Here is a 111,580-nt window from a genome sequence, read left to right as displayed (position 1 = left end):
GGTTGATGTGACTTGCGGAACACCGATGCCTAAAACACCGCGCGTGGTACATGCCGCTCCGGGGCCAACGCCGACTAAAAGCGCCGAAGCGCCGATTTCCATCAACTCTAAAGCGACTTCGTAGGTAACGCAATTTCCGATGATAATAGGAATTTTTGCTTTCTTACAAAACTTTTCTAAGTCTAAAACTTTATATTCTGTGGCAATATGATGCGTCGTCGCGACCGTCGATTGAACGACAAAAATATCACAGCCGGCATCTTGGGCAATATCACAGAAATTTTTAGCATTTTGAGGGATACAGCTGACAACGGCGGGAACTTTATGTGACTTGATCTCGCGAATACGCTTGGCGATCAATTTTTCTTTAACGGGAGTAAGATAAACACTTTGAACAAGTTTGGTGGCTTCTTGAGGGGTTGCGCTGGCAATTTTATTTAAAACTTCATCAGGATTTTCATAGCGCGTCTGAATACCGTCGAGATTCAAAACAGCAATTCCACCGAGTTTTCCCATGGCTACGGCAAATTTAACGTCCACAACTCCGTCCATCGCCGCCGCGACGATCGGAACAGAAAATTTCATTTTTCCGATGGCCCAACTGGTGTCTACTTCATTAGGATTTACCGTCACCATTCCGGGAACTAACGCGATCTCATCAAAACCATAACAGCGCCTTGCGCGCCGGCCAATACCAACCCATTCAGCCATAAATCCTTTGCCTCCTTAACGTTAAGAAAATTTATAATTGCGTATTGATGAAAGGAAAATCATTACTTAATTGGGATATACTATACGGATTTTGCCTTGAAATGTCAATAATAAAAAGTGCCCCGCACCTTTTATCATTCTTGAAAAATGAATTTTTAAAAGGTGCGGGGCTCCATTAAAATAATCCGTTTTCAGCTTTTCCTGCGCGGGGATTAATACATCCCGCCGCCGCCCATACCACCGGGCATCTGAGGCATTGCCGGTTTATCCTTTTCAGGTAAATCGGTAATTAAGGCTTCCGTTGTTAGCAACAAGGCCGCAATACTGGCCGCATTTTGTAAAGCCGTTCGGGTCACTTTGGCCGGATCAATAACACCGGATTGGAACATATCCACAAAGGCATCTTGGCTAATGTCATAACCAATATTACCCTTTTCTTCATTCTTGAGCTTTTCCACAATAACTGAACCCTCTAAGCCGGCATTACTGGCTAACTGCCGCAAAGGCTCTTCAATCGCGCGTTTAATAATATCAACGCCGGTTTGCTCATCGCCTTTTAACTTTAATTTTTCAAGGGCTGAAATTGTTCGAAGAAGCGCAACACCGCCGCCCGGAACAATACCCTCTTCAACGGCAGCACGGGTTGCATGCAAAGCATCTTCAACGCGCGCTTTCTTTTCTTTCATTTCTGATTCGGTCGCCGCACCCACATTAATAATAGCGACACCGCCGGAAAGCTTAGCTAATCTTTCCTGCAGCTTCTCTTTATCATAAGAAGAATCAGTTGCCTCAATTTGTTTTTTGATCTGTCCGATACGGCCGTTAATGTCGGCGGTTTTACCGGCACCTTCCACAATGGTCGTATTGTCTTTATCGATCTTGACTTTTTTCGCACGACCAAGATCGGTAAGATTTAAGTTTTCTAATTTAATGCCGAGGTCTTCCGTAATGGCTTTGCCGCCGGTCAACACAGCGATATCTTCCAACATGGACTTTCTTCGATCGCCATATCCGGGAGCTTTAACCGCCGCGCAGGAAAGAGTTTTGCGGAGATTGTTAACAACGAGAGTTGCTAATGCTTCACCTTCAACTTCTTCGCAGATCAAAAGGATCGGTTTTCCGCCCTTGGCAACTTTTTCCAATAACGGAAGCATATCCTTAATGTTTGAAATTTTCTTTTCATAGATCAAGATATAAGGATCTTCTAAAACACATTCCATCTTGTCGGCATCTGTCGCGAAATAAGGCGAAAGGTAGCCTTGGTCAAACTGCATCCCTTCCACTAATTTTAATTCCGTCGCCATGGTTTTAGATTCTTCCACGGTGATGACGCCGTCTTTGCCGACTTTATCAATGGCTTCGGCAATGATCTTGCCGATCGCATGATCATTGTTGGCAGCAATGCTGGCAACTTGCTCGACTTCTTTGGTATTTTTATTGTCAACTTTTTTGGAAAGCTTCTTAAGCTCGGCCACAACCGTTTCGACGGCTGTTTCAATGCCGCGCTTTAAAGCCATCGGATTAGCACCGGCGGTAACATTTTTTAAACCTTCCCGAAAGATCGCTTCAGCTAAAACCGTCGCGGTCGTTGTTCCGTCACCGGCATTGTCAGATGTTTTCTCGGCAACTTCCTTGACCATCTGGGCACCCATATTTTCAAATGGATCTTCGAGATCAATTTCTTTCGCTACGGTCACACCGTCTTTGGTAATGGTCGGAGAACCGAATTTTTTGTCTAGAACGACGTTACGTCCTTTGGGGCCAAGCGTTACCTTAACGGCGTGCGCTAACTGCTCAACGCCCTTAAGGATCTTGCGTCTGGCTTCTTCACTAAATAATAATTGCTTTGCCATGGTAAAACTCCTCCTTTGATTAACTTAAAATTGCCTAATATTACTTGATGACAGCCAAAACATCTTCTTCGCGCATGATCAACAGCTCGTCACCTTCACGCGTCGTTATTTCACTTCCGCTATATTTTCCATAAAGGATACGGTCTCCGGCTTTCACTTCCAAAGGATGAACTGTGCCATTGTCTAAAACTTTTCCTTTTCCGACAGCAACGACTTTGCCCTCTTGCGGCTTTTCCTTTGCTGTATCCGGCAGGACAATTCCGCCCTTTGTTTTTTCTTCAGCCTCTAAAGGCTTTACGACAATTCTGTCGCCTAATGGTTTGATCTCCACGACAAACACCTCCTTTAAAATGTTGAACTTGAAAAACTTTTCAAAATTTCCCGCTAAACAAAGTTAGCACTCTTAACTTCAGAGTGCTAATGTACCGAAAATCAAAAATTTTGTCAAGAATTTTTTTAGCGCTCTAAAATTCAGAGTGCTAACAAACCTTGCTACCGAGAACAGTGCTGGTCGATCAGATGAATTCCCTTAAAGACCAAATCCTCTTCAATGACACAATTCGAACGGCGGATAAAACGGCGGATGAGACGAGCATGGCCTCCAGTCAGGATAACTTTTGGTTTTGCTTTTAATTTTTGCGCGATCAAATCGATCAAGCCATCGCATAAAGCCCCGTACCCATAAAAGATCCCGCTTAAAATACTACTTTCGGTATCACGCCCAATGATCTCCTTGGGAGTTTTTATCTTTATTTTCGGCAAAAGCGCTGTGCGCTTGAATAAAGATTCCGTTGAAAGACGAAGCCCGGGAATGATCATCCCCCCTAAATATTCCCCTTTTTTCGAAATAATATCAAACGTGATGGCCGTACCGGAGTCAATAACGATCACCGGAACTCCGTAAAGGATCTTTGCCGCATATGCGCCCACCAACCGGTCCTGCCCAACCTGACGCGGATTACGGTAACAATTTCTCATCGGAACCTTGATGTCAGCTCCGACAAAATAAAGATCTTTCCTGAAAACTTGTTTAATGATGGACGCGACAACTTGGGACACGCGTGGAACAACACTGCAGGATATTATTTTACTGATCGCAGGATAATTGTTCTTGATCCTTTTAAAAACTACCGTTAGCTCCGCTTTTAAATCACGGCTTTCCAAAACGCTTTCTACGCGCCAAACTTTCACAACACGCTCCCCACGCAAGACCGCCAGCGCAACGGTTGTATTGCCAATGTCGATCGCTAAAATATATTTTTTATCCATAATCACATTCTCATTTTAATTCCGGTAAAAGTTTCTCGTATTATACTCCCTGTGCCAGCCTTTCGCAATTTTCTTTAAGAATTCGGATATTTTGATAAGAAGAAATAGGCAAAGCCAATGACAATAAACGGCGCGTAAATGATCCACTTCTTCATAACTCTTAGTATTTTCTGGTCGGAAAAGAAATAAAAATCATAGAGGGCGAAAATAGCCGGCAGGATGAGCGCTTTTTTGCTGAATAACAAAGAAAACCCGAACATAAAAACCGCTAAAACAATATAATTCTTTTTGTTGGTTTTATCGCTTTTCACAAAAGCTAAGAATGATTTTAAAGCGAAGAATAAGAACGCAAATTCTTTTAAAGTCACGCTAGCCTCTAACCGAGCGACGATCAGAATACCGGCCAGAAACACGATCCCCCAAGTGAACGCCGTTTTCTTGTTGTGCAATACGCTGGTCAAAAGAAGAAAGATCAAAAACGAATTCGCCGCCGCCAAAGAAATATTCATCACATAGATCACTGCTGAGCGCGCGTGAACTAAAAAAGGAACCACCAAGGCCAACACAGCAACACAGGCAAAAAATAAAAACACATTTGTATTGCTGAGCTTAAAGAAGTTTTTCACTTTAGCTTTCTGAAAACCTTTAGCGGTTTTTCACTTTGATATTCTTTAGTTCTTTGATCTTATCCCGCAAGATCGCGGCCCGCTCGAATTGAAGATTGCGCGCGGCTAGCTCCATTTCCTGCTCTAATGCACTGACAAATTCCGAAAGCTCATACTCTTCGCTTTTTTGCCCTACGGCATCCAGGACGATTTCCTGCGCTTCTTCTGATCCTTCAATTCCCTCCCGGATCGCTTTCTTGATCGAGGTAGGTGTAATGTGATGTTTTTTATTGAACGCTAGCTGTATTTCTCGCCGCCGCTCGCATTCTTCGATGGTTTTACGCATAGCTGTCGTGACCGTATCCGCATACATAATGACCATGCCGTTCATATTTCGGGCCGCGCGGCCGGCCGTTTGAATGAGCGATGTTTGGGAGCGCAAAAATCCTTCTTTGTCGGCATCAAAGATCGCCACCAGAGAAACTTCGGGCAAGTCCAAACCTTCTCTTAATAAATTAATCCCTACCAGGCAGTCAAATTTCTTCTGACGAAGTTCTTTTAAGATCTTTGTTCGGTCGATCGTTTCAATGTCCGAATGTAGATACTTTACCTTTATTCCTTGTTCTTCTAAATAAGCGGAAAGGTCTTCGGACATTTTCTTAGTTAACGTTGTCACCAAAGTCCGTTCTTTTTTCTTGGCGCGTTCGCAGATCTCTTTAACGAGATCGTCCACTTGCCCTCGAGAAGGACGGACAACAATGGGCGGATCAACAATACCGGTAGGACGAATGATCTGCTCAGTGATCCTTTGCCCGCTATCGTTTTTCTCAAAATCTGTCGGCGTCGCGGAGACATAAACCCTTTGCCCTATGATTTCCATAAATTCTTTGAATTTCAACGGACGATTATCCAAACATGATGGAAGGCGAAATCCATGTTGGACTAAAGTTTCTTTGCGCGAACGATCCCCCTCATACATTCCGTTGATCTGCGGAACCGTTACATGCGACTCATCAATAATGGTAATAAAATCATTTGGAAAATAGTCCAAAAGCGAGAACGGCCTGCTTCCCGGCGGCCTGCCCGAAAGCGGACAAGAATAATTTTCAATGCCGTGGCAATATCCGATTTCTTTTAGCATCTCCATATCATAGCGTGTTCGGGAATTCAGACGCTGAGCCTCAAGCAATTTTCCCTGCTTATTGAGAACATCCACGCGCTGAGCTAATTCCCGGTGGATCGTTTCAATGGCCTCTTCAACGCGAGGCGAAGAAACAACAAAATGTTTAGCCGGGTAAATAGCGATCTTCTCCAGCTCAACTTGTGTTTTTGACGTTAAGGGATCGATCTGGGTGATCTTTTCGATCGAATCACCGCAAAATTCTACCCGCAGCGCGTCCTGCCGATAAGCCGGAAAAACTTCCACCACATCTCCTCGCACCCTGATCTTCCCTCTGGAAAATTCATAATCATTGCGCTCATACTGAATATCCACCAATCTTGCGATAACCTGATCGCGGTCGATTTTTTGTTCTTTCTCTAAATGCACGAGTGATTCTTTGTAGTCCGAAGGCGCTCCCAAATTATAGATACACGAAACACTTGATACGATAATGACATCGCGCCGGGACATCAAAGACGTCGTCGCTGATAATCTCAGGCGGTCCAGGCGATCATTGATGGACGCATCTTTTTCGATATAAACATCGGTTTGGGGGATGTAAGCTTCCGGCTGGTAATAATCGTAGTAACTAACAAAATATTCAACAGCGTTTTGCGGAAAAAATTCTTTGAACTCACTATAAAGCTGAGCGGCTAGGGTTTTATTATGCGAGATAACTAGGGCGGGTCGATTAAGCTCTTTAATAACATTCGCCAGCGTAAAGGTCTTTCCGCTTCCCGTTACGCCCAAAAGGACTTGGGCCTTATGACCCTGCTTTATGCCGCTCATAAGCTGACGAGCAGCCTTTTGCTGTTCCGCAACAGGGCGAAACTTGGACTTCAGGATGAATTTTTCCATGCCAGAACCGAGACGAGAAAAGAAACGCGGCTATTTTTCTAGTAATTCTGAGATCTGATCAAAGATCTTATAGACGACAGAATCATTCTTATAATTTTGGACGCTCTTAAACAAGACCGGCATCACCGAGACATAACGAATTTCAACATCCGTGCTATTACCATCTGCTTGCTTCAGATAAACATTGAGGCTCATATACCGCGAAGACAAGATCAAAGGCGTTTGGCGGACCTCAGTAAAAATAAGGACCTGTCGCGGACCGCTTTCCTGGGTGTCAGGGCCATGCTCAAAAACCGACGGGTGGGTTGTTTCAGAAATACGCCAGCCTAAATTCTCCAGGGCCTTGGTTGTGGCGGCTAACGTATCGTCAAAATTATGAAAATATTGTTTTTTATAAGGAAATTCATCTTGAAGGTACTTTGGGATCTTAACCGTGACACATCCTGCCAGCAGAAGCGCCATCGCTATGGATAATATCTTTTTCATTAAACCTGCCCCTTTCAAATCCGTCACTAGGTTGTTGAGCTATTAAAACTGCCCCATTATATCGTTTTCCAATCAGATGGTCAATGCCCTAATCGAGAGGACAAAAACCTACGGGCCCTCAACAGCTTGATTAACTTTTTGTTCAATATAGCGCTGGACCTTGACCCCGATCTGTTCTTTTAATTTGTCCCGAAAATTGCTCTCGATAAGCTCGGTGCGAAGCGATGTTGAAAAACCGCTTACATGAACAACAAAATCTAATAATTGATCCCGTTCACGCGCAATGGAAAGCAAAGTCTTGAATATTTTTGATTGTTCTAAAGAAGCCCTAGGTAAGCTAAGCGCCACAACGCCATCCAGCCAAGGACGCTGATCAACGTCAAAGCGAGAACGCAATTGAACATGGTCACCGTCTAGGTCCAGGCGGCTAATCAGCGTTTTCTGGTCGGTCAATTCAAAATCAATAATAACATTTTTCCCCTGAACCTCTCGCAAGGAATCTATGCCGATAAATTCCGAAACCTTGTCTAGGGGCGCAAAATTTTTCAACGAAAAATTTTGCGCCGCAATTGTACCTCGAAGAACAGATACGTCCTGGTTTTTTATTTCGATCGAGCCGCTGACAATGCCTGAAATGTCACAAGTAAGAGGGTCAAATAGCTTAACATTTTTTAAATCTAAATTCTCAAAATTAAGCTGTAGAAAATAGCGGCTAAGCCCATTTCGAAAATTGATCGCCCCCTTAGCCAAAACCACTCCGCCATAGCCCGGCATCGAAAAATCATCCAGCCATGTCGTTTTGCCTTTCGTATGGAACTTTAAATCGGCAGTTTTAAATTCAAAACCCTGAACCACCTTTGACGATTTTTCTTCTCTTTTTAGCTCTTCAAAGAAAACACCATGTGTTTTGACGTCCCATGACTTGGAAGATCTTCCCGGAAAGAATAAAAGATCCTTCATGCGACATCGATATTGCTTATCCTTAGAATAATCATGGACAATGTCAACTTGCCCCAAAAAACCGTCTTTTCCCCATCGCCCTTTAAAAAAGGCCGCAAGAATGAGCTTGGCCTTCCTTGATCTTTCACGTTTATCCGGACGCTGAAAAATATCACAACGAAGGTCCAGGCGCGGAGAGAAAATGTTAATCACATTCCCGCGTAAATTAAATTGCGTTTCATCATCTACGATCCCGCTTAATTGCTCAACAACGAGCGTATTACCCGGCAATTGATATCGGAAACGCCCTGTAAGATTGTCTAGTTTTAAAAGATCTTTGTCGATATTCAATTCTACCGATGGCATGGATAATTCTGACTGAAAATCAATGCGTTCAAGATTTCCGATCAGCTCGCCGGTTAAGCTTATTTCGCCGCCCTGAGGCGAAAGCTGTTTTAAATTCGCCATTTGATCCAGGCGAACCGGATCCGAATGGAATTTAATGGAAATATTCGGCTGATAGGCAAGATCCCTGATCATCCCCGTTCCTCGAAAAACAAATTGTTTATAGGAGAAATCCGCGTGATTGATCAGAAGATCGCCCGATAAAAATTCAACATCAGCTAGGAAATTAACACCCTGGATAAAGATCTTCTGCGCAAAACTTTTTTCCGCGATCGGTCCGCGATAACGCACCTGCCCTTGGCATTTACCGTAAGAATTGCTCGCCGTGAGGCAAAAATCTAAAAGAAGTATTCCGGCATCCTTACTTCCGGGAAGATCGGGAAGCTTAACCGCAAAATTTTGAAAACAAATATTCTGGTACTCGGGGACATCAAAAACTTTTTCATCTCTCTTTTGATGAATTCCTTGCTTTGCTATTAATGATTGCTGTATATTTTGAACGATTTCTTTTTTCCAGCGGTCAATGTGGCCGTTTTTCATAACAGCTTTTCTGATCACCAAATCTCCTTTCCACAGATCAGATAAGGCGTAATAAACAAATCCACGGTCGGCCAAGAAAATACGGTTTTCAGGAAATTCTAAAAACACTTCCTGTAAAATCATTTTTCCGGGCCGAGAAAAGATCAGTCCGCTGACTTGTAACGTTTTTCCGGCAGAAACATTGACCTGGTTAAGGATTATCCTGGAGAGAAAACTCGTAAGCGGATAAACGGGGGCAACAACCAAAAAGCAAAGCCCAAACGGCAATAGAAATCTGGCGCAATCCCTAAGGGACAATCTGGACAAAAACATCTCCGTTTAAGAAAACATCGATTTTGTCGACAAAATAGAGGATTTCGTACTGGCTGCCAAGCAAAGATTTATACTTAATGCTTTTGTAGCGGTCGAACAAGAGCACGAACTGTTTATTAAAAATTTCTTTCTTAAGATCTTCCGTTATTTGTGCTTGGCCAGCGGTTTGAGCTATCTTGTAAAGATAACAATTCGCCAAAAGGATATGCAAATCCGCAAGCCGATTTTTCTTATAGTCTTCAAAAGCAAGCCTGGCATCCACAAAATCATTGATCTTAAAATAGTATTCGGCGATGGCAAATTCTATGTTTTTAATGCGGCGCTCGTTTCGCTCTTCCGACAACTTCTTTCTTAAACTGATAAATCTTTCAAAATCTCGGTCCAACCCGCTCGAAGAAACACAATTCGAACTTAAAAAGCAGCATCCTCCCGAAAGGCAAAGAATTGAAACACACACGACAATGAGAATTTTACGCATATTTTTTCCTATGGGTTATGGGTTAACACGCGTTAGCAGATCTTTCCGTGACGATACGGCCGTTTTTTATTACGTTCATACTTTTTAGCGATCTCTTCTTCAATATCAATATTTAGGCCGCCGCATAGATCAAGCAGGCGGATAAATGTATCGGCAAGCTCTTCTTTAAAGTTTTCTTGATCTTGCAGGCGATGCGCTTCCATCGCTTCGGCTAACTCCGTGACGATCAACATCAAAGCTTCACCAAGATTGCGTTCTTTGTCCCAAAATCCTTTTTCAACGGCGACCTGATGGCACATTTTCGCTAGTTCATTGAGGGCCTGGCCCTTAATCTTGATTTCTGACAAGAAATTCCTCCATATCTTTAGGCAAAGGCGCTATCACCTTCACCGTTTTGTTTAGAATAGGATGCCGCCACTGCAACTCTTGCGCATGTAACGCCACGCGGCGAAACTTAACGAGAAAATCCTTGCCGATCGCATATTTCCGGTCGCCTAAAAGCGGATATCCGATCTGGCTAAATTGGATACGGATCTGGTTCGTCCGGCCTGTTACAGGATAAACCTCCGCAATGGTAAATGCCTTTCTGATCTCCACAACATGATAACGCGTAATGGCTAACTTGGGCGGAAGATTTTGCGAATACCTTTGCTGGTCAAAATCTTTAACCGCACTGCGTATTTCCGCCTGCCTTCTCAAAAGTCTTCCGTTTAAAAAAGCGATATATTTTTTCTTAACATGACGCTTTTTAAACTCATCCATCATTAACTGCTGATGATGTTTGCCCTTGGCAAAAAGAATGATCCCGCTGGTATCGCGGTCAATGCGATGGCACGGATGCAGATAAGCACCTTTTTCTTTGGCAGAATACCAAGAATTAACGATATCAACAAGGGTATTTTTTTCTTTTTGGGGTGTGGGAATGACCAGAAGGCCTGCCGGCTTATCAAAAACCACGTAATAATTATCCTCATATAAAATAGGGATAATCCTTGAGCCGGATTCGATGAACGATCTTTGCATTTTACGATTGATCGGATGACGATTCTTCGTCTGAGCTAAATTGCTCTTGCAGCAAAGCTGTTAAGTGATTCAATTTCCTAATAATGATGATCGGAAAAACAATGATCCAAACCTGAAACAGCAAAGACAATAATAACTGAATGGGCGTTACGCTCACATTGATCGCATTTTCCATGATAAATTTCTTTTAGCCTCCCTTTTGAACAATGCCATCAATAGCGATGGATTCTTTGTTTAAATCAAACCCAACGAGATGGCAAATATAATGGTCGAGAAACATTGATCTGTGATCTAAAAAAAGGAAAAGGTTAGCTCGTCTTTGGCGCTAGAACGGATTCGATATAATCTTCAATATGCTTTCGGTCTTTTTCCGAAATATCATTAAAATAAATCGCCGCATAGCAAAAATCGCTCTGCGGCTGAGGATCTACGCGGACAACCACGCCTTGGCAGGATACACGCTTCGTTGTTGTTTTCTTATTTTTTTTGAATGGAAGAAGCAAATGGATCTTAAGCTTCGCCATCAGCTCAAGAGATTTATCAACTTTGCAATATGCCCCCGAACAGCTAAGATTTCTTGTCTCCGTGACAATATCGGCATCGGAGCCGGAGATCTTAAGGGCAATGTTATTATCCAGGCGCCGATGTTTACGTCGTTCTTGGGAATGATTGATCAAAGAAACGTTCCTTTGTTAAGGCCTACTCTTTGTCGGATTCTTTCGCAGAATCTTTCGTATTGGCGTTCTTAAAACACCTTTTATTGCAATAATATTTCCCGTTGCGGTAATATCGCTTGACCTTTTTCATCGGCTTGTTGCAGCCAGTACAATTCTTAACCGCTTCAACAACTTTTACCTCTTGCTTTGCTTCCTTTTTTTCTTCAGCCATGGTAGATATTATACTCCTTTCCTAGAGTTCATCAATAGGCCTTCGTGATTTTTAAAACTGGTTAGAACCGATGTGATCTGAGGTAACTGCGGATTCCTTCTCTTTGGACGGGGTCAACATTGGTAAATTCAACACCAACATAATACCGGTCGGAATACGGAATTTGTTGCAGCCAGGCTACTTTACCTTTCAAATCAACCACTGTGTCAATATTGGCTAGCTTCGTTTGGAGGATCATTTCGCTATGGACAGGAACAAAATCATCTATATTGATCTTCATTCCGGTTTCGCTGATGTCGCACGAAAGGCATCCACCGGACCTGCCGGCATCTCTGGCCTGGAAATGAACAGCTTCGTTAAACCGGGCTCGCCTGAATTGTCTTTTGTCGGTCTTTTCTTCCTCTGAAATAAACATGCCACGTATCCTTTTTAATGCAAACGCTTTTAACGTTTCATTTAGGATGCCGTGGCTTTCATCCACTTAGAGTATATCATGTTTTGTTTTAGCGGCAACTCTTTTTTTCTAAGCTAAAAATAAATCTGCCCTTTTCTTCAAAGGCCTCGCGTGATATAATCGGGCACATGTATAAAGCATTTTACGGACTCAAGGAAAATCCTTTTAGCATCACTTCCGACCCGAGTTTTTTCTATTCCAGCAGCTGCCATCAAGAAGCTTTTTCGCATTTAGCTTACGGCATTCAGCAAAGAAAAGGTATTTTAGTCATTACTGGTGAGATCGGAACCGGAAAAACAACGTTGTGCCGGGCCCTTTTAAATACGCTGGACAACCGCACGAAAACAGCCTTCATTCTTTATCCAAATTTCTCCGAACTTCAATTATTACAACTTATTATGAAAGACTTTGGGTTAACCCCAAAAAATAAGAACAAGGCCGCCCTTATTGAAGCTTTGAACGAATTTCTACTTCAAGAATCAAGTCATGGAAATAATGTTGTCGTTATCATCGACGAAGCTCAGAACCTTAAAGAAAGTCAATTGGAACAAGTGCGCCTCTTATCCAACCTGGAAACCGAAAAAGAAAAACTTTTGCAGCTCATTCTTGTTGGACAGCCGGAGCTTGGAGATAAGCTCAAACTTTCTTCCCTGCGCCAATTAAATCAACGCGTCGCGGTCCGTTACCATATACGCCCACTCGCTAAGGCAGAATTAAAGAACTATATTACCCATCGACTCAACGTCGCCGGCGCCTCCCGGGAATTGACATTCACGCCGGAAGCCGTTGAAGAGATATATCTTTATTCGTCCGGAACTCCCCGGCTCGTTAACATTCTTTGCGATCGCGCCTTGCTGGCCGGATTTGTTGGGGAAACATTTACCATTGATTACCATATGGTCAAAAAATGCATTGAAGAGGTCGGATAAAAATGAGCATTATTAACGAAGCTCTTAAAAAAACACAGGACCAACTCGCGCAAAAGATCCCGCAGGCCTCCCCTTCACAACAGCCTTCGGAAAAAAATCCCTGGATCTGGGGAACTGCTGTTTTGGTCGGAATTGGATTTTTGTCCTGTGGCTTAATATTTTTTATTTTAGTTTCATCAAAATCTAGGTCTGCCCAAACACCGACCAAGGAAACCCAAGCCGAAGAGCCTAAAGAAACAAATAAGCAAGGCGCGGTAACCATGTTCGCGCAACCACAGCCCCCCGCAGCCACAGAAGCCCCTTCATCCTCCTCAGAAGCCCTTGTTTTAAACGGAATTATTACCATGGAAGACGGCCATATGGCGCTGATCAATAATCAGATCTATAAGGCCGGTGAGTATATCGGAGAAAAACGCGTGGTGAATATTTCGGTCGATAAAGTGGAGATCTTAGACAAGGGCGAGATCATTACGTTGACGACGAAAAATTAAACCGACATCCTGCTTAAGATTGCCTGTCGGATAATTTCTTCGGGAATTCCCTGAACAACTTTTACAGAACCAATTTTCTGCGCCAAAACAAAACGATTCTTTCCCGATTTATTCTTTTTATCGCGGCGCATCCTTTCTAAAATACCGGAAAGAGAAACATTCTTGATCCGCTGCGGCAATCCGATCAAAGACAATAATTGATCAATACGCTTTGCATCTTTGACGTTTAACATTTTTAAACAAACCGAAATATCTGCCGCAACCCGCATGCCTAAACTAATAGCTTCCCCATGTTGATAATCTTCATAGCGGCTAGCCGATTCGATCGCATGGCCAACCGTATGGCCGAAGTTAAGAATGGTACGAATTCCTTTTGTTTCTTTTTCATCCCGAGATACAACATCCGCCTTGATCTTGCTGCAGCTGACAACAAGCCTATTTAAAGCAGACGTATCCGCCTTAAGCAATCGTTTATAACATCTAGCAATGTAGAAAAATAAGGCAGCGTCACGGATTATCCCGTATTTCACCGCCTCAGCTAACCCGTTTCGGATCTGGCGTTTGCTTAGAGTTTTAAGCAAGAAAACGTCGCTTAAGACCAATTTGGGCTGATGAAATGCTCCTACTAAATTCTTGCCTGAAGGCAGATCAACCGCCACTTTACCGCCGATGGCGGAATCGATCTGCGCTAAAAACGTTGTCGGAACCTGAACATAAGAAACACCTCGCTTATAAATAGCGGCTACATAACCGGCCAAATCACCGACAACGCCGCCACCAAAGGCAACAACAAAGATCTTTTTACCGGTATCGTATTTTGCGATCTTCGCTAAAAGCGCGGATGCCACGCTCAAAGACTTGCTTTTTTCCGTATCGGCAACCTCAAAGATCTGAACGGATAATCCGCTTTTTTCTAAACTTTGCGCTAAACGTTTTCCATAAAGTTTTTTTATGTAAGCATTGGTGATAACAACCGCGTCGGTCCCCAAGGAAAGAGAGCGAATGTATTGCCCTGCTTTCGCAAGAATACCGGAACCAACCATAATGTTATAAGAATTATTCTTAAGATTAACTTTGATCGATCGCGTCATGATACACCTAAAATATAAGTTCCCATTTTAACCAAAGGCCAAACAAGGCTTTCCAATAATCCTAAATACAATAACACAAAAACAATAAAAATCCCATAAGGTTCAAGCCGGCTGTAAAAATAGGCGTAGCGATTTGGCAAAAACCCCATCACCAGCCTCGACCCATCCAGCGGCGGAATAGGGACCATGTTGAAGATCGCTAAAACTAAGTTGATCTGGACAAATACACGGATCAACATCTCTGCTTCATTCGACACGTTAAGCCTTAACATTTGGCTGAAGAGAACAGCTAAAATAATATTGATCGCCGGTCCAGCGATCCCCACTAAAGCCATATCTTTTTTGGGATTTCGCAAGCCAAGGAAATTGACCGGAACAGGCTTAGCCCATCCAAACATCACCGGAGAATTGATCAAAAAAAGCATCAACGGAAGTAAGATGGTCCCATAAAGATCAATGTGTTTGATCGGATTTAACGTCAAGCGCCCCATCCGTTTTGCGGTCGGATCTCCCAAGCGGTTGGCCACCCATCCGTGAGCATATTCATGAAAGATGACTGCCGCAAGAAATAAAGCCGCGATCTTTATAAAATCAAACCAATTCATGGAGCTAATTCAATCTTAACAACGGAGATGATCGGATAGGTGAATTGACGGGTCGGATCCGGCGTGACATTTCCCTGCAGTTTAACTTTTCTTTTCACGAACGGATCGATAACTTCTTTAGCGCCGCGCAAGTAATAAACCGTTTTATTATCGACCGTCAGCTTGTACCGAAGATCTTTTGCCGGTAAATGCCGGCCCAGATCCTGGATCTGACCGACGGCAATAAATAATTCCGGCTCTTTGGGTTTTTCTGATTCCGGTTTTGGCCGTGGATAAATACTACGAGGAGGCTCGGCGATGACCTTAGGAGCAGGAATATCGGCAGATTTAAAAGCAACAAAATTGGCAGAAACCCAGCCATAAATGCCTTCCATTGGTTCGATCTTGCACCAGCCGGATTCCCTGGCTTGAACTTTTACTTTAGTATCGCGATCCAAGCGGCCGATCACATTAAATTTTTCTCCGGCTCCTGCCCGGACGTTAACATGATTTCCGGCAACAACACCCACGTCCGCGATGGTTGTCCTCACGAATTTATCGCTTATATACGCTAAAGACCCGTCCGGAAGTTTTATTCTATACCAATCGTAACTTTTCTCGACCACAACAACGTCCTGGCCATTTTTTAGCTGTCCCAGCTTTTCAAAGCTGATATCCTGGCCGGAGCGCACATTAACATTATCTTCGGTGATCGTGCCAAGGAAAGGAAATTGCTGCTCTGCCCATGCGTTGACGCACAGAAAACACAACACCAATAACAAGCAGACGCTTCTGAGGGTCATTCGTTATTTTTTGGTTTTTGCATCCGCGGCTGAAGCAGCGGCTGCAGTTTTTGCGGCAGCAGCTGAACCGGGAGCGGCAGCCGTTGCGCTTTCGGGGGCAGCGGCTTTGGCAGCTTTTTTAGCTTTAATGCGAGTAACTCGTGTTTTAGGTAAACCGGTCACATCGTGTTTATCCGACCAAAGCCCTTTTTTCATTAGGTCTTTAATACGTTCAATGCGCGACAAAACAGAACGTTGTTTGGCCGCCGCCGGATCAATTCTTAAAGAGGGGTGTATCGACATTACAATCTCCTTACTAAACAGTCTTTGTATGTTTGTCTTAATTTGCTCAGCAATGCTTTTGCCTGGCCTTCATTGGAAAACTTTCCGACACAAATGATAGCATAATTTCCCTTGGGAAGCACAAAAATATCATGCCCCTTGCCTGTAAGGCGTCCGGCTTCTCTGCGGGCAACCTCGATCTTTTTATACGAAGCCACTTGGATGGTATAAGCGCCCGAGGAAAGTTTAATGTCTTGACGCGCAACAGCCGGAGAATTAACAGCCGGTAACAATTTTGCAATTTGTTGATTTTTGTTCTGGGCGGCAACGATCGGCAATGCCGTTTTATTGACAACTAATTGTTTTGTCGTCACCGCTTTGGTATTCATCGTTATGACTTTATTGTCACTGGGAGAAAATACATTTTTTGAATTAACAGCCGGTGTTGGAGCGGGAATTTCTTTTATACTTTTAGGCGTTGCCACCGCAATTCTTTTGCCTCTTTCAACACCAAAAGAAAACGAAACAATAACGCTTAAAAGAACAAAAATACCTACGACCGCAACATTTTCTAAAGAAAGCGTAAGGCTGGAAAAAAAGTATCTAGGTTTTTCTTCTTTTTCCGTATGTCCCGCAGAAGCCGGAAATAGTTCGAATTGCGATTGCTTATAATTAATATTCATATGTCTATTATTAATTTATTTCCGGATCAAACTCAAGTACTTTCTAAACTTTTTTTGCTTAGAAAGTTCGTGGAAGGCTTCAACAACTCTGGGGTCGAACTGCGTTCCGCTGTTTTTCTTTAATTCGGACAAGGCGCTTTCCAACGACAGCCTTTTTTTATAAGGACGCCCGCAGATCATCGCCTCAAAAGCATCAACAACGGCGATCACGCGAGCACCCAGCGGGATCTGTTCCCTTTTTAGCCCGGAAGGATATCCGGTCCCGTCGTATTGTTCCCGATGATAAAGAATGATCGGCAAAACAGGCTTTAGAAACTCGACGGGTTTGATGAGCTCCGCGCTTTGGGCGGGATGATTACGGATAACTTTAAATTCTTCGGCCGTAAGCCGGCTGCGTTTTGAAAGAATTTCAAACGGAACATCCATGGAACCCGCATCATGCAGCATGCCGGCGTATTCCAGGCACTGGATATCCGCGTGACGCATATTAAGTTTTTGCGCTAACATTTTTACAATGGACGAATATCCCGGAATATGCTGCAAAGAGACGTGCCCTTGTTTTTCCAAAAGTTTTCCAATGGATTGAATGCTTCCCAAGATGATCTTTTGTTGGCCTTCGTAAAGCTGAAGATTCTTGATCGCCGTAACCGCCTGTTCGGCGATCACAGATAATATTTCCCTGTCAAAATCATTAAATGCCGGCTGACGATTATTGCGGCGGATAAAAATAGCGCCGATATTATCTTCACCGACTAAAGGCAAACCGATCAAACGCTTCTTGATGATCGTTTCTCCGAGAGCAACAGCACTTTCTTCCTGAGGGACTTTTTCGATCTCTCTTTTTTCTTCGATCCACATATTGATGCGGTTATTGAACGCCGCGATCAAAACGATCCTTCTTTTGATGGGATCAAGGATATAGATATACGACGCGTCGGCACGGATAAGCTGGCAAACCAACCGCGTTAAGCGCAGTAAAAGTTCTTTTGTATTAAACGTCGAATTAACCAGCCGGTAAACCATATGCACGGCCGATAAAACGAGTTTATACCTTTTCGTATGGGTCAAAGAGTTTTTTGTGCTCATCTAAAGCAAACCTATCTGTCATTGCGGCGATATAATTACAAATGATCTTATACTTCTCCATCTCTGAATAGTTTTCGCTTCTATTGTAAACCGAATAAGGAAGTTGCTGGGGATTATTCTCGTAAACACGAAATAGATCCTCAATGATCCGTCGCGCCTTATCGGTCATTCGCACAACACGATAATGCTCATACAACTTCTTGTGCAAAAGCTTTTGAAGTTTGTCGCGCTCCTCTTTCATAAGATCGCTAAATGCGATAACCGGCGTGTGCTTATTCTTGAGATGATGTTCTTTGACTTCACCGGATGAAGCAAAAGAGCATTTTTCAAGATTGCTCTGTGACTGCGTCAAGAGATCTTTCATCTGGACGTCGATGAGAGCCCGGACAATCTGATACTTGAACATCTCTTTATCAACGTTTACTGGAACTAATTTTGAAGCCTTTTGCCATAGAGTACTTTCTTTTAAGTCGTCGGCCGTAATGCACCCGGACGTTAATCCATCATCAATATCGTGCGATAAATAAGCTAAGGCATCCGCAATATCAACGACCTTCGCCTCCAAGACCGGACCAACATGCTTTAAATGCGCGATATCTTCGCTTTTATCATAGTTGGTTTCGTGCTTTAGGATCCCGACACGAACCTCTTCACTTAAATTAAGCCCAATAAAATCAGGATATTTTCTTTCGTAACGCGTCACAATTTCAAAACTGCGTAAATTATGATTGAAGCTCCCCGCCTTAGCTTTTTCCATAATATCGTTTAACGTATTTTCTCCTGCGTGGCCGAACGGCGGATGGCCCAGGTCATGCGCCAAAGCGATGGCTTCGATCAAATCTTCATTCAAGCATAAATTGCGCCCAATGGTGCGCGCGATCTGCGCCACTTCGATCGTGTGCGTCAAACGAGTGCGGTAATAATCCCCTTCAAAAATAGTAAATACTTGAGTTTTATATTCGAGCTTGCGAAATGCTTCGCAGTGAACTATTCGGTCGCGGTCTCTTTGATAAGCTGTTCGGGTAGGGTGATCTGGCTCTTTATAAACGCGCCCGGCAGAGTCTTTGCTTTTCATCGCAAAACAGGCGAGATTCTTTTCTTCTAAGGCTTCTATTTCTTGGCGTGTGCGCATTTTTTTAAAACTTGATAAAGCATATCTAGTGACTGAGAAATAACTTTTGTGTTTCCTGTAATCGGCATGAAATTCATATCGCCCATCCATCGGGGAACAATATGAATATGAATATGCCCCGGAAAACCTGCCCCAGCGGCGCGCCCAACATTAATGCCGATATTAAATCCCCGGGGAGAAAGAGCGCAGGCAATAACATTTTGTGTTTTTTCCATTAGCTGAAATAGGTCTGCTTTTTCCGCAGAAGTCATTTTTGAAAGATCATTGACATGACGGTTCGGCATGACCAGGACATGGCCGTTATTGTACGGATAAATATTTAGCACGCTAAACGAATGCTTCGTCCGCAAAAATACATAATTTTTCTTATCATCTTTGCTGCGCTGGATCCGGCAGAAAACACAACCCTTCGTTTTCTTAGCTAGGCTTGAAACATATTTGAGGCGCCAAGGCGCCCAAAGTTTATCCATGCGCAGCATCCTTTATTTTTATGATCTTCCCGGTGATCTCCTCATCAATATCCAAAATGCCGTAAGAACAACACGGAGCAAAAACATGGTCATTGGGGCTTCCCGGATTAAAATATAAAACGTCGCCGATTCTTTCATTCATCGAGCGATGCGAATGGCCAAAAATAACCACATCAACTTTCTTATTTTTGAATTCTTCTTTGACGACATCCAATAAACCTGCCGGAGCCCCTTCCCCGTGAAAAAGCCCGATAGAAAACTTTCCGCATTTGATGATCTGGCTGCGCGGAAAGATCTTTCTGATATCAGCGCCGTCCATATTTCCGTAAACGCCTTTTAATTCCTTAATGCTTTTTAATTGTTCAATGACATCAACCGAACAAAAATCTCCCGCATGGATAATAAAATCGACTTTTTTAAAGTCCTCCAATGGCTGTTTTGGGATCGGTTTAGAATGCGTATCGGAAATAATGCCTATTTTCATCGGACAATATAAGGTTTATCGTAAAAATTAAGTAACGTATTTAATTCACTTTCGCTCCAGATCCACATCTTTTCCTGAAGCGCCTTAAGCCGCGCATTATCATCAAGCTCATTAAGCGAAATGATCAAGCGCCGCTGAGGCTTTTCGCTTAAGTTTGCTGATTCCGCGAGAAAAGTATTCACGTCCATTTCCTGTAAAGTAGCCTCTTTGAGGACAATGTACCAAGCGCCCTCGCCGCTGGAAGCCTTGATCATCTGAAAATTTTTATTTTCGAGGCCTTTAAGCGGAACAGCCACGATCTTTTCAAAAAGAGGCAGTTTATATTTTCGGCCGTTGATTTGGAATGCCTCATTATCAAAACAATGCAGCAATTCCACAACGCGCGACGGCAGATCTTTTTGCGAAACATTTCGAAAATCATTAACCAAGCGCTCAAATTCTTCATGGAACAAGCGCTTCTGCCGGTCTATTGTCCCGTCGACCGCCTTAAGACGCTTTTGATAAACATATTTGATCCAATATCTAAAAAGCTTGTCTTGAAGATAATAGAAATTCCCGTTACGGATAACAATGCCCTGCTCAACTAATCGGTTAATTTTTTGCAGCGCCAAAGGCTTTTTGATTTCCAAGTCCTTGATGATGTCTTCCAACTTGTGTTTTCCTCCCGCAAGCGCGAAAAGGACGGGTGCGATCATCCGATTGTTTTTACTGCAAAGTTGTGTCACTAATAATTCAAAGTGGCGCCCTAAAACACCCCAAGGATTAAAAATGGTATTTTCAATGGCCTGGATCAGAATAGGCAAATAAATTTCTTCCTGACGATGAAGTGCGCTAAGAGCCGTTAACTCCTGGCAAATATAACTTAAATAAAACGGATGGCCTCCGGTAAAATCCACTAAAAAGTTCTTTAAATTCGCTCCGATCTTGATCGGCCCTAAATGCGACTGAATAAATTCCTGGCTGGTCTTCAGATCAAACGGTTCGACGTTCACAACTTCAAAGTTACCGAACAAAAGAGAGAGCTTTTCCGTTAAGATCTTTTTAGCGAGCGCTTCTTGCGAGCTTGCCACGATATAAAGGCAGCGCTTTTGCGTCATGATCTTTTTACCAAGCTCTTGAAAAGCGTTTGGAATGGTAAGGTCTTCCAAATTATGGAATTCATCGATCATCAAAATGCAGAATTTCCCCGCCTCGAGAGTAAAGACTTCCGGCAAAGAAATAAGGTCACGGTACGCTTCCGCTATTTTACCCTTTAAGAAATTTGCTTGGATCTTTTTGATCGATTCGATCGTCTGTGGAATAAATTTCTTGGTTGACTCGATCAAGAGGTCAAGATCGTCGTGCAACGGAAGGCCTTTACAACGGGAAAAATTATACAACAGGCTTGCCGAGAATTTCGTGAACACATAATCAGATTCGCTGTTATCAAGATCGAGATAGATCTCGATAATATCTTTATCGTCTAAATCATGGATAAATCTTCGCAGAATAGAACTTTTGCCCACATAACGGTTCCCCAAGAAAGCAACGTTTTGCCGATAGCCTTCTTTAAGGTCGATCACACGCCTTTTAAGAAGCTCTAGAACCGATTTTCGTCCAAAGAAACTATTTTCAATTTCAAATGTGTTCATATTATGGCAAATAATAAAGCGGATTTTTAGATTGACCGCCCTTTCGGACTTCAAAATGCAAAAATGATGACGGATCATTCTTCTCTAACAACGCAATGGCGCTACCCCGAGCAACACGGTCGCCAACTCTCGCCGAAAGACGTGTATTTTTTCCGTAGACAGTAAAAAAGCCGTCCCCGTGGTCTAAAATAATGGTCTGCGCATAACCTGTTAAAAAATCGGCAAAAACAACTTCTCCGCCGCGAGCCGCGCAAACAATTCCTTCGCCTTCAAACTGGATATCAATACCGCTATTGATCTCAGCGCCTTTAGCATCACCAAAATAAGAAATAACTTTACCCTTTAGCGGCCAAAGAAATTCAGTATCGCTTGCGGTATTCGGACCGCTTGCATCCGTTGTGGTCTTTTTTTCGTTTTCCGCGCCGGGAATAAAAATAAGCTGGTCTTTTTCAATATGGGCGACATTCGGAATACGGTTACTTTGAATGATATCATCAACATCAACGCCGTAGAGTTTAGCGATGCGCCAAAGCGTTTCGCCAGGTCTAACCTTATGGTAAATTCCCTGTTTTGAGATCTTTGATGCGGAAGGCTGGTCGATCTTATAATCCGCCGTGCTGACACAACCAGCAATGAGACTGATCAAGGAAAGATTCACAATGACACCGATAATATAAATCCTAAATTTCATTTAATTCACATAAGCGAGGGACGGGAATTGAACCCGCTGCGTTCAGCTTGGGAAGCTGACATTCTACCGGTGAATTACCCTCGCAAAATCCTTAAAAAGATTGTTATTAAAAATCACTTTAAAGCACGTTTAAAACTGCTAGCCGCTTCGGCAACATTTCTTGCGCAACAGATCGCGCGGCAAACAGCAACTCGGCGGACACCTAGCCGGCTTAAAACCGCAATATTATTCAAGTCAATACCGCCGATAGCAAAAACAGGAATTTGAACACCCCGGACAACACGGCGCAGCAATTTAAGATCCATCGGGCTTCGCTGTGGTTTTGTTTTTGTTTTGAATACCGAGCCAAAACCAATATAATCGGCGCCTTCTTTTTGCGCCGTAATCGCCTGGGCCAGCGTTTGGCAAGAAACACCGATTACAGCTTTTTTCCCTAAGATTTTGCGCGCAACGAAAATAGGCAAATCATCTTGGCCCAAATGAACACCGTCAGCGCAGCTTACCAAACTTAAATCCACGCGATCATTGACGATATAAAGAGCGCGCTTTCCTGTTGCCTTCTTTATTTTTGCCGAGAATTTTAATATCTCGTCCGCGCTTCCCTTTTTATCGCGCAACTGAATAATGCCAACCCCATTTTTAACTGCTGTAACCGCAATATTAAAGAGCTGTGGATAGCTATTAACTTCCCTATCCAAGATCAGATAAAAGTTAGAATTTTTGAACAACTTTTCTTTCAATGGCGTAAATGGAATATCGAATCTTCTTTAGATCTTGTGCCGAACGGCTTCGCTTTAATTTCGCAAATTCCTCCAAAACCCTTAAGGATTCTTTGGCGCGCTGCGAATTCGCGTAAAAAATGTCCTGAATATTCTTGCGCTTAAGCTCGGACGAAAAAGTTTTCTTTCCCACATCCCCTTCAATATCGCGCGCGTTGATCATAAGTTTAATACCCAGCAAAGACAACGCGCCCGACAACTGATGGCGCAATGTTTTATATGCACCGGACAACTTACCGTCATTTAAAACAAAGCGGCAAACATCTTCACAAACCCTTAAACCCTCTTTGGCCCGGTTAAAATTCGCGTCAATGAGCCGATGAACCGCATCCGTTTTGATCATGCGCACTTTTTTAACAAAGAGTTAATGATATTTGTTGTTGAAAAGTGGTCAAGGAATTTAATGAATTCAACTTTTCCACCGCATGACTTTACAATGTCAGCTCCGATAATTCCTTTATGCTTCCAGTCGGCTCCTTTGATCAGAATATCCGGCTTTAAATTCTTAATGAGATCATACGGCGTTTCTTCCGAAAAGATCGTCACGTAATCAACGCACGCCAAAGCCGCTAAGACTCCGGCCCGGGCTTTTTGCGTAACGATCGGACGGTTTTTTCCTTTGATCTTTTTCACTGACGCGTCGCTATTAAGCCCGATGACTAAAATACGGTTATGGTTTTTAGCTTTTTGTAAATACGTCACATGCCCCAAATGCAAAATATCAAAGCAACCGTTGGTAAAAGCAATTTTCTTTCCCTTCTTGCGCCAAGAAGCGACTTTTTTCTTAAGTGTTTTTACGCCAACGATTTTTTCTGCTGAATTCATTTTTTAGAGAAATGGTTTTCGACGATTTCACAAATCACATGCGCAATGCAAATATGCGATTCCTGGATCCGAGCCGTCACAGACGAAGAAGCAATAATGCTAATATCAGTAAGCGAGGCAAGCTTTCCCCCGCCACACCCGGTCAAGGAAATAGTTTTGATCCCCATCTTCTTGGCTTGTTTAACGGCCGCGATAACATTCTTTGAATTTCCGCTGGTTGAAATAGCAATGACAACATCATTCCGCTTACCTAATCCTTCGATTTGACGGGCAAAGACGAGATCAAAATGATAATCATTCGCAAGCGAAGTTAGAACGGATGTGTCTGTGGTAAGCGCAATGGCAGGGAGAGATTTGCGTTCTTTTTGAAAACGGCCGATAAATTCCGCGGCAATATGCTGACTGTCAGCCGCCGAACCGCCGTTACCAAAAAGGATCAGCTTTCCGCCGCGCTTAAACGACCTGATTATCTCATCAGCGGCTAAAGCAATGTTGTTTAAATTTTCCTGAAGCGTCTTTTGCTTAACTTCAATGGACTCGGCAAATCGACGACGAATTAAATCTTTCATAAGCAAAACCTAATAACTTTTAAGCAAAAAAGACCTTGGCAATTTCATAAAGGTCAAGGTCTACGGTCTTTCGCGTCCGCACAGCTTCTTCAATATCAACGAAACGGACTTTATTATCCCTAAGGCTCACCATCTTGCCAAATTTTCCCTCTTTAACAAGCTCAACCGCCTTAACACCAAAGCGAGTTGCTAAAATACGGTCAAATGCCGATGGGCTTCCTCCGCGCTGGATATATCCTAAAACGCTAACGCGTGTTTCATATCCGGTATTTTTTTCAATGATCTTCGCAATGGCTTCGCCAACTCCGCTGTAACGGCGCTCTCCGAATTGATCGACCGTCTCGCTGTAGCCCATTGGCATGGTTTGGTCTTCGATCTTGGCGCCTTCCGCTACAACGACGATGCTGAACATTTTTCCGCGTTTATGACGATTGCGCAGTGATTCGCAAACATCTTCAATTTTCGCCGGAACTTCCGGGATCAAAATAACATCCGCCCCGCCGGCAATTCCCGCCTCCAAGGCGATCCATCCGGTATAACGGCCCATAACTTCAACGACCATAATGCGATGGTGGCTTTCTGCCGTGGTGTGAAGACGATCAATGCATTCGGTCGCAATATTGACCGATGTATCAAAACCAAAAGCATAATCAGTTCCAAAAAGTGCATTATCAATAGATTTCGGAACCCCAACCACATGGAGACCTTCCTCGCGATAAAGATGAAGCGCTACCTTAAGTGTCTCTTCCCCACCAATGGCGATAAGCGCGTCCATGCCGCTTCGCTTATAATTTTCTTTGATCTTCTTTATTTCTTCGGGATTTTTTAAAGGATTGATGCGGCTCGTGCCAAGGATCGTACCGCCGCGGTCGAGGATGCCAGAGGTGGTGCGCAGGTCTAAAATACGCATATCATTTTCGATCAAGCCGTTCCAGCCGTTTTTAATACCCGAAACGACATAATCTTCGTTTGCGGCTTTGCGGACAATGGCGCGGATAACTGAATTTAGCCCTGGACAATCAGCCCCGCCCGTGAGAACACCGATCTTGCGCATAATTTTACCTTTTAAATATCACGATATCCGTGAAACGGAACTGCCGGTTCGATCTTATCGTCAAAATCTGATCGGCCGCGTTTGTGCTTAACTTCTTCGGAAACGATCTTTGAAATATGAACACGAACGATCACAGCCTCATCAACGCCGAGCATATCCTGCACTTTACTTTTAGCTAGCTCTTGAAGCCGTGTTGTTGCTTCAGGAATATTGACATCCGCTTTAAGCGTTAAACGCATTTCAACTTCAATGCCTTTTTTTGTTTTGACAATATTCGCCGCCCTGACTTCTCTAACTTCCGAGATCTTGTAAACCAATCTCTTGATGAAATCTTCCATAGCAACTAAAGAGATCGTCACCCGTCCCGAAGGATTATCAAAAGCAATGGTCCGTTCTTTTTGCCGGGCTTCCGACATGATCCGCTCGAACATAAGACTGATCACCATCAACATCCCCGAAGTAACGCCAACGATGGTGCCCAGACGCGGTTGGCTATAGATCAGGTCCATGTAGTACTTCACATCATCCAACATGAACGTGTGCGTCACGAACAAGATCACAACACCGCAACCGATGGAAATCGTTAACACGTAAAAATAGATCGCGATCTTCGTAAAAAGCCTCATGGGCCCTCCTGCTTAATTAGAAATATTTTTATGGATCCCGCTTAACGCCTTGAACATTGACTCGGATTTCTTTTAAATCGACATCCGCCATTCTTTCAATTGCTAATTTCACGGTGCTTTGGACTTGCTGAGCTGTATCGGCAATATTAACACCGTAACGGACTTCAATATTGATCTCGATCGCGATCTGACGGTCGCGGTCGATCGTCACAGCAATACCGGAATGCGTTTGCTTTCCCACAAATTCCAAAAAACGGCTTTTAAAATTTTTAGGAATAAGGCTTACGCTGCTAACATCTCGGATCGCCGAAACCACAATATCGGCAATAGCGCGTTGATGAATTCCGACCGAACCAAAATCAATTTTATTTTCTTCCATCTTTACTAGCCTCAGTTTCCGTTTTTGCAAGTTTTTCTAAGAAATGGGTTGAAACCTGCCCTTTAAGAAATGACGGATTATTCAATATTTCAATATGTAAAGGAATTGTTGTCTTGATAGGGCTGATATAAAATTCTTCTAAGGCGCGTAGCATAATCCTGATGGCTTCATCTCGATTTCTACCGTATGTGATGAGCTTAGCAACCATCGAATCGTAAAACGGGCTAATGACGTAGCCGGGATAAATATGCGTGTCGACTCGTACGCCCGGGCCACCGGGCAAATTCAATGATTCAATTTTTCCCGGGCACGGCATAAAATTATTTTCCGGATCTTCGGCATTGATGCGGCATTCAATAGCGGCACCTTTGAGCTTCACGTCATCTTGTTTGATCTTAAGCTTGGCCCCGGCAGCTAAACAAATTTGCTGCTTAACAATGTCGATCCCGGTTACCATTTCAGTCACGGGGTGCTCCACTTGAACGCGTGTATTCATTTCCATAAAATAAAATGAACCGTCCGAATCAAGCAAAAACTCAATGGTCCCTACTCCCCGGTAATTAACAGCCTTGGCGCCCTTAACCGCCACTTCGCCGATCTTACGGCGCAGTTTTTCATCTAAAGCCGGCGAAGGGGATTCTTCCAATAGCTTTTGATGCCGGCGCTGAATACTGCAATCCCGTTCGCCCAAATGAATAATATGGCCGTAATTATCAGCCATGATCTGAAATTCCACATGGCGCGGATCATTAATATATTTCTCAATGTAAACTGCCGGATTACCAAACGCGACTTCGGCTTCATTCTGCGCTAATGTTACCGAACTGACCAAGCTAATATCATTATGACAAACGCGCATGCCCTTACCGCCCCCGCCGGCTGCTGCTTTAATAATGACGGGATATTTTATCTTCTTGGCGATCTTAATGGCCTCTTCTTTGCTTTTAACGGTCGAATCGCCTCCGGGACAAAGCGGAACACCGATCTTTCGCATAGTTTCGCGCGCCGCAACTTTATCGCCCATCGCCCGGATCGTTTGCGGCGTGGGACCGATAAATGTAATGTGGCACGATTCGCAGATCTCGGCAAAGTGGGCATTTTCAGAAAGGAAACCATATCCGGGATGGATAGCTTCCACATCGGTAATTTCGGCAGCGGAAATAATAGCGGGAATGTTTAAATAACTTTCTTTGCTGGGGGCATCGCCGATACAAACTGCTTCGTCGGCAAAGCGCACATGAAGAGATTCACGATCGGCTTTTGAATACACTGCTACGGTGCGGATATTGAGTTCTTTGCACGCCCGAATGACGCGCAAGGCGATCTCGCCTCGATTAGCAATCAGTATTTTAGAAAACATACGTTAAACCGGCTCGACAACAAACAAGGTTTGGCCGAACTCAACCGGTTCGGCATTTTCAACAGAGACTTCCGTAACTTTTCCGCGAATTTCAGATTTGATTTCGTTCATCAGCTTCATAGCTTCAATAATGCAAACCACTTGGCCTATTTCGACCACCTGGCCTACTTGAACAAAAGGTGCCGCTTCCGGTGATGGAGCACGATAAAATGTTCCGACCATCGGGGATGAAATTTCTTTTAAGTTGCTGGTAATTTTTTGTTCTTGGGCCTGGCGGGATGCGGCAGAAGCGCTAGAAGCGGCAGATTCAACGCGATATTCGGCAGGGGCAAAAACAACCGACTCACCGCCGGCGCCCGAACCTTTCTTGATCTTGATCTTTGTTCCTTCTCGTTCGATTTCTAATTCAGTCAGGCCGTTTTCATTCATGAGATTAATCATCTCTTTAATCTCTTTTAAATTCATTTCTGTACCCTTTCCACATATTGGTCGGTTCTCGTGTCGATCTTTACCCATTCACCAGGATTAATAAAAAGAGGGACTTGAACAGTTGCTCCGGTGGCAATTTTGGCGGGTTTAGTTCCAGCGCGGGAGGAATCTCCTTTAAATCCAGGCTCAGCTTCCGTAATTTGCGCAACAATAAAGTTGGGCAAATGGATTTTCATCAATTTATTGTCACAGTAAACCGCGATCAATTCAAGGTTATCCTGCAAATAATCAATAACTTTTTCCCCTAGAACATCCCGGGAAACAGCAATTTCTTCAAATGTTGTTTGATCCATAAAGTGGAACGTATCGCCGGCGTTGTATTGATATTGAAAACGGCGCTCTTCCATAAAAACATCTTCCAGGCGCTCCGCAGTCCGATAGGTGCGTTCGATCACCAAATCGGTTTTCATTTTCTTCAATTTGACCCGAACAAACGCGCTGCCCTTGCCGGGTTTCACATGGCTATAATCAACAACGAGGTAAAGTTCCCCTTCCACGCGCAGAACAATACCGTTGGTGATCTCATTAATGGATAACATGACTTAAAACCTCACAATCAGATTTTGTGACCAGGACCATATCTTCAATGCGGATACCGAATTTATTGGGAATGTACACGGCTGGTTCGACGGTAAAGATCATATTTTCTTTTATTAAAGAAGAGCTTTTTGACGAAATCGACGGAGCTTCGTGGATCTCTAACCCCACTCCGTGGCCAAGCGAATGACCGAAAAACTCCCCTAACTTATTTCTTGATATATGGTTACGTGCCTCTTGGTCAATTTCACAAGCCTTGAGTCCACAACGAATCTTTTCAATAGCTTTTTGTTGCGCAACTTTAACAATCTCATTGACTTCGTGAATTTGACGAGCCATTCTACCCAAAAAGAACATACGTGTCAAGTCAGATTTATAGCCGTCCAAATCAATTCCCATGTCCACTAAGACCGGTTCATTGTTTCGTATCTTGCGGTCCGTTACCTTGCCATGCGGAAGGCAAGAATTAGGCCCTGAGGCGATGATCGGGTCAAAAGAAAACCCTGCTTGGCGGTCTTTGACAAATCTTTCCAGGCGGCGGAACACCTCCCGCTCGGTCAAACCCGGCTTGACAACCGTTTTAAGGAATTTATGCGCTTGATGATGAAGCGCTAAAGCTTTGCGAATCTTAACGATCTCATCTTTTGTTTTAATTTCGCGCAGATCTTCAACAAGATGGTCGGCCCCTTTTAGCTTTACCTTATTTCCAAAGCTTTGTTTTAGCTTACGAAAGGTAGATAAAGATAAATGCCTTTCATCAAAGCCAAGTGCTTTAACTTTTTGGGAGCGGCTTAGCTGTAAAGTTGTTTCAAAGATCGACTTTTCATAGCGCACGACCGCAACATCTTTTAATCCTTTTTTTGCCTCTAAAATATAACGAAAATCCGTTATATAAAAAACGTTTCTCGGACAAACGAGAAGCCACGACTCGCTAGCAGGAAAACCGGTCAGATACCGGATATTGACGTCTTTGGTCACCAAAAACGCGTCAATCCCCTGTTCTTTAAAAACAGCTGTGAGTTGTTTAAATTTAGAATTCACTTTATTTGATCAGAAGAATGGTTGCCTGAAGGCCCAATAAATAGCTTTGAACCCCAAAACCGCTGACTTGTCCGCAAACAACCGGCGCGATCAAAGACGTATGTCGAAATTCTTCGCGGGCATAAATATTGGAAAGATGGACTTCCACCGCAGGAAGGTCAACTGCGGCGATCGCATCTCGAATAGCAACGCTGGTATGAGTGTACGCCGCCGGATTGATAAGAATAGCGCTGATCTTATTTTTCTTAGCACTGCCGATCTTATCGACGATCTCTCCTTCGTGGTTCGACTGAAAGATCTCTAAAGAAACCTTTTCTTTAGCCGCTATTTTTTTAAGAAGGTTATTGATCGTTTCAAGAGTCGTTGTTCCGTAAACATCCGTTTCGCGTTTTCCTAAAAGCCCCAAATTCGGCCCGTGAATAACTAATATTTTTTTCAATTTTTTCCTCCTGGTCAAACCGCCGCTTTTATTTTTCCGCTTCTTCAATAAGCATAATGGGAATTCCGTTTTTAATAGGATACTTCCGTCCGCATTTAACACAGACGATCTTATTGCCCTGATGTTTAACATCCGATTTGCACGCCGGACAAGCTAATATCGCGAGAAGTTCGGCATCAATCATGATTGCCCTTCCTGCCCTTCTTTTTGAGCGTGTTGAACAAATTTCATCTGTAATTCATAAATAAAACCGTTGAGCGCGTCATTTTCCTGGTCATCAAGATTCCCGGCTGTTTTTTCTTTTAAAATAAGCAGCGTATCAATAATAAATTTTGCCTGGCGAAGATTTTTGTCGATCGTATTGGTCATCGGATTAGGAATTTCACCTAAAAAGATCATCGACTGAAAAGCTAAACTCGTAATGTAAGCCATGAAATTAAATTCCGGCAACTCGGTGGATTCATCATGGCTTGGAACATCTTCGTTATGGATAAGGCCTTCTTCTTTGGGCTTGCTTGAACCCGCGCCAATAATGATGCCTTCTGAATTCTTTTCGTTGGAAATCGCGTCTTTCCAGCTCTCATCAACATGTTTTTCGTCACTCATAAAAAAATCCTTTTTAAATAATTTTTATCCCGGCATAACCTACCACCGAACGGTAATCACCGGTTGCATTTCCGCTCGTTTGATATTTCACCAAACATCCCCTGTTGGCTTTTAATTCCTTCGCTATTTCCATCATGATAATTGCAGGAACAACACCGCACATCGAAATGTTAAATTCTTCGGTACGTTTTAAAAGCTCTCTGGAGTCTAAGTTAACGATCGCTTCAATAGCGCAATGGTCTTTTTTTTGCGCCGACTCTTGCGGTTCATAATGCGTCATATCCGAACTGGCAATGATAGATACGCGGTCACGAAGCCTTAGCGCATCCAATGCGGCTATGATATCTCTGGCAATAGCTTGGCAGACATCCAAAGATGCCTGCGCCAGAATGATCGGAACGATACCGACCTCTTTCTTAACAAATTGCAAGAAAGGTAAAATGACCTCGACGGAATGTTCCGACTGGTGAGCCAGCGTATCACTTTTCAAAAAACGCGAACACTCTACTATCTTTTTAGCAAGATCGGCTTGGATCTCAACATCACCCATCGGCATTTGCCAATGCCCTTCGGTAAAAACGCTAAGGGCTTCGCCTAACCCCGTATGATTCGGGCCCAAAATGATCAGAATATCTTTAAATTCGCTGCTAAAAACCGTTTCGGCAGCGACCAGCCCCGAATATTCATATCCCGCATGCGGCAATAAAAGACCGGTAACTCTATTTTTAGGGATCGCCTGCGCGCCACTTTCTTTTAAGAAAGAACGTAATTTCTTTTCTAATTCTTCTTTCTTGCCGGGGTAAAAATAGCCGGCAACGGCAGGCTTTCGGATCATATTTTCAAACGGCTTTAAATTTCAATGTACACGGTCGGTCTAGGATAACACCTCCGAATAACCTTGTCAACCGCCGGGAAATGCCACAAATAAGCTATTTTTCTTTAAGGATCTGGGCCGCAATGCGCAAGATATCAACTTGAGTAATGATCCCGCAAAGAAGGTGATTTCTGTCGACAATAGGAATACATCCATACTTTTTTTCAACCATCAAAAGTAAGGCTTCGGCAATAGAGCTTTCCGGGAAAAGAATAACAGGATCTTTGGTCATCACATGTTTTAAAATAAAACTATCCAGAGATTCTTTATCGTAATACCAGTTGCCCTCTTCATCTTTACGCGGTGATTGGACCCGGTAAAGATCGCGCTGCGTTACAATGCCCACCAGTTTTCCCGCCTTATCAACAACCGGCAAATGGCGGATATGAAATCTGCGAAGTTTTTCTTCAACCAGGCTAAAGGGGTCGTCAACAAAAAGCGTGATGAGTTTAGTCGCCATGACCTCTTTGATCTTAACTTTATTGAGCAATGTCCGAATATAGAAACTTTCGCTATGTTGAAGTTCCATTTATTTCTCCACTTTAAATTCAATGGTAAGCCCGATGGGCAATTCCGGATAATTAAGATTTTGCGGAAGCGGAGGAAAAGGTGTTGCCTCCTGGACACTACGCAAAGAGATCGTTTTCAAATAATCATTAGCATCGGTTTTTTCCTCAACGATCCTTGACTGCTTTAAAGTTCCATCCGGCAAAACGATAAACGCCACATAAATCGACCCTGTATCTAATTTTGTATAGTTTGCGTACGCTCGTTTTTCGATCATGCTTCGAATGATCCCCGTATAGCTTTGATAAGCAGGGCTATTGATCTTTTCCGATTTAACCGGTGGAATGGAAACACTGCGCTTGACCTGTTCATGCGTAATGGCAACGGGCTGCTTAACATCCGTAATGATCCGCTCGGCTAATTTAGAAATATCTTTTAAAAAAGGCGGCGGTTGGAATTTCTTCTCCAGAGTGATTTCGGCGCTTCTCTGTCCGGGATCTTTGATATCCGCTTTTTTCGCTACCTGATCGCGCGTTTCTTTGACATCAGGTTTAACATTGTAATAAGTAACTTCCAGCTTTTTAAGAGGATTACGAAAATAATTCGTGTTCATGTAAGAAAATTGCGCGAGTAACGCAAGGTGGGCCATCACGGACAAGATGCAGGCATATTTGAAAATAACATCGTCTAAACTGCTGTGGCTGTCTTTAAATAGGAAAAATTTCTGAGCCATAACTTGCCCTGTTTATTCTTTACGTACGTTTTGATCTTAGTGTACGCAAAAGATATTTCACGAACCGGATCGTGTCCATCAAGGGATTGATCTTGCTTTTCTCATTGCGATAAATGGTCTTGATGGGCACCGAGTATATTTTAAAGCTTTTTCGGTTTGACTCAATTAAAATTTCTGACTCCGCTTCAAAATCTGACGAGGCCACTTGGACTTCCCGCAAAACAGCCGTACTGATAAATCGAAATCCGCATTGTGTATCTGGCATATCTTGCTTGGCGATCCTTGAAATCACCGCCGACATGATCTTATTTGTTAAAAATCGAATGAGCGGCATTCCTCTGGGGTTGTCCATGCGGCTGCCCAAAATAATACTGCGCGGATGCTGGCTGGCCTTAGCAAGGAACAAATCAATGTCTTCCGGCGCATGCTGTCCGTCGCCGTCCATCGTTAAGACACCGTCAAAATTTTCCTTTAATGCATAAGCAAATCCATCACGCAAAGAAGCGCCTTTGCCTTTTTTATTTTCATGCCTTAGAACAAAAGCTCCTGCCCTTCGGGCGATATCTCCGGTATTATCCGTTGAACCGTCATCAATAACAACAACACTTAAATTCTTCTTTTTTATTTCTTCAACCAAAGGCCCGATCGCCGCGGCCTCATTGTAGGCGGGAATAGTAACGCAGACTTTCATTTGATCCAAAACTCCCTGAACATAAGCCATTGTGTAGGAAATTTCCGCACGACATTTTCAATGATCAAGGTGTACTTTTTCATAATGTCCAGTAACGCAGCATCTTCGTCCAAATGTTCAACCGGAGGAGGAAAAATAGGCTCTTCACAAGTTAGCGTAAAGGTTTCATCAGGATTACGGATAACAAAAGCAGGAATAATGGGAGCGCCGGTTTTAAGGCAAAAAACAGCCGGCCCTTTGGGGATCATCGTTTTTTTCCCGAGAAAATCCAAAGCCACACCGTGCAATCCGAAATCTCTATCGGCCAAAAGCGCCACCAAACGATTCGCCTTTAAATACTCAAGGCATTTACGAATGGCAATGCTGGTCGGAACAATGACAACGCCTTTAGATTCACGCTGATTATTAAACAGATCGTTGACGGGGCGCTCTTTATGCGGCAAGGCAATAGCCGCCAAAGGATAACCCAAGGTTGTGAGCACCACTCCGCCTAATTCCCAGTTGCCGATATGGGCCGTTAAGATAATCCCGCCCTTGCCTTTTTTAAGAACATCGTCGATATAATGACGATTCACCAATTTGACATTGTTCTCAATATATTTTTTGTCCATATTCTTAGCCATGCGAAAAAAGTCGGCTAAATATTTTCCAAAATTTCTAAAAACTTCCCTGGCTAAAAAGGGAATGTTCTTGGCGTCAGGCACAATGCATTTGAGATTACTCTGAACGGCATGACGATCACGAATGGACAGATAATACTGCATCGTGGAAACGAAGCTGGTTATTGAGTAGGCGACCGGAAGTGGCAAACGATTGACTAAGAATTGCCCCAATTTATAAAGATAGAATTTAAACATTATGACAATATAAGTTTGGCGATGTCCATGGATGAATGCGGCCGGCTATGTTCTTTGGCCGCCTGCCGCATCGATTCTAACCGATGAGGCGCTCTTAAAAGCGATTCGATCTCTAAGGATATTTGATCAGCTTTATCAACACGAATAGCAACACCATTTTTAATCAGAAATGTTGTATTGTGAACTTCCTGGCCCGGAATAGGATTAATGATAACCATCGGAAGATGTTTCGCTAAAGCCTCGGTCGTGGTGATCCCGCCGGGCTTAGTGACCACGAGCGATGCGACCGTCATTAATTCATCAATATTGTTAACAAATTCAAAAACCAAGAACTTCTTTTGGCTTCGTGATTGTATTTTACGCAACCATTTAATAAGCCTTTTATTTGTTCCGGCAACGACCATAAGCTGCAACGATTCCTCAGAAGCCAGCAAAGATTTTACGATTGTCCGAATAGGGCCTAAACCCTGCCCTCCTCCCATCACCAAAACAGCCGGAATATTTAAATCCAGCCCAAGCTTTTCAGCAATTTTATTCTTCTCTAAGCTTTCACTAAACTTTTGATCAACAGGAATTCCGAAGACTTTAATTTTATGCTCATCAACACCTTGCTGCACATAACGTTCTTTGGCGTCCATTGATGGAACAATATAGTAATCAACGCCTTCATTGATCCAATAGGCATGCGGCGCATAATCGGTTAAAACACCGATGATCGTAATGCTTAGATTATACGTCTTTTTATAGTCGGCAACCATCCCGCAAGGAAAAGCTTGCGTGCAAACAACCGTATCAGGCGAAAAATCACGAAACAATCGGTCCAGCTTCGCGTGATTCGCCTTATGAATAGCCTCTTTGATCTTTTGGGTTTTCTTAACAACTTTGGGATTATCATAAAGATAGTCCCAAATTTTAGGTGTGCGCTTAATAACGCTTAGGTAAGCTTTGTTGATGATTTTCTCAATAATCGGATAGGCATAGCCAAAGCCGTTAATGTTAACGATCTCGCAATCAGGGGCAAGAGTACGGACGGATTTCTCAATGGCAAGCGTCGCCTGATGATGTCCGGAGACCTCCGAAATATACATTAAGAGAATTCTGCGAGGCATGAGAGATTATTGGATCAATGCAAGCACATCGCCGATACTGGCTTCGCTTCCTTCTTTTAATAGAATTTTATGAATAACTCCGCTAGCAGGCGCATCAATAGCGAAAGATGCTTTATCCGTCACAAGTTCAACAAGGTCATCACCGCTTTTGACGTGGTCGCCGGATTTACACAGCCAGGAGGCAATCGTTACTTTTTTGATCTCCTCACCAAGATCAGGTACTTTAACTTCTGTCAATTTTGTTCCTTTTTAGGCAAATTTTAGCTCGAAATGACGCGCGAAAGACTTCAGCAACTTCGTTTTTGCGTCTTTCAAATCAACCGAAGCTCCTAATAGCGCTTGGAGAGAAATCATTTCCACATCTAAGCCACAGGGGCGAACCATTTTAAAGAAGTTTAAGTCGGTATTAACATTGATCCCAATACCGTGGTAAGAAACCCATTTTTTAACACCGATACCAATGGAGGCGATCTTTCGATTCCCCACCCAGGCACCGGTTTTTCCCTCAACGCTACTAGCCACTATATCAAAATGTTGCAGGAAATCAATGGCAACTTGCTCTAATTTCCGTATATAAGCTTTAAGATCTTTTCCAAGAACATTGAGATCAAAAATTGGATAAGCTACAATTTGGCCCGGACCGTGAAAGGTGACCTCTCCGCCGCGGTCAATACGCAAGACTTTAATTCCTTTCTTCTGAATAGATTCCTGAGATAAAAGAAAATGTTCGTCTTTGGCCAATTTTCCCAAGGTGAACACGGGGTCATGCTCGCAAAAAAATAGTTTATGCCCTCTTGTCTTAATAACATCATTCCATGCCTCTTGTTGGATTCGATAGGCTTCCTCGTAAGAAATTAGCCCTAGATCTTTATATTGACAGAGATGTTTTGCGTAAATATTATTCATGGAATTATCCAGAAGCATAAAAGCAAAACGACATATCGCTATGTCGTCTTTTATATCGTGTGTTTAAGCAAGAGCTTCTTAAGAACGCAATTCTTTGCAAATCGCGTCAGCCATTTCAGAAGTTCCAACCGATGATGAATCATTGCGATCAGGCTTTAGGTCATAGGTAACAAATTTGCCTGCTTTGATAACAGCGCGAACAGCCGCCTCCAACCGCTGGGCTGCTTCTTTCTCTTTAATATGCTCCAGCATTAAAACCCCGGAAAGAATAGTTGCCGTCGGATTAACTTTATTTTTCCCGGCATATTTCGGAGCCGAGCCATGGACCGGTTCAAACAAAGCAATGGAATCTCCGATATTAGCTCCCGGAGCAATTCCCAAACCGCCAATAAGCCCCGCGCATAGGTCGGAGACAATATCGCCATAAAGATTTGGTAAAACTAAAACATCGAAAAAGTTAGCCCGCTGAACAAGTTGCATACACATATTGTCGACAATAACATCTTCAAATTCGATTTTTCCTTTGTACTCTTCGGCAACTTCCCTGGCTATTCTTAAGAATAATCCGTCGGAAAACTTCATGATATTAGCTTTATGAACCGCTGTCACCTTCCGGCGATTGTGCGTAACCGCATAATCAAATGCATATTTTATAATACGCCGCGACGCAGAAACAGAAATAGGTTTTATGGAAATGGCCGCGTCATCATTGATTTTCCGAGAAGAAAGCGCATTGATCTCTTTAATAAGATGTAAGGCCTCTTTACTTTTTAAGTCAAATTCAATTCCGGCATAAAGGTCTTCGGTGTTCTCTCTAACAATGACCAGGTCAATATTTTTGACAATGGATTTGGCGCCTTCAAAATATTTTGCCGGACGAACACAGGCGAACAGATCCAACGCTTGGCGCAGTTGAACATTAACTGATCGAAAACCTTTACCGACAGGCGTAGCAATGGGGCCTTTAATAGCAACTTTATTTTTTCGAACCGAGGCGAGGGTTTGTTCCGGTAACGGCGTTCCAAATTCTTTAATAGCAGATTCACCCGAGGGCTGTTCGTCCCAATTTATTTTAACGCCCGTCGCGTCAATGCATTTCTTCATTGCAAAAGCCACTTCGGGGCCAATGCCATCACCGGGAATAAGCGTTACATTGTAAGACATAAACGAAGCCTTTAAAAATTATAGTTGACGAAACTCTTCGGGATTTTTTGTTTTGCTCAAAGCAACTTCATAATTGATCACGCCGGATTGATAAAGCTCTTTGAGAGATTTATCCATCGATTTCATGCCGTATTGGCCGCCAGTTTGAATAGCCGTTGGGATCTGCTCAATAGCTTGTTCACGAATGAGATTACGAATTCCCGGCGTAACGGTCATGATCTCGGTCGCCAAAACCCGTCCGTGTCCGCTGGCACGCGGTAAAAGAAGCTGTGAAACAACACCCTGAAGACAGTCGGAAAGCTGCAGCTTGACTTGCTGTTGTTGATGCGGAGGAAAAACATCAATGATACGCTGAACCGTCTGGGGAGCGTCAGGCGTGTGCAAAGTTGCTAGAACCAAATGGCCTGTTTCCGCTGCCGTTAAAGCTGTTCCGATGGTTTCCAAATCTCTCATTTCTCCGACGACAATAACATCGGGGTCTTGACGCAAACAACGTTTTAGCGCCTCGGAGAACGAATGCGTATCGCTATGTACTTCGCGTTGTTTAATAATACACTTCTTATTGTAATGAATATACTCGATAGGATCTTCGATACAGATGATCAAAGAAGAGCGCTCATTATTGATCAGATCGATCATGGATGCCAGGGTTGTCGTTTTTCCCATACCTGTCGGCCCCGTGACCAGTACAAGCCCATTGGGTTTGCGGGCAAAATCCGGAACAACCGAAGGGAGTCCCAATTCATCAATATTGGGAATAAAAAGCGGGATACGGCGAAACGCCACTTCAACGGAACTACGTTGAATATGAATATTGGCACGAAAACGATCCAAGCCGGGAAGCGCTAGAGAAAAATCTAGCTCCAGCTCTTTTTCAAATTTTTCTTTTTGATAGTCCGAAAGCATGCTGTAGACCATCTTTTTGATTTCATCGCGCGACAACGGAGCGGCCTTGTAGAGAACTAAATTACCGTCAATGCGCAAAACCGGAGGGGTATTTTCAGTAAGATGTAAATCGGACGCTTTTTTCTGGACCGTCAAAAGCAATAAATCTCTTAATTCCATATCTATTCCCTCCCGTTGCTGTTAGATCGCCGAAGTGAATTTTCAGAATAAATTATTTCCGGGGTAATGCTTTCACCCAGTTTTCGATGCGCTTGATACCTTCCGTGATCCGCTCGCTGGATGTCGCAAAGCTTAAACGGACATATTCATCAGCGCCAAATCCATCGCCGGGAATGATCGCCACGCTGACTTCATCTAAAATGCGTTTAGCGACCGTAACAGAATCCATTCCCAGTTTTTCAATATTGCAAAAAACATAAAAAGCGCCCTGAGGAACGGTAAAGCTTATTTCCGGAATATTTCTCAAACATGACACCATCAAGTCGCGGCGTTTTTTAAACTCTTGACGCATGGCAGCAATGCTTTCTTCGGAGGCCTGAAGGGCTGCTAAGGCCGCCATTTGACTGATCGACGAAGGATTGGACGTGCTGTGGTCTTGGAAGCGATTTACATAACCAATGATCTCTTTGGACGCCGCGCAATATCCAATGCGCCAGCCGGTCATAGAGTAAGCCTTCGAAACACCGTTAACAGTCGCGGTTAGATCATAGATCTCTTTTCCCAACGACGCAATCGAAATATATGGCTTATCTTCATAAGTGAGTTTTTCATAGATCTCATCGCTAATTACAAAAATATTCTTAGACACGCAAATATCGGCAATTTCCTGCAACTCAGCTTTTGAATAGATCATCCCCGTCGGATTAGACGGAGAATTAAGGATCAAAACTTTCGTTTTTGAAGAAACGGCTTCTTTAAGCTGAGAAGCGGTTATTTTAAAATCATTCTCTTGCGTTGTTTTGACAAATTTAGAGACCCCTCCGGCGAGCTTAACCATTTCCGGATAGCTGACCCAGTAAGGCGATGGAATAATAACTTCTTCCCCGTCATCAACAACGACTTGGATCAGATCATAAATGCAGTGTTTTGCTCCGCAAGAAACAACGATCTGCGAAGACGGATACTCAAGCTGATTATCTTTCTTGAATTTCTTTGAAATGGCTTCACGTAATTCGATGGTACCGATGCTAGGGGTGTATTTGGTAAAACCTTTTTGGATGGCTTCAATAGCGGATTTCTTGATGAAATCGGGCGTGTCAAAATCAGGTTCCCCTGCGGCAAAGTTAACGATATCTTTACCTTGGGCCTTAAGCTCCTTGGCTCTGGCTGTGATAGCCAAAGTTGAAGAACCAACGATCGTTTTGATCCTTTGGTTTACTTTCATACGGTAAACCGAAGTCCTTTTTATCCAAGTGAATGTTTAGCCGGACGGCTTTTTATTAAAGATCTTCTTTATGCCACCCATGATCTTTTTTCCGGCCGGGGGCTTTAATTTATTCTTGTCCGGCGTTTCATGGTCGCGATGTTCATGCGAAGCTGCTTCCTGTTTTGGATGCTGCTCGGCAGTTTTTTCTTTTTTTGATTCTATCGTCGCAGCGCCTGAAGTTTCTTTTTTTGCCGCGCCGGTCTCTTTGGCTTCAGATTTCGCCTTCGTGGTCGTAACCGGTTTTGCCTTCACAATAATTTCTTTTTCAGTCAACTCTAAGAAAACGCGAAAAGCATTATCACCGCGTCTTGGCTTGCCTAAAGGAATGATGCGCGTATAACCGCCCATGCGATTGTTAAAACGCGGAGCGATCTTGTTAAAAAGGTCGCTGACCATCGTATGGTCACAGAGAATAGAAAAGGCTTTTCGTTTCGCCGAAAGCGTTTTTCGCTTTCCCAACGTAATTAAACGTTCTATTAATTTTCTGGCTTCTTTAGCCTTGGCCTTCGTTGTGCAGATTCGTTGCGCCACAAAAATTGCCCTTGCTAAATCACGCATCGTTGCCTTACGCAGCGTCGAGTCTCGACCTAATCTATTTCCTGCAAATTTGTGTCTCATCTTATTTTATTCTTTCTTTCTTAATTTCTTCGCGTCAATTTTCATTCCCAATCCTAAACCCATGACCTTCAACAATTCATCGATCTCGGTTAAAGACTTCTTACCGAAATTACGGAAACCTAATAATTCAGGCTCGGATTTTTTGACCAAATCAGCAATGGTTTTAATATTGGCTTCTTTTAAACAATTTGAGCTTCTGACCGACAATTCCAATTCCGAGATCGGAAGGCGTAGCTTTTCGTACAATGCCTTTTCTTCGGCTGTGATTTCTTCTTCTTCCTCTTCTTCTTCCGGAAGCTGTCCGTAATTAACAAAAACATCCAAGTGGCGTTGCATGATATTGGCCCCGTACAATAAGGCCTCTTTCGGATTCACTCCGCCGTTGGTCCAGATTTCCAAGATGAGCTTATCATAATCGGTGCGCTGCCCCACGCGGGTATTTTCCACAAAAAAGTTGACCTTCACCAGTGGCGTAAAGATAGAATCAACCGCAATGGTTCCCACCGGGGCGTCTTCTTTTTTATTTTGATCCGCCGGAACATAACCTCGCCCGCGAGACACTTCAAGTTCCATATGGAACTTAATATCACGTGTCAATGTCGCGATGTGCAAATTTGGATTTAAAACCTCGACGGTCTCATCACAGATAATATCTTTGGCTGTAATGGGGCCCTTTTTATCGGTTTTAATATAAATGGTCTTCGGTGTTTTTGAGTGTGAGCGCAAAACCAGATTCTTGACGCTTAAGACAATATCCGTCACTGATTCAAGAACGCCGGAAAGAGTCGAAAACTCGTGGGACACACCATCAATGCGGATTGCCGTGACCGCGCTTCCTTCGATCGACGATAATAAAATCCTTCGTAAGGCATTGCCTAAGGTTACACCATAACCTCTTTCAAAAGGCTCGGCAATAAATTTTCCGTAGGTATTATTATAGGTCGATTCATCGCAATCCAATCTCTTTGGCATTTGAAAATCTCGCCATTTAACTCCCATGTCTTCCTCCTAATTGATGGTATAAAGACGTTATCTTGAATAAAGCTCGACGATTAACTGCTCGTTGACCGGGAATAAGATATCTGTTCTTTCCGGGAATCTCAACACTTTGCCTCTGAAATGATCGCGGTCTGCTTGTAGCCAAGCCGGTGTTGCCCGCTCTTTAGAGGTTTCAATATTATCTTGAATTCCTTTGCGGCTTTTGTCTGAAACTTTTATTTCGATCTCATCATTGACCTTAACGGAAAATGAAGGAATATTAACACAACGATTATTCACAAAAACACTGCCATGGCTGACAAGTTGCCTCGCTTCAGTACGCGACGTGGCAAAACCAAGTTGGAATACAACATTATCGAGACGGCGTTCCAAATATTGCAAAAGAAGCGTACCGGTAACACCCTTAGTAGCGGCTGCCTTGCCGAAATAATTTTGGAATTGCTTTTCTAAAACGCCATAAATTCTTTTAACTTTCTGTTTTTCGCGTAATTGAAGCCCGAAGTTCGACATTTTAGACTTTTTGGCACTGGCGCCGTGTTGGCCAGGAGCGTATTCGCGCCGGCTGATCGAACATTTATGGGTATAGCACCGTGCGCCTTTCAAGAAAAGCTTTTCGCCTTCTCGTCGGCACAACTTGCAACTTGGCCCAACTTGTCTTGCCATTTATTTGAATTCCTTTCTCAACTTAAACTCTTCGCTTTTTACGTGGACGGCAACCGTTATGAGGCATCGGCGTAACGTCTTTAATGATCGTCACCGATAATCCGGCCGCTTGCAACGCACGAATAGCTGATTCGCGCCCGGCACCGGGGCCTTTAACAAAAACTTCAACTGTTTCCAATCCCATCTCTTTAGCTCTTTTGGCCGCATCGGAAGCAGCGATCTGAGCAGCAAAAGGCGTTGATTTCTTTGATCCGCTAAAACCAACAAGGCCCGGGCTTGACCAGGAGATCACATTGCCCTGCTTGTCGGTGATCGTTACGATCGTATTATTGAATGTCGCCTGAATGTGGACAAGGCCACTGGTGACGCCCTTTAGATCTTTTCTCTTTGCTTTATCTGATTTTGCCATAAATTGTCCTTAATTTTTCTGTCAATTATGCCTTTTCAGTGGCCTTGGGAATAGAGGCAATCATTCTCCTCTTGCCTTTTCGGGTACGAGCATTGGTCTTGGTTCTTTGTCCGCGTGCCGGCAAACCTTTTTTGTGGCGCATTCCGCGATAAGAACCAATATCAATAAGACGTTTGATATTTTGCGTGATTTCTCGGCGAAGATCCCCTTCCGTGCGATATCCTTTTTGCAGGATCGACGTAATGCGAGAGACTTCTTCTTCGCTTAAGTCTTTGGCGCGCTTATCATAGCTAACTTTAGCTTCGTCTAGAATCTTTCTGCTCATCGCCGGCCCAATACCGTAAATATACGGAAGAGCGGCTTCAATGCGTTTTTCTTTGGGTAAATCAATACCTAAAATTCTTGGCATTTTCTATCCTTGTCTCTGTTTATGTTTTGGATTAGAACAGATCACTCGCAACACATTTCTGCGGCGGATAATCTTACAATTGCTGCAAATTCTTCGAACTGATGATTTGACTTTCATTTTATTTACACCTAAATGTTATTCGTCCTCTGGTTAAATCGTACGGAGAAAGCTCTACCTTTACTTTATCACCGGGTAAGATCCTGATAAAATGCATTCTGATCTTTCCCGAAATATGCGCTAACACGACATGACCGTTATCAAGCTGGACGCGAAACATCGCATTCGGCAACGCTTCTTTGACAACCCCTTCTACTTCTATCAGGTCTTCTTTGGCCATATTTTTACTGCGTTAAAATAACCGGTCCGGATCTCATGATGGCAACGGTATGTTCAAAATGGGCCGATGGTTTTCCATCTTGAGTTACCACGGTCCAGCCATCATCTAATATTTTGGTCCGCCATGTTCCCACATTCACCATTGGCTCAATGGCCAAGACTATTCCTTCTTTAAGGATCGGCCCGGTTTGCGGTAAGCCATAATTTGGAACTTCCGGATCTTCGTGCAATTCCCGTCCGATGCCATGCCCTACAAAATCTCTGACAACCGAGAAATTATTTGATTCAACGTAATCTTGAACCGCAAACGAAATATCCGACAAATGATTCCCAGGCACAGCTTGCTCGATGCCTTCTAAAAGAGCCTGACCGGTGACATCGATAAGGCGCTTAAGCTCAGGATCGATCTTGCCAAATCCAACGGTAAATGCCGTATCGGAAAAATAGTCATCATGAATGATGCCGATATCAATACTGACGATATCGCCTTCTTTAACGACTCGTTTTCCCGGAATTCCGTGCACCACTTCCTGATTGACCGAAACACACGCGCAAGCCGGAAAACCGTGATATCCCTTAAAGGCCGGCTTGACTTTCGCTCGCGCGATCAAGTCTTCGGCCCTTCGGTCGATATCCTTGGTTGTCATTCCTATTTTTAAAGAGCGTTTTAATTCTTCGCTGATTGTTGCTAAAATCTTCCCGGCCTTTTTCAGGCGGTCAATTTCGTCTTTCGACTTTATCTTTATCGATCTTGCCGTCGGCATGGAAAATCTTTATGAGATCATTTTTTAAATGTGCGGCATCCTGATCGCCGTTCACTTTACGCAATCTATTTTGCACTTGGTAATAATCAAAAATCGGCTGTGTATTCTTCAAATAAACTTCCATGCGCGTCTTGATCGTCGCTTCATTATCATCCGGACGCTGATAAAGTTCGCCGCCGCAACTGTCGCAAACGCCTTGTTTTTTGGGAAGCTTATTTTGCATATGATACAAAGCGCCACATTTTCGGCATACCCGACGGCCCGTCAAACGCTGAATGACAACCGGTAAGCTGGCATCCAGATAAAGCGCGTAATCAATCGGCTGGTCGATCTTGGTTAAGATCTTATCTAAGTCTTCAGCCTGCGCTTTGGTGCGCGGAAATCCGTCAAGCATATACCCTTTTTTGACTTGCGGGTCTCGGCTTAACTTATTTTCAATGAGCTTGGTCACAACTTCATCGGGAACGAGCTGGCCCGATTCGACATACTGTTTAATTTCTTTGCCCAGCGAAGTTTGATTCTGCATTTCTTCGCGAAGCATATCGCCGGTTGAAATATGAAGAATTCCAAAAATCTCTTTTAAAAGCTTTGCTTGCGTTCCCTTGCCGGCTCCGGGAGGCCCTAACAGAACAATTCTCATCGCCGCCCCTTGATGTGGCCGGATTTCATAAACCCGTCGTAATGCCGCATCAATAAATGGGATTCAATTTGTTTCATTGTATCTAGCATAACACCGACCATGATCAGAACTCCGGTACCGCCAAAAAATGATGCTACTAAATAAGGAACTTTAAATGCGGCCATGATCCCATCCGGCATAACCGCGATAATACAAATAAACACCGCTCCGGCCAATGTAATTCTCGTCATAACAAAATCTAGAAAATCAGCCGTCGGTGTTCCCGGTCTTACACCCGGAATAAATCCGCCGACTTTTTTCATATTCTCGGCAACATCTACCGGATTAAAAACGATCGCGGTATAAAAATAACAAAAGAACAAAATAAGTAAGCCATAGATCGAATAGTAAAGAACATGTCCGCGCATGATCATGTTCGCCACCGAATGCAACGCTTGATTCGGAATGAAACTGGCAATGGTAGCCGGGAATAAAAGCACCGACTGCGCAAAGATAATGGCGATAACTCCCGACGTATCAACCTTCAAAGGAATATAGGTGCTGTGTCCGCCGTAAACTTTTCGCCCCACCACCCGTCGAGCATATTGAACTGGAATTTTTCGCTGTCCTTGCGTAATAAGCGTTACCGCAATAACAACTCCCACTAAAAAGAAGATCATAATGAGAAGCGTTAACGGCTGGATCTGCCGCATGGAAGCTGTTTTAGGTGATAACAGTAAAATCAAATCGCCCAAAGCTTCCGGAAAACGAGAAATAATACCTGCCGTAATGATAAGCGATATCCCATTTCCAATGCCGCGTTCCTGAATTTGTTCACCTAACCACATTAAAAGCAGTGTTCCCGCTGTTAAGCTAAAAACTGTGATCAGGCGAAATCCAAGCCCGGGGTTATCCACCAACTGAACTCCTTGGGCCAATCCCTGCACCGCCATAGGGCTTTCCAGCCATAAGGCAATGAAATAAGATTGCACCAAAGACAGGATCAACGTCCCATAGCGCGTATACTGATTGATCTTCTGATGTCCGGCGTGGCCCTCTTTGGCGATCTTTTCTAAAGCAGGAATAACCGCCGTCAAAAGCTGCATAATAATGGAGCTTGAGATATACGGCATAATCCCCAAGGAAAAAAGCGTCATCTTGGAGAGAGCGCCTCCGGAAAACATATTGATCATGCCAAAGATCGTCCCGCCGGCCGTGGAGCTTAATGTCTTAAAAAACTCCGCTAACGCTGCCGCGTTGATGCCGGGGGTAGGAATGTAACAACCAACTCTATAAACAGCAATAATCCCTAAGGTAAATAAGATCTTTACGCGTAATTCGGGAATTTTAAAACAATTGGCAAAAGCTTTAAGCATCGATATCGTTTTATTCTCTTAAACGTTTATTTTTTGATTTCTGCTTGGGCTTTTTGCTCACTAACAATTTCAGCTTTGCCGCCGGCCTTGACGATCTTTTCTTGCGCGCTTTTTGAAAAGGCATCAGCACGAACCGTCAAAGGTTTTTTTAGATCTCCGTCCCCTAAAACCTTAAACGGTTCTGATGTTTTGCTGATCAGCCCATGTGATTTTAGAAAATCGGCATCGATGACACTATTTTCCTTAAAGCGAGTTAAACTCTCAAGATTAACGATCTGATACAGCGTTGGATTCTTGCTGTTAAATCCAACTTTAGGAAGCCGCTTAATCAAAGGCATTTGTCCGCCTTCGTGCCCTAAGATCGGCCCGCGCCCTGAACGAACACGCTGCCCTTTTTGGCCTTTGCAAGACGTTTTTCCGTGACCGGAGCCTTGCCCGCGTCCGACGATCTTGCGGCGCTTGCGTGAACCAACGGGAGATCTTAATTCATGGATTTGCATTATACTTTTCCTTTCGGTTCTTCAACCGCTAAGGGCTGCGCTTCAGGAAAAGCTTTTAAACGGCTTAACCCATCGATCGTTGCTTTAATAACATTAATGGGATTGTTAGATCTATGACATTTCGTTAAAATATTTCTTATGCCGGCGGCATCGCAAATAGCGCGAACCGGGCCAGCCGCGATAACTCCAGTACCTTCGGAGGCTGGTTTTAATAAAACGGTTGCCGCACCGCATCGGCCGATAATTTCATGAGCAATGGTGGAACCGCGCATAGGGACCTTAAACATACTTTTTTTGGCACCGATCAAAGATTTCTTGATCGCCGTCGCAACTTCACCCGCTTTATCCAAGTTGTAGCCTACACGGCCTTTCCCATCACCAAGGACCACTAAAGCACTAAAGGACATTTTTTTTCCGCCCTTGGTTACTTTGGTCACGCGGTTAATGGCAACAACCTTTTCAATAAATTCTGAAGGAACTGTTTCGCGAGGACGAAATGTTTTTCTTTTCTTCTCCCGGCGCGAAGCCATAGGGTCAGCGGCCGCAACATCCTGCACAGGAGCCACTGGTTGTTCCGGTTCCGGCTTTTTATTCTCAGTATTTTCGTTTGATACGTTTTCCATTAGAACTCCAACCCACCTTTTCTTGCCGCGTCAGCAAACGCTTTAATACGTCCGTGATACATATACCCGCCGCGGTCAAAGCTGATTTTTTTAATTCCTTTTTCTAGAGCCTTTACGGCAAATGCTTCGCCTAGTACAACAGCCGCTTGAACATTACCTCCGCTTTTAGCTTTGCTGCGAACATTTTTATCCAGCGTTGACAAAGCGAAAATGATCTTTCCGGCAATATCGTCAATGGCCTGCGCCTGCAAGTTGTTGAGGCTTCGGTGAACACAGACTCTCGGCCTTTGGGATGTTCCGCTGACCTTTTGGCGAATTCTTTTGTGGCGATAAAATCTTTTAACTTCTCTCTGATTAACCATAGAATTATTTTGTAACTTTCTTACCTTGTTTTCTGCGGACAGCTTCGCCCGAATAACGAATACCCTTACCCTTGTAAGGTTCCGGCGGTTTGATCTCACGAATTTTGGCCGCCACTTCGCCGACTAGCGCTTTATCAATTCCTTCAATTTCAATTTCAGTTGGTTTTGGTGTTTTAACAATAACACCGGCCGGAACGTTATAATCAACCGGATGGCTAAAGCCGAGGTTCAATGAAAGTTTTTGCCCTTGGGCTTGCGCGCGAAAACCAACGCCCTGAATTTCTAAATTTCTTTTGTATCCTTGCGTAACGCCTAAGACCATATTGGCCAAATGCGAACGAACGGTTCCGTGATGGGCCTTGATCTGCTTTTCGTCGTTGCTACGATGAACGAAAAGCTTGTCTTCCTTTTGTTCTACAGAAATTCCGGATGGGATCGACAAGGTTAGCTTTCCCTTCGGCCCTTCAACAAGCGCCTGGGCATTGTTAACCGAGATCTTGGCTCCCTTTGGAATACTAACCGCTATTTTTCCTAATCGTGACATAGTTTTTTACCAGATTGTGCAGATGATTTCGCCGCCAATTTTTTGTTTGCGCGCTTCTCTGTCCGTCATAATACCTTTCGATGTTGAAACTACGGCAGTTCCAAGCCCGTTTAAAACACGCGGAATTTCTGTGCCCTTCGCGTAAACTCTCAAACCCGGGCGCGATATTCTTTTTAGGTCAATGATCGCCGCTTTACGGTCTTTTTCATACTTCAAATAAACTTTTAAGACGCCTTGCTTGTTATCTTTCAACAAACGAAAATCTTCGATGTAACCATCTTGCTTAAAAATGCTTAGGATTTTCTGTCCAAGGTTTGATGCCGGAATATCCACCGTTTCTTTTTTGGAGCGAACGGCATTTCTAATGTTGGTCAATAAATTACTGATCGGATCGCTTAATGACATAAACTCTTTATCCTTTTATTGTGATTACCAGCTGGCTTTTCTTACGCCGGGGATTTCGCCTCTCCAAACGAGTTCACGAAAACAAATACGGCAGACGCTGAACCGTCTCAAAAAACCTCGCGAACGGCCGCACATTAGACAACGATTGTGCTGACGGACGGGAAACTTCGGTTTTTGACGAGACTTATTAATTAATCCTTTTCTAGCCATAAGTTAAATAACTTTCCTTTAATTGCTAAACGGCATTCCCAAAAGACGTAACACTTCAAACGTATGTTCTTTGGGGCCACGGTTGAACACAAATGTAATATCCATCCCCTGCGCGTGATGAATTTTATCCGCTTCAATCTCAGGGAAAATGGTTTGCTCTTTTAAACCTAATGTATAATTTCCTTCTCGGTCAAATCCGGTCTTTGAAACTCCGTTAAAATCACGAATACGAGGAAGGGCAACGTTAACGAGCCGATCCAAATATTCATACATTTTATCTTTGCGTAAAGTAACTTTACATCCAACCGCAGCATTTTCTTTAAGCTTAAAATTAGAAATGGCTTTTTTGGCAATGCGCACGATCGGTTTTTGGCCGGTAATGGTCGCTAATTCTTCCACGGCCTTGTCCATGATCTTGATATCATCAATGGCTTCGCCCACACCCATGTTGACAACGATCTTGTCAAGGCGAGGAACCGCCATGGCATTTTTTATGCCAAACTTTTCCTGCATAGCCGGAACGATCTGCTTTAAGTAATGTTCATGTAAACGAGGTTTCATATTAAATCGCCGCTCCGCATTTTTTGCATTCACGAATTTTAGAACCATCTTTTAACGTCGCTGTCTTAAAGCGCACCGGTTTATCGCACTGCTTGCAGACCAACATGATATTAGACATATGAATTGGCGCTTCAATAGCGACAATGCCACCCTGTTGATCTTGGCGAGTTTTTCTGCGAGCTTTCTTGACAAGATTAGCCCCTTCAACAATGGCCCGCGATTGTGCCGGTAAGATCTGGATGATCTTGCCGCGTTTGCCTTTGTCTTTTCCGGAAATAACCGCTACCATATCATCTCTGCGAATACGTAACATCTTAGACAACCTCCGGCGCCAATGAAATAATTTTCATATATTCAAGATTGCGAAGCTCTCTGGCCACAGGCCCAAAAACACGCGTTCCTTTTGGATTTCCGCCGTCATCAATAATAACAACCGCATTATTATCAAATCGGACATAGGTTCCGTCGCTGCGGCGCACCGAAAATTTTGTGCGCACCACAACGGCCTTGACCACTTCGCCTTTTTTAACGGCAGCTTCCGGAGCGGCTTCTTTAATGTTAATGCGGATCACATCGCCGATCTTGGCCGTAAATTTTCCCTTCTTATTTAACGTCCCGATCATGGACCCTTTTCGAGCGCCCGTATTATCCGCAACATCAACAATGCTTTTTAGAAAAATCATGGCTTAATTAGTTTTGTTGTTAACGATTTCTGTTACGACCCAGCGCTTTTCTTTGGAAAGCGGACGTGTTTCCATAATGGTAACCGTGTCGCCTGTTTTTGAAGCATTCTTCTCGTCATGCGCCTTGAATTTAACAGTTCTCTTCATGGGTTTACCATACATCGCATGCTTGGATGTCCAACGAATTTGAACCACGCGGGTTTTATTCATTTTGTCGCTAAGAACCGTACCGACAAGAAATTTTCTTTCATTGCTGCGTTCTGTCATTTCGTCTCGCTTTGTTTTTTCAATTCTTTTTCTTTGATAATTGTTTTGATCCGAGCAATGTCACGGCGAATAACCTTGTAACGCCCTGACTTTTCTAAGCTTCCCACTTGACGCTGAAAATTTAGGTCAAATAGATCTTTCTTTAACGTCTTTTCCTTTTGGATCAGATCGTCAACATTCAAATCTCTTAGTTCTTTTGTTTTCATTATTTAAGCTCTTTTTTAATGCGCCGCGCCGCGCGTAATAAATTTTGTTCTGACCGGTAATTTAAAAGCCACTAAGCGAAAAATCTGCCGGGCGAAATCTTCCGGAACACCGCTCATCTCAAAAAGGATCATTCCACGTTTAACGACCGCGACCCAATGGCTTAAATCCCCTTTTCCCTTACCCATGCGGGTTTCCGCAGGTTTTTTGGTAACAGATTTATGCGGGAATATCTTGATCCAAAGCTTTCCTGCGCCGTGAGATTTTCTGGCAACAACAACACGCACAGCTTCGATAATATTATTACGAATAATTCCGTTCTCAAGTGTTTTAAGGCCGAATTCTCCGAAGGTGAGCTCGCTACCGCGAATAGCTAGCCCACGGATCTTTCCGCGCTGGGACTTGCGATACTTAACTTTTCTTGGCATGATCGCCATGTTATTTACTCTCCCTTTTCCTTAACGGCTTCTTCGGTAACAACCGCTTTTGCCGCAACCGGAACTTTCTTGCTTTCCTGCATAACGTCGCCTTTATAAACCCAGGCTTTGATCCCTAAAATACCATAAGTCGTCATGGCTTCCGCAAATCCATAATCGATATCGGCGCGAAATGTTTGTAGCGGAAGTTTTCCGACTTTGTATGTTTCTCGGCGAGACATTTCGGCTCCGCCTAAACGCCCTGAGCAGCTGATCTTAATTCCTAACGCTCCGGACGTCATCGCTTGCTCAATTGACCGCTTCATAGCGCGACGAAACGCAACGCGTTTTTCCAATTGAAAAGCAACATTTTGAGCGACCAACTGCGCATCAATAGCCGGATTTTTGATTTCTTCGATTTCGATCGTAACTTCTCGGGGAGTCACTTTGGCTAATTCTAATTTTAATTTATCAATATCAGCGCCGCGGCGGCCGATGATGATCCCGGGGCGTGCCGAACAGATCCGAATCTTGACCTGGCTGGCTAATCGCTCGATAATGACCGTAGAAATCGCTGCCTGCTCAAAACGCTTCTTGATAAATCGTCGGATCTTATCGTCTTCTAAGACATTTTTGCAGAATTCTTTTTTATCCGCAAACCAAAGACTTCTCCAATTCTTGATATATCCGATCCTTAATACTAATGGACTTACTTTTTGTCCCACAAATAACTCCTTACTTGATTACGATTTTACCTTCACGTCTAATTCAATGACTAAATGCGTTGTTCGTTTCAAAATGGGTGATCCCCGTCCGAACGCCGCCGCCTTCGAACGTTTCCACATTGGGCCTTTATCGGCAACGATTTTAGAAATGAACAGCTGATCTTCGCTTAAGCCTTTTTGTTTGGCATTGCTCAGCGCCGAATTAAGAAGCTTCTTGATCGTCTCCGCCGGTCGTTTAGGCGTATGCTCCAAAAGAACTAAGGAAGGCACAACATCTTTTCCGCGGACAAGGTCAATAACTTGCTTAACTTTAAGCGGAGAGAGTCGAATAAATTTTGCTTTAGCTTGAGCGATCATGTTTTATCCGCAGCCTTTTTAGCTTTAACGCCGCCGTGTTTTCTAAATGTTCTCGTCGGAGCAAATTCACCAAATTTATGCCCCACCATATTTTCCGTGATAAAAACCGGAACGTGCTTACGGCCGTCGTGAATGGCAACCGTATAGCCGACAAAATCCGGCAAAACTGTGGATTCTCTCGACCATGTCTTGATCGGCTGTTTTTGCCCCGTGCGCTGCATTTTTTCAAGTTTCTTTAAAAGATGTTCCGCAATATACGGACCTTTTCGGATCGAACGTGACATATTATTTTGATCTTCTCTTTACGATTAAAAAGTTAGAATACTTTCGCTTCTTCCTTGTTTTATATCCTTTGGTTGGTTTGCCCCAAGGAGTAACAGGATGCGGATTACCCTGCGGAGACTTACCTTCACCACCACCGTGCGGATGATCATGCGGATTCTGGACAACGCCGCGTACGTGGCCGCGATGGCCTAACCAGCGTGAGCGGCCCGCTTTTCCGACGGATAAAGATTCGTGCTCAACATTACTTAATTGCCCGACTGTTGCCCGGCAATTGACTCGGATCATGCGAACTTCGCTAGATGGAAGGCGAATATGAGCAAAATCCCCTTCTTTACCGATGATCTGAGCCGAAGTTCCCGCCGAACGGACGATTTGTCCGCCTTTGCCGGGTGATAATTCAACATTATGAATAGCTGTTCCTAAAGGAATACGGCTGATAGGAAGACAATTTCCCGGACGAATTTCAGCATCCATGTCGCGCGTACTAATGACTTCATCACCTGTTCTTAGCTCTAAAGGAGCAAGAATGTACGCCTTTACGCCGTCCGCGTATTGAATAAGCGCAATGCGCGAAGAACGGTTAGGATCATATTCAATCGCAATAACTTTTGCCGGACTATCAATGCGGTCACGCTTAAAATCAACCAACCGATACATTCTCTTGTGTCCGCCGCCGCGAAATCTCAAGGTCACACGGCCCCGATTATTGCGTCCGCCGCTCTTACTTAAAGGAGCAAGCAAAGCCTTTTCAGGATAGCCTTTAGTGATCTCCGCAAAATCGGCGATCGTTGTGTGGCGTAATGAATTTGTTGTCGGTTTAAATCTCTTAATACCCATAGGTTTATGTCGTTTCTATCTTTTGGCCTTCTTTAAGCGTCACAATGGCTTTCTTCCAATCCGGTGTACGGCCAAGCTGCTGGCGGACTCTTTTTTCTTTTCCCGTCACTAAAACTGTATTCACGTCTTGGACTTTAACTTTATATAATTCTTCAACGGCTCTTTTAATATCAATTTTAGTTGCCGACTTGGACACATGAAAAAGATATTTTCTTTCAGGCTCTAGAAAAGTCCCTTTTTCCGTACGGATCAATGTTTCGATAATATCGTAGCTTGATTTCATTTAATTCTCTTAAGCAAGACCTTTAGTGCTGCTTTTGTAATTAAAAGTTTCTTATTGCGCAAAATATCATAAGCCGTCACATCATCCGCGCGCATCAGATTAAAAAACGGAATATTGCGCGACACTTTAGAAATATCACTATCGCTTTTATCTAAAAGCGCTAAAACTTTTCCTTGCAAATTAAATCCCTTTAACGTCTTTGCAAAATCTTTTGTTTTAGCTGTTGTCGCCGCTAGATGATCCACGCAATACAGATCATTGGTGATAAATTTGGCGTTAAGCGTTTCACGCAAAGCCGCAATCCGCACTTTTTTCGGAACACTGTAACCAAAATCTCTGGGATGCGGGCCAAACACAACACCGCCGCCTTTACGAATTGGGGAGCGTAGATCGCCGGCACGGGCGTTGCCTGTTCCTTTTTGACGAAAAAGTTTTTTACCGCTTCCTTCAACAGAGCCGCGTTCTTTAGTAGACGCATTTCCCTGCCGCAATGACGCTTGATACATCACAACCGCTTGGTGAATGATGTGATCATTAACGCGTTTTGAAAAAACCGCTTCAGCAACGTCGATCTCTTCGACTTTCTTACCATGATTGTCATAAACAGGAACGGACGGCATCTTATTTTCCCTTAGCCTTTGCTTTACTTTCCTTCATCGGGTTCTTCTTCGATGAACGAACATTGCCACGCTTGCTTTCATCTAAAGAACGGAAGGCTTTCTTGCGAGATTTATTAATGGATAAATAGCTGTGGCGATGACCGGGAACAGCGCCTTTTAAAACGAGAAGGTTATGTTCACTATCTACTTGCATAACACGCAAACTTTGAACAGTCACGGTCGCGGCACCCATATGTCCGGGCATATGATGCCCTTTCCATATACGTGATGGTTCGCTGCTGGAGCCAATAGAGCCAACCCGGCGATGATGCATAGAACCGTGTGTCTCAGGGCCGCCGGACCAATTCCAACGCTTCATACCGCCCTGAAAACCTTTCCCGATCGAAATACCCGTCACATCAACATATTCACCCGGTTTGAACAGATCAACCTTGATCTCTTGGCCGAGTTTATAATCTTTATTGTCACTTGAACGAAACTCTTTGATAATGCGAAGCGGTTGAACGCCGACTTTCTTAAATAATCCCAGGCGCGGTTTGCTGGCTCTGGATTCCTTGACCAAGTCAAAGCCAATTCTCACCTTTAATGGCGCGTCTTGAAGGCCCAAAATAAAACAAGGACCCGTTTCGACAACGGTAACCGGGACAATATCTCCCTCTTTGTCGAAAACTTGAGTCATGCCAACTTTTTTTCCTAATAAACCGCTTATCATTTTATGTCCTATTGTTTTATTTCAACATCAACGCCTGCTGGTAAATTCAGCTTCCGCAATGCCTCAACTGTTTTTGCCGTTGGCTCAATGAGATCAATCAAGCGCTTATGCGTCGTTAACTTAAATTGTTCTCGTGACTTTTTATCAATGACCGGAGAACGCAAAACCGTATACAACTCTTTTTTAGTCGGTAGGGGGATTGGTCCCGACACTTTTGCGCCCGTGCGCAGAGCCGTATCGACGATCTCTTGGGTCGACTGATCAATGAGTCTATGGTCGTAAGCCTTCAGCTTTATGCGGATTTTTTGCATGATGTTATTTAATGATCTCTGAGATAACTCCTGCGCCGACGGTACGTCCACCTTCGCGAATAGCGAAACGTGATTCTTTTTCCATGGCAACCGGAGAAATAAGTTCAACTTCGAGCATAACATTATCACCAGGCATACACATTTCAACGCCTGCAGGTAATTCGGCGGCGCCGGTTACGTCGGTCGTTCTAAAATAGAATTGCGGACGATAACCTTTGAAAAACGGCGTATGGCGACCGCCCTCTTCCTTGGTTAAAACGTAAACCTGGGCTTTAAACTTGGTATGAGGCGTAATAGAACCTGGCTTGGCTAAAACCATGCCTCGTTCCATGGAGTCTTTATCCATACCGCGCAAAAGTAAACCTAGGTTGTCGCCGGCTTGACCTTGTTCCAATTCTTTGCGGAACATTTCAACGCCTGTAACAACCGTTTTACCGACGGCAGGACGAAGACCAACCACGTCAACTTCTTCGCCAACTTTGACGACGCCTTTTTCAACACGGCCTGTGGCAACTGTTCCGCGGCCGGAAATCGAGAAGACGTCTTCGACGGCCATCAAGAACGGTTTATCCAAATCGCGTACCGGTGTTGGAATAAATTCATCAACAGCCTTCATAAGATCAAGAATAGGCTTGGTTTTCTCTGCATTATCGATGTGATTCATGGCCTCAAGAGCGCTTCCTCTAATAATAGGCGTCTTGTCCCCGGGGAACTTATATTTGGTCAAAAGGTCTCTGATCTCGAGTTCAACCAAATCTAAGAGTTCTTTGTCCTCAACTTGATCGCATTTGTTCATGAACACAACGACCTGAGGAACATTAACCTGGCGAGCTAAAAGAATATGCTCTCTGGTTTGAGGCATCGGGCCGTCAGCGGCAGAAACGACCAAGATCGCTCCGTCCATCTGGGCAGCACCGGTGATCATGTTTTTAATATAATCGGCGTGTCCTGGGCAGTCGATGTGAGCATAATGCCGATTGGTTGTTTCATATTCAATGTGCGAAATATTGATCGTAACGCCACGCTCTTTTTCTTCAGGAGCATTGTCGATCGTATCATACGCACGAGCTTGGGCTAAACCTTGCTTGCTTAAGACAAGCGTAATGGCCGCGCTCAATGTCGTCTTACCATGATCAACGTGACCAATGGTCCCGATATTTAAGTGCGGTTTATTTCTTACAAACTTTTCTTTTGCCATAACCCCATCCCCCTTTTTTTATTTTTCCCTAATTTTCAATTATTTTTTTTCAGCAGTAGCTTCTTTTTTGCCGATAATTTTTTCGGCTACGTGATGCGGAACCTCGGCATAAAATGCCGGCTCCATAGAAAACGTCGCGCGCCCTTGCGATAAAGAACGCAGTGCGTTCGCGTAATTGAACATCTCCGCCAAAGGCGTTTCGCAACGAGCGGTCTTTAATTTACCGCGTGTTCCCATGGCAATGATCTTGGCGCGGCGCGTATTTAAATCACCGATGACCGATCCCATGAAATCTTCCGGAACAGTAACCTCTAGATCCATAATTGGCTCTAAGAATATTGATTTGCCCTTTTGAAGCGCTTCTTGTAAAGCATATTTTGCCGCCAATTGGAACGCCAATTCGCTGGAATCAACTTCGTGATAAGAACCATCCACTAAGGTAACGATCAGATCGGTCACCGGATAGCCGGCTAAAATTCCTGACAAAGCGGCATTACGAATTCCCTGCTCAACCGGCTTAATATATTCGCGAGGAATTGATCCGCCTCTGATCTTATCAACAAAAATGACACCCTTGCCGCGCTCTTCGGCAGGAGAAACATCAATAATAACATGACCGTATTGACCGCGGCCGCCGGATTGTGAAATAAATTTTCCTGTTACGCCGCTGACCTTATTCGTAATCGTTTCTTTATAGGCAACCTGCGGGCGGCCCACATTGGTATCTAATCCAAATTCGCGTTTCATGCGGTCAATGATGATTTCCAAATGAAGTTCACCCATTCCAGAAATGATCGTTTCCGCTGTTTCATGGTCATATTGAACTCGCAATGAGGGATCTTCGTCGGTAAACTTTCTTAGCGTCATACCCATCTTGTCCTGATCCGCTTTTGTTTTTGGTTCAATGGCCATGGACACAACAGGTTCAGGAATACGCATATTTTCAAGAACAACAGGATGAGCCGCATCGCAAATGGTATCACCGGATTTTGCTTCTTTTAACCCGACCAAAGCAACGATCTCCCCGGCTGACGCATCATTAATAATTTCCTGCTTATTAGCGCGCATCAACAACATCTTGGCAATTCTTTCTTTAACTTTTTGTGACGAATTATAAATGGTCGAACCGGAAACAAGTTTCCCGGAATAAATACGCGTATAATATAATTTTCCGACGTAAGGATCGAGGGCGATCTTAAACACAAGCCCGCAAAACGGTGTTTTAGGGTCGGTATTTCTTTCTACGGCTTCATCATTATCGGGATTAATTCCTTTAACAGGAGGGACATCGAGAGGTGAAGGCAGGTAATCGCAGGCGGCATCAATGACCATCTGGACACCTTTGTTCTTAAGGGACGATCCGCAAAGGATCGGGACAAATTCATTTTTTAGCGTGGTACGCCTAATGGCTTCGTTAATATCTTGAATGGAGACTGGTTTTTCGTTAACAAAATTTTCCATGATCTTATCATCAACTTCGGCTAATTTTTCTATTAGCTTGTGGCGAAATTCCTTCGTCTTTTCTTTATAGTCTTCCGGAATTTCTTTAAGAACAAATTCATCTCCGTCTTCGCTCGTATACACAATTAGCTTCTCATTGACCAGATCAATAATGCCGCCAAAATTTTCGGCAAATCCCATTGGGATCTGGATAGGAGACGCATGGGCACCAAGCCGATCATCAATCTGCGTTAAAACATTTTCAAAATTAGCGCCCATTCTATCCATTTTGTTGATGAACATAATGCGCGGAACTTTATAACGGTCAGCCTGACGCCAAACTGTTTCGGTTTGAGGCTGGACACCACTTGTGGCGCATAAAACAACGACCGCGCCGTCCAAAACTTTTAAGGACCGTTCGACTTCAATTGTAAAATCAACGTGGCCAGGAGTATCAATAATATTAATACGGAAATCTTTCCAGTAAACGGTTGTATTGGCGGATGTGATGGTAATGCCTCGTTCCTGCTCTTGGGGCATCCAATCCATCGTAGTCGTGCCTTCATCAATATCACCGATCTTATGGATCATACCGGTATAATAAAGGATGCGTTCCGTGGTCGTGGTTTTTCCGGCGTCAATATGGGCAATAATGCCGATATTGCGCGTTTTATTTAAAGGAATGTTTGCGATAGTTGCCATAAAATTACCACCGAAGATGAGCAAAGGCCTTGTTGGCTTCTGCCATCTTATGTGTCTCATCTCGTTTTTTAATTGCCGGGCCTTCACCTTTATAAGCCGCCAAAAGTTCTTCAGATAACTTGATCATCATGGGCTTGCCCTTTTTCGCTCTGGAGAAATCTCTTAGCCAGCGCATAGCAATTGAGTTTCCGCGTTGCGATGTGACTTCCACCGGAATTTGGTATGTTGCCCCGCCCACTCTTCTGGGCTTCAACTCCAGTCGCGGACGAACATTATCGATCGCCTTGTTGAAGATCTTTAATGCATCCGTTTCGGAAGTTTTTTGTTTTAAGATCTCAAAAGCCCCATAAACAATTTTCTCGGCTAAGGATTTCTTTCCTTCGACCATTAAGGTATTAACAAATTTTGCGACCAAAATACTGTTATATTTTGGATCTGGGATCGCTTCTCTTTTTTCAGCAGCTCGTCTACGCATTATTTAGAGGCCTTTGCACCGTATTTTGAACGTGATTTTTTTCTATTTTGTACACCGGCCGTGTCAAGCGTCCCACGGACAGTATGATAACGAACACCTGGTAAATCTTTAACGCGCCCGCCCCTAACTAAAACAATTGAATGTTCCTGAAGATTGTGCCCTTCTCCCGGAATATACGACGTCACTTCCACCCCATTGGAAAGACGAACTCTGGCGATCTTACGTAACGCCGAATTCGGTTTTTTAGGCGTCATCGTTTTCACCTGTAAACATACACCACGCCGTTGCGGGCAATTGGTGAGAGCCGGTGACTTACTCTTTTTCTTCTTGAGGTTTCTGCTCTTTCGTATCAGCTGCGCTATCGTTGGCATGTTTTACTATCTCCACATCATGATGTCGGTAGAACCCTGTCCCCGCAGGGATCAAATGGCCTACAATGACATTTTCTTTGAGCCCGCGTAAGAGGTCAGTTTTACCAGAAGCAGCGGCTTCTGTCAAGACTCTTGTTGTTTCTTGGAAGCTGGCCGCGGAAATGAAACTTTCCGTCGTCAACGACACCTTTGTGATCCCTAATAATAGCGGTGTTGCCGAAGCGGGTTTTCCTTTTTCTTTTAAGACTTTTTCATTTGCCCTTTTGAATAATACGCGATCGATCTGTTGGCCCACTAAAAACGGCGTGTCGCCGCCATCATCAATGCGTACTTTTTTAAGCATTTGAGAAATAATAAGTTCGAGATGTTTATCATTAATGCGCACGCCCTGAAGACGATAAACTTCTTGAACTTCATTCAATAAATATTCTTGCAAAACTTTATCACCGCAGACTCTTAAAATATCTTGCGGAACAACCGGCCCTTCCGTCAATTGTTGCCCGGCAAAAACACGGTCACCTTTATAAACGGTAGGATGTTTTCCGTGAGGAATTGTGTAATCTTTACTCATCCCGGTCGTGCTGCGAACAACGATAGTACGTAAGCCTTTTTTATCTTCGCCGAATTCCACAAAGCCGTCGATCTCACTGATAACTGCCGGATCTTTCGGGCGTCTGGCTTCGAACAATTCCGCAACGCGAGGAAGACCTCCGGTAATATCGCGTGTCTTACCAACACCGCGCGGGATCTTGGCCAACAACTCTCCGCCGTTTACGGTCTGATTATCTTTAACCAAAATATGAGCGCCGACCGGAATGGAATAAATCCCTAAAACTTCTTTTTTCTCGTCGGTAACAATGATCTGCGGATGAAAATCTTGTTTATGCTCGACCACAACGCATTCTGTGATCCCGGTCACCGGATTTTGTTCCTGGCGAACCGTCACGTCATCTTTGATGTCTTCAAAATTCACAACACCTCTGACTTCCGTGATGATCGGAATCGTATAAGGATCCCAGCTAACGAAGATAATACCCTTGCCGATTTTTCCGCCGTCTTCCACCGTAATGGTAGCACCTTGAGGAAGTTGATGGCGTTCAAATTCGCGGCCGAATTCATCATTGATGCTGATCGATCCGTTCCGGTTCAAAACAACAAATTCTTTTCCTTTTTGGACAACGCGTAATTTGTGATATTTAATGAGACCTTCGCTCTTTGAGCGAATATAAGATTGCTCGATCGCACGGCTCGCCGTACCACCGATATGGAAAGTTCTCATGGTCAACTGCGTACCGGGTTCACCGATACTTTGCGCGGCAATAATTCCAACCGCTTCCCCAATTTCCACAAGTCTTTGCGTTGCTAAATTGCGCCCGTAACATTTAACGCAAAGGCCACGCTCAGATTCGCAAGTCAAAACACTGCGGATGCGCACTTTTTCCATGCCAAGCTGTTCGATGACTTCCGCTTTATCTTCGGAAATTTGTTCGCCGGCTTCGACGATCAGCTGATCCGTAATAACATCCACGATATTATCTAAAGCAACGCGGCCAACGATTCTTTCTTTTAAGCTAACGACAACTTCGTCTCCTTCAATAATGGCAGAAACGGTAATACCGTTAACAGTGCCGCAATCAATTTCGGAAATAACAATTTCTTGAGCAACGTCAACCAATCGGCGTGTCAAGTAACCGGCATCCGCGGTTTTTAAAGCCGTATCAGCCAAACCTTTTCGCGCACCGTGTGTTGAAATAAAATATTCCAAAACTGTTAAGCCTTCACGGAAACTGGCCGTGATCGGATTTTCGATGATCTCACCCGACGGTTTCGCCATAAGTCCGCGCATACCGGAAAGCTGACGCACCTGAAGACGCGACCCGCGCGCTCCGGAATCCGCCATAATAAAAACCGGATTAAAAGGATCCATTTCTTTGAAAACGAGATCTGACAATGATTCAGTCGCATGCGTCCAAACGTCAATGATCTTATTGTAGCGTTCACGTTCGGTAATAATACCTTTGCGATATTGATCTTCCACCTTGCCGACTTCTTGCTTCGCTGATTTGATCGCATCTTCTTTTTCTTTAGGAATAAGCAGATCAGCAATGCCGATCGAAATACCGCCGAGCGTGGCCCATTTAAAACCGATATCTTTCAGGGCATCCAAAAGAACAACAGTTCTGTGCTGTGCAAAGCGTTTATAGCAATCGGAAATGATAGCACCGACTCTCTTTTTATTTAATGTTTCATTCACATAACCAAAACCTTCCGGCAGGATTTCATTAAGCATAACTCGCCCGACGGTTGTCTCGATAATAGGAATATGCTGATGGACCTCTTCGGATTTTTTCTTGTCGTCTTTTTTTCCGGATTCTTCCTGAGGAATGACTAAAGAAGGCTTCTCATCTCCCCAAACATGCCCTTTTAATTTAAGTTTAATGCGCGTATGCAAATCAATGAGCCCGTCATTATTCGCGATCAGAACTTCTTGGGCATTAGAAAATAATTTTCCTTCCGAATTTCCGCCGGCTTTATCCTTTGTAAGATAATAAAGCCCCAAAATAACATCTTGTGTTGGAGCGATGACCGGACGGCCGTCGGCTGGAGAGAAAATATTATTAACGGAAAGCAGCTCAATACGGCACTCGATCTGCGCTTCCAAAGATAAAGGAACGTGCACGGCCATTTGGTCTCCGTCAAAGTCCGCGTTAAAAGCCGCGCAAACTAATGGATGGAGCTTGATAGCCTTTCCTTCGACTAAAAGCGGCTGGAATGCCTGAACGCTTAAACGATGCAATGTCGGAGCACGGTTGAGCATCACAGGATGATCTTTGATAACTTCATCTAAGATATCCCATACTTCGATCTTGGCGCGTTCTACCATTCTCTTAGCACCCTTGATCGTATGGACAAAACCTTTTTCGCGTAATTTACGGATAATGAATGGTTCAAAAAGTTCCAGAGCCATCTTTTTAGGAAGCCCGCATTGATGCAATTTCAATTCCGGTCCGACGACGATAACAGAACGTCCGGAATAATCCACGCGTTTACCTAAAAGATTCATACGGAATCTTCCCTGCTTACCCTTTAACATATCTGATAAAGATTTTAAGGGACGATTTCCGGAACCAAGCACCGGACGTCCGTGACGGCCATTATCTAAAAGCGCGTCAACGGCTTCCTGCAGCATACGTTTTTCATTACGAATAATAATTTCCGGAGCATTCAAATCCAACAATTTCTTTAAACGATTGTTGCGATTAATGACACGGCGATAGAGATCATTTAAGTCTGATGTGGCAAAACGCCCGCCTTCTAGAGGAACTAAAGGACGCAGGTCGGGAGGAATAACGGGAAGGACATCTAAGATCATCCACTCCGCCAAATTGCCGGAATTCTTAAATTCCTCGGCGATATTAAGCACCTTGGCGATCTTTTTGATATTCGTTCCGGTCGGATTTGCTTTTTCTAGATCTTTACGAAGTTTTTTGCAAAGAGCGCTGATATCAATTTCTCTTAAAAGATCGCGAACGGCTTCGGCGCCGATCTTCGCTTTAAAACCACCGGGATATTTTAAAAGACATTCTTGATATTTGTCCTCATTGAGTAATTCTTTTTTCTTAAGAGAAGTTCCACCGGGGTCAACAACAATATATTCTTCATAATAAATAATCTTTTCTAGGTCACGTAAGCCGACTTCGAGAAGAGCCGCCAAACGGCTTGGGACAGCTTTATAGAACCAAATGTGTGTTACCGGACACGCCAAATCAATATGGCCCATGCGTTCCCGACGGACCGATGAGCGAGTGATCGTAACGCCGCAACGATCGCAGGTAATGCCCTTGAACTTAATGCCTTTATATTTACCGCAATTACATTCCCAGTCACGAACCGGGCCAAAGATCTTTTCGCAAAAAAGCCCGTCCTTTTCCGGCTTCAAAGTTCGATAGTTAAGCGTTTCCGCTTTTTTCACTGAACCGTGGGACCAAGAGCGAATGACCTGCGGTGAGGCAATCTTAATCGTAATGCAATCGTATTCTTTCTGTCCTTCTGTCAGCATAGTTTGAGCCTTATTTTTGCTTATCTTTTTTTGCTTCGGTTTTTGATTGAGTGCTGAGATCCGTGCGGATATCCAAACACAAACCCTGCAGTTCTTTCATCAAAACGTTAAATGATTCGGGGGTCCCAGAGGTAAGTTTTTGCTCGCCTTTGACGATCGCCTCATAGATCCGGCTTCGCCCGGTAACATCATCACTTTTAACCGTTAGCATTTCTTGTAATGTATATGCCGCGCCATAAGCTTCCAGCGCCCAGACTTCCATTTCTCCGAAACGCTGTCCGCCGAAATGAGCCTTACCACCTAAGGGCTGCTGTGTAACTAATGAATACGGGCCGATGGAACGTGCGTGAATTTTCTCATCCACAAGATGATTAAGCTTCATCATATAGATGTAGCCAATGGTCACCTTTTGGTCAAACGGCATTCCTGTATAGCCGTCATAAACGGCTGTTTTACCCTCTTCAGGTAAATTGGCTTCTCTTAACAAGTCGCGAATTTCTTGTTCGGTCGCGCCGTTAAAAACAGGGGTTTCCGCATTAAATCCAAGCGCATGAGCCGCCCATCCTAAATGTGTTTCTAAAAGCTGTCCGACGTTCATACGAGACGGAACGCCTAAGGGATTTAAAATAACTTCAACCGGTGTTCCGTCGGCTAAAAACGGCATATCTTCTTCGGGTAGAATCCTGGCCACCACACCTTTGTTCCCGTGACGGCCGGCCATTTTATCACCTTCGGAAAGCTTGCGTTTTGTTGCGACATAAACAATGACTTTCTTTAAAACACCTGCGGGAAGTTCATCGCCGCGTTTAACGCGTTCAATTTCCTGGATCTCTTCTTCGGCTAATTCTTTGATCTTGTCATTAAAAAAGGCCATGGTATCCCGGGCTTCTTCGTCGCTGTTGATCTCACCGGTTTCCATTTTGGCGAATTTCTTCTTATCAACACCAAGGATCTTGCAAAGCTTTTTTTCTTTTTCATTCTCTAAGAATTCAATTTCTTGTTTGTAATATTCCTTGATCTCGCGAATAGCCGCTAATTCTTTAGTTTTATCTTCTTTGGATTTACGGCCGCGCTCGCTACGCTGAAAGATCTCAACATTAACGACCACGCCTTCAATTCCAGGAGGAAGCGTTAATGATGTGTCCCGAATATCCGCCGCCTTCTCGCCGAAGATGGCTCGCAAAAGACGCTCTTCCGGAGAAAGTTCTTTTTCACTTTTTGGCGTTACTTTTCCAACCAAGATATCCCCGGCTTTGACTTCAGCTCCGACGCGAATAATACCGTCTTCGGTCAAGTCTTTTAAAGCATCTTCGCCAACATTAGGAATATCACGGGTAATTTCTTCGTTGCCCAGGCGGGTTTCGCGGGCTTCAACTTCAAAGCGCTCGATATGAATGGAAGTAAATCTATCTTCGCGGGCTAATCTTTCATTAATGATAATAGCATCTTCAAAATTATATCCACGCCAAGGCATAAAAGCGACCAAGGCATTGCGTCCCAAAGCGATCTTTCCGTCTTTGGTGCCAATGCCATCGGCGATCGTCTGGCCGGCTTTCACATATTCGCCAAGCTCAACGATGGGCTTTTGATGAACGCATGTATTTGAATTGGAGCGTAGGAAATTCTTTAAAGGATACGTGGTTTTTCCGACAACGATCTCTTTGGCGTCAACGCGGGTTATTTTTCCGTCTTCCTTCGACACCACCACAACGCCGGAATCCTTCGCAACTTTAGCTTCCATACCGGTTCCGACATACGGAACTTCGGTACTCATGAGCGGAACAGCTTGGCGTTGCATATTTGATCCCATTAAAGCACGGTTGGCATCGTCGTGTTCCAAAAACGGAATAAGCGCCGTAGCTACCGAAACGAGCTGCTTGGGAGATACGTCCATGTAATCTACTTTTTTGGGAAGAACCCTCGGGAAATCAGTTTTATGACGGCAGGCAACGTCTTTTTCGGTGAAATTTCCGTCCTTATCAAGAATGGCGTTGGCTTGAGCAATATATTTCGTCTCGTCGACATCAGCCGTTAAATAATCAACGCGTCGTGTAACACGGCCATCTTCGACTTTTCGATAAGGAGCTTCAATAAAACCAAATTCATTGATGCGCGCGCAAGTGGTCAAAGAAGAAATTAAACCGATGTTCGGGCCTTCCGGAGTTTCAATAGGACAAACGCGGCCGTAATGGGTATGGTGAACATCGCGAACTTCGAACCCTGCTCTTTCGCGCGATAAACCGCCCGGGCCGATGGCGCTTAAACGGCGTTTGTGCGTCATTTCAGCTAAGGGATTAACCTGATCCATGAATTGTGAAAGCTGGCTGCGGGCAAAGAAATCTTGAACTTGATTTGAAAAAAGCCTTGAATTAATCAGATGATGCGCGGTCAAATTCTCAAAATTGCTCATGACAACCAAACGCTCTTTAATGGAGCGTTCCAAACGCGCTAAACCGATACGAACTTGATTTTGAACCAATTCTCCGACGGTTTTAATGCGGCGATTTCCGAGATGGTCAATATCATCGGTCGTTCCCCGCCCATCGCGTAATCCCATCAAATATCGCATAACTTCAACGACCGTCGCGATATCTAAAACACGATTATCGGGAGAAATATTCATTCCCAATTTTCGGTTGATAATGTGTCGGCCAACCTTAGTTAAGTCGTAACGTTTGGGATCAAAAAATAATCGATAAAATAATGATTCCGCTACTTCTGCCGTTGCCGGTTCGGTAGGGCGCATCTTTCGATAGAAATCTAATAAAGCCTCTTCTTTGGAAGTGGTGTGGTCTTTTTCTAAAGTATTTTTAATTTTACTAAAATCATCGCCGAACATTTTCTGCATATCTTCGGCATTGGAAAGCCCCATGATTCTTAAAATCTGGGTTGCTGGGAAATTTCTGCGGCGGTCAATGTAAGCTAAGAGGATATCGTTAAGATCGTATTTAATTTCAAACCAAGCGCCACGGGAAGGAATAATGCGCCCGTGGTAAATGCTTTTTCCGGTAGGATGCATTTCTTCTTCAAAGGAAGCACCCGGCGAACGCTGGATCTGGGCAACAACAACCCGCTCATCACCATTAATAATGAACGTCCCCGTATCCGTCATTAAAGGAAAATCGCCAAAATAAACTTCCTGCTCTTTAATGTCCACAGGAGTGACTAAGCGAAGCTTCACCTTTAACGGCGCGGAATATGTCATTCCCCGGCGCTGACACTCCAGGCAAGAATATTTTTCCTTTCCCATGGAATAGCTGACATACTCCAGACGAGTCTGGCCGTCATAACTTTCCAAAGGAAAAACTTCACGAAAAACTTCTTCTAATCCCTGGTCTTTGCGCTGGTCGGAAGCAATTTCTTTTTGCAAAAAATCTTCATATGATTTCAGCTGAACATCCAAAAGACCCGGCAATTCAAAGGTATCTTGGATTTTGCTAAAATCTTTAATTTTTCTTCTCTGCATTGATAGGAAGCCTCTTTGAAAAAAACTAAAGAATCGTGGTTAAACTATTCAAAAGTTTTTTCTAAAACGATTTACTTGAGCTCGACGGTTGCGCCAGCTTCGGTCAACTTCTTTTGAAGCTCTTGAGCCTCTTCTTTGGTAGCGCCTTCCTTGACGGTCTTCGGTGCAGCCTCAACTAAGTCTTTGGCTTCTTTTAAGCCTAAGTTTGTCGCGGCTCTAACTTCTTTGATAACACCGATCTTGTTGCTTCCGGCTGCTTTCAAAACAACATCAAATGTTGTTTTTTCTTCAACAGGAGCAGCAGCACCAGCAGCAGGAGCACCCATCATAGGACCGGCCATCATCGGAGCGGCGGCTTTAATGCCAAACTTATCTTCCAAACCCTTGACGAGCTCGGAAAGCTCCAGGACGGTTAAGCCCTCGATCGTCTTAATGACTTCATCCAATTTTGGTGAGGACATTTTTTCACTCACGGCACTTTCTGACATGTTACTTACCTCCCTTTTGTTCGCTGATTTGTTTCAATAAATACAATAAGTCTCTTGTTTTCCCGGTTAAAGCACCTGCTAATCTGTTTAACGGCGCTTGCAGTGTTGAAGCAACCATCGTCAACAAAACGATCCGCGAAGGCAAATCAGATAATCTCTTAACATCATCTTGCCCAAGCATTTTTCCTTCAAGTAAGCCGCCGCGAAGCAAAATCCCTTCACAGCTTTTTGAGAATTTCACTAAAGCCTTGGAAACTTCGACGGAATCAGCATCGCTCCAAATAAACGCTGTTTGTCCGTCGAGCTTGTCGGCTAATGTATCAAATTTAAGTTCTTTGAGCGCGCGGCGGGCAATGCTGTTTCGCGAAACATAGAGATCAGCCCCGACCCGGTGAAGATTTTTACGAAAATCATCCATCTTAGAACTGGAAACGCGGGAATAATTGACAACGAAAGTGCTTGATCTCTTTTCTAAGCCTTCCTTAATAAGGCCGGCCATCGTTTCTCGGAATAATTTTCCGACTTTTTTATCCGCAACGATGCTCATAGCGCGATCCTAACTCCAGGCCCCATGGTTGAGGCGAGATAAAGACTTTTTATGAAATTTCCCTTAACACTGGCAGGTTTCATGTGGGTAATGGCTTCGATGACACAGTTGGCATTTTCGGTAAGTTTTAATTCGGCAAAGGACCTTTTTCCGATTCCGATATGAATTCCGGCTTGCTTATCAGCCTTAAACTCAACTTTACCCGCCTTGACTTCCTTGATAGCTCGTTCAACGTCAAGCGTCACTGTCCCGGCTTTTGGGCTTGGCATAAGTCCGCGAGGTCCTAAAATTTTTCCTAATTTACTTAACTCACGCATCATATCCGGAGCGGCGATCATACAATCAAAATCTAAAAATCCTTTGGAGATCTTCTCGATAAGTTCTTCAGCACCGACGTGATCCGCGCCTAATTCCTTGGCTTTTTGCGCCGGGGCGCCTTTGCAGATAACAGCAATGCGAATAGTTTTTCCTGTTCCGTGAGGCAAAACAACTGTTCCGCGCACGTTTTGATCGGTATTTTTCACATCGATATTTAAATTAAAATGAAGCTCGATCGTTTCGTCAAATTTAACTTTCGGAGATTTCAAGAGAAGGGCAACGGCTTCTTTAAGAGGAGCGGTGGTTCCTTCCGTAATAAGCTTTTCTGCTTCTTTCATACGTTTGCTGAGTTTAACCATTATTCTTTGACCTCAATACCCATGCTTCTGGCAGTTCCCTTAACAGTGCGGATAGCCTGTTGCATATTTCCCGTGTTTAAATCTTCTATTTTTTGCTTTGCGATCTCTTCGATCTGCTTAACCGTCAACGATCCGATCTTTTCTTTTCCAGCGGTTCCAGAAGCCTTGGCTAGGTTCGCGGCACGCTTGATAAGGACCGACGTCGGCGGTGTTTTAATGATAAAATCAAATGACTTATCTTTATAAACCGTAATAACAGCCGGCAAGATCAATCCTTCACGGCCTTTTGTCTTTTCGTTAAATTGCTTACAAAACATCATAATGTTAACGCCGTGCTGGCCTAATGCGGGGCCGACAGGCGGCGCCGGATTTGCTTGCCCGGCGGGAACATAAAGCTTGATCTGTGCGACTGCTTCTTTAGCCATTTTAGATTTTCTCGACTTGCCAGTATTCTAATTCAACGAGCGTTGCCCGTCCGAATATCGAAACACTGACCTTTAATTTTCCCCGATCCGGATAAACTTCAATGACCGTTCCGTTAAAATTAGCGAACGGGCCTTGAGCGATCCGCACGGGCTCATTGATCTCAAAAACGATTTTCGGGCTTGGCTTTGATTCTGTATCATGCGTACGTTTTAAAATATTTTGAACTTCGTCATCGGAAAGAGCCGTTGGCTTATTTCCCGAGCCGATAAAACCGGTAATTCCCGGTGTGCTCTTGATCAGATACCAACTCTCTTTGTTCATTTCCATCTTGAGCAGAATATAGCCCGGAAAGAATTTTCTTGCAGAGATACGTTTTTTACCGCTTCGAATTTCGGAAACTTGTTCGGTCGGGACAACAACCTCGCCGACATACTCCTTGAGCGCCGTGGTCGCTATCCTGCTGGCTAAACCCGCCCTCACTTTTTCTTCCGAACCTGTTTGCGTATGGACAACGTACCACTTCATATTCTTTACCTGATAAAGAGCGCTACAAACCGCGCCAAGAGAAAATCAATGCTGGCGATAAAGACGCCCAAAATCGCCGAGCTTGCTAAAATTAACCAAGTAGCGTCTAGAACTTCCTGGCGCGTAGACCAAGAAACCTTTTTTAATTCGACAACAACTTCAGAAAAGAATTTTTTTATTTTGCCAATCATGTTTTGAGGGCAAAAACCTACAGGCCTGGCAGGACTCGAACCTGCAACCTTCGGTTTTGGAGACCGTCGCTCTACCAATTAGAGCTACAGGCCTATCCTTATGCGTTCATTTTATTTTTTTAATTCTTTATGATTTGTGTGCTTGCGGCAGAAACGACAATACTTTTTCAATTCCAAGCGATCTGGAGTTTTTTTCTTGTCTTTCGTGCTCGTATAATTTATCCGACGGCATTCGGTACATTCAAACTGTATATTTTCGCGCATTTTAAACCAATGTCATTCTTTTTTAAAGCCCCCGACCGGTCTTGAACCGGTGACCTCGTCCTTACCAAGGACGTGCTCTACCGGCTGAGCTACAGGGGCATAAGGAAATGCTATAATATAACTGCCGATGTTTATTTTGTCAAGTTTTTATTTCTTTTATTTTGAGATTAAATCCTTAGAAAATATTGCGGTTACGTCACCGACGATGCCTTAGGTCAACTTAAGGAAACGGCGCTTGCCGACTTTTAAAATTCCCTGCTTTGGCTTGCTTTGTTCATCTGTAATTTTAACTCCGTCCAGATGGATAGCTCCCTGCTGCAAAAGCCGGCGCACTTCATTTCGTGATGCGGCTAACTTCGCTTGCACTAAAATATCAGCAACGGTTTCGCTTCCATCTGGCTTTAAGCGATACTCACTAATATCATCCGGAACATTTCCCTTGCTAAAAGTTTCCTCGAACTGCCGATGTGCTTCACGGGCACAAGTTGCCCCATGAAAATCTTCAACGATTTTTCCGGCGAGTTTTAATTTTGCTTCTTTAGGATGAAGTGTCTTTACTATGTTTAAATCAAAATCTGTCAATAATTCATAATAGCGGTACATCAATTCATCGCTGATCGACATTAACTTTCCGAACATCTCTTGGGCAGGTTCGTTAATACCAATATAATTTCCCAGTGATTTGCTCATCTTATTAACACCGTCTGTTCCCTCGAGAAGCGGCGTCATGATGACGACCTGAGGATCTTGCTTAAACGACTCTTGTAATTGCCGGCCCATCAAAAGGTTAAACTTCTGGTCTGATCCGCCTAATTCCACGTCCGATTTAAGATGAACCGAATCGTAACCTTGCAAAAGCGGATAAATAAATTCTAAGATGCTGATCTCTTTTTTTTGGTCAAATCGATTTTTGAAATCATTGCGGGCAAGCATTTGAGCGACCGTTGAACGAGCCGCTAATTCTAAGATATCTTGGGCTTTTAATTTGGATAGCCAGCGGCTATTAAAAACAACCTTTGTTTTTTTCTCATCTAGGACTTTAAAAACTTGCTTTCGATAGGTGGCGGCATTTTGCGTGATCTGACGCGCATTCATTTTAGGGCGCATCTGGTCTTTACCCGATGGATCTCCGATCTGAGCGGTAAAATCCCCTATCAGAAAGAAAACCGTGTGACCAAGCTCTTGAAACTGTCTTAATTTCTTTAAGAGGACAACATGCCCGAGGTGAAGATCGGGCGCGGTAGGATCAAATCCAGCTTTAATAGAGAGGGATTTCTTATTTCGAGCGCTGTCTTTAAGTTTCTTTTCTAAGCCCTCGACGTTAATGATTTCCGTTGTTCCGCGAGATATCTTCCGGATAAGATCGTCTTGGGACATAGCAAGATTTTACTTAAGTAAGATTTTTAGGAGAGCTTAGCGCTAACGCCGATTTTCATCTGCTCGACGTCAACTTTAATGATCTTTACACGAACTTTATCACCGGCTTTTAAGGCAGCTGCCATTGTTTTGTCAATTTCGGATGAATAGATCAAAGCCTCGACATCTTGATCTAATTTCACAAAGACGCCAAAATTTGAATTGGCAACAACCTCAGCGTCAGATTCAAAACCAACGGGATATTTTTGCGCTAATTCGGCCCAAGGATTGGCCGACAACTGCTTAAGGCCTAAAGTGATCTTGCGATTTTCTCCGTCAACAGCCAAAACCTGAACCTCAACGGACTGGCCCTTCTTTAAGATCTCTTGCGGATGATTGATCCGTCTTGTCCAGGACATATCGGAAACATGGATCATACCTTCAAGATTAGCGCTCAGTTCAATGAACGCGCCATAATCCGTAAAGCCCCTTACCTTTCCTTCGGTCTTTGCGCCAACGGGAAACTTCTTCTCCGCCTCTAACCAAGGATTGGATTCAAGCTGCTTTGTGCTGAGCGAAATTCTCTTAGAATCTTTATCAATATTGATAATTTGAACTTCAACGGTATCGCCAATGGCAAAAAGTTCTTGCGGATTGACCATTTTCTTCTGCCAGGAAATCTCTGAGGAGTGAAGAAGCCCTTCGATACCCTTTTCAATTTCAACAAAAACACCATAAGGCATAATGTTGACAATCTTCCCCTTCACCTTAGAATTGATCGGATATTTCGCATCAATATCGGTCCAAGGATTAGAGATGATCTGTTTTAGCCCTAAGGAAACTTTAGAGTTTTCTCGATCGAAATCCAAAATAAGCACTTCAATTTTATCACCTAAAGCCACAACTTCCGACGGATGATTAACGCGTGACCAGCTCATATCGGTAATATGAAGCAATCCGTCCACACCGCCTAAATCAATAAAAGCACCAAAATCTGTGATCCCCTTAACTGTTCCAACGCGTCTTTGCCCTTTTTCGAGCTTATCCCAAAGCTTGGCCTTGGCCATTTCGCGTTCTTTTTGAACAACATCGCGCCGCGAAAGAATAAGGTTGCGCCTTTGCGCGTTCATTTTAGCAACTTGAAATTTATATTTGTTCGCCATGATCTCATCGTTGGCGACACCTTTAAACGATGATAAAGACATTGGGAGGAAAGCGTCTACGCCTTCAACATCAACAATATAACCGCCCTTCACTAATTTAACAACGCGGCCTTCGACCAAGTCACCTTCATGAATATCATTTGCAATTTTCTGCCAACCGCGCATCCGCTCTACTTTTTGGCGGGAAAGAACCGTGCGGCCGTCTTCATCTTCAATGGTCTCAATTAAAACATCAATTTCTTGCCCTAAAGTCAATTCGCTTCTATCGCGAAATTCCTCTAAGGGAACAAAGCCTTCAGATTTGAAACCGATATCAACGACAACTTCCTTTTCGGTGATCTGAATAATATTCCCCTTAACAATTTCGCCCTCGCGAATGTTCTTAAGAGTACTCGAATACATCTGTTCCATGATTGCGTTTCTATCTTGTGTCATTTAAAAAATACCCCTTTTCGTCATCAATTCTTTAACTTCACCCAAAAAACATTCTTCGGGGAAATTTAAAGTACTAAATTATGCTCAATAAACTTTGATTTGTCAATCAAAATTTTTTTACCCACGAAACGACAAGGCGACCTTACACTGCCGTAGAAATTTCTTGGATTTGTTCCATGATGCGGCTGGCAATATTTTCGTAGGGTTCTTTGGAAGAATAATGAACACTCTTGCCGAAAACAACATCAACAGCTGCGCGTTTCAAGGCTTTCGCCCTCGGAGGAAGAACAACATCTGATCCCTTGATAAAAACAGGAATAACCTTAGCTCCGCTTTTAACCGCCAGAAAACCAACGCCGGGCAAAACTTCATCGGCTTTTTGCAGTGCCTTGCGCGTTCCCTCCGGAAATATAACCAAACCTCCGCCAGCCTTTAATCTCGCGATCGCTTCTTTGACCGCGCCAATGTCCATCGATTCGCGCTTGACCGGAAAGGCTCCTACCCAATTCAAAACACGGGCAAAAAACTTATTTTCAAAAAGCGACTGCTTAGCCATGTAGTTTAGCCGCCGCCCGCTGGCCAGTCCAAGGATCATCGGATCTAAATTGCTTAAATGATTACTGGCAAAAATAAAACTTCCCTGAGAAGGGATATTTTCAAGGCCGCTTACTTTGATCGGAAAGAAAATTTTGCTGATGATCGCAAAAATAATGTGCGCAATGCTATAAAACATCGGCTATTTTTTCTTTAAAAGCGCTTCGCCAAATTTTATCAACTTAAGAGCCCGTGATGCCGATTTAGCTTCTGAATACGCTCGCACTAAAGGTTCTGTCCCGGAAGGACGGAACATCAACCAGCTTTCGTCATCACAAACAAGCTTAACACCGTCGAAATCCTTAACGTCAACAACGCGGCGCCCGAGAAGATTTTTTATTTTCTTCATCCGGTCAAAATCAAACGGCTCCTTGCCTAATTTCAAGTCTGAGCGCTCATACGTATACTTGCCGAACTCTTTTTCCATTTCCTGGGCAATTTTCTTAATATTTTTCTTTAAGTAAACCATCATCTCTAATAAGAGAAGTCCGGCAAGGGTCCCGTCTCGTTCCGGGATATAATCCGGCAAACCCATACCGCCGGCTTCTTCACCGCCGGCGAGGATATTCTCGCTGATCATCAGATCAGAAATATATTTAAATCCAACGGGAGTTTCATAAAGCTTGAGCCCTAGCTTCTGGGCGATCTTGTCGATCATCATGGTCCCGCAAATCGTTTTTACGACACCACCGGTTTTCCCGCGGTTTTTCGCTAAATGTAAAATAAGCAAGCCAAGGATCTTTTGCGGATGAATAAATTCTCCGCCTGAGGCAACCGCCGCAATTCTATCCGCGTCGCCGTCTAAAACCAGCCCTAGGTCAAACTTCTCATCTTTGACACGCTTCATGATCCCGCCTAAATATTCCACAACAGGTTCCGGTTTACCTCCGTCAAAAATAGGGTTGACGTCTTCGCGCATGATCGACAAGCGGATCTTGGTGCCTTTTAAGATTTCCCTCATCAGGCCATTGCCGCTGCCATGCATAGCGTCCACCAAAACTTTGAAATTTGAATTCTTAATTTTCTTTAAATCGATATAACCGCGCAAAAAGTTAATGTAATTGACCTTAAAGTTATGGATGATGATCGTTTTATCTTTCTTGGCTTGATCAAGGTCAACTTTTTTAACTTCCGTTTTATAGAGGTATTCCTCTAATAGATTAGTAATATCAGTTGTCGCTGCGCCACCATTGCCTGTTTTGATCTTAATACCGTTAAATTGGCCGGGATTATGGCTAGCCGTAATCATAACTCCCGCGACGCATTTATTCTGAATAACGCCTAAACTCAATGCCGGCGTAGGAATAGCGGAATCGGAAAGAAAAACTTCAATACCGTTAGCCGCTAAAACGCACGCCACCGTCTGCGCATAACGATCGGATAAAAACCGCGTATCAAAACCTACAGCAACACGTTTATTATCTATTCCGTCTTTCTTTTTTAAATGACGGTTAACCCATTCGGCAATGGCTTGCGCCACAATCGCCACATTTTTAAAAGTAAATGTATCTGATATGACCGCTCTCCAACCGTCGGTACCAAATTTAATTTCGCCGATCGGAATTTGAGCGATAGCCCCTTTTCCCTTTATACCTTTCGGGGATAATTTTTTAGCAACTTTCTTAATGTTTTTCTTAGAAACTTTCCCTTTTTTCATAGAATAGCTCCTCGTAGATTTTATTGAGTTTGATAAAGTTTATGTTGATCAATATACTGACGGACTTTGTCCGGAATAAAATATTTTGTTGTTTTCTTTTGCGCGATACGTTGACGTAAATACGACGAAGAAATGTCAATGGCCGGCATAACAACCGGTGAATGCTTGATTTCGGTATTCTTTCTGTGGCGACCGGGACGGTTGACCACGATAAAACTGGCGATCTTTAAAATATCTTTAATATAGCGCCAATTTTTTAATTGGGAAGTCATGTCGCCGCCAACAATAAAAAACAATTTTGTATTCTTAGGATAACAACGGTCAAAATAACGCATTGTATCAATCGTATAGGACTTCCCTTGCCTTTTGATTTCAAAATCTGAAACCGAAAATGAAGAGTTGCCCCCAACAGCTAACTGAACCATTTTATACCTATCTTTGGAAGAAACAACTTCCTTAACATCTTTATGGGGCGGAAGATTGGCGGGGACAAAAATAACTTTATCCAGCCGCATTTTTTCCTTAGCCCATTGCGCGATCATCAAGTGGCCAATATGGACCGGATTAAATGTCCCGCCTAAAACCCCGATACGGCTCATGTGCGTACTTGACCTTTACCAAAAACAAAATATTTATACGTCGTTAATTCTTCTAGGGCCATGGGGCCGCGCGCGTGCAGTTTATCTGTACTGATCCCAATTTCCGCTCCCATGCCAAACTGATAACCGTCTGTAAAGCGCGTCGACGCATTCACATAAAGGCACGCCGAATCAACTGCTCGTAAGAATTCTTGAGCTTCCCTGCTATCCCGCGTGATGATGGCATCCGAATGATGCGAGCCATAGCGGTTAATGTGCCCAACGGCTTCATTCAGATCGCTGACAATTTTTACAGATAAGATAAGATCAAGATATTCTTCGCTCCAATCATGTTCGCTGGCTTTTTTGATACCTTGTTTAATGATTTTCTTCGTCGCAGAACAGCCTCGTATTTCAACGCCGGCTTTTTGAAGATCAGCGATCATTTGAGGAAGAAATTTCTTGGCAATGTTTTTATCCACCAAAAGTGTTTCCATGGCGTTACAAACACCCGGCTTTTGAACCTTCGCGTTAAAACAAACCTTGCGTGCCAGCGCAAGATCCGCTTTACTGCTCACATACGTATGACAAACTCCTTTATAATTCTTGATAACAGGAATTTTTGATTTTGCCATCACAGATTCGATGAGCTGCTGGCCGCCGCGCGGAATAACCAGATCGATCCATTGATCCAACCCTAAAAGAATATCGACGGCTTTGTGATCGGTCAAAGAAATAAAATTCACAGCGCCTAAGCTAATTCCTGCTTTCTTTAAGGCCTTATGCAAAACATGAACAACGGCCTGATTTGAGAAAATAGCTTCTTTGCCTCCTCGCAAAATAACAGCATTGCCTGATTTTAAGCAAAGGCCAATACAATCACTGGTCACATTAGGACGAGATTCGTAAATGATCGCAATCACGCCTAAAGGTGTACGCACCTTTTTAATCAAAAGGCCATTTGGCCTTTTATATATCGCAAGAATTTCTCCGGACGGATCCTTTAGCTTTGCCGTCGCCAAAAGACAATCAGCCATTTCTTTGATAACTTTAGGCGTTAAGGTTAGGCGCTGTATCAATGCCTTACTGTAATTCTTATTTCGCGCCGCTTTTAAGTCCTTTTGGTTTTCTCGGATCAAATAACTGCTTTGCTCAATAAGAAAACGAGCCATAAGTTTGAGCGCCTGGTTCTTTTTTTCGGTAGATACAGCCGATAATTCTTGCGCTGCCAACTTAGCTGTTTGAGCGATTGTACTAATTTTATGCTTTAGATCCATTGCTTACCTCTTACACAAAACTAAGTTATCGCGATGGATAACTTCTTTTTTTTGTTTTTTATCTTCGGTTTTATGAAGATCAGAAAATGAATAATTCGTAAGCCCTCTGGCAATCTCTTGGTCATCTTTGCCGGTAACAATGACCACATCATCAACTTTGAAATGCCCTTCCCAGCCAACTACGCCAGGTAAAAGAAGGCTTTTGCCGCCGGTTAATACGGCTTCGCGGGCACCATCGTCAATAACGATCGTTCCTTTTGGCTTAGCGATAAAAGAGATCCAATGTTTCGCGGCTAAAAGTTTTTCTTCCTTCTCGGCAAAGAAAGTTCCTAAGCGCTCGCCTTTAATAATGCGCAATAAAACATTTTCGGCTTCACCGCTGGCGATCACGCACGGAACATCGGCGTGCGTCGCGATCTTGATGGCTCCAAGCTTGGTAACCATTCCGCCTTTGGAAATTTGTTTCTTATTTGTTCCTGAGGCGATCGATTCGACCTCTTTGGTAATTTCTTTTATTTCACTTAAAACTTCTTTGCGGCCATTTTTATAGTCATAAAGCCCTTCCACATCCGAAAGGATCATGAGTAAATCAGCGTGCATCATACTGGCCACTAGAGCCGAAAGCTGATCATTATCGCCGAATTTAATTTCTTGAGTTGAAATGGTATCGTTTTCGTTAATGACCGGAATAGCGCCATAATCTAAAATCGCCTGGAGCGTTGTGCGCGCATTATTAAAACGTGTTCGGTCCGCAAAATCATCCCAAGTTAATAACACTTGCGCACATTTAAGATTATTTTTCTTAAAAAGCTCGCTGTAGGTACGCATCAAAATATTTTGCCCTACCGCCGCATTGGCCTGAAGCTGTGCCAGATCCGACGGGCGCGATCTTAAACCCAGTTCTCCCATCCCGAAAACAATAGCACCCGAGCTTACTAAAATAACTTCGATGCCTTGTTTGCGCAATTGGCTTATTTGTTTGACCAATGAATAGAGTCTGGCCCTTTGCGGTTTGAGCTGATAATCCACCATAACGCTCGAACCGATCTTAACAATTACGCGCTTGATTCTACGGGAGAGTTTTCTCGACATAAAATATCCTTAATGACGCCCATCAGCTTATCTAAGCCCTGGCGTTCTAAGGCCGAGATGGGAAAAACCTTTTCTTTAAATTTCTTCTTAAAGCGTTTCAGGTTTTCTTTGGCCGCGGGCACATCCATCTTATTGGCCGCAATGATTTTATGTTTAACCAAAAGATTGCTGCTGTACTGCTCTAATTCGTGATTGATCTTCTCAAAATCTTCAACCGGGTCGCGCCCTTCAGTTCCGGCCATATCAATGACATGTAAAAGTATTTTCGTACGCTCGGCATGCTTGAGAAATCTATCTCCTAATCCCCGGCCTTCATGCGCGCCTTCGATAAGCCCGGGCAAATCCGCGAGAATAAAATTAAATTCATCGCCCTCAACAATCCCTAAGATCGGCTGCTTTGTCGTAAAAGGATAGTTGCCGATCTTTGATCTGACCTTTGAAACCGCGCAAATCAAAGTGGATTTGCCAACATTCGGAAATCCGACGATCCCAACATCGGCAATTAATTTCAACTCCAACTTGATAGTCCGCGCTTCACCTTCTTTGGGAGGCAGTGGCGTTTGCTTGTGGTCATTGCCGCGCCCACCAATACCGCCCTTAGCCACAATAACTTTTTGGCCAGGCAAAGCCAAATCTTTTATCAATAAGCCGGTCTCAAAATCACGGATTAACGTTCCGACAGGAACTTTAAGCAAGCAATGAAGGCCATCTCTGCCTTTTTTCTGTTTGCTGGAACCGTGTCCGCCGCGCTCACCTTCGTAATGCTGCTTAAACCGGTAATCTAAAAGTGTTTGAATATTTTTGTCAGCAAGAAAAATGACATCACCGCCTTTTCCGCCGTCTCCTCCATCGGGACGCGGATAGCGCGTACGCTTGTCAGAATAAAAACTTTCGCACCCCTTACCGCCATTGCCGGCTTTGACAAAAATCCTTGCTTCGTCAACAAATGCCATAGGGTTAGCTTATTTACCGGAAGAGATTTTTGTGATCTGAAGGCGAGTAAGCTTTTGGCGATGGCCCTTTTTCCATTCCCAGCCTTCTCGGCGAGAATATTTAAAAGAAACAACTTTATCGGCCAAATGATGGCGGGAAACTTTTGCCGTGACCTTGACGTCGCTTAAGAATGGCTGGCCAATTTTAACCGTATCACCATCTTGAAACAATAAAACTTTGTCGATCGTAACGGCTTTACCTTCTTTTTCGTCTAAGATCTGCGTATCAATCAAGTCACCCTCGGAAACCTTGTACTGAGATGAACCAACCTGCACGATTGCTAACATCGTAATCCTCCTTAAGAAACGTTGCTTTTTATTGCGATAATCCTTTAGTCAATTTTAATTCGACCGCGGCCGTCACAATAAGGGCAATCTTGAAACGAGATAGACTCCAAAGTCTTTCCCGTCCTCGCCCTGGTCATTTCCACTAATCCCAAAGACGATATTTTCATAACTTCCGTCTTGGCATAATCTTTTTCTAAAGCAAGCTCAAGAGCATCAACCACTTGCCTTTTATGGTTTTCTCTCGACATATCGATAAAATCAATGACAATGATACCACCTAAATCCCTTAAACGCAACTGCCTGGCAATTTCGGGGGCTGCTTCTTTATTGACCAGAAAGGCAGCTTCTTCCGGTGAAGCATTAGCCTTAAAGCGCCCGCTATTGACATCAACGACGATCAACCCTTCCGTTGGTTCAATAACAATATAAGCGCCCGATTTAAGATAAACCCGCTTATCGTAAATCTTTTCCAACTGCCGAGAGACATTCTTTGCTTCAAAGATCGGGGCTTCACCCTTGTAACAGTGAATTTTGTCCAGCATTTCTTTTCCGATCAAATTGTGGACAAATCGGCGTATCTTACCATACTCTTCCTGAGAGTCAACAAAGACTTTATCGACGTCTTCTCTCAAGTAATCCCGAATAACCCGCCAAACTAGATCGTATTCCTTATAGATAAGAGCTGGTGCGCTTTTTTCTTCGGCTAACTTTTTGATCTTTCGCCAGACAGTGATCAAGAATTTTGCGTCCCGAATAAGCTCCCGCTTGCCTTTTTGCAATGATGCCGTCCGGACGATAAAACCTCCGGTCTGCCCAAAATCAAGTTCCTTTAATAATTCTTTTAGGCGATGACGTTCTTCGCCTTCCTCAATGCGTTTGGAGACTCCAACATGCTGATCATAAGGCATATAAACAACAAATCGCCCGGCAAGGCTAATATGCGTTGTTAAACGCGCGCCCTTGGTTCCAAACGGTTCTTTAACAACCTGGACTAAGACCTCGTCGCCTTCTTTAAATGGAATAGGCTTATGATCTTTTTTTTCTTTCTTTTCCGGGCGGTTAAGAAGCTTATTGATGAAACGCTTGGTCGGTGATATCTCTGCCTCGACTAAAGGGTTAATGGCATCCGTAAGATACAAAAAACCGTTTTTTTCATGGCCGATATTAACGAAGGCTCCATTAATTGACGGAAGAATGGTTTCAACTTTTCCTTTGTAGATGTTTCCCAGGGTAGAGTCTTGGCGGTCTAATTCGATATGAAAATCATCGAGCTTTCCGTCTTCAATAACAGCCGCGTAACGCTCACCCTCTTTAATATGAATGAGTATTTCTTTTGACATTTTTCCTCTTTTGCAATTTGACTATGGCTTCGGCGTGGTTGTTGCTTCTTTCAAAACCACAGGCTCGTTGGCAGTAATGATATGTGGCGTCATAAAAATCAACAGATCCGTTTTAGTCATTGTCTTTTCACTTTTCTGAAATGCTAAACCCGCGATAGGAATATCCCCCAGAAAAGGGATCTTTTTCTTAACGTCGGTTGCCTGATTTTTGATGAGCCCCGCGATGACAAGAGTATAACCATCTTTGATCATCACTTTTGTCGTGGCAGATTCTGAGCTGAGCCTGGGAAGCGAAGTGTTTTCAACAGTTACATAATCCAAGATCGCCGTTACCTTGGGTTGAATATCCATCGTAACAAACCCCGCATTATTAACATGGGGCGTTACCTCAAAAATAATTCCAATATCTTTATATTCCCAGCCCGACACCTGGAGCCTGGCCTGCTCTTCGTTGTACGTATATGTCGGAATGGGATATTGTGTCCCCACCGTAATGCTTGCTTTTTGATTATCTAAAGTGACAATGCGAGGATTAGAAAGAATGTTGGTATCTGACCTGTTTTTAAGCAATTCTAAAACGGCCGAAAATTGCGAGAAATCAAGCGTTCCATAAGTAAATAAATCAGCCCCTGCCGCCGGAATATTATCAGGAAGATACCTATTTTCAGATATCGTCGTAAAAGGAAAGATCGTAGGCCGCTCTGACCCCGATGCTGCCGCTTTAGCCACCCAGTCAATACCCAAATTCTCCGTATTGCTAAGCGTTGCTTCGATTATTTTTGCCTCAATTAAAACCTGGGGTGTTGTGGCGTCTAAAGAAGGCATGATATCACTGATCAGCGCAAGGTTGCTTGAAGTATCGCGAAGGATGATAGAGTTCGTCCGGGAATCAAAGTTCACGCTGCCGCGTGCCGTCTTCATTTTCTCAATGGAAGAGACAATTTCCTCTGCCTTTGCATAATTAAGGACAAATGTCTTGGTCATCAGCGGCTCTTGCTCCGACAATAATTGATTATCTTCCCGCCTTTTCTTAAGATTATCTACCGTTGTGACCAAGATGATGTTCCCTCTTTTGTCATATCCGTAGCCATATGTTTCGAGAATGACTTTTAGGGCTTCTTCCCAGGGAACATTGTTAAGCTGGATCGTTACTAAGCCCGTTACTTCCGGGCCGGCAACAATGTTAACACCGCTTTTATACGCTAAGATCCTTAAAACATTTCGTATCTCAGCATCGCGAAAATCAAGAGTAACATGCCCGGGATCAGGCAATGTTGAAAGCTCCGGGGTAGCCGGATTTGTTTCCAGTGAAACTGTCGGCTCTATTGTTCCGGGGAAAACTGCTTGCTCGCCATCAGATGGCGCTAACGCGCTTTCATTATCGGTTGCTTCGGCGACAGCTGAAACGGAAGATTCATCCGTAGAGCTGACAGCTTCACCGCTATCTTGCGCGTAAACCGCAAAACAGGTTAAGCAAAGAATAAATATCGCGATGACCGCTTTTTGTGTCATCTCATTCCTCCTTTTTCAATTCTAAAACAAAATTTTCTTGCCCCTTGGTTAACGTTACTCGCTTTGCTTCGATCTTTGAAACAACAAACGGGCCAATACGACGATTTTGCTCAACGACATTGCCGTTTATAATAGCGAGGCTTTTGCCGCTAGGATCAAAAATGATCCCTTCTAAAATCATATCCGAAACAAGGACATCGGAATCATAATTAATAATCGATCCGCTGGGAGTAACGAGCCGCCAAAGAGGATCACGCTTCCCCTGGTCGCTATACGTAAAATCAGCATCTTGGGCCCAGACAAGAACCGAAACGAAAAATACTGCCATAAAAGCAAGGATGTTCATTTTGCCTCCTTGCCTTCGATTTTCTCGAGGATAAATGCTTTAATCGTAATTTTGGCCAAATGTTTTAAGGGATCATCGCTGGTTGCCGCAATATCAAAGTCTATCACGCTCATAAAGATCTTATCGTTCTCTATTTTATTAAAAAAACGCCCAATATCATGGTAACCTCCGCGGGCATTCACCAAAATAGGAAGCGAGTAGTACTTCCCTTCATCATTCGATAGGATTAATTCCTGTGATTCTTTAAGCGGCATGATCTGACTAATGTGCACCTTAGATTGCCCGGCAAGTCTCGAGATATTTTCTAGAATCGCGGGAATTTCTTCTTTAGAAAGAATCTTGAGCCCGACCGTTTTCATTTTTTCTCGAAATTGCACAACCTGGGCTTGATAATTTTCAACATTCTTAATATCAGACAAAGCTTGTCGATAATCCTTAGAAAGCAAAGTAATTTTAGGGCTGATCTTCGTAAGATTGTTTAAAATAGGGCGCGTAACAATAGCATACATTAAAAGAAAGATGCCAAGTAAAACGCCGATGAGGATATATTGGCCATTTTTTTCTGTTGCCTGCAATAAAATATTTAAGATCTTATCTGGGATAATTTTTTTCATTGCAATTTAACCGTAATCAAGAAATCCGCGATCTCAATAGATTGAACTTTTCGGCGCTGAATAGAGCCTACTTCAACATTTTTTAAGCCATTCATAAATGTCTTTTGATTCTTTAGATTTGACGCAAAATTCCCGACACTGATCATTTCTTCACCAACTTTTGACACAGAGCTTCCATCGATCAAAAGCACTTTTTCGCTTAAGGAAATCTTATTCAGCCAAACCCCTTTGGGAATATTATTACTCAATTCATTTAGCTTCTGAGCCCAGCAAATTCTTTTTCCCGTTGTAACTTTCTCTACTGAAGCAATTTTGCTTTGGAGAGAACGCATCTCTCCTAAAACGCTATCAACCTTTTTTTTATCGAGAGCGATGATCTCCCACTGCTTATTCCCCCGAGAATATTGGACCCATTTAAAACACGTCACCACAAACAAAAGCAAGTTAAAAACAACTAAAAGAAAGAAAAGGCCGCCCACCAAGCCAAAGACCATTTCTTTAGGTATATTGGTGATATTTCCAATCGCGTCCTTGCTGGTTTTTGAACCGCGCTTTTTTCGCAGATCAGGCGGAAGTAAATTAATGTCAATTAGGAGCATAAGGCAAGTCCTAGGGCTACAGCCAGTTGGCTCGAATTCTTTTCAATTTCTGATCGGGAAACTTGAGGTGATAATTTTAAAGAGAGAAACGGATCCCACAATTCAACCGGGATCTCAAGATTCTTCGCAAGAAAGTCAGTAATGCCGGAAAACATGGCCGACCCTCCGGTAGCAAACAATCGGCTAACTTGCATATTATTTTCCGTCGCTAAATAATCAAAGGAAAGGCGTATTTCGGATGCTAAATTAATGAGCGTTGAATCGCATGCAAGCAAAACATTTTCAGATCTATCTTGGGGCTGGCATTTGATCTTTTCGGCTTCTTCCATGTTGACGTTAAGAGCGTTGGCAATGCGCCGGTTAAGCTCCCGCCCTCCAATGAAAATATCCCGAGTAAATCTGGGCACGCTATCTTTTGTGATGATCAAATTACTCACCACGTCGCCGATGTCTAAAATAGCAATGATGTTGGATTTTCCAGATTGTGGCGCAGAATTCTGGCCCAGGTTTTGGGGCGGAAAGGTATTAAAAGCATTGACGAGAGCAATGGCGTTGATACCGACAAAATCAGACGGAAGATTGATCTCAGAAAGCATTTTGAGCCGCTGGGCAATGACCTCTTTTTTCGCCGCCGCAATAAGAACAGCCATCTTGCTGTCTTTTCCTTGAGGATCAAGAATACAACAATCTGTATAAATCTTATCTTTAGGAAAAGGAAAATGCTTGTCAGCTTCCACATCAACAGACCGGCGCAAGTCTTCTAAGGACATTCTGGGCATATCGATATAACGGACTAACGTTCCTTGCCCGGAAATTGCTGTCGCAAAATTTTTCGTAGTTGTGTTAAGCTTAGCTAAGACTTTCCTTACGCTTTGAATGACATTAAGTTCGTTTAAGGGTTCCACGGCCCAATTGAGAATTTCCCGCGAAGAATCTTCACATACGACAAGCTCAACAGCTTTGCATGAGCTCGCGCCAATATCAAGGCCAACGAACGGTTCAATGACTCTCTTAGGAGCAAATCGGTTGGTAAAAGAAATATATTTATTTAGTAGGCTTTTCATTGCTGATGAAAACTATTGTATCAAAATATTGCTCTTTAGGGGAGCTTCATAGATAATTTCTTTTTCGGGTTGAGCGTCTCTTTTTGCAGCCTTTCCAGCAGATTTCTTGGGAACGCTGACAGAAGGTGCTACGCTTTTCTTTTCTATCTGACTATTATTCACGATAGGCTTTACTTCTAAACCTGTTTGAGCTTTTTCAGGTCGATAAGAAACTTCCGCGTCTTCCACTGATCTTTTCATAAACATACTCACAGCTAACATGACCATGACTAAAACAATGGCTATGATCAAAAAAACCTTTCGCATCGGATGAGTACTTGGAGATTGTTCTGACATTAAAATCCTCCCTCTTGCCAAGTGATTTTATCGGTTAAGTCATTTGTAAATGCAATGAATGTTCGCATACTCGGGAAATACGGAGGCGCAGCCCCTAAAGACATTCTATTGTCATATACAAAATTGCGGCCATAACCAGAAATCTGCTGTTCCGTTACGCTATTAAATTGTCCAAACGCACCATAGAACTGAGTAATAGACCCTCCTAAAAGCGTTGTAACACCGCGAGATCCAACAGCCGTATCGTCATAGTTATCGACGGTAAGAACACCGTTACGCGCCATAACAGAGCCATGAATATTTATGTCGTCCGGAGCTACTGTGCCGATCCTCACGTCGCCTCCCCAGGAAACAATGCCCAGCATGTTATTCGTGTCGTCAGCATGTGGGGCAACATATCCCGGAGTTCCCGGCGTTCCGACAGCCGGAGTATAATCTTCATACATGACATGGTTCGTCAAAATAACATCATTTTGACTGGCAACTGTTAGCTTTGTGTCTCGCTGAACCGTTCCTCCGAGGCTGGAAATCGCTCCATCAACATAAAGAATAGTTCCAACATCATCAACGCCATCCGGAAGTCCGGAAAAAGTTTGGATCGGGCCTGCAACCGTCTGAACAGTTGTTTGATTCCCGGAAATATCGACCGTGACAATTTTTGTTGTCGCGCCTTGCGTGATCGTATAAACAGCGTTTCCGCTTCCATTAACGCTCATATTGACATTGCAGTCGCCTCTAACAAAAATTCCTCCAATAAGATTGCTCCCATTATTGGCAACAAAAATGCCGTTACCCGGCGTTGTGTCGGTGCCCCTGGCTTGGTCAATGAGATCTTGTTGCTGAACAGATGACTCCAGATTGACTTCAGAAACGCCACGTTCATAATCACTATTAAATACCGGAACATCAATGGAAGCATTTTGATCCGCATCCGATAAAATAGACGACCCACCATTATGAAACCTGGCGCTATTATGATGTTGGGTAACCATGCCGTCAAAAGTTCCACTTGGATTAAACGCAAAACTATAGCGTTCGTTTGTATGGAGCGGCCCAGAAAAATTTGTCCGGCTCGTAAACCAGACTGTCCCGCCGCTTGGCAAGCTGTGATGATCTGTGAATAAGGCAAAACGCGCAAAATTATCTCTCTGGACACGAACTGTAAAATCGCCCGTTAAGGCTATTTTTCGCACAACGCCACCGACAGTTCCGGTTGTTTCAATCCGATAATAGTACGGAAAATCCCATTGCTCCGGAGTTACAGCAATCGGATTGCCCTTCTCGGTAACAATAATGCTGTGCTGATACGTTCCGCTTCCCGCCGCAATAACCGATCCCGTATAACGTGCTTGCGCACCATTCAATATAAATTGTGCTGCGCCACCATCGCGCGCATACTGGATCAAAAAACCTAAACCATCACCAGAAGCAACATAACCTGCTGCATCATTCGCAATAACTTGCGGATTTGTATTGTTGACAGTGGCCATCAAATTCGTATTGATCAATACATCCATCTGATTAATTCCAACCTGACTACCACCGTCGGCCAAATAAAAAGCTTGGGTCAGCATACGTTCACGGTCAGAAGCAGCTTTTTCTGAGATGGCTCGAACGATAAACATCGCACCCAAAATAAGGAGGACCGTAACAGCCATCAGAGAAACGATCAAAACTGTCCCTTTTGTATTTTTCTTATTCATAGCTTTACCCTCGATTCCTTAAATATACGGCCATGCTGGCAGCTGCCGACAATGCTCTTCCGGTCGGTGAGTTTTTCTGCGCGCTAATACTTAACGTAACAAGCCCTCCATCCACCGTGGCATCAACTTGAAAGTCACTAATATTATTGGCGAAAATATCTTGCCTCACAACAAGGCCCGCCCCGCTGATCACTTTTCGCACAAACTGATCTTGAGCATCCACGCCATATTCTATAAACTGATAATCAATGGTATTACAATCATTGTCAGCATCCATGCAGCTTGATTGTGTACAGCCCCAGATTAACGGAGCACGCCAATGCACAACGTCGCCGCTACTATCAACCACGCTATCCCCGCCATGGCAAACGGTAGGGATCGAAAACCTTAGAGTATCAGTTCCATTCGGGCCAACGCCATCGTTAATATTAGCCTGTAAAACTCCGTTTTTGTCAAATCCAGACTCATGTAATTCTCGCGTCGTTTTCTCAAGAACGATCCTTAAGTCTTGTTGCAATTCAATACTCGTATCCGTGTCAAACCAGGTTGATTTACCGCCTGATAAGACGATAAAGATCCCCGCGCCCATAATAGAGAAGATGCCAAGTGTTATCAAAACCTCGGTTAGGGTAAATCCTTTTACATTTCTTTTAAAAGAGTTTTCTTGCATTGTTTTTCACCGATCATAAATATAATCAACCGTTGTCACCAAAGAATCCAATCGGCCATTACCATTTAGATCTTCTCCCGCATCGAGTTGCGCGTTGAGATTTCTGTCCTCCCCGATTACGCGGCCATTAGGTTGCCGCCAACAAAACGTGCTAACAATGAAAAGTAATCTTGGATTTGAATCATCGATATAGCTTACTCCAATACCCACTAAATTAGCCGCTGCATATGAAGTATTGTTATATGCCGTTTTTACTTGATCAAAATTTGTATTCTTTATTGTTTCTATTTGTGATTTGACAGCAAATAGGGCTTGGGATGAATTTTTAGCAATTTCACTAAGTTCAAGGCAAGTCACATAGCTGAACAAGACCCCCAAGAAAGCTAGAGAAAAAACAACAGTTGTGACTAATGTCTCTACGAGCGTTAGCCCCCTTAGCAAAACTTTCTTATTTTGAAATTGCCTGCTCATTTTGCGCTCCCTAGAAAGCATTTTAATGTCGAAGATTAAAAAGTCAACGCTTTTACCCGATGTTTTCCGCGCCTTACAAAAACAAAACTATCGACTTTAAAAAATCGATAGTTCATAAAAATATTCGTGCTGCATTTTTCCCTTTAGTGCGAAAGGGGCTTTTAAGCCCCTTTCGCACTAGTTATGCAAAAACCACATTGCCACAACCACTACCTATTAGTTTCCCGTTAAGATACCTCCCGTTACCATGGTAAACGTTGCGCTTCCGGTTGTGCCTACCGTTGCTGGAGAAGCTATAAGAGTATAGCCGCCAGTATCCCAATCGCAATCAAAAGTAAAGCCAGCTGCTGTAACCCCGTCACAGTAATTTTTATTGATGTAGGGAGGAGTCGCGTTGGTTAAATCATCAACATCAGACGGATAGGTACCCTGATTACTCGTGGCAAAAGTTTCAGCTGCCGTTGATAAGGTACGCAGTGTGCTGCTCGCAACAGCATCGTTAGCAGCAATCTTAGCCCTGAGTAAATTAGGGATAGCAATAGCAGCTAACAAAGCGATGATAGCCACAACGATCATAATTTCAACCAATGTAAAACCTTTTCTGTTTTTCATATGTTTAACCTCCTTTCCGGACCAAAATTAAGCTTAGGCTACACTTCCTTGATCCAGAAAGCTAAGAAAATCTTTAACTGATTAGGATAATACCGCTGTTGTTTTTCTTAACCACCTGGACAACTACGGATTAGTACACCCAGCTCCGTCCATACGTTATCTTAGTTTTTATGTTATCAACCTCCTTTCTATGTGTCAAGCGATTTTGAGGAAAAAATTTATCAAAATAAAAAAACCCATTCCCCGTTATGAAAGAATAGGCCGCAAACTAACTTTGCCAGTGAAATATAATATAAATAATACCGGACATCCTATTGGCAACTGGCAATCCCATATGCTAACTCGGGACCCTATAGTTTTGCGCCCTACCCTTACGAGTAGTTTGCCTTTATCAACAGCTCTTACTTGTTTGAAGTATAACATCCATTTGAGGGATTGTCAAATAGCCCAATTCAGACATAACAACGATCACGTCAGAAAGCAATGTACTTATGAAAACAAAATAGGTTTTAACTAAAATTCTCTAAGGCGAGACCGGTAGCAACAACAAGCGAGGGAGAAAATAATTCAAGGCGTGATTGTGAGACAGCTGGAGCTGCGGTGAACCTCTTAACAGGGCTTAGGACGGAAACTTCTCTGTTAAGATTTTCCTTTAAGAAATCGGTTAGCCATTTTAAGCGAGCCGTACCGCCACTAACAAAAACTTCATCAACGACCAGCCCAAATTCACTTTCGTAATAGTCAAACGACAGATAAACTTCATTCAATAAATTTCCCAGAACCGGCTCAATGATCTTGAATTTCTCCTTGTCTTCCAGCGTAAGGCTGCACTTGATCTTTTCCGCTTCTTCCAGGCCGATATCAATCTTTTCTTTGAGCAGGTGCGTAATATTATCGCCCCCCAATTGGATGTCGCGCATAAAATAAGATGTCGGACCTTTAACAATATTAATATTTGAAGATTTAGCTCCGATATTAAGAAGCCCTACAACTTTATTATTCTTCTCAGGGTAATTCAATTGAAAAGTGTCCTTCAAAACGATAGCATCAATGGTAATGACTTCCGGATCCAAGCCCGCCTCTCGCAAGATCTTGATCCGATTTTCGACAAAATCTTTTTTTGCCGCAACAAGCAAAATCTTCATATTCTTAGAATCGGGACGTTCTTTAAGGATCATATAGTCATTAACAACATCTTTTCTCTCAAATGGAACATAACGTTCGATCTCAAATTCCATCGCTTTTTTAAGCTCATCCGTATTCATCTCAGGCAATGTTAAATACCTGACGATAACGCCTTCCGGCGTAATAGACGCATTAACCTTTTTTTGCGTGATACCCGCTTCAGCGCAAGCATTTTTGATAGCCTCTACGACTCCATCTAATTTCTCAATATTGATCTTTGCATAGCCAAAACTATCTAAATTAAAAGTATCGCCTTTTTGGCTAAGCTGGACAACCTTGACGGCAAAATTCCCGACATCAAGGCCAATAGCTACATCCGATTTCTTTGCAATTTTTTTCCCACCGAACACAGGCTATTCTCCCCGCAGAAAACTAATGCAGTTTTTATCTTTTATTGAGTTTAATAAAACGGTCATAATAGTATTGGTATGATGCCGTATCGGAAAGCTTCTTGTAGATTTGCGCTAAGTTGTAGTTCGCTTCTTTGTCGTTGGGATTGAGTTTTAAGACTTGCTTGTAATTCGCAATGGCTTCATCGTTTTTCCCAAGCTGGTCATAAACAAACCCAAGATTATAGTAGAGATCTTTATTTTTAGGACGTGCCGCGATCGCCAATTGATACTCCTCGATGGCTTTCTCGTATTCGCCATTGGCCGCATATTTATAAGCCAAAAGCTCGTGATTTGTTTGATCGACGGATTTTTTACTGCCAACGGTTTTCTTTCTCAACGTTTTTGTTTGGACATCAAGCAGTGATTCGATCATCGCCTTATCGCGATTGAGTTTAACAACTGAGCCCATCAATTCCGAAACTTTATTCTTCAGCGCGCTATTCTCTTCTTTTAGAGAAGCCGTTTGGCTGGCAATCTTCTTGTCCTTTGCCGCTGAGGGCACTTTTGGTAAAGGAGCAATGGCTACGCTTTCTAATTCTTGATTTTGCTTTTTGAGCTCAGCGATTTGTTGATTTAATTTATCAAGGTCTGATTTATACTGATCGCTGATGCGGATGTTCTCTTCCTGCAGCTTTTGCTTCTCCTGAGTGTGCGTTTGAATCAAATTTCTTAATCTTTCCAGCTCCTGAGACATTTTTTCTTGATCAGCCGCTAAAGCTACCGATTCCACTGATGGTTGTGCGGATCGTTTTTTGCTTTCTTCTAAATTCTTTTGAACCCGAGCAAGCTTCTTTTCGCTATCCACCAACTGCTTCTTTAATTCGCTTTTCTCATTTTCTGCTTTTTTAAGAAAGTTTTGATTATCACTCTTGGACAGCTTCAGCTCCTTTTCAAGCTGATCTATTTTTCCTTTCCATCCTTTGACTTCAGCCTCAAGCGGTTTTTGTTTTTCCTGACGCTGAGCAATACTCTTTTGCGTCTCATCTTGATCCGTTTTAAGCTGCTGAACTTGCGCTTGAATCTCTTGAATTTTCTTCTCAAGTAAGCTAGCTTCTTTATTTTTCTCATCTAAAAGAGCATTAAGCCGTCGCGGCTCTTGCGATAATTTTTCTTTTGCCTCTGCAGCTTTTTTTAGTTCTGACTGCAATTCAACGATCTTTTTTCTTAAGAGATCATTCTCAACAGAGAGGGCATCGTTTTGCTTTAAAAGCTCACTCATACTGCTTTTTAGATTTGATAGGCTTTGCGTCCATCCATCATTCGTTATTTCATCGGAAGCCTGGGCATAACCCGCCAGCATCAACGCTAAGAAAAAAACTGAAGAAAGAAAAAAATCTTTATTGAACACTGTCATTGTTAACGTCCCTCGTTAAGCAGCGCAGGCGGCTTGAGATAAAAAAGATCCGGCTCGGCATCTTCTTTCGCCCCGATTGTTGCCGATTTCGGCTCCGCTGTTCCCTCTCGCTTTTTTTGCTTCACCTGATCAAATTGATGAGCCCAATCCTCGGTTTCTTCTTCAAACAATTCCAAAGTATTTTCTTGTTTGTCGGTTAAATTGACATCCGTAACGATTGTTGGGGTCACAAAAATCATTAAGTCTATATCCGAAAGTGCCTCAACGCGTTTGCGAAAAGCTGAACCAATCAAAGGAATGTCTCCCAAAATAGGAAGCTTATTAACGGTGAATGTATCATTCTTTTTGCGCAAGCCCCCAATAACCGCAGTTTCGCGGTTCTTGACCAAAAGATTTGTTTGAGCAGAGCGACTATCAACAATTGGCTGATCATCGGCCGTAAATCCGGAACGAAAACTTTGCTTGACATCAATGGTCAAGTAAATGTAATTATCTTTGGTCGTGATGTGCGGCATAACCGTTAGATTAATCCCTGATTCTTTAAACGAAGTTGAAACAACGCTACCTCCTTCAGTTGAATCAGTCTGTTGTTGATACGGAATTTCCTCTGTTAAGCTGATCTTTGCCGCTAGGTTATCCAAGGTCATTATTTGTGGATGGGCCAAAATATTTACTTTTGATTGCCGTTGCCAAGCAGCAATTGTCGCATGGAGATCTTTATCGGTTAGCATGGTTGTTCCAAATGTGATGATCCCGCCCGGAGCGCCAAGAGAACCAAAATCCTGTTCAATAGTTCTTTGGGGAGCTCCTCCATCCGGCCAAGCGATATCCCAGTTAATACCCAATTGATCGTCTTGGCTAACAACCACATCCGCCAATAAAGCCTCGATCATGACCTGAGGAGTTCTTGTATCAAGCTCTACGGCAATTTCCTCGATTCTGGCGATATTATCGGGTAGATCCGTGATAATGAGGCTATTTGTACGCTCGACAACATCAATCCTGCCACGCGCGCTAAGCATCTTCTCGAAATTACTTTTCACTTCCCCGCCGCGAGCAAAATTTAGCTTAATGATTTTTGTTGCTAAAGGAACTTTCTCATCTTCAACCTGTAGCTGATCAAGCGTCATAATACGAATAAGATCGCCGTCCTTTTTATATGTCAAACTGTACGTCATCAGGATAACATCTAAGGCTTTTTCCCAGCTTATATTATTCAACTGAATATTCACCGTCGCCGCAACATCGGGCCCAACGATCATATTCACATGGCCCTTGTCAGCAAGGATGCGAATAACGTCACGAATATCAACATTTTCAAAATTAACGCTAATAAGGTTGTCGTCGTTTTTTTCTGTTCCCGGGGAGTTTACAGAAGGAACATTTTCTGAACCCGCATTCGTTGCAACATCCGCAGCAATGGAAGGCGCCATCGGTGCTATTGCGTCGGAAGAAGCCGCTTGAGGCTGACTAACCATGTTTTCGTCAACTTGCCGCGCTTCTTCTTGCGCCGACAACACCATCGGAAATGCGAGCATCACCACGGTACACATCAGAAAATAAATTTTTTTTGTTTTAATCATTTTTCACCGCTTTGCGTAGTTGGATAACGACAGGATTTCCATTGTCATTAAGAACCACATCATTAGGATTGATCTTCTCGACTATAAGTCCTTTTGTGATTTCGCTTCCCTGTCCATACACCTTATTGTTGATCATCGCTAGCGGCCTCGCCTCATCCCAGATAATTGCCTTTAATACAATATTCATAGAAAGCGACTTAGGCGCAATAGAAGGAAATAATTCTTCCTTAGCTTTTATTTTACCTTGAGAATTAACTAATGCAACAAAAGGGTCTCTTTTTTTTGTTGAAGCCGCGCTTTTCTCTCCTTGGCCAAACATTGTTCTCGTCGGGAAGAAAATAGTGGACAAAAAAGCCATTAAGCTCATAAAATAAATAACTTTTTTTTTCGCTTTAGTCGCCATTTTCACCTCGCGAAAAAGCACTGATCGTAAATTCAATGCCATGATCCCAATCCGCAGCCGGATCATCAATAATGACTAGATCAGATATTTTCATAAGCTGTTTTGCGGTTTCAATTTTCTTAAGAAAATTAACCATTTCATAGTACCCGCACCGCAATCTAACTCGGATGGGCAATTCTACAAAAGTATCATTTGTCTCCGCGATAACATGTTTCCGAATGGTTGTTGGCTCAAGCGAAGAAAACTTAAGGCTCGCCTTTTCAGTAATTTCCTGCAAGGTCTCAATGATCAAGTTTGTTTTAATTCTTTTGGGTAATCGAGTTTCGAATTCAACAACTTTGTTCTTAAAAATCTCTAATTCTTTCTGCATTTTACTAACATCCGCGCTGCTTCTGTCAACCATTGTTAAAATATCTTGTTTCTCTTTGATGCTAGCTTTAATGGTCGAAAGCTTCTGGTACGACGGCCAAATTAAAACAGCGATTCCCAAAATCACAACCAAAATAGGAGCCAATATTGGCGAGTGCTTGATCGCCAAATTCAGATAATCGTCAAGAGGTGTTGCCTGTTTTCTTGCTGGAGGTCTGGCCATTTATTTAATTGGTTTATTTAGATTCGCACAATAAATCAAACTTCATAACATCCAAGCTCCCTACAGTTCCCTTCGCGATTGTATTAAGTTTGATCTCTTGAAAATCTTTAGAAAAATCAGCGTTTTCTTGTAAATTCTTTATAAAGTCGCTAATAAGACCGACCGCATCTTGGATCTTGTAAGCAACAGCCGTGCCTTTTATAGTGAAAACTGTTTTTTCATCGCTGGGAGGAGCTTTAGCCGCTGCCGCATCTTTCTTACTGCTTGAACGTATTTCATTGATCCATACTCCATCTGGGATAAGATCCGCGATCAGGGCCAATTTTTCGGACCATAAAAATTTCCGAGAAGAAAGATTGTCGATAAGGTTAACTTTTTTTTCGAGAATGACGCGCTCAGTCCTGATGCGCTCTATCTCTTTGGGATTAGTGGCGAGAACAGAAACTTTTACTTCTAGCTCTTTCAGTGTTTTTTGATTTCCAGGAATATTGACCAAGAAAAAGCTCCAGATGGCAAGAATAATGCCACCGCAAATCGCGCAACGAAAACCCACCGCCGGCAAGACATCCAAGACACCTGAAGAGATCCCTGGATACACTCTCTCTGTTTTCTGCTGGAATTGAGATTGCGCCTGCGCCTTAGAGAAAGAGGCCGTAGACGGCGTCACTTCTCTTTTTTTAAATCCCGGTGCTAAAAGATTTATTTGCGGCATACGCTCCCCATATGAGCCTTAGGGCTTTTCTGTTTATAAAAAAATCCCTTTTTCTACTTATACTTTTTATTCTATATATAAAGTAGAAAAAGGGAAATTATTTTTTACTTTTTTTGCCTGATACTGCTCGAAAAACTACCTCTTGGCAATCGCTGTTTCTAACTCGCAGCCAGATTTGGGATTCAAATCGGCTAAGCTAATCCATTCAACCGTGCCATCATCAACGATGCGGCAGTCACCGACAACCCTATTGCCCCTACCTTTCCAGCAAACGGCAACTTTGACGGTTTTCAATTCACTCGCAAACCCAGTGACCCCTCTCACAATAATTCGATAAGCCCCCACCATGCCGTCACCATCCGCGGTCAGCTTAACCCCAGACTGATCATTACCAGATGGCACAGAAACAATATTGTCAAAATCCGATCTGCGGCTTAAAACCTCCTCAATTTTAGCTCTAGCAATATTCATGCCAATGGAAAGTTGCGCCGTGTGTTCATCCAAAACCATGGAGTTGATCAAAGACATTAAAACCCCTGTCACAACCAAAACCGCCACAACAATGGTGATCAAAAGCTCTATAATGGTAAACGATTTTTTATTCACGCTATTTCCTCCTTGAAAAATTTCGCTCCCAAATTCATCTCTTTGTTAATCCTCTAGGCCTGGATCATCGTTGATATCTTAATGATCGGTAAAAACAGGGCCACAACGATAAATCCGACAATGCCGCCCAAGAAACCAATGATCAAAGGCTCGATCATGCTAGTCAGCCCTGAAACAGCCGCATCCACTTGATCGTCATAAAAATCAGCGACTTTAACAAGCATCTTTTCCATTTCACCGGTTTTTTCTCCAACCGAAATCATCCTGGTGACCATGGGAGGAAAAACATTGCTTTTAACAAGAGGAGCGGCAATGCTTTCTCCTTCGCGGACATTATTTCGAACATTGTTAACGGCAATTTCCAAGACTTTATTGCCGCATGTTTTTCCGACAATATCCAGCGACGCCAAAATTGGAACACCGCTTTGCGTCAAGGTTGCCAAGGTGCGGCTAAAACGGCTCACGGAAACTTTAGTTAACAAATCACCGAAAACAGGCACTTTAAGCTTAATTCGATCGATCTGATACCGTCCATTTTCTGTTTTCCCATAAAAAACAAATCCGGTATAGAGAAGAATGGCACCGCCCAAATAGTAAATAAAATAGTGTTGTAAAGCATCGCTTACCCCAATAAGAAACTTGGTCGGCCCGGGTAATTCGCCGCCCAAAGAAGCAAAAATCCCTGTAAAGGTAGGAACGACCTTCATCAACAAGACGAGAGTAATCACAATGGCCATTGATATAACAACCATCGGATACACCATGGCTGCTTGAACTTTTCTTTTTAACTTAAGAGATTTTTCCATATAGCCGGCCACGCGGTCTAAAATGGCGCTTAACATGCCGCCCGTTTCGCCCGCCTTGACCATGCTGATGAATAAGGTATCAAAAACTTTTGGATATTTTGAAAACGCGATAGAAAGGCTGTTTCCCACTTCGATTTCGTCACGGATAGAAGCAATAACGCTCTTAAAATAAGGATTGGTCATTTGCTCTTGCAAGGCGTCCATGCCCTGCAAAAGCGGAATACCGGCATCAACCATGGTAGCTAATTGCCGGGCAAAAATAACAAGATCATCAGCCTTGACCGATTTTCCACCAAATGAAAGATCTTTAAATCCCGTTTCCCTGACCTCGCTAACGGAAATAATGATAAGCTTTCGCTTACGCAGCTCTTCAATAACATCGTTTTGATTATCTGCAACAATTTTACCCGAGATCGTCTGAGCGCTCTGGTCTTTTGCGACATACTTAAACGTTGCCATTTATCCTATGCCCCCTTTTTATACCAACGGCTGATAGCTTCATCAATTTCTGTTTTTGTCGCGATAAATGTCGCGATCTTGCACTTTGTGGTATTTTCCAATTCTTCGATCATTGGTAAATTAAGCGGGTTGGCCATTACAACACTTAAGACATCGCCAACACGATCAAGCGGGATAACGTGAAATTTACGCGCTGTTTCTTCCGCGATAAGTTGAGTAACTTTAGGGTCAATTTCATATTTATTTACGGCAATATAGGGAAAACCGCATTGAACGATCAATGCCACGACAATGTCCCGCTCGGTCACATAACCAAGATTGACTAAGATCTCTCCCAAAACACCGCCATCTTTTTTTTGAACTTCCAGGGCCTCTTTAAGCTGATCTGCCGCTAGCAAATTTCGCTTGATCAAGATTTGCCCCAAAAGCTGCTTTTTAGAAATAAGATCTCTGCGTGAAAAAGCCATACTGTTCCTTTTAAGCCTTCCTCTTATTTTTTATTTCCAAGAAATCCAAAACTCTTCGGATGAGTTTATCATATTTTGCAATAAACCGCTTCTTATTTTTTTGCAAAATCATTTCACAATAGCTACTTTTAAAAGCATTTACGCTTATTCTTCCGAAGTGACTCTCAAAACTTCTTCTAAGGTCGTCATCCCTGACGTAAACTTTCGAAACGCATCGTCAAAAAGCGTTAACATCCCTTTTTCTTTTACCGCGTAATCTTTGATTTCCCCCGAAGAACACCCTTTAACCAGCATCTCTCGTACAGGATCATCAACCGCAAACATTTCTAAAACACCCATACGGCCTCGATAACCGGTTTTTTTGCAATTATCACATCCTTTACCGTGGTAAAAAACTGCGTCCTTGGGGATTTTGTGTTTAAAACTTTTCAGGGCCGAATCCGGGATATTGACGGGCTCTTTACATTTTGAACAAATCTTCCGGCATAAACGCTGAGCACAAACCATTACCAAGCTGGATGCAACCAAAAACGGTTCAACGCCCATATCCACAAGACGCGTCAAGGCACCCGGCGCATCATTGGTATGCAGTGTTGAGAAAACAAGTTGGCCCGTTAAGGAAGCTTTAATGGCAATATCCGCTGTTTCGGAATCGCGAATTTCACCGACCATGATGATATCAGGGCTTTGGCGCAGCAAAGATCTCAATCCGGAAGAAAACGTCAGTCCGATATCAGCGCGAACATGCACTTGAGTCAATCCTTCGACCAAATATTCTACAGGGTCTTCAACCGTAACAATATTCCTGTCAACCGTATTTAATTTATTAACGATGGAATATAGCGTTGTTGATTTTCCGCTTCCCGTCGGCCCCGTAATAAGGATCATGCCGAAAGGTTTCGCAATGGCCTCCTTGAAATGTTCGACGGAATCAGGAAAAAAACCAAGCCCTTCCAGGCCGATCGATAAACTCGATTTATCCAAAATTCTCATAACGATTTTTTGGCCGAATGTTGTCGGAAGAAGTGAAACGCGAAAATCAACTTCCTTATTAGCGACCCGCATTTTAAACCGGCCGTCTTGCGGAATACGCGTTTCAGTAATATCCAGCCGAGACATAATTTTGATTCTTACGATCACCGCGTTTTGATTGGCTTTGGGAATATTGAGGATGTCGTTTAAAATACCATCAACGCGATAACGAACGCGCATATTATCAGGCGTCGGTTCAATATGGATGTCAGAGGCGCGCTGTCTTAAGGCCTCCTTAATAACAAGGTCGACCATCTTGACAATGGGCGCCTGTTCACTTTCCTCAAGAGAAACTTCCGCCGATTCCGACTGTTGTTCGCCGATAACTTCAAGCCCGTCTGCCGTGATATCCTTGGTAACATCTGCGACATTGACATCTTTTTTTGTTCCATAAAAATTATCAATAGCCTGGAGAATCTCTGTTTCCGTGCTGATCGTCACATCAATATCTCTTCCCGTGATACTTTTCAGATCGTCAATGGCAAAAATATTGAAAGGATCAGAAACCGCGATCGTAATAGTGTGCCCTAACTCGGAGATAGGAATAACGTGGTACTGACGGGAAATCCGCTCAGGAATGACCTGTTGTAAGCCGGGATCAATTTTATATTTTGCCAGATTGATCGGAGGGATATTAAGTTCCTTGACGAGTAAAATAAGAAATTCTTGCTCGGTGACTAACCCCTTTTCGATCAGAGCTTTTTCAAGACTTATCCCTTTTGATTTCTGCAGCGTAACAGCCGAATCAACGTCCTCTTTCTTTAGGCTCTTAAGCTCGATCAAAGAATCCAGAATTTTTTCTTTTAATGTTTTTGCCATTTATCCCTTGATCCCGATATCGTCCGGAGCTGTAATGCGCAAGATTTCCTCGAGCGTTGTGACGCCTGCTAGCATTTTTTGAAAACCATCTTCTCTCATGGTCACCATACCTTCCGAACGCCCTGCCTCCTTGATGCGAAATTCTCCGCCGCGTGCCATGATCAAATCTCTGACCTTGGGTGTTAAAACAAGGATCTCGCTAATGCCGACTCTTCCGCTATAACCGCTGTTGAAACATTGTTTACATCCCTTGGCTCGAAACAAAGAAATTTCTTTATCGTGTACAATTTTACCCAAACCTAATTTTTTTGCGGCTTCCGCCGAAAGCGTATAAGATTCTTTGCAAACCGTACAAACTTTGCGAAGTAAACGCTGTGACACGATCGCTAAAACAGAGGAGCAAAGTAAAAATGGCTCCAACCCCATATTCATCATGCGTACCACCGAACCGGCTGCCGTCGTCGTATGCAAAGAACTTAAGACCAAATGGCCCGTAAGCGCCGCCTTAACAGCAATATCCAAGGTTTCAAAATCACGAATTTCTCCGATCAGAATAATGTCGGGATCTTGACGTAAAATAGACCGCAAGCTCGCGGAAAACGTTAATCCCACTTCCGTTCTCACATTAACCTGACTAATACCTTTCATCTGATACTCGACGGGGTCTTCGACGGTGATAATATTTTTTTCCGGAGAATCAATATATTTTAAAATAGAATAAAGCGTTGTCGTTTTTCCGCAACCCGTCGGACCGCAAGCCAAGATCATCCCATGAGGACGCATGGAAACTTTTTTTAGATCTTCCATCGTGCTATCATTAAAACCTAGCTTTAAAATATCCAACATAGCCGAGGTTTTGTCCAAAATTCTAAGAACCACATTCTCTCCGTATGCCGCCGGCAGAATACTCACGCGCAGATCAACTTCTTTTCCGGAAATTAAAAGCTTGATGCGGCCGTCTTGGGGCAAGCGATGTTCAGAGATGTCCAGATTAGCGATAACTTTAATGCGTGACACAATGGAGACGTGAAGGCTTCTGGCCATGCGGTCCATTTCCCGGATCATTCCATCGACGCGATAGCGAATGCGCAAAGTTTTTTCCATGGGTTCTATAAAAATATCACTCGCCTTGGCATTGACTGCTTGTTTAATGATCGCATCCGTTAATTTAATGATCGGCGCATCTTGTGTTAAATGCTCAATATCATCCCTGGCCATATCAAGATTGGTTTCCTTGATCAGCTCAAGATTTTCCGTATCAACCATATCTTTAATGATCTTGCTGAATTGCGTTGTCGTGTCGCCGGTATAATACGTCTCGATGGCTTGCATGATATCTTTGGTGCGCCCGATGATGGGATTAATGGCAAGGCCGGTTAAAGCTTTCACATTGTCAATGGCAAAAATATTAAGCGGGTCTGCCATGGCAAGCGTGAGGCTGTCACCGATCCTTGAAACAGGAATGATCTTGTAATTAACAGCGACTTCCTGGGGGATCATTTTAACAACTTCGGGATCAATTTTCAGGCGAGTAACATCAATGGGCGGCATGCCTAAACCACGGCTTAATAAAAGCGTGAGGTTATCTTCGGAAATCAGTCCAAGCTTAACGAGGATCTTACTTAATTCCCCGCCGTTTTCTTTCTGGTCGGCCAAAGCCTTATCCAGATCTTCTTGCTTGATAATGTTATCCTGGATAAGGATCTCTTTTAATCTATCTTTGAGGGAAAACATTTTCTATTTTTTTATATAATATCGGTTAACAGAATTTTTAATATCAGTGGCCGTACTGACAAATGTCTGAACGCTACAGCCCGTAATAAGCTCAACGTCCTCGATCGCTTGCACATTCAAAGGATTGGCCATGGCCAAAGTCAGGCTTTTCCCGATCTTGTCAATCGGGATAAGACAAAACTGCCGGCAAACATTTTCCGGGATAGAGCCAATGACTTCCGCATCAATTTCATAATTGGCCAAAGGAAGGTACGGAAAACCATACTGACAGGTCAAGGCTTGAGCGATATCTTCTTCAGAGGCAAACTTCAATTCAACTAATACCTCGCCGATCAGTCCGCCTTTTTGCTGCTGATAAGTAATGGCCATCGCGAGCTGTTCGCGGTTAATAATGCCGCGCTCAACTAATAGCTCGCCCAAATGTTTATTGGTAACTTTTTTATATGTCATGTTTTATGCGCGATTCGATTATTACCGTTCTCTTTTTTCATTGCTTGAAGAATATTTCTTGCCTTAAGGATCAACTCCTCCGCGACAACGCCATCGACAGGATTTTCTGTGACAGCGCCAATACACGTTAGCCGTTTTCGAAAATCGCCTTGTTCAGAAAAAAGAAATTCTACTCTTCGTCGGATCGCATCCGCTATTTCAATCGCTTGGCGTTTATTTTTTTCCGGCAAAATCAAAGCGAATTCATAGTCTCCAAAACGCGCCGCCTTATCCACCTCGCTTATATTTTCTCTCAAGATAGCAGCCATTTGGATAAGAATACCCTCTCCCGCGATATGCCCAAACGCGCTGCGATATTCTTCAAATCGATCGATCGATAACAAAACAAAAGCACACGGCCTCTGAAAACGGATCGCGCGTTTTATTTCCTCATCTAAACGGTCTTTGACAAACACCTGGTTATAGAGCCCCGTGAGGTTGTCAATAACCTCTAATTTCTCAACCCGCGTCGCTAGAAGATCATTCTCGATCGCAATAGAGATCTGCTTGGCTAAAAGATCCAGCAATTCCAGATCGGTCGGCATACAGAAAAAATCATCCGCTTCATTACCGACGATAAGAAGGCCAAATACATTTCCCCGAGAAGAAATAGGGACAATAACGCCATTTTTTATAAGAAATCTTTTACGGAATTCCTCAAGATCCGCATTACTGCGAGTATCCCGGTCAACAACAACAGATTCGTGTTTTAAGATTATTTTTCCCAAAAATCCTTCATTGGGCTTAATCTTAAACTCTTTTAACCCTTGATCGATCACCTCCTTGCTTTTCGTGCCGCGTAAAGAATAAGCAGAAAATTCCCCGGTTTTTCTATCCTTCAAGATCAAACACCCCAATGTCATTTCTCCCGATGCTAAACACCGGTCAACGCCAAGTTCGATGATCTCCTCTAATTTCGCATTTTGTGAAATAAGATTACTGATCTGAAGCAAACTTGAAAGCGCTAAGATCCGTTTATTGATCTCCGAGTTGATCGTCTCTGTCTTTTGGCTAAAAACTTGCAATTCTTCCATGTTTTCTTTAATGCGCACGGTCATACGGTTCAAGGAGTCTCCCAGCTGCCCTAATTCATCATCTCGAATAAGCTTGATCGTATGGTCAAAATCACCTTCTGCGATTCTTTTTGCTTCGGTGCTGATCTTGATTACCGGTTCAATGATCTGCATCACCGTAACAAATCCTAAAATGACGATAATAAAAACGATGGCCAAGACAAGATGGACGTTGGCCTTCGCGGCAAAAAACGAGAAGTGCGGAAAGAGATAATTCAGTAAAACTAAAATAGCGACAAAGATCAACCCAAAGGCAATGGCCAGCTTGCGCCGCAAGCCCTGAGAATGAAAAGATATCTTTCTAAGAAAATCCTTCACAGGTCACCTCTCGCTTCCCGCTTCTAGTATTAATATTTATAATTCTAACTTGGGTAGCAATTATTTGTCAACCGCTTCCCTAAGTAATTGTAGCTAATGTTTCTGGCGAATGGAGAAATAAAAGATTATTTTAAAAGCTAAAACATCATCCGTTTTTTGTTTAAGCTTAATAAAAATCCGATCATAACAACAAATACCATAAACGATGAACGCCCATAGCTCACCAGAGGCAAAGTAATGCCCACCACCGGACATAACCCTAAAACCATTCCGATGTTAATAACAACTTGAAAAGCGATAATACTGACAATGCCAACACCTGCCAAAAACCCAAAACGGTCTTTCGTATTTTGAATGATCCGAAAAGAGCAATTAACCAGAACAAAGAAAAGAAATGCCACCAACAGGCTTCCCGCGAGCCCCCATTCTTCCCCGACAACTGAGAAAATAAAATCCGTGTGGCGCTCGGGCAGAAAGTTGAGCTGGTTTTGTGTCCCGGACAACCAGCCTTTTCCCAACAGCCCTCCTGAACCAACAGCGATCTTAGATTGAATAATGGTATATCCGGCGCCCAAAGGATCGATGTTGGGATTTAGGAAAACCAGAAGCCTATCTTTTTGATAAGGTTTTAAAATATGCCAGAAAAACGGCATGACGGCTAAGATAAGGGCAACAAATGATAGAAAATAACGATAGCGTATTCCGCTTAAAAAAAGCATCACCAGGAATATAAAGAAAAGCGATATCGCCGTGCCAAGATCCGGTTGCTTAAAAATTAACAAAACTAAAACAAGCGTTAAAAATAACGGAGAGAATAGATCTTGGAATAATGTTTCCCATAGACCACGCGACGAAGAAGAAAAGGAATTTTTTCGCTGACTGAAATACCGGGCCAAAATAAGAATGAGAGAAAATTTAGCTAATTCGGACGGTTGAAAATTAATGCCACCAAATTCGATCCACCGTTTCGCCCCCAAAATATTTCTTCCTAGAACTAGAACCAATACCAAAAGAACAGCCGTTACCCAATATAAAAGATTAGCCCCGTCAAAAAATCTCTTATAATCAAACCGGCTTAAGAAAAACATCAGCGCTAATCCTATGAGCGCCATAAAAAGCTGATCATAAAAGATCTTATGCGTTACGCGGACGCTAAATTGTGAAGCACTATAAAGCGTCACGAGTCCCGCGGCCATAATTCCAATGGTAGCGATCCAAATTGTTCTTTCAAGCTGACGTTGCATTTAACATAGTTCCTTGATTACAAAATATTTTGTTCTTTCATGCGCAGTAATAATTCTTTCGTTGCCTCGCACGCGTAATAACTTGTTCCGCCATGCTCAAGAAAAACACAAAAAGCGATGTTGGCTTTCTCTGACCGGCAAAATCCTACAAACCAGGCATGTGAAGCGCGCCCGCCGGATGACTGCGCTGTTCCTGTCTTTCCGGAAACTTCCAAGTCTTTAATGTTCAAAACCCGGGCGGTTCCCGTTTCACTTTTAACAACATCTCGAAGGGCTGCCTTTGTAATTTCAAATGTCTTGTCTTTCAAATGAACCGGGCGCGCCGTTAAAGATTTAAGCTCCACATCCATCGAATTAATAGATCTAATAAAATGCGGCTGGGGTTCTTTACCGCTATTCGCCACGCGCGATATCATACACGTAAGTTGAATGGGAGTGACCAAAAGTTCCCCTTGCCCGATAGCTAAATTTAACGCGTCTCCTTTTCCTTTGCGCGAGGGAATTAATCCCGAGGCTTCCGAGAAAACATCAACGCCGGTCGCCGTTCCTAACCCGAACATCCGGGCGTACTGCGCCATTATTTCTGACCCTAAAATATTTCCGACATTATAAAAATAGACGTTGCACGAATGCGCCAAGCCCTGCATGAGATCCTGAAGCCCGTGAACGTGCAAACAATGGAATCTCCTTCTTCCCAATTGATAAAATCCCGGACAGCTGAAAGAAGTATGCGCGTTGATCTTTCCGGTTTCCAAGCCGGCAATCGTATCAATGATCTTAAAAACCGACCCTGCGGGATATTGGCCATTCGTGGCGCGATTTAAAAGAGGCACGTTCGAATTCTTAAAATAATCTGACAGATTTTCTCCCCGGACAAAATTATTCGGATCAAATGAAGGCGAGCTTACCATAGCAATGATCTCGCTCGTATCCAAATCCATGACCACGACAGCTCCTCTTCGGCCGGTTAAAGAATCAATGGCCGCCTGCTGGACTCTTTGGTCAACGGTTAAAGCAATATCTTGTCCGCTCATAGGCTCTTTTAACCCCAAAAGCCTAACTTGCCGGCCAAGATTATTGACCTCGATTTGCAAACCTCCCCCTTCGCCTTTTAAATATCGGTCATAATATTGTTCTATGCCGGTTTTCCCGACAATGCTTTGCATCGTATAACCGTATTCTTTAAGCTCGGTCATCTGAGAGCTATCAATTTTCCCAACATAACCTAAAAGATGCGCGTTAGTTTGAGCGAACGGATAAAAGCGTTTTGAATTAGCCTGGACAACAACAGCCGGGAAACGGAACTTATTTTCCTCAAGAACAATCGCCTGGTCTTTATTAATATCTTCGGCAATAACGACCGGAGCGAACGGGGCAAGTTTTTTCTGCACAAATCTCTTTAAAAGTTTTTCTTTGGGAATCGCTAACGTGTTGCTTAAATGGGCGAATAATTCTTCACGGTCGCGAATTTCCTGCGGAATGATCATCACATCAAATGAGGCGCGATTGTCCGCGATAACAACTCCGTTGCGGTCAAGAATACGGCCTCGACGCCCTTCAATAGGAACAACGCGGATACGATTGTTCATGCTCAGGGCATGATAATAATCTCCTTGAACGATCTGGGTTTGGACCAGCCCGAAAACGATCGCAATAAAACCAAATCGGACAATTATACGGAAAATTTTAAAGCGCATTTTTTTAGTTTCTCAAAAATAAAGGAAAAAATAAGCAAGGTTATGATGACCTCCGGTAACACAATATAGATCAATGCTTCACGCGCATCGACCGTATAATAAGACGACTGAAGGAGAAAAACCATCACCGCATTAACAATGATCATGACGGATGTCATCAGTGTTGTTGAAAATTTAAATTCCATTCCAAAAAGATATTTCTTTAGCGCAACCATCAAATAAGCGCACGCGACAAATGAAAAAAGATATAAGCCAAAAAGACTTCCGCTAAAACTGTCTTTTAAAACCCCCGCGCAAACTGCCGCCACCAAAGCATAACGGATCCCTTGGTGCATATTAAAGAAAATAACCAACAGGATCAGCAGATTTGGTTTAACCCAAGATCTGAAAAAATAAAATAAAATAGATTCGGCAACAAAGAAAACAATGGATATTGCCGCAATAATAAAAATCTTTCTAACTGCCAGATTGTTTCGTTTTTTCATCAGAATTATTTCTTAATAAGAACTTCTTCGATCTGAGAGGGAGAAGCGATAGGCTTTACAAAACATTCCAGCGTGGGGCTACTTTGACTTTCTTGGACACTGATCACCTCACCGATCGGCAAACCCTCCGGAAAAATAGAACTTAACTTAGATGTGATGACCCGGTCGCCTACTTTAATGTCTGCTTGAGGCGAAAGATAGCGCATGCGGCAAACACCTTGCAAAGTCCCCGTGATCAAACCGGCCTCCCGGCTTCGTTCGATCACAGCCGCAACGCTAAAACCCGGATCGTTTAGAAGCATCACTTTGCTTGCTTTTTTCCCGACTTCAACAATTCTGCCAATGATCCCGGAAGCACCGACAACAGCCATCCCTTGGCGAACGCCTTCTCTCGATCCTTTATCAACGATAACCGCCGACGTCCAACCCGACGGGTCACGAGCGATCACATCCGCGGCGATCAAATTGATGGTCGTATTTTTCTTGAAATCTAAAAGTTCTTTAAGGCGGGCATTCTCACGGAATATTTCTTCCTGACGAGATAATTTGCTTTTTAGAGCATCAACTTGATTTTTAAGACGAGTATACTCATTATATGTCGCATGATAAAAGACGATCTTTTTAAGCTCCAAAAGAGGCAGCAGAATAATGCGCACCGGCAAAGAATTGCTCTGAACGATGCCAAGCTTAAAAGACGAAAATGCCGTTTGTTGAGATAGTAAAAAGAGGGCCGGAAGGATTAAAACGAGCAGATAAACTAAATACTTTTTATTTCGTTTGAACACACGTTAGGGAAATTTAGAAATCCAATTTTGTAGGGACAACCAACTGCCTGCGCAAACGAGCCGGCATATTAAGCGTGTGGCCCGTTCCTAAAACAACCGCTGTTAAAGGATCATCGGCAATATGAACAGGCAAACCTGTTTCTTCGGCAAGCAATTTATCAATGCCGCGTAAAAGCGATCCTCCGCCCGCCATCACAATGCCTCGATCGATCAAATCTGATGCCAACTCCGGCGGCGTACGTTCAAGCGTCGCCTTTGTTCCATCGACAATCGCCTGCACAGGTTCCTTGAGCGCTTCACGAACTTCTACAGAAGTAATGGTAACGGTTTTCGGCAACCCAGCGATCAAATCCCGGCCGCGCACATCCATGCTTAATTCTTCATCCAGCGGATAAGCTGAACCAATACGGATTTTAATTTCTTCAGCCGTACGTTCACCTATCATCAAGTTGTAAGTTTTTCTTAAGTATTCAATAACAGCCATGTCCATTTCATCGCCCGCGATACGAATAGATTTTGCATAAACAATCCCGCCCAAAGAAATAACGGCAAATTCCGTCGTACCGCCGCCAATGTCGACGATCATATTTCCCGCCGGTTCTTCCACCGGAAGGCCGACACCAACGGCTGCTGCTTTAGGTTCTTCGATCAAGTCAACCGACCGGGCACCTGCACGCTCAGCAGAATCTCTCACCGCACGTTTTTCGACCTCCGTAATGCCAGAGGGGATAGCAATAACCATCGCTGGACGGACTAAAACCCGTCGACGGTGGACTTTTTTAATAAAATAACGCAGCATCGCTTCGGTGATTTCAAAATCAGAAATAACACCATCTTTCATGGGACGAATAGCAACAATATTGCCGGGAGTACGCCCTAGCATCCGTTTGGCTTCTTCCCCGACGGCAACAACGCGATTGGTCTCTTTTTGAATGGCCACAACAGAAGGTTCGCAAAGAACAACACCTTCCCCTTTCACGTAAACCAAGGTTGTCGCCGTTCCTAAATCGATCCCAATATCATTGGAAAAAAGGCCTAGGACATAATTGATAGCTTTTTTGCAGAGTTTTATGATTTTTTGTAACATTATGATTTCCTTGTATTAACAGCAATCATATCGGAAAATAAAATCCCTGTCAACGATTTTTAACTTTAGAAATTCGCGCTCCTAATTTTGCTAAGTCTTTAACAAAATCAGGATAAGACTTCGCCGTACACTCAATGTCTTTTATGTTCGCGCCTAATTTTAATCCCAAAACACTAAAAGCCATGGCCAGACGATGATCATGATGAGGGTTCACGGAAATATTGCTTTTATAACAAGGTCTTGGAACGACAATAAGTTCGTTTCTTTTTTCTTTGACATTTGCGCCGATTTTAAGGAGCTCCTTGCGCAAATCGCTGATCCGGTCTGATTCTTTAACGCGGGCGTGGCCAATATCGTAAAGACGTGTTTTTCCCTTGGCGAATAAAGCTGCTACTGCCATGATCGGAACAAGGTCCGGACAGTCTTTTAGCGAAAAACTTCCTCCCGTTAGATGGAACGGGCCGGAGATCGTGGTCCCTTGGTTTGTCTTAACAAAACGAGCTCCCATTTTTCGTAGAAGATCCAGGATCTTTCCATCGGCTTGAAGCAGATCATCTTTCAAAAATCCTTTAAGGGTTATTCGAGACCTTAACAAAGCACCGGCCACAAGAAAAAATGCGGCTAGTCCGTAATCAGAGGGAACAATAAAATTCTTCAATCCTTTAAACTTCTGCCGTCCCGGAATATGGAAATATTTTTTCTTATCCTGAATTTGTATTCCCGCCTTTTTTAAAACCTGGCGGGTCATCGTAATATAATCTTGCGAAACTAATTTTCCCTTAACAAAAAGCTTCGTATCTTCTCGCAATTCAGGGCAAGCGATCAAAAGAGCGGAAATAAATTGTGAGCTGACCGTTCCTGCGATCGAAATCTTTCCGCCGCGGATCTTCCCCTTTTTTATATCGATCGGAATAGACTGCACCGAACCGCTTCCGTCAATACACGCTCCCATTGCTTTCAATGTTTTCACTAAAGACAAGTTTGGGCGCCCTTTAAGAGTTCCCGTGCCGATAACTCTTATGGAATTTCCTTGAACCGCCAATAGCGGCAGCAAAAAGCGCAAAACAGTTCCGGACTCTCCGACATCAATTTGGCGCGTTGTTATTTTTTTGTCGCGCGCAAGCACCGTCCAGATTTTTTTTGATAGAGTTATTTTCGCGCCAAGCTGACGTGCGACATCAACGGCAACTTTTGCGTCATCGCAATTTGAAGGAGAAATAATTTTTGAGGTTCCGCCGCAGGCGGCAATGATAAACGCACGAATAGAATAGGATTTTGAGGCGGGAAGATAAAAACTGCCCTTAAGAACAGGCGTGGGCCGGACAATCAAATTCATTTCTTCACAATAACTCTGTCGTTTTTCTGCACTTGCTGGCTGGTCAAAGGCGCGATAAAATCAGCCACCGACATATCAGCCTGGACGCGAGCCGCTTTTACATCGCCTAGATATTGATCATTGCGATAGACCGACAACACCACATCCTGGATAATCCCCTGCTGTTGGCCGAGGTTAAAGATCAGAAAATTATTTTCCGCATCAACGCTGACAACCCGCCCCTCGGAAGACTGATTGGGTATAACGACGATCTTTTCGAGCTCAACTCCGGATGGAATATCTTCCCCCGAAGACAATTCTTTTATTTTGATTTCCAGATCCATGCGCTGTTTTTCTTCCGCTTTTAATTTTTCTTGAAGCGAAACAGCTTTTTGCTGAACATCCGCCAAAGTTTTTTGCAGCTCCCCTTTTGCCTTGGTTTCGGCATCCATGGCTTCTTTGAGAGCCCCGTTTTCTATTTTCATTTGATCGCGTAAGCCTTGCTGTAGTTCCAGCTCATCCATCAAGCCTTCGATCTTGGCTTCGGCTTCTTTATTTTTTTCCTCTAAAACAAAAATTTGCTTTTTGGTTTGAGCGATCTCTTCGGTAAGTTTTGCCTCAACAGTTTTTGACTGGTCAATTTTTTCCTGCAAGGCATCGGCTCTTTTTTTCTCAACGGAGTAGTAAAATGTTTCGATGGCGGCAAATGATAAAAGCAAAACGGATAAAACGATAAGAATAATGGTAAGTGTCTTTCCTGAATTATTCATTCCCTCACGCCCCTTTTTGGAAGTTATAAAGCTTTGATATTATTATATGGAAAGCAGGGTTTAAGTAAAGCGTATTTTTTAATTCTTTGGCGTTTGCTTACGGCATCTCTTTAAAGTCGGCGGGAAATTGTGTGGTAAATTCCAGATAGGCTAAGCTAACGGGATGCAAAAAACCTAAAGACTGGGCATGCAGCGCTAAACGATGAAAAGAGCTTTTCTTGCCGTATTTCTCGTCACCTAAAATAGGATGCCCTAAATGCGCCATATGAACACGCAGTTGATGCGTCCGGCCTGTTTCCGGAAAAAGCGCAACCAAAGAATTTCTCTGGGAACGCCTTAAAACACGGTACACCGTTTTGGCTTCTCTGGCATCGTAAGCTAAGACAGATTGTTTTTCTCTTTGGCGCGGATGGCGTCCCAGCGAAGCATCAATAAGCCCTTCATCAAATTCTACAAGCCCTTCCACCAAAGCTAAATATTGTTTTTTAACCGTATGTTTTTCAAATTGCTCGGCAAGCCTGGTGTGCGCGATATTATTTTTGGCAACCACGATCAAGCCCGATGTTGCCTCATCTAACCGATGCACGATTCCCGGACGAAACGACGAATTAACATCTGAAAGGGTTTTGCAATGATAAAGAATTGCGTTAACTAGCGTTCCGGAATTCCTCCCTGCCGCCGGATGGACCAACATTCCGGGATCTTTATTGACGACCAGAATACCTTCATCTTCATAAAAAATATCAAGCGCAATATTTTCCGGCTCAACATTATCTCGAAAAGATAGCTCGGCATCAACATTGATCCGATCGCCGCAAAGAACCTTTTCGTGGGCCTTAACAACGCGCCCGTTAACCGTTACTTTTTGTTCATCAATTAATTTTTGGGCAAAATTTCGGGAAGGAATGTCGGCAAGATTTTTAGCTAAAAAAACATCCAGCCGAAGATCATTATTTTTTTCGTCGACTTCTAATAAGTAGGATGACATAGGTTGCGGCCGCAAAAATGGTGATGCTGACAATTTGAAAAATACTTAAACCCAACCAAACTTGTACATGGTCAGCGCGCAAAAATTCCATGCAAAACCGTTCTAGGGAAGCTAGGATCAAATAAAGAACGAACGTTTCCCCGGAATTTCTTTCTAGGCGCTGATATTTTTTCAGAATGAAGAAAATGATCAAAAGATCGAATGACGTGTACAGCTGAACCGGATGAAGATGAGCGCCGTGAACCGGAAAAAATAATCCCCAGCTCACAGCCTTGCCGTAGCAACATCCGTTTAAAAAACACCCCAATCGGCCGATCGCCTGGCCTAACGCCAGATACGGCGCAACTAAATCGGCTATTTTA

At 43.4% G+C, this 111,580-nt stretch carries 138 protein-coding genes, 3 tRNA genes and 1 riboswitch (1 of these 142 cut by a window edge); of the genes, 2 read left to right on the top strand and 139 right to left on the bottom strand.

Annotated elements, in window-relative coordinates; all coding sequences use genetic code 11:
• The 15 genes from WC676_07655 to WC676_07585 form a co-directional block, all read right to left on the bottom strand.
• On the bottom strand, positions 1-711 hold the 5' portion of the coding sequence (locus WC676_07655) for a GuaB3 family IMP dehydrogenase-related protein (GenBank protein ID MFA5060484.1). It extends 450 nt beyond the left edge of the window; the window shows 711 of its 1,161 coding nt (coding positions 1-711); the start codon lies at positions 709-711; its stop codon lies beyond the left edge, outside the window.
• Positions 712-923: 212 nt separating this feature from the next.
• Complete coding sequence (groL, locus tag WC676_07650) at positions 924-2,564, bottom strand: chaperonin GroEL (protein MFA5060483.1); 1,641 nt, start codon at positions 2,562-2,564, stop codon at positions 924-926.
• A 40-nt stretch (positions 2,565-2,604) separates the two neighbouring features.
• Entirely contained in the window at positions 2,605-2,895 is a 291-nt protein-coding gene (groES, locus tag WC676_07645; protein MFA5060482.1) for a co-chaperone GroES, read from the bottom strand.
• 161 nt (positions 2,896-3,056) lie between these two features.
• Positions 3,057-3,833 carry a type III pantothenate kinase gene (locus WC676_07640; GenBank protein ID MFA5060481.1) on the bottom strand — a complete coding sequence of 259 codons (777 nt, stop codon included), beginning with the start codon at positions 3,831-3,833 and terminating at the stop codon, positions 3,057-3,059.
• Between the two features lie 74 nt (positions 3,834-3,907).
• A complete protein-coding gene (locus WC676_07635) occupies positions 3,908-4,459 on the bottom strand; it encodes a hypothetical protein (protein ID MFA5060480.1) in 552 nt (183 codons plus the stop codon).
• Between the two features lie 19 nt (positions 4,460-4,478).
• Positions 4,479-6,458, bottom strand: a complete 1,980-nt coding sequence (gene uvrB, locus WC676_07630; protein MFA5060479.1) for an excinuclease ABC subunit UvrB — start codon at positions 6,456-6,458, stop codon at positions 4,479-4,481.
• Positions 6,459-6,488: 30 nt separating this feature from the next.
• A complete protein-coding gene (locus tag WC676_07625; protein MFA5060478.1) occupies positions 6,489-6,944 on the bottom strand; it encodes a hypothetical protein in 456 nt (151 codons plus the stop codon).
• Between the two features lie 108 nt (positions 6,945-7,052).
• A complete protein-coding gene (locus WC676_07620) occupies positions 7,053-9,134 on the bottom strand; it encodes a hypothetical protein (GenBank protein MFA5060477.1) in 2,082 nt (693 codons plus the stop codon).
• Positions 9,115-9,618, bottom strand: a complete 504-nt coding sequence (locus tag WC676_07615; GenBank protein MFA5060476.1) for a hypothetical protein — start codon at positions 9,616-9,618, stop codon at positions 9,115-9,117. The genes WC676_07620 and WC676_07615 overlap by 20 nt, the downstream gene beginning before the upstream one ends.
• Positions 9,619-9,650: 32 nt before the next feature.
• The gene (locus WC676_07610) at positions 9,651-9,965 is read right to left on the bottom strand and encodes a nucleotide pyrophosphohydrolase (GenBank protein ID MFA5060475.1); all 315 of its coding nucleotides are present in this window, start codon (positions 9,963-9,965) and stop codon (positions 9,651-9,653) included.
• A complete protein-coding gene (locus WC676_07605; protein ID MFA5060474.1) occupies positions 9,946-10,641 on the bottom strand; it encodes an RluA family pseudouridine synthase in 696 nt (231 codons plus the stop codon). The genes WC676_07610 and WC676_07605 overlap by 20 nt, the downstream gene beginning before the upstream one ends.
• 1 nt (position 10,642) lies before the next feature.
• Complete coding sequence (locus tag WC676_07600) at positions 10,643-10,816, bottom strand: hypothetical protein (GenBank protein MFA5060473.1); 174 nt, start codon at positions 10,814-10,816, stop codon at positions 10,643-10,645.
• Between the two features lie 133 nt (positions 10,817-10,949).
• On the bottom strand, positions 10,950-11,318 hold the full coding sequence (locus WC676_07595; protein MFA5060472.1) for a PilZ domain-containing protein: 369 nt from the start codon (positions 11,316-11,318) through the stop codon (positions 10,950-10,952).
• A gap of 22 nt (positions 11,319-11,340) precedes the next feature.
• Positions 11,341-11,529, bottom strand: a complete 189-nt coding sequence (locus WC676_07590; protein ID MFA5060471.1) for a hypothetical protein — start codon at positions 11,527-11,529, stop codon at positions 11,341-11,343.
• Positions 11,530-11,590: 61 nt separating this feature from the next.
• Positions 11,591-11,944 (bottom strand): PilZ domain-containing protein, encoded by a 354-nt coding sequence (locus WC676_07585; GenBank protein MFA5060470.1) that lies wholly within the window; start codon positions 11,942-11,944, stop codon positions 11,591-11,593.
• A gap of 167 nt (positions 11,945-12,111) precedes the next feature.
• On the opposite strand from WC676_07585, the gene WC676_07580 reads away from it, so the two are divergent.
• On the top strand, positions 12,112-12,912 hold the full coding sequence (locus tag WC676_07580) for an AAA family ATPase (protein ID MFA5060469.1): 801 nt from the start codon (positions 12,112-12,114) through the stop codon (positions 12,910-12,912).
• 2 nt (positions 12,913-12,914) lie between these two features.
• Positions 12,915-13,403 carry a hypothetical protein gene (locus WC676_07575; GenBank protein MFA5060468.1) on the top strand — a complete coding sequence of 163 codons (489 nt, stop codon included), beginning with the start codon at positions 12,915-12,917 and terminating at the stop codon, positions 13,401-13,403.
• Here WC676_07575 and aroB read toward each other — a convergent pair.
• The 124 genes from aroB to WC676_06955 form a co-directional block, all read right to left on the bottom strand.
• A complete protein-coding gene (gene aroB / locus WC676_07570) occupies positions 13,400-14,494 on the bottom strand; it encodes a 3-dehydroquinate synthase (protein MFA5060467.1) in 1,095 nt (364 codons plus the stop codon). The genes WC676_07575 and aroB overlap by 4 nt on opposite strands.
• Entirely contained in the window at positions 14,491-15,099 is a 609-nt protein-coding gene (locus tag WC676_07565; protein ID MFA5060466.1) for a site-2 protease family protein, read from the bottom strand. The genes aroB and WC676_07565 overlap by 4 nt, the downstream gene beginning before the upstream one ends.
• Positions 15,096-15,881, bottom strand: a complete 786-nt coding sequence (locus WC676_07560) for an SH3 domain-containing protein (protein MFA5060465.1) — start codon at positions 15,879-15,881, stop codon at positions 15,096-15,098. The genes WC676_07565 and WC676_07560 overlap by 4 nt, the downstream gene beginning before the upstream one ends.
• Before the next feature lie 3 nt (positions 15,882-15,884).
• The gene (locus tag WC676_07555; GenBank protein MFA5060464.1) at positions 15,885-16,163 is read right to left on the bottom strand and encodes a small basic protein; all 279 of its coding nucleotides are present in this window, start codon (positions 16,161-16,163) and stop codon (positions 15,885-15,887) included.
• A complete protein-coding gene (locus tag WC676_07550; protein ID MFA5060463.1) occupies positions 16,163-16,825 on the bottom strand; it encodes an SPOR domain-containing protein in 663 nt (220 codons plus the stop codon). Before WC676_07550 ends, WC676_07555 begins: the two co-directional genes overlap by 1 nt.
• A 15-nt stretch (positions 16,826-16,840) precedes the next feature.
• On the bottom strand, positions 16,841-17,911 hold the full coding sequence (locus tag WC676_07545) for an HD domain-containing phosphohydrolase (GenBank protein MFA5060462.1): 1,071 nt from the start codon (positions 17,909-17,911) through the stop codon (positions 16,841-16,843).
• A complete protein-coding gene (locus tag WC676_07540) occupies positions 17,871-19,043 on the bottom strand; it encodes a deoxyguanosinetriphosphate triphosphohydrolase (GenBank protein MFA5060461.1) in 1,173 nt (390 codons plus the stop codon). The genes WC676_07545 and WC676_07540 overlap by 41 nt, the downstream gene beginning before the upstream one ends.
• Positions 19,022-19,513 carry an HIT domain-containing protein gene (locus tag WC676_07535; protein MFA5060460.1) on the bottom strand — a complete coding sequence of 164 codons (492 nt, stop codon included), beginning with the start codon at positions 19,511-19,513 and terminating at the stop codon, positions 19,022-19,024. Before WC676_07535 ends, WC676_07540 begins: the two co-directional genes overlap by 22 nt.
• Entirely contained in the window at positions 19,506-19,997 is a 492-nt protein-coding gene (locus tag WC676_07530) for a metallophosphoesterase family protein (protein MFA5060459.1), read from the bottom strand. Before WC676_07530 ends, WC676_07535 begins: the two co-directional genes overlap by 8 nt.
• The gene (locus WC676_07525) at positions 19,994-21,628 is read right to left on the bottom strand and encodes an ATP-binding protein (GenBank protein MFA5060458.1); all 1,635 of its coding nucleotides are present in this window, start codon (positions 21,626-21,628) and stop codon (positions 19,994-19,996) included. The genes WC676_07530 and WC676_07525 overlap by 4 nt, the downstream gene beginning before the upstream one ends.
• 1 nt (position 21,629) lies before the next feature.
• The gene (locus WC676_07520) at positions 21,630-22,319 is read right to left on the bottom strand and encodes a peptidoglycan DD-metalloendopeptidase family protein (protein ID MFA5060457.1); all 690 of its coding nucleotides are present in this window, start codon (positions 22,317-22,319) and stop codon (positions 21,630-21,632) included.
• Positions 22,320-22,331: 12 nt separating this feature from the next.
• Positions 22,332-22,403 (bottom strand) — tRNA-Gly (locus WC676_07515).
• Between the two features lie 29 nt (positions 22,404-22,432).
• Positions 22,433-23,047 carry a thiamine phosphate synthase gene (gene thiE / locus WC676_07510; protein MFA5060456.1) on the bottom strand — a complete coding sequence of 205 codons (615 nt, stop codon included), beginning with the start codon at positions 23,045-23,047 and terminating at the stop codon, positions 22,433-22,435.
• The gene (locus WC676_07505; protein MFA5060455.1) at positions 23,031-23,441 is read right to left on the bottom strand and encodes a thiamine-phosphate pyrophosphorylase; all 411 of its coding nucleotides are present in this window, start codon (positions 23,439-23,441) and stop codon (positions 23,031-23,033) included. The genes thiE and WC676_07505 overlap by 17 nt, the downstream gene beginning before the upstream one ends.
• Positions 23,438-23,923, bottom strand: coding sequence for a D-glycero-beta-D-manno-heptose 1-phosphate adenylyltransferase (gene rfaE2 / locus WC676_07500; protein ID MFA5060454.1), 486 nt, complete (start codon positions 23,921-23,923; stop codon positions 23,438-23,440). Before rfaE2 ends, WC676_07505 begins: the two co-directional genes overlap by 4 nt.
• Complete coding sequence (locus WC676_07495) at positions 23,920-24,492, bottom strand: D-sedoheptulose 7-phosphate isomerase (protein ID MFA5060453.1); 573 nt, start codon at positions 24,490-24,492, stop codon at positions 23,920-23,922. The genes rfaE2 and WC676_07495 overlap by 4 nt, the downstream gene beginning before the upstream one ends.
• A 19-nt stretch (positions 24,493-24,511) precedes the next feature.
• Positions 24,512-25,546 carry an ATP-dependent 6-phosphofructokinase gene (locus WC676_07490; GenBank protein MFA5060452.1) on the bottom strand — a complete coding sequence of 345 codons (1,035 nt, stop codon included), beginning with the start codon at positions 25,544-25,546 and terminating at the stop codon, positions 24,512-24,514.
• An 11-nt stretch (positions 25,547-25,557) separates the two neighbouring features.
• Positions 25,558-26,172, bottom strand: coding sequence for an alkaline shock response membrane anchor protein AmaP (gene amaP / locus WC676_07485; protein MFA5060451.1), 615 nt, complete (start codon positions 26,170-26,172; stop codon positions 25,558-25,560).
• A gap of 28 nt (positions 26,173-26,200) precedes the next feature.
• Positions 26,201-26,551, bottom strand: a complete 351-nt coding sequence (locus WC676_07480) for an Asp23/Gls24 family envelope stress response protein (protein MFA5060450.1) — start codon at positions 26,549-26,551, stop codon at positions 26,201-26,203.
• On the bottom strand, positions 26,538-27,911 hold the full coding sequence (gene accC, locus WC676_07475; protein ID MFA5060449.1) for an acetyl-CoA carboxylase biotin carboxylase subunit: 1,374 nt from the start codon (positions 27,909-27,911) through the stop codon (positions 26,538-26,540). Before accC ends, WC676_07480 begins: the two co-directional genes overlap by 14 nt.
• Before the next feature lie 3 nt (positions 27,912-27,914).
• Positions 27,915-28,376, bottom strand: coding sequence for an acetyl-CoA carboxylase biotin carboxyl carrier protein (gene accB / locus WC676_07470; GenBank protein MFA5060448.1), 462 nt, complete (start codon positions 28,374-28,376; stop codon positions 27,915-27,917).
• A complete protein-coding gene (efp, locus tag WC676_07465; protein ID MFA5060447.1) occupies positions 28,373-28,939 on the bottom strand; it encodes an elongation factor P in 567 nt (188 codons plus the stop codon). Before efp ends, accB begins: the two co-directional genes overlap by 4 nt.
• Entirely contained in the window at positions 28,926-29,978 is a 1,053-nt protein-coding gene (locus WC676_07460; GenBank protein MFA5060446.1) for a Xaa-Pro peptidase family protein, read from the bottom strand. The genes efp and WC676_07460 overlap by 14 nt, the downstream gene beginning before the upstream one ends.
• A gap of 1 nt (position 29,979) precedes the next feature.
• Positions 29,980-30,417, bottom strand: coding sequence for a type II 3-dehydroquinate dehydratase (gene aroQ, locus WC676_07455; GenBank protein ID MFA5060445.1), 438 nt, complete (start codon positions 30,415-30,417; stop codon positions 29,980-29,982).
• Positions 30,418-30,445: 28 nt separating this feature from the next.
• A complete protein-coding gene (locus tag WC676_07450) occupies positions 30,446-30,601 on the bottom strand; it encodes a Trm112 family protein (GenBank protein ID MFA5060444.1) in 156 nt (51 codons plus the stop codon).
• A complete protein-coding gene (locus tag WC676_07445) occupies positions 30,598-31,023 on the bottom strand; it encodes a DUF1844 domain-containing protein (protein MFA5060443.1) in 426 nt (141 codons plus the stop codon). The genes WC676_07450 and WC676_07445 overlap by 4 nt, the downstream gene beginning before the upstream one ends.
• 13 nt (positions 31,024-31,036) lie before the next feature.
• Positions 31,037-31,858 (bottom strand): AmmeMemoRadiSam system protein B, encoded by an 822-nt coding sequence (gene amrB / locus WC676_07440; protein ID MFA5060442.1) that lies wholly within the window; start codon positions 31,856-31,858, stop codon positions 31,037-31,039.
• 94 nt (positions 31,859-31,952) lie between these two features.
• On the bottom strand, positions 31,953-32,426 hold the full coding sequence (locus WC676_07435; protein MFA5060441.1) for a CBS domain-containing protein: 474 nt from the start codon (positions 32,424-32,426) through the stop codon (positions 31,953-31,955).
• Positions 32,427-33,137 (bottom strand): hypothetical protein, encoded by a 711-nt coding sequence (locus WC676_07430; GenBank protein MFA5060440.1) that lies wholly within the window; start codon positions 33,135-33,137, stop codon positions 32,427-32,429.
• A 19-nt stretch (positions 33,138-33,156) separates the two neighbouring features.
• Positions 33,157-33,828 carry a glycosyltransferase family 2 protein gene (locus WC676_07425; GenBank protein MFA5060439.1) on the bottom strand — a complete coding sequence of 224 codons (672 nt, stop codon included), beginning with the start codon at positions 33,826-33,828 and terminating at the stop codon, positions 33,157-33,159.
• Positions 33,825-34,685 carry a lysophospholipid acyltransferase family protein gene (locus WC676_07420; GenBank protein ID MFA5060438.1) on the bottom strand — a complete coding sequence of 287 codons (861 nt, stop codon included), beginning with the start codon at positions 34,683-34,685 and terminating at the stop codon, positions 33,825-33,827. Before WC676_07420 ends, WC676_07425 begins: the two co-directional genes overlap by 4 nt.
• The gene (locus tag WC676_07415; protein MFA5060437.1) at positions 34,685-35,773 is read right to left on the bottom strand and encodes a glycosyltransferase; all 1,089 of its coding nucleotides are present in this window, start codon (positions 35,771-35,773) and stop codon (positions 34,685-34,687) included. The genes WC676_07420 and WC676_07415 overlap by 1 nt, the downstream gene beginning before the upstream one ends.
• 27 nt (positions 35,774-35,800) lie before the next feature.
• Complete coding sequence (locus tag WC676_07410) at positions 35,801-36,031, bottom strand: lipoyl domain-containing protein (protein ID MFA5060436.1); 231 nt, start codon at positions 36,029-36,031, stop codon at positions 35,801-35,803.
• Between the two features lie 12 nt (positions 36,032-36,043).
• Positions 36,044-36,700, bottom strand: coding sequence for a lipoyl(octanoyl) transferase LipB (gene lipB, locus WC676_07405; protein ID MFA5060435.1), 657 nt, complete (start codon positions 36,698-36,700; stop codon positions 36,044-36,046).
• Positions 36,701-36,778: 78 nt separating this feature from the next.
• Positions 36,779-37,864 carry an isocitrate/isopropylmalate dehydrogenase family protein gene (locus WC676_07400; GenBank protein ID MFA5060434.1) on the bottom strand — a complete coding sequence of 362 codons (1,086 nt, stop codon included), beginning with the start codon at positions 37,862-37,864 and terminating at the stop codon, positions 36,779-36,781.
• A gap of 18 nt (positions 37,865-37,882) precedes the next feature.
• Positions 37,883-38,929: a type IV pilus twitching motility protein PilT gene (locus WC676_07395; protein ID MFA5060433.1), complete on the bottom strand. Its 1,047-nt coding sequence runs from the start codon at positions 38,927-38,929 to the stop codon at positions 37,883-37,885.
• A gap of 52 nt (positions 38,930-38,981) precedes the next feature.
• A complete protein-coding gene (locus WC676_07390) occupies positions 38,982-40,154 on the bottom strand; it encodes a pyridoxal phosphate-dependent aminotransferase (protein ID MFA5060432.1) in 1,173 nt (390 codons plus the stop codon).
• 36 nt (positions 40,155-40,190) lie between these two features.
• Positions 40,191-40,814 (bottom strand): 50S ribosomal protein L17, encoded by a 624-nt coding sequence (rplQ, locus tag WC676_07385; protein ID MFA5060431.1) that lies wholly within the window; start codon positions 40,812-40,814, stop codon positions 40,191-40,193.
• Positions 40,815-40,820: 6 nt separating this feature from the next.
• On the bottom strand, positions 40,821-41,813 hold the full coding sequence (locus WC676_07380; protein ID MFA5060430.1) for a DNA-directed RNA polymerase subunit alpha: 993 nt from the start codon (positions 41,811-41,813) through the stop codon (positions 40,821-40,823).
• Positions 41,814-41,843: 30 nt separating this feature from the next.
• On the bottom strand, positions 41,844-42,476 hold the full coding sequence (gene rpsD / locus WC676_07375) for a 30S ribosomal protein S4 (protein MFA5060429.1): 633 nt from the start codon (positions 42,474-42,476) through the stop codon (positions 41,844-41,846).
• 22 nt (positions 42,477-42,498) lie between these two features.
• A complete protein-coding gene (rpsK, locus tag WC676_07370) occupies positions 42,499-42,885 on the bottom strand; it encodes a 30S ribosomal protein S11 (GenBank protein ID MFA5060428.1) in 387 nt (128 codons plus the stop codon).
• Positions 42,886-42,910: 25 nt separating this feature from the next.
• Positions 42,911-43,294 (bottom strand): 30S ribosomal protein S13, encoded by a 384-nt coding sequence (rpsM, locus tag WC676_07365; GenBank protein MFA5060427.1) that lies wholly within the window; start codon positions 43,292-43,294, stop codon positions 42,911-42,913.
• 3 nt (positions 43,295-43,297) lie between these two features.
• On the bottom strand, positions 43,298-43,411 hold the full coding sequence (gene rpmJ / locus WC676_07360; protein ID MFA5060426.1) for a 50S ribosomal protein L36: 114 nt from the start codon (positions 43,409-43,411) through the stop codon (positions 43,298-43,300).
• Position 43,412: 1 nt separating this feature from the next.
• Complete coding sequence (infA, locus tag WC676_07355; protein MFA5060425.1) at positions 43,413-43,631, bottom strand: translation initiation factor IF-1; 219 nt, start codon at positions 43,629-43,631, stop codon at positions 43,413-43,415.
• Positions 43,632-43,635: 4 nt separating this feature from the next.
• A complete protein-coding gene (gene map / locus WC676_07350) occupies positions 43,636-44,394 on the bottom strand; it encodes a type I methionyl aminopeptidase (GenBank protein ID MFA5060424.1) in 759 nt (252 codons plus the stop codon).
• A complete protein-coding gene (locus WC676_07345; GenBank protein ID MFA5060423.1) occupies positions 44,348-45,034 on the bottom strand; it encodes an adenylate kinase in 687 nt (228 codons plus the stop codon). Before WC676_07345 ends, map begins: the two co-directional genes overlap by 47 nt.
• Positions 45,031-46,389, bottom strand: coding sequence for a preprotein translocase subunit SecY (secY, locus tag WC676_07340; protein MFA5060422.1), 1,359 nt, complete (start codon positions 46,387-46,389; stop codon positions 45,031-45,033). Before secY ends, WC676_07345 begins: the two co-directional genes overlap by 4 nt.
• Positions 46,390-46,415: 26 nt before the next feature.
• Positions 46,416-46,889 (bottom strand): 50S ribosomal protein L15, encoded by a 474-nt coding sequence (rplO, locus tag WC676_07335; GenBank protein MFA5060421.1) that lies wholly within the window; start codon positions 46,887-46,889, stop codon positions 46,416-46,418.
• Positions 46,889-47,419: a 30S ribosomal protein S5 gene (gene rpsE, locus WC676_07330; protein MFA5060420.1), complete on the bottom strand. Its 531-nt coding sequence runs from the start codon at positions 47,417-47,419 to the stop codon at positions 46,889-46,891. The genes rplO and rpsE overlap by 1 nt, the downstream gene beginning before the upstream one ends.
• 92 nt (positions 47,420-47,511) lie before the next feature.
• A complete protein-coding gene (gene rplR, locus WC676_07325; GenBank protein MFA5060419.1) occupies positions 47,512-47,874 on the bottom strand; it encodes a 50S ribosomal protein L18 in 363 nt (120 codons plus the stop codon).
• A 4-nt stretch (positions 47,875-47,878) separates the two neighbouring features.
• A complete protein-coding gene (rplF, locus tag WC676_07320) occupies positions 47,879-48,418 on the bottom strand; it encodes a 50S ribosomal protein L6 (protein MFA5060418.1) in 540 nt (179 codons plus the stop codon).
• A 6-nt stretch (positions 48,419-48,424) separates the two neighbouring features.
• Positions 48,425-48,823 carry a 30S ribosomal protein S8 gene (gene rpsH, locus WC676_07315; GenBank protein ID MFA5060417.1) on the bottom strand — a complete coding sequence of 133 codons (399 nt, stop codon included), beginning with the start codon at positions 48,821-48,823 and terminating at the stop codon, positions 48,425-48,427.
• A 24-nt stretch (positions 48,824-48,847) separates the two neighbouring features.
• Positions 48,848-49,033, bottom strand: a complete 186-nt coding sequence (locus WC676_07310) for a type Z 30S ribosomal protein S14 (GenBank protein MFA5060416.1) — start codon at positions 49,031-49,033, stop codon at positions 48,848-48,850.
• A gap of 18 nt (positions 49,034-49,051) precedes the next feature.
• Complete coding sequence (gene rplE, locus WC676_07305) at positions 49,052-49,594, bottom strand: 50S ribosomal protein L5 (GenBank protein MFA5060415.1); 543 nt, start codon at positions 49,592-49,594, stop codon at positions 49,052-49,054.
• Position 49,595: 1 nt separating this feature from the next.
• Entirely contained in the window at positions 49,596-49,907 is a 312-nt protein-coding gene (rplX, locus tag WC676_07300; protein MFA5060414.1) for a 50S ribosomal protein L24, read from the bottom strand.
• 1 nt (position 49,908) lies between these two features.
• Positions 49,909-50,277, bottom strand: coding sequence for a 50S ribosomal protein L14 (rplN, locus tag WC676_07295; GenBank protein ID MFA5060413.1), 369 nt, complete (start codon positions 50,275-50,277; stop codon positions 49,909-49,911).
• A 3-nt stretch (positions 50,278-50,280) separates the two neighbouring features.
• Positions 50,281-50,544 (bottom strand): 30S ribosomal protein S17, encoded by a 264-nt coding sequence (gene rpsQ / locus WC676_07290; GenBank protein MFA5060412.1) that lies wholly within the window; start codon positions 50,542-50,544, stop codon positions 50,281-50,283.
• Positions 50,541-50,750, bottom strand: a complete 210-nt coding sequence (rpmC, locus tag WC676_07285) for a 50S ribosomal protein L29 (protein ID MFA5060411.1) — start codon at positions 50,748-50,750, stop codon at positions 50,541-50,543. Before rpmC ends, rpsQ begins: the two co-directional genes overlap by 4 nt.
• A 15-nt stretch (positions 50,751-50,765) precedes the next feature.
• Positions 50,766-51,185, bottom strand: coding sequence for a 50S ribosomal protein L16 (gene rplP / locus WC676_07280; GenBank protein MFA5060410.1), 420 nt, complete (start codon positions 51,183-51,185; stop codon positions 50,766-50,768).
• Positions 51,186-51,190: 5 nt separating this feature from the next.
• Positions 51,191-51,889: a 30S ribosomal protein S3 gene (rpsC, locus tag WC676_07275; GenBank protein ID MFA5060409.1), complete on the bottom strand. Its 699-nt coding sequence runs from the start codon at positions 51,887-51,889 to the stop codon at positions 51,191-51,193.
• Between the two features lie 18 nt (positions 51,890-51,907).
• Positions 51,908-52,246, bottom strand: a complete 339-nt coding sequence (gene rplV, locus WC676_07270; protein MFA5060408.1) for a 50S ribosomal protein L22 — start codon at positions 52,244-52,246, stop codon at positions 51,908-51,910.
• The gene (rpsS, locus tag WC676_07265) at positions 52,243-52,530 is read right to left on the bottom strand and encodes a 30S ribosomal protein S19 (protein ID MFA5060407.1); all 288 of its coding nucleotides are present in this window, start codon (positions 52,528-52,530) and stop codon (positions 52,243-52,245) included. The genes rplV and rpsS overlap by 4 nt, the downstream gene beginning before the upstream one ends.
• Position 52,531: 1 nt before the next feature.
• Complete coding sequence (gene rplB, locus WC676_07260) at positions 52,532-53,368, bottom strand: 50S ribosomal protein L2 (protein ID MFA5060406.1); 837 nt, start codon at positions 53,366-53,368, stop codon at positions 52,532-52,534.
• A gap of 4 nt (positions 53,369-53,372) precedes the next feature.
• A complete protein-coding gene (gene rplW / locus WC676_07255; protein ID MFA5060405.1) occupies positions 53,373-53,651 on the bottom strand; it encodes a 50S ribosomal protein L23 in 279 nt (92 codons plus the stop codon).
• Positions 53,648-54,271: a 50S ribosomal protein L4 gene (gene rplD / locus WC676_07250; protein MFA5060404.1), complete on the bottom strand. Its 624-nt coding sequence runs from the start codon at positions 54,269-54,271 to the stop codon at positions 53,648-53,650. The genes rplW and rplD overlap by 4 nt, the downstream gene beginning before the upstream one ends.
• Before the next feature lies 1 nt (position 54,272).
• Positions 54,273-54,983, bottom strand: coding sequence for a 50S ribosomal protein L3 (gene rplC / locus WC676_07245; GenBank protein ID MFA5060403.1), 711 nt, complete (start codon positions 54,981-54,983; stop codon positions 54,273-54,275).
• A gap of 8 nt (positions 54,984-54,991) precedes the next feature.
• Positions 54,992-55,294, bottom strand: a complete 303-nt coding sequence (gene rpsJ, locus WC676_07240) for a 30S ribosomal protein S10 (GenBank protein MFA5060402.1) — start codon at positions 55,292-55,294, stop codon at positions 54,992-54,994.
• A gap of 4 nt (positions 55,295-55,298) precedes the next feature.
• Entirely contained in the window at positions 55,299-56,492 is a 1,194-nt protein-coding gene (tuf, locus tag WC676_07235; protein MFA5060401.1) for an elongation factor Tu, read from the bottom strand.
• Between the two features lie 39 nt (positions 56,493-56,531).
• Positions 56,532-58,634: an elongation factor G gene (gene fusA, locus WC676_07230; GenBank protein MFA5060400.1), complete on the bottom strand. Its 2,103-nt coding sequence runs from the start codon at positions 58,632-58,634 to the stop codon at positions 56,532-56,534.
• A 4-nt stretch (positions 58,635-58,638) separates the two neighbouring features.
• Complete coding sequence (gene rpsG, locus WC676_07225; GenBank protein ID MFA5060399.1) at positions 58,639-59,109, bottom strand: 30S ribosomal protein S7; 471 nt, start codon at positions 59,107-59,109, stop codon at positions 58,639-58,641.
• Positions 59,109-59,480, bottom strand: a complete 372-nt coding sequence (rpsL, locus tag WC676_07220) for a 30S ribosomal protein S12 (protein MFA5060398.1) — start codon at positions 59,478-59,480, stop codon at positions 59,109-59,111. The genes rpsG and rpsL overlap by 1 nt, the downstream gene beginning before the upstream one ends.
• Positions 59,422-63,540, bottom strand: coding sequence for a DNA-directed RNA polymerase subunit beta' (rpoC, locus tag WC676_07215; protein MFA5060397.1), 4,119 nt, complete (start codon positions 63,538-63,540; stop codon positions 59,422-59,424). Before rpoC ends, rpsL begins: the two co-directional genes overlap by 59 nt.
• Before the next feature lie 10 nt (positions 63,541-63,550).
• Entirely contained in the window at positions 63,551-67,006 is a 3,456-nt protein-coding gene (rpoB, locus tag WC676_07210; GenBank protein ID MFA5060396.1) for a DNA-directed RNA polymerase subunit beta, read from the bottom strand.
• Between the two features lie 71 nt (positions 67,007-67,077).
• The gene (gene rplL, locus WC676_07205) at positions 67,078-67,467 is read right to left on the bottom strand and encodes a 50S ribosomal protein L7/L12 (protein MFA5060395.1); all 390 of its coding nucleotides are present in this window, start codon (positions 67,465-67,467) and stop codon (positions 67,078-67,080) included.
• A 28-nt stretch (positions 67,468-67,495) separates the two neighbouring features.
• Complete coding sequence (gene rplJ, locus WC676_07200) at positions 67,496-68,041, bottom strand: 50S ribosomal protein L10 (protein MFA5060394.1); 546 nt, start codon at positions 68,039-68,041, stop codon at positions 67,496-67,498.
• The gene (gene rplA, locus WC676_07195; GenBank protein MFA5060393.1) at positions 68,038-68,718 is read right to left on the bottom strand and encodes a 50S ribosomal protein L1; all 681 of its coding nucleotides are present in this window, start codon (positions 68,716-68,718) and stop codon (positions 68,038-68,040) included. Before rplA ends, rplJ begins: the two co-directional genes overlap by 4 nt.
• Entirely contained in the window at positions 68,718-69,143 is a 426-nt protein-coding gene (rplK, locus tag WC676_07190; GenBank protein MFA5060392.1) for a 50S ribosomal protein L11, read from the bottom strand. Before rplK ends, rplA begins: the two co-directional genes overlap by 1 nt.
• Before the next feature lies 1 nt (position 69,144).
• Positions 69,145-69,669, bottom strand: coding sequence for a transcription termination/antitermination protein NusG (nusG, locus tag WC676_07185; GenBank protein ID MFA5060391.1), 525 nt, complete (start codon positions 69,667-69,669; stop codon positions 69,145-69,147).
• A gap of 5 nt (positions 69,670-69,674) precedes the next feature.
• A complete protein-coding gene (gene secE, locus WC676_07180; GenBank protein MFA5060390.1) occupies positions 69,675-69,860 on the bottom strand; it encodes a preprotein translocase subunit SecE in 186 nt (61 codons plus the stop codon).
• A 20-nt stretch (positions 69,861-69,880) separates the two neighbouring features.
• Positions 69,881-69,954, bottom strand: a tRNA-Trp gene (locus WC676_07175).
• Between the two features lie 17 nt (positions 69,955-69,971).
• The gene (gene rpmG, locus WC676_07170) at positions 69,972-70,124 is read right to left on the bottom strand and encodes a 50S ribosomal protein L33 (protein ID MFA5060389.1); all 153 of its coding nucleotides are present in this window, start codon (positions 70,122-70,124) and stop codon (positions 69,972-69,974) included.
• A gap of 26 nt (positions 70,125-70,150) precedes the next feature.
• A tRNA-Thr gene (locus WC676_07165) sits at positions 70,151-70,223 on the bottom strand.
• A 111-nt stretch (positions 70,224-70,334) separates the two neighbouring features.
• Entirely contained in the window at positions 70,335-71,501 is a 1,167-nt protein-coding gene (gene tyrS / locus WC676_07160; protein ID MFA5060388.1) for a tyrosine--tRNA ligase, read from the bottom strand.
• Positions 71,502-71,527: 26 nt separating this feature from the next.
• On the bottom strand, positions 71,528-73,078 hold the full coding sequence (rpsA, locus tag WC676_07155) for a 30S ribosomal protein S1 (protein ID MFA5060387.1): 1,551 nt from the start codon (positions 73,076-73,078) through the stop codon (positions 71,528-71,530).
• 142 nt (positions 73,079-73,220) lie between these two features.
• Positions 73,221-73,811 carry a lysophospholipid acyltransferase family protein gene (locus WC676_07150; GenBank protein MFA5060386.1) on the bottom strand — a complete coding sequence of 197 codons (591 nt, stop codon included), beginning with the start codon at positions 73,809-73,811 and terminating at the stop codon, positions 73,221-73,223.
• 3 nt (positions 73,812-73,814) lie between these two features.
• Positions 73,815-75,329, bottom strand: coding sequence for a phosphoglucomutase/phosphomannomutase family protein (locus tag WC676_07145; protein ID MFA5060385.1), 1,515 nt, complete (start codon positions 75,327-75,329; stop codon positions 73,815-73,817).
• 20 nt (positions 75,330-75,349) lie between these two features.
• Positions 75,350-75,928, bottom strand: a complete 579-nt coding sequence (nadD, locus tag WC676_07140) for a nicotinate-nucleotide adenylyltransferase (GenBank protein MFA5060384.1) — start codon at positions 75,926-75,928, stop codon at positions 75,350-75,352.
• Positions 75,925-77,184, bottom strand: a complete 1,260-nt coding sequence (locus WC676_07135) for a glutamate-5-semialdehyde dehydrogenase (GenBank protein MFA5060383.1) — start codon at positions 77,182-77,184, stop codon at positions 75,925-75,927. The genes nadD and WC676_07135 overlap by 4 nt, the downstream gene beginning before the upstream one ends.
• Before the next feature lie 3 nt (positions 77,185-77,187).
• Positions 77,188-78,276 carry a glutamate 5-kinase gene (gene proB, locus WC676_07130; GenBank protein MFA5060382.1) on the bottom strand — a complete coding sequence of 363 codons (1,089 nt, stop codon included), beginning with the start codon at positions 78,274-78,276 and terminating at the stop codon, positions 77,188-77,190.
• The gene (gene obgE, locus WC676_07125) at positions 78,240-79,229 is read right to left on the bottom strand and encodes a GTPase ObgE (protein MFA5060381.1); all 990 of its coding nucleotides are present in this window, start codon (positions 79,227-79,229) and stop codon (positions 78,240-78,242) included. The genes proB and obgE overlap by 37 nt, the downstream gene beginning before the upstream one ends.
• Positions 79,230-79,238: 9 nt before the next feature.
• On the bottom strand, positions 79,239-79,556 hold the full coding sequence (gene rplU, locus WC676_07120; protein ID MFA5060380.1) for a 50S ribosomal protein L21: 318 nt from the start codon (positions 79,554-79,556) through the stop codon (positions 79,239-79,241).
• 44 nt (positions 79,557-79,600) lie between these two features.
• Positions 79,601-80,896, bottom strand: a complete 1,296-nt coding sequence (locus tag WC676_07115) for an Rne/Rng family ribonuclease (protein ID MFA5060379.1) — start codon at positions 80,894-80,896, stop codon at positions 79,601-79,603.
• A gap of 21 nt (positions 80,897-80,917) precedes the next feature.
• Positions 80,918-82,408, bottom strand: coding sequence for a type IV pilus secretin PilQ (gene pilQ / locus WC676_07110; protein ID MFA5060378.1), 1,491 nt, complete (start codon positions 82,406-82,408; stop codon positions 80,918-80,920).
• Between the two features lies 1 nt (position 82,409).
• The gene (locus tag WC676_07105; GenBank protein ID MFA5060377.1) at positions 82,410-82,754 is read right to left on the bottom strand and encodes a hypothetical protein; all 345 of its coding nucleotides are present in this window, start codon (positions 82,752-82,754) and stop codon (positions 82,410-82,412) included.
• The gene (gene pilO, locus WC676_07100) at positions 82,751-83,368 is read right to left on the bottom strand and encodes a type 4a pilus biogenesis protein PilO (GenBank protein MFA5060376.1); all 618 of its coding nucleotides are present in this window, start codon (positions 83,366-83,368) and stop codon (positions 82,751-82,753) included. The genes WC676_07105 and pilO (WC676_07100) overlap by 4 nt, the downstream gene beginning before the upstream one ends.
• Positions 83,365-83,967 carry a PilN domain-containing protein gene (locus WC676_07095; protein MFA5060375.1) on the bottom strand — a complete coding sequence of 201 codons (603 nt, stop codon included), beginning with the start codon at positions 83,965-83,967 and terminating at the stop codon, positions 83,365-83,367. Before WC676_07095 ends, pilO (WC676_07100) begins: the two co-directional genes overlap by 4 nt.
• A complete protein-coding gene (pilM, locus tag WC676_07090) occupies positions 83,958-85,031 on the bottom strand; it encodes a type IV pilus assembly protein PilM (protein MFA5060374.1) in 1,074 nt (357 codons plus the stop codon). The genes WC676_07095 and pilM (WC676_07090) overlap by 10 nt, the downstream gene beginning before the upstream one ends.
• Positions 85,032-85,043: 12 nt before the next feature.
• Positions 85,044-85,367, bottom strand: coding sequence for a hypothetical protein (locus WC676_07085; protein MFA5060373.1), 324 nt, complete (start codon positions 85,365-85,367; stop codon positions 85,044-85,046).
• Positions 85,367-87,070 carry a DUF4900 domain-containing protein gene (locus tag WC676_07080; protein MFA5060372.1) on the bottom strand — a complete coding sequence of 568 codons (1,704 nt, stop codon included), beginning with the start codon at positions 87,068-87,070 and terminating at the stop codon, positions 85,367-85,369. The genes WC676_07085 and WC676_07080 overlap by 1 nt, the downstream gene beginning before the upstream one ends.
• A gap of 4 nt (positions 87,071-87,074) precedes the next feature.
• Positions 87,075-87,740, bottom strand: a complete 666-nt coding sequence (locus WC676_07075; protein ID MFA5060371.1) for a prepilin-type N-terminal cleavage/methylation domain-containing protein — start codon at positions 87,738-87,740, stop codon at positions 87,075-87,077.
• Positions 87,741-87,746: 6 nt separating this feature from the next.
• Complete coding sequence (locus WC676_07070) at positions 87,747-88,211, bottom strand: type II secretion system protein (GenBank protein ID MFA5060370.1); 465 nt, start codon at positions 88,209-88,211, stop codon at positions 87,747-87,749.
• 216 nt (positions 88,212-88,427) lie between these two features.
• A complete protein-coding gene (locus tag WC676_07065; protein ID MFA5060369.1) occupies positions 88,428-88,823 on the bottom strand; it encodes a type II secretion system protein in 396 nt (131 codons plus the stop codon).
• A gap of 313 nt (positions 88,824-89,136) precedes the next feature.
• Positions 89,137-89,220, bottom strand: a riboswitch (cyclic di-GMP riboswitch).
• 112 nt (positions 89,221-89,332) lie between these two features.
• On the bottom strand, positions 89,333-90,358 hold the full coding sequence (gene pilM, locus WC676_07060; protein MFA5060368.1) for a type IV pilus assembly protein PilM: 1,026 nt from the start codon (positions 90,356-90,358) through the stop codon (positions 89,333-89,335).
• Positions 90,359-90,392: 34 nt separating this feature from the next.
• On the bottom strand, positions 90,393-91,754 hold the full coding sequence (locus WC676_07055; protein MFA5060367.1) for a tetratricopeptide repeat protein: 1,362 nt from the start codon (positions 91,752-91,754) through the stop codon (positions 90,393-90,395).
• A gap of 2 nt (positions 91,755-91,756) precedes the next feature.
• On the bottom strand, positions 91,757-93,337 hold the full coding sequence (locus WC676_07050; protein MFA5060366.1) for a secretin N-terminal domain-containing protein: 1,581 nt from the start codon (positions 93,335-93,337) through the stop codon (positions 91,757-91,759).
• A complete protein-coding gene (locus WC676_07045) occupies positions 93,330-93,740 on the bottom strand; it encodes a general secretion pathway protein GspB (GenBank protein MFA5060365.1) in 411 nt (136 codons plus the stop codon). The genes WC676_07050 and WC676_07045 overlap by 8 nt, the downstream gene beginning before the upstream one ends.
• A complete protein-coding gene (pilO, locus tag WC676_07040) occupies positions 93,730-94,332 on the bottom strand; it encodes a type 4a pilus biogenesis protein PilO (protein ID MFA5060364.1) in 603 nt (200 codons plus the stop codon). The genes WC676_07045 and pilO (WC676_07040) overlap by 11 nt, the downstream gene beginning before the upstream one ends.
• Positions 94,333-94,345: 13 nt before the next feature.
• On the bottom strand, positions 94,346-95,044 hold the full coding sequence (locus WC676_07035) for a PilN domain-containing protein (GenBank protein MFA5060363.1): 699 nt from the start codon (positions 95,042-95,044) through the stop codon (positions 94,346-94,348).
• Positions 95,045-95,179: 135 nt separating this feature from the next.
• The gene (locus WC676_07030; GenBank protein MFA5060362.1) at positions 95,180-95,650 is read right to left on the bottom strand and encodes a hypothetical protein; all 471 of its coding nucleotides are present in this window, start codon (positions 95,648-95,650) and stop codon (positions 95,180-95,182) included.
• Positions 95,651-95,703: 53 nt separating this feature from the next.
• Complete coding sequence (locus WC676_07025) at positions 95,704-96,915, bottom strand: type II secretion system F family protein (protein ID MFA5060361.1); 1,212 nt, start codon at positions 96,913-96,915, stop codon at positions 95,704-95,706.
• Positions 96,916-96,920: 5 nt separating this feature from the next.
• A complete protein-coding gene (locus WC676_07020) occupies positions 96,921-97,382 on the bottom strand; it encodes a hypothetical protein (protein MFA5060360.1) in 462 nt (153 codons plus the stop codon).
• Between the two features lie 144 nt (positions 97,383-97,526).
• Positions 97,527-99,233, bottom strand: coding sequence for an ATPase, T2SS/T4P/T4SS family (locus tag WC676_07015; protein MFA5060359.1), 1,707 nt, complete (start codon positions 99,231-99,233; stop codon positions 97,527-97,529).
• Complete coding sequence (locus WC676_07010; protein MFA5060358.1) at positions 99,234-100,967, bottom strand: ATPase, T2SS/T4P/T4SS family; 1,734 nt, start codon at positions 100,965-100,967, stop codon at positions 99,234-99,236.
• Between the two features lie 3 nt (positions 100,968-100,970).
• The gene (locus WC676_07005; GenBank protein ID MFA5060357.1) at positions 100,971-101,417 is read right to left on the bottom strand and encodes a hypothetical protein; all 447 of its coding nucleotides are present in this window, start codon (positions 101,415-101,417) and stop codon (positions 100,971-100,973) included.
• Positions 101,414-102,847 (bottom strand): diguanylate cyclase, encoded by a 1,434-nt coding sequence (locus tag WC676_07000; GenBank protein ID MFA5060356.1) that lies wholly within the window; start codon positions 102,845-102,847, stop codon positions 101,414-101,416. The genes WC676_07005 and WC676_07000 overlap by 4 nt, the downstream gene beginning before the upstream one ends.
• Before the next feature lie 137 nt (positions 102,848-102,984).
• Positions 102,985-104,091: a rod shape-determining protein RodA gene (gene rodA, locus WC676_06995; GenBank protein MFA5060355.1), complete on the bottom strand. Its 1,107-nt coding sequence runs from the start codon at positions 104,089-104,091 to the stop codon at positions 102,985-102,987.
• A gap of 17 nt (positions 104,092-104,108) precedes the next feature.
• Complete coding sequence (gene mrdA / locus WC676_06990; protein MFA5060354.1) at positions 104,109-105,788, bottom strand: penicillin-binding protein 2; 1,680 nt, start codon at positions 105,786-105,788, stop codon at positions 104,109-104,111.
• Positions 105,764-106,273 carry a rod shape-determining protein MreD gene (gene mreD, locus WC676_06985; protein ID MFA5060353.1) on the bottom strand — a complete coding sequence of 170 codons (510 nt, stop codon included), beginning with the start codon at positions 106,271-106,273 and terminating at the stop codon, positions 105,764-105,766. The genes mrdA and mreD overlap by 25 nt, the downstream gene beginning before the upstream one ends.
• A 5-nt stretch (positions 106,274-106,278) precedes the next feature.
• Complete coding sequence (gene mreC, locus WC676_06980; GenBank protein MFA5060352.1) at positions 106,279-107,058, bottom strand: rod shape-determining protein MreC; 780 nt, start codon at positions 107,056-107,058, stop codon at positions 106,279-106,281.
• A gap of 13 nt (positions 107,059-107,071) precedes the next feature.
• Positions 107,072-108,145, bottom strand: a complete 1,074-nt coding sequence (locus WC676_06975) for a rod shape-determining protein (protein ID MFA5060351.1) — start codon at positions 108,143-108,145, stop codon at positions 107,072-107,074.
• 49 nt (positions 108,146-108,194) lie between these two features.
• Entirely contained in the window at positions 108,195-109,481 is a 1,287-nt protein-coding gene (gene aroA / locus WC676_06970; protein MFA5060350.1) for a 3-phosphoshikimate 1-carboxyvinyltransferase, read from the bottom strand.
• A complete protein-coding gene (locus tag WC676_06965) occupies positions 109,478-110,230 on the bottom strand; it encodes a hypothetical protein (GenBank protein MFA5060349.1) in 753 nt (250 codons plus the stop codon). The genes aroA and WC676_06965 overlap by 4 nt, the downstream gene beginning before the upstream one ends.
• A gap of 97 nt (positions 110,231-110,327) precedes the next feature.
• Entirely contained in the window at positions 110,328-111,218 is an 891-nt protein-coding gene (locus tag WC676_06960) for an RluA family pseudouridine synthase (protein MFA5060348.1), read from the bottom strand.
• Positions 111,181-111,580: prolipoprotein diacylglyceryl transferase family protein (locus tag WC676_06955; GenBank protein ID MFA5060347.1), on the bottom strand; the 400-nt coding region annotated here is incomplete at its 5' end. The genes WC676_06960 and WC676_06955, both read right to left, overlap by 38 nt.

The organism is Candidatus Omnitrophota bacterium (genome assembly GCA_041649175.1).
Taxonomy (GTDB): Bacteria; Omnitrophota; Gorgyraeia; order Zapsychrales; family JBAZNR01; genus JBAZNR01.
Note: the sequence above shows the minus strand (reverse complement) of the source record. Positions and strands in the feature narration are given on the sequence as shown.

What these genes read in the sequence shown, in the direction of transcription:
- groL (MFA5060483.1), bottom strand. Translation starts at nt 2,564, where the DNA reads ATGGCAAAGCAATTATTATTTAGTGAAGAAGCCAGACGCAAGATCCTT.
- WC676_07640 (MFA5060481.1), bottom strand. Translation starts at nt 3,833, where the DNA reads ATGGATAAAAAATATATTTTAGCGATCGACATTGGCAATACAACCGTT.
- uvrB (MFA5060479.1), bottom strand. Translation starts at nt 6,458, where the DNA reads ATGGAAAAATTCATCCTGAAGTCCAAGTTTCGCCCTGTTGCGGAACAG.
- WC676_07625 (MFA5060478.1), bottom strand. Translation starts at nt 6,944, where the DNA reads ATGAAAAAGATATTATCCATAGCGATGGCGCTTCTGCTGGCAGGATGT.
- WC676_07615 (MFA5060476.1), bottom strand. Translation starts at nt 9,618, where the DNA reads ATGCGTAAAATTCTCATTGTCGTGTGTGTTTCAATTCTTTGCCTTTCG.
- WC676_07605 (MFA5060474.1), bottom strand. Translation starts at nt 10,641, where the DNA reads ATGCAAAGATCGTTCATCGAATCCGGCTCAAGGATTATCCCTATTTTA.
- WC676_07600 (MFA5060473.1), bottom strand. Translation starts at nt 10,816, where the DNA reads ATGGAAAATGCGATCAATGTGAGCGTAACGCCCATTCAGTTATTATTG.
- WC676_07590 (MFA5060471.1), bottom strand. Translation starts at nt 11,529, where the DNA reads ATGGCTGAAGAAAAAAAGGAAGCAAAGCAAGAGGTAAAAGTTGTTGAA.
- WC676_07585 (MFA5060470.1), bottom strand. Translation starts at nt 11,944, where the DNA reads ATGTTTATTTCAGAGGAAGAAAAGACCGACAAAAGACAATTCAGGCGA.
- WC676_07580 (MFA5060469.1), top strand. Translation starts at nt 12,112, where the DNA reads ATGTATAAAGCATTTTACGGACTCAAGGAAAATCCTTTTAGCATCACT.
- WC676_07575 (MFA5060468.1), top strand. Translation starts at nt 12,915, where the DNA reads ATGAGCATTATTAACGAAGCTCTTAAAAAAACACAGGACCAACTCGCG.
- aroB (MFA5060467.1), bottom strand. Translation starts at nt 14,494, where the DNA reads ATGACGCGATCGATCAAAGTTAATCTTAAGAATAATTCTTATAACATT.
- WC676_07565 (MFA5060466.1), bottom strand. Translation starts at nt 15,099, where the DNA reads ATGAATTGGTTTGATTTTATAAAGATCGCGGCTTTATTTCTTGCGGCA.
- WC676_07560 (MFA5060465.1), bottom strand. Translation starts at nt 15,881, where the DNA reads ATGACCCTCAGAAGCGTCTGCTTGTTATTGGTGTTGTGTTTTCTGTGC.
- WC676_07555 (MFA5060464.1), bottom strand. Translation starts at nt 16,163, where the DNA reads ATGTCGATACACCCCTCTTTAAGAATTGATCCGGCGGCGGCCAAACAA.
- WC676_07550 (MFA5060463.1), bottom strand. Translation starts at nt 16,825, where the DNA reads ATGAATATTAATTATAAGCAATCGCAATTCGAACTATTTCCGGCTTCT.
- WC676_07545 (MFA5060462.1), bottom strand. Translation starts at nt 17,911, where the DNA reads ATGAGCACAAAAAACTCTTTGACCCATACGAAAAGGTATAAACTCGTT.
- WC676_07540 (MFA5060461.1), bottom strand. Translation starts at nt 19,043, where the DNA reads ATGCGCACACGCCAAGAAATAGAAGCCTTAGAAGAAAAGAATCTCGCC.
- WC676_07535 (MFA5060460.1), bottom strand. Translation starts at nt 19,513, where the DNA reads ATGGATAAACTTTGGGCGCCTTGGCGCCTCAAATATGTTTCAAGCCTA.
- WC676_07530 (MFA5060459.1), bottom strand. Translation starts at nt 19,997, where the DNA reads ATGAAAATAGGCATTATTTCCGATACGCATTCTAAACCGATCCCAAAA.
- WC676_07525 (MFA5060458.1), bottom strand. Translation starts at nt 21,628, where the DNA reads ATGAACACATTTGAAATTGAAAATAGTTTCTTTGGACGAAAATCGGTT.
- WC676_07520 (MFA5060457.1), bottom strand. Translation starts at nt 22,319, where the DNA reads ATGAAATTTAGGATTTATATTATCGGTGTCATTGTGAATCTTTCCTTG.
- WC676_07505 (MFA5060455.1), bottom strand. Translation starts at nt 23,441, where the DNA reads ATGATCAAAACGGATGCGGTTCATCGGCTCATTGACGCGAATTTTAAC.
- rfaE2 (MFA5060454.1), bottom strand. Translation starts at nt 23,923, where the DNA reads ATGAATTCAGCAGAAAAAATCGTTGGCGTAAAAACACTTAAGAAAAAA.
- WC676_07495 (MFA5060453.1), bottom strand. Translation starts at nt 24,492, where the DNA reads ATGAAAGATTTAATTCGTCGTCGATTTGCCGAGTCCATTGAAGTTAAG.
- WC676_07490 (MFA5060452.1), bottom strand. Translation starts at nt 25,546, where the DNA reads ATGCGCAAGATCGGTGTTCTCACGGGCGGGGCTGATTGTCCAGGGCTA.
- amaP (MFA5060451.1), bottom strand. Translation starts at nt 26,172, where the DNA reads ATGAGGCTTTTTACGAAGATCGCGATCTATTTTTACGTGTTAACGATT.
- WC676_07480 (MFA5060450.1), bottom strand. Translation starts at nt 26,551, where the DNA reads ATGGAAGAAAATAAAATTGATTTTGGTTCGGTCGGAATTCATCAACGC.
- accC (MFA5060449.1), bottom strand. Translation starts at nt 27,911, where the DNA reads ATGTTTTCTAAAATACTGATTGCTAATCGAGGCGAGATCGCCTTGCGC.
- accB (MFA5060448.1), bottom strand. Translation starts at nt 28,376, where the DNA reads ATGAATTTAAAAGAGATTAAAGAGATGATTAATCTCATGAATGAAAAC.
- efp (MFA5060447.1), bottom strand. Translation starts at nt 28,939, where the DNA reads ATGTTATCCATTAATGAGATCACCAACGGTATTGTTCTGCGCGTGGAA.
- WC676_07450 (MFA5060444.1), bottom strand. Translation starts at nt 30,601, where the DNA reads ATGATTGATGCCGAACTTCTCGCGATATTAGCTTGTCCGGCGTGCAAA.
- WC676_07445 (MFA5060443.1), bottom strand. Translation starts at nt 31,023, where the DNA reads ATGAGTGACGAAAAACATGTTGATGAGAGCTGGAAAGACGCGATTTCC.
- amrB (MFA5060442.1), bottom strand. Translation starts at nt 31,858, where the DNA reads ATGATCCGAAAGCCTGCCGTTGCCGGCTATTTTTACCCCGGCAAGAAA.
- WC676_07435 (MFA5060441.1), bottom strand. Translation starts at nt 32,426, where the DNA reads ATGGAACTTCAACATAGCGAAAGTTTCTATATTCGGACATTGCTCAAT.
- WC676_07430 (MFA5060440.1), bottom strand. Translation starts at nt 33,137, where the DNA reads ATGGCTCAGAAATTTTTCCTATTTAAAGACAGCCACAGCAGTTTAGAC.
- WC676_07425 (MFA5060439.1), bottom strand. Translation starts at nt 33,828, where the DNA reads ATGAAAGTCTGCGTTACTATTCCCGCCTACAATGAGGCCGCGGCGATC.
- WC676_07420 (MFA5060438.1), bottom strand. Translation starts at nt 34,685, where the DNA reads ATGTTTAAATTCTATCTTTATAAATTGGGGCAATTCTTAGTCAATCGT.
- WC676_07415 (MFA5060437.1), bottom strand. Translation starts at nt 35,773, where the DNA reads ATGTATATTTCGGAGGTCTCCGGACATCATCAGGCGACGCTTGCCATT.
- lipB (MFA5060435.1), bottom strand. Translation starts at nt 36,700, where the DNA reads ATGAATAATATTTACGCAAAACATCTCTGTCAATATAAAGATCTAGGG.
- WC676_07400 (MFA5060434.1), bottom strand. Translation starts at nt 37,864, where the DNA reads ATGTCTTACAATGTAACGCTTATTCCCGGTGATGGCATTGGCCCCGAA.
- WC676_07395 (MFA5060433.1), bottom strand. Translation starts at nt 38,929, where the DNA reads ATGGAATTAAGAGATTTATTGCTTTTGACGGTCCAGAAAAAAGCGTCC.
- WC676_07390 (MFA5060432.1), bottom strand. Translation starts at nt 40,154, where the DNA reads ATGAAAGTAAACCAAAGGATCAAAACGATCGTTGGTTCTTCAACTTTG.
- rplQ (MFA5060431.1), bottom strand. Translation starts at nt 40,814, where the DNA reads ATGAGACACAAATTTGCAGGAAATAGATTAGGTCGAGACTCGACGCTG.
- WC676_07380 (MFA5060430.1), bottom strand. Translation starts at nt 41,813, where the DNA reads ATGGGAGTTAAATGGCGAGATTTTCAAATGCCAAAGAGATTGGATTGC.
- rpsD (MFA5060429.1), bottom strand. Translation starts at nt 42,476, where the DNA reads ATGGCAAGACAAGTTGGGCCAAGTTGCAAGTTGTGCCGACGAGAAGGC.
- rpsK (MFA5060428.1), bottom strand. Translation starts at nt 42,885, where the DNA reads ATGGCAAAATCAGATAAAGCAAAGAGAAAAGATCTAAAGGGCGTCACC.
- rpsM (MFA5060427.1), bottom strand. Translation starts at nt 43,294, where the DNA reads ATGCCAAGAATTTTAGGTATTGATTTACCCAAAGAAAAACGCATTGAA.
- rpmJ (MFA5060426.1), bottom strand. Translation starts at nt 43,411, where the DNA reads ATGAAAGTCAAATCATCAGTTCGAAGAATTTGCAGCAATTGTAAGATT.
- infA (MFA5060425.1), bottom strand. Translation starts at nt 43,631, where the DNA reads ATGGCCAAAGAAGACCTGATAGAAGTAGAAGGGGTTGTCAAAGAAGCG.
- map (MFA5060424.1), bottom strand. Translation starts at nt 44,394, where the DNA reads ATGCCGACGGCAAGATCGATAAAGATAAAGTCGAAAGACGAAATTGAC.
- WC676_07345 (MFA5060423.1), bottom strand. Translation starts at nt 45,034, where the DNA reads ATGAGAATTGTTCTGTTAGGGCCTCCCGGAGCCGGCAAGGGAACGCAA.
- secY (MFA5060422.1), bottom strand. Translation starts at nt 46,389, where the DNA reads ATGCTTAAAGCTTTTGCCAATTGTTTTAAAATTCCCGAATTACGCGTA.
- rplO (MFA5060421.1), bottom strand. Translation starts at nt 46,889, where the DNA reads ATGCAAATCCATGAATTAAGATCTCCCGTTGGTTCACGCAAGCGCCGC.
- rpsE (MFA5060420.1), bottom strand. Translation starts at nt 47,419, where the DNA reads ATGGCTTCGCGCCGGGAGAAGAAAAGAAAAACATTTCGTCCTCGCGAA.
- rplR (MFA5060419.1), bottom strand. Translation starts at nt 47,874, where the DNA reads ATGGTTAATCAGAGAGAAGTTAAAAGATTTTATCGCCACAAAAGAATT.
- rplF (MFA5060418.1), bottom strand. Translation starts at nt 48,418, where the DNA reads ATGTCACGATTAGGAAAAATAGCGGTTAGTATTCCAAAGGGAGCCAAG.
- rpsH (MFA5060417.1), bottom strand. Translation starts at nt 48,823, where the DNA reads ATGTCATTAAGCGATCCGATCAGTAATTTATTGACCAACATTAGAAAT.
- WC676_07310 (MFA5060416.1), bottom strand. Translation starts at nt 49,033, where the DNA reads ATGGCTAGAAAAGGATTAATTAATAAGTCTCGTCAAAAACCGAAGTTT.
- rplE (MFA5060415.1), bottom strand. Translation starts at nt 49,594, where the DNA reads ATGAAACCTCGTTTACATGAACATTACTTAAAGCAGATCGTTCCGGCT.
- rplX (MFA5060414.1), bottom strand. Translation starts at nt 49,907, where the DNA reads ATGTTACGTATTCGCAGAGATGATATGGTAGCGGTTATTTCCGGAAAA.
- rplN (MFA5060413.1), bottom strand. Translation starts at nt 50,277, where the DNA reads ATGATTTTTCTAAAAAGCATTGTTGATGTTGCGGATAATACGGGCGCT.
- rpsQ (MFA5060412.1), bottom strand. Translation starts at nt 50,544, where the DNA reads ATGACAGAACGCAGCAATGAAAGAAAATTTCTTGTCGGTACGGTTCTT.
- rpmC (MFA5060411.1), bottom strand. Translation starts at nt 50,750, where the DNA reads ATGAAAACAAAAGAACTAAGAGATTTGAATGTTGACGATCTGATCCAA.
- rplP (MFA5060410.1), bottom strand. Translation starts at nt 51,185, where the DNA reads ATGGCGATCATGCCAAGAAAAGTTAAGTATCGCAAGTCCCAGCGCGGA.
- rplV (MFA5060408.1), bottom strand. Translation starts at nt 52,246, where the DNA reads ATGATCGCTCAAGCTAAAGCAAAATTTATTCGACTCTCTCCGCTTAAA.
- rpsS (MFA5060407.1), bottom strand. Translation starts at nt 52,530, where the DNA reads ATGTCACGTTCGATCCGAAAAGGTCCGTATATTGCGGAACATCTTTTA.
- rplB (MFA5060406.1), bottom strand. Translation starts at nt 53,368, where the DNA reads ATGGGTATTAAGAGATTTAAACCGACAACAAATTCATTACGCCACACA.
- rplW (MFA5060405.1), bottom strand. Translation starts at nt 53,651, where the DNA reads ATGAAATCAAGCTACGATATTATCGAAACATTGATCCGTACGGAAAAA.
- rplD (MFA5060404.1), bottom strand. Translation starts at nt 54,271, where the DNA reads ATGCCGTCCGTTCCTGTTTATGACAATCATGGTAAGAAAGTCGAAGAG.
- rplC (MFA5060403.1), bottom strand. Translation starts at nt 54,983, where the DNA reads ATGATAAGCGGTTTATTAGGAAAAAAAGTTGGCATGACTCAAGTTTTC.
- rpsJ (MFA5060402.1), bottom strand. Translation starts at nt 55,294, where the DNA reads ATGCAAAAAATCCGCATAAAGCTGAAGGCTTACGACCATAGACTCATT.
- tuf (MFA5060401.1), bottom strand. Translation starts at nt 56,492, where the DNA reads ATGGCAAAAGAAAAGTTTGTAAGAAATAAACCGCACTTAAATATCGGG.
- fusA (MFA5060400.1), bottom strand. Translation starts at nt 58,634, where the DNA reads ATGGCAACTATCGCAAACATTCCTTTAAATAAAACGCGCAATATCGGC.
- rpsG (MFA5060399.1), bottom strand. Translation starts at nt 59,109, where the DNA reads ATGCGTAGACGAGCTGCTGAAAAAAGAGAAGCGATCCCAGATCCAAAA.
- rpsL (MFA5060398.1), bottom strand. Translation starts at nt 59,480, where the DNA reads ATGCCAACGATAGCGCAGCTGATACGAAAGAGCAGAAACCTCAAGAAG.
- rpoC (MFA5060397.1), bottom strand. Translation starts at nt 63,540, where the DNA reads ATGCTGACAGAAGGACAGAAAGAATACGATTGCATTACGATTAAGATT.
- rpoB (MFA5060396.1), bottom strand. Translation starts at nt 67,006, where the DNA reads ATGCAGAGAAGAAAAATTAAAGATTTTAGCAAAATCCAAGATACCTTT.
- rplL (MFA5060395.1), bottom strand. Translation starts at nt 67,467, where the DNA reads ATGTCCTCACCAAAATTGGATGAAGTCATTAAGACGATCGAGGGCTTA.
- rplJ (MFA5060394.1), bottom strand. Translation starts at nt 68,041, where the DNA reads ATGAGCATCGTTGCGGATAAAAAAGTCGGAAAATTATTCCGAGAAACG.
- rplA (MFA5060393.1), bottom strand. Translation starts at nt 68,718, where the DNA reads ATGGTTAAACTCAGCAAACGTATGAAAGAAGCAGAAAAGCTTATTACG.
- rplK (MFA5060392.1), bottom strand. Translation starts at nt 69,143, where the DNA reads ATGGCTAAAGAAGCAGTCGCACAGATCAAGCTTTATGTTCCCGCCGGG.
- nusG (MFA5060391.1), bottom strand. Translation starts at nt 69,669, where the DNA reads ATGAAGTGGTACGTTGTCCATACGCAAACAGGTTCGGAAGAAAAAGTG.
- secE (MFA5060390.1), bottom strand. Translation starts at nt 69,860, where the DNA reads ATGATTGGCAAAATAAAAAAATTCTTTTCTGAAGTTGTTGTCGAATTA.
- rpmG (MFA5060389.1), bottom strand. Translation starts at nt 70,124, where the DNA reads ATGCGCGAAAATATACAGTTTGAATGTACCGAATGCCGTCGGATAAAT.
- tyrS (MFA5060388.1), bottom strand. Translation starts at nt 71,501, where the DNA reads ATGTCCCAAGACGATCTTATCCGGAAGATATCTCGCGGAACAACGGAA.
- rpsA (MFA5060387.1), bottom strand. Translation starts at nt 73,078, where the DNA reads ATGACACAAGATAGAAACGCAATCATGGAACAGATGTATTCGAGTACT.
- WC676_07150 (MFA5060386.1), bottom strand. Translation starts at nt 73,811, where the DNA reads ATGTTTTATAGCATTGCGCACATTATTTTTGCGATCATCAGCAAAATT.
- WC676_07145 (MFA5060385.1), bottom strand. Translation starts at nt 75,329, where the DNA reads ATGAAAAAAGGGAAAGTTTCTAAGAAAAACATTAAGAAAGTTGCTAAA.
- nadD (MFA5060384.1), bottom strand. Translation starts at nt 75,928, where the DNA reads ATGAGCCGTATCGGGGTTTTAGGCGGGACATTTAATCCGGTCCATATT.
- WC676_07135 (MFA5060383.1), bottom strand. Translation starts at nt 77,184, where the DNA reads ATGGATCTAAAGCATAAAATTAGTACAATCGCTCAAACAGCTAAGTTG.
- proB (MFA5060382.1), bottom strand. Translation starts at nt 78,276, where the DNA reads ATGTCGAGAAAACTCTCCCGTAGAATCAAGCGCGTAATTGTTAAGATC.
- obgE (MFA5060381.1), bottom strand. Translation starts at nt 79,229, where the DNA reads ATGGCATTTGTTGACGAAGCAAGGATTTTTGTCAAAGCCGGCAATGGC.
- rplU (MFA5060380.1), bottom strand. Translation starts at nt 79,556, where the DNA reads ATGTTAGCAATCGTGCAGGTTGGTTCATCTCAGTACAAGGTTTCCGAG.
- WC676_07115 (MFA5060379.1), bottom strand. Translation starts at nt 80,896, where the DNA reads ATGTCAAAAGAAATACTCATTCATATTAAAGAGGGTGAGCGTTACGCG.
- pilQ (MFA5060378.1), bottom strand. Translation starts at nt 82,408, where the DNA reads ATGACACAAAAAGCGGTCATCGCGATATTTATTCTTTGCTTAACCTGT.
- WC676_07105 (MFA5060377.1), bottom strand. Translation starts at nt 82,754, where the DNA reads ATGAACATCCTTGCTTTTATGGCAGTATTTTTCGTTTCGGTTCTTGTC.
- pilO (MFA5060376.1), bottom strand. Translation starts at nt 83,368, where the DNA reads ATGAAAAAAATTATCCCAGATAAGATCTTAAATATTTTATTGCAGGCA.
- WC676_07095 (MFA5060375.1), bottom strand. Translation starts at nt 83,967, where the DNA reads ATGCTCCTAATTGACATTAATTTACTTCCGCCTGATCTGCGAAAAAAG.
- pilM (MFA5060374.1), bottom strand. Translation starts at nt 85,031, where the DNA reads ATGAAAAGCCTACTAAATAAATATATTTCTTTTACCAACCGATTTGCT.
- WC676_07085 (MFA5060373.1), bottom strand. Translation starts at nt 85,367, where the DNA reads ATGTCAGAACAATCTCCAAGTACTCATCCGATGCGAAAGGTTTTTTTG.
- WC676_07080 (MFA5060372.1), bottom strand. Translation starts at nt 87,070, where the DNA reads ATGAATAAGAAAAATACAAAAGGGACAGTTTTGATCGTTTCTCTGATG.
- WC676_07075 (MFA5060371.1), bottom strand. Translation starts at nt 87,740, where the DNA reads ATGCAAGAAAACTCTTTTAAAAGAAATGTAAAAGGATTTACCCTAACC.
- WC676_07070 (MFA5060370.1), bottom strand. Translation starts at nt 88,211, where the DNA reads ATGAGCAGGCAATTTCAAAATAAGAAAGTTTTGCTAAGGGGGCTAACG.
- WC676_07065 (MFA5060369.1), bottom strand. Translation starts at nt 88,823, where the DNA reads ATGAAAAACAGAAAAGGTTTTACATTGGTTGAAATTATGATCGTTGTG.
- WC676_07055 (MFA5060367.1), bottom strand. Translation starts at nt 91,754, where the DNA reads ATGACAGTGTTCAATAAAGATTTTTTTCTTTCTTCAGTTTTTTTCTTA.
- WC676_07050 (MFA5060366.1), bottom strand. Translation starts at nt 93,337, where the DNA reads ATGATTAAAACAAAAAAAATTTATTTTCTGATGTGTACCGTGGTGATG.
- WC676_07045 (MFA5060365.1), bottom strand. Translation starts at nt 93,740, where the DNA reads ATGGCGACTAAAGCGAAAAAAAAAGTTATTTATTTTATGAGCTTAATG.
- pilO (MFA5060364.1), bottom strand. Translation starts at nt 94,332, where the DNA reads ATGGCCAGACCTCCAGCAAGAAAACAGGCAACACCTCTTGACGATTAT.
- WC676_07035 (MFA5060363.1), bottom strand. Translation starts at nt 95,044, where the DNA reads ATGCCGCAAATAAATCTTTTAGCACCGGGATTTAAAAAAAGAGAAGTG.
- WC676_07025 (MFA5060361.1), bottom strand. Translation starts at nt 96,915, where the DNA reads ATGGCAACGTTTAAGTATGTCGCAAAAGACCAGAGCGCTCAGACGATC.
- WC676_07020 (MFA5060360.1), bottom strand. Translation starts at nt 97,382, where the DNA reads ATGGCTTTTTCACGCAGAGATCTTATTTCTAAAAAGCAGCTTTTGGGG.
- WC676_07015 (MFA5060359.1), bottom strand. Translation starts at nt 99,233, where the DNA reads ATGGCAAAAACATTAAAAGAAAAAATTCTGGATTCTTTGATCGAGCTT.
- WC676_07010 (MFA5060358.1), bottom strand. Translation starts at nt 100,967, where the DNA reads ATGTTTTCCCTCAAAGATAGATTAAAAGAGATCCTTATCCAGGATAAC.
- WC676_07005 (MFA5060357.1), bottom strand. Translation starts at nt 101,417, where the DNA reads ATGACATATAAAAAAGTTACCAATAAACATTTGGGCGAGCTATTAGTT.
- rodA (MFA5060355.1), bottom strand. Translation starts at nt 104,091, where the DNA reads ATGCAACGTCAGCTTGAAAGAACAATTTGGATCGCTACCATTGGAATT.
- mrdA (MFA5060354.1), bottom strand. Translation starts at nt 105,788, where the DNA reads ATGCGCTTTAAAATTTTCCGTATAATTGTCCGATTTGGTTTTATTGCG.
- mreD (MFA5060353.1), bottom strand. Translation starts at nt 106,273, where the DNA reads ATGAAAAAACGAAACAATCTGGCAGTTAGAAAGATTTTTATTATTGCG.
- WC676_06975 (MFA5060351.1), bottom strand. Translation starts at nt 108,145, where the DNA reads ATGTTACAAAAAATCATAAAACTCTGCAAAAAAGCTATCAATTATGTC.
- aroA (MFA5060350.1), bottom strand. Translation starts at nt 109,481, where the DNA reads ATGAATTTGATTGTCCGGCCCACGCCTGTTCTTAAGGGCAGTTTTTAT.
- WC676_06965 (MFA5060349.1), bottom strand. Translation starts at nt 110,230, where the DNA reads ATGAATAATTCAGGAAAGACACTTACCATTATTCTTATCGTTTTATCC.
- WC676_06960 (MFA5060348.1), bottom strand. Translation starts at nt 111,218, where the DNA reads ATGTCATCCTACTTATTAGAAGTCGACGAAAAAAATAATGATCTTCGG.